Consider the following 115,343-nt stretch of genomic DNA (forward strand, 5'->3'; position numbering starts at 1 on the left):
TGCTGCACTTGACTTGCGGAAGCACGTGTTGCATTTGCCTCACCTTCTTTGTAAACAGGCAAATTATCTTCCCAGTTTTTTGGTAAATCACCAGCGATTAATCGCTTTAATTCAGCAGCAAGCTCTGGATACGCTTCTTCATACTGCTTAAATAATTTATTCCATTGCTCTTCTTTTTTGCTTCCATTCTCTAAAATACTACGAAAATCTTCGTATACTTCTTCAGGTACATGGAAATCTTCTTCATAGTTCCATTTATAAAACGCTTTTGCACGTTTAATTTCTTCAACACCAATTGGATCACTGTGTGCATCACTTTTACCTTCAATAGTAGGAGCACCATAACCAATTTTTGTTTTAATTTCGATAATCGTTGGGCGGTCTTCATCCGCTTTCGCTTCTTTAATTGCTTGTTCAATTGCTTCTATATCATTACCATCTTCAATATAAAGATATTGCCAATGGCAAGATTCAAACCGCTGTTTGATATCTTCTGAAAACGATAACGCTAGTTCACCATCTAAACTAATGTCATTAGAGTCATATAAAACAATTAAACGACCTAATTTTAAATGTCCTGCTAAAGATGCTGCTTCATAAGAAATACCTTCCATTAAATCGCCATCACCACAAATAGTATAAGTGTAATGGTCAACAATTGGATAGCCTTCTCGATTAAAAGTTTCAGCTAAATGCCTCTCAGCTAAAGCTAAACCAACAGTAGCTGGTATTCCTTGCCCAAGTGGACCTGTAGTAATTTCCACTCCTGGCGTTACCCCAAATTCTGGATGTCCTGCTGTTTTACTACCTAATTGTCTGAAGTTTTTCAACTCATCTAAAGATAGATCGTAACCAGCTAGATGTAATAAGCAGTAATGTAGCATAGAACCGTGACCAGCCGATAAAACAAAGCGATCTCGATTGAACCATTCAGGATTTTTAGGATTCATATTCATGATTCGTTTCCATAGGCTGTATGCCATTGGGGCTGCTCCCATTGGCATACCTGGATGACCATGTTGCGCACGTTCTACCGCATCAATCGTTAGGGTACGAATAGTATTAATAGATAAGTTTTCAATGTTGTTTCCTGATTCCGTCATAGATGACTCCTCCAGTTCATTTTTTCTTGTATTATTTTCCTATCTAAACGTTTTTTGTTGCTTCTTTTTTCTTACCAAAAGGAATAAGCATTAACCCTAGAATGACAATTAAGCTAATAACGATTGCAATTGGGCCTGCATAATTTGCTAATGTTCCAAAGAATATACCGGATACACCAAAGTCAGCATCAGAGAAGGTTGTATTGGCAAAACCTAGCTCTCCTAGGACTGGAAGTAAAAATATTGGTAAAAACGAAATAATAATTCCGTTTACAAACGAACCGGCAACAGAACCTTTTATACCACCTGTTGCATTACCTAAAACACCAGCTGCTGCACCTGTGAAAAAGTGTGGCACAACACCAGGAAGAATAATGGTTGTACCTAAAACAAACATAATTCCCATACTGAATATCCCGCCAATAAAACTACTGAAAAAACCAATTAACACAGCGTTCGGTGCATACGTATAAATAATCGGAACATCAAGAGCTGGTTTTGCATTTGGAACAATTTTCGTAGAAATCCCTTTAAATGCTGGAATAATCTCTGCTAACACGAGACGAACACCTGATAGTATAATAAACACTCCAGCCGCAAAACTACCACCTTTCATCAAAGAAAACACGAGGTAGTTTGTACCATCACTTAATTCAGCTTCAATGAATGCGGAACCTGCAAAAAAAGCAACAATGATATACATAACAATCATGGTTAAAGCAATACTTACCGTACTATCGCGTAAAAATCCAAGTCCTTTTGGAAAATCAATATTTTCTGTGGAATGTTCTTTGCTTTTTTTGAATAATTTTCCAGTTAATCCGCTAATAGCATACCCTACCGCACTAAAATGTCCTAAAGCGACATTATCATTACCAGTAAGCTGTCGCATAAATGGTTGTAAAATGGCTGGAGATAGCGTCATAATAATACCTAACGCAACCGCACCTGCAGCAATTAATGGTATCGTATCAAATCCTGCTACAGCCATTATTACGGCAAGCATACAAGCCATATAGAGTGTGTGATGTCCAGTTAAGAAGATATATTTATATCTTGTAAATCTGGCAATGAGAACGTTAACAATCATCCCGAAAAACATAATGAGTGCTGTATTTGTCCCATATTCATTCAACGCCAATGCAACGATGGCCTCATTATTTGGTACTACTCCTGACACATTAAATGCTTCTTGGAACATGGCACCAAATGGAGAAAGGCCTTGTTCTAGTATTCCAGCTCCAGAAGCAATAACAATAAACCCAACGAATGTTTTAATAGCGCCTTTCATGATTTCTGACAAATTTTTTCTTTGCGCTAATAATCCAATTAGCGCAATGGCAGCAACTAAAATGGCTGGCTGACTTAAAATATCGACTAAGACACTTAAGAATTCATTCATGGTAGTCATCCTTTCCTCGTATTAAATTAGATTTTTTTCTTTTACTACTTTTGTTACCTTGTCCCTCAACTCATCCATATCTATAATATTATCTAACACGATTACTTCACCTAAATGGGCACCTCCCTCAGCAATATCTTTTGCTAAAAAGAATACATCTGCGTCTCCAGGCGTTGCTGAACTTAAATCAGAATGCGCCACTTCAATACCCGAGACACCTAACTCTTGTAAAATTTGTTGAATATTCATTTCCACCATAAAACTTGTTCCTAATCCTGACCCACATACTGCTAAAAATTTCATTTGGTCCATCTCCTTTTTATTTAATAATTTCCATGACTTCTTGCGCTGTTTGCGCTGCTTTTAAAGCTTGGAGTGTTGCGTTATCTGACAGCAACTTTGTTAAATGTGATAATGCCTTTAAGTGCGCCTCATTATCGATCGCTGCTAAACAAATAAAAATATCAATTTGGTGATCATCCTTGCCTAGCAATTTAACTGGTGTTTTTGTTCTTAAAAAAGACATCCCTAAATTGACTACGCCTTCCTCTGGTCGTGCATGAGGAATAGCAATTCCTTTACCTATATGAATATAAGTTCCTACTTCTTCGACTTTTTTATTCATCGCCTCAATATATTCTGGTCTAATTTTATGAGCTGCAAGTAATGGTTGTGCAGCCATTTCTATCGCTTCTTTCCAGCTCAAAGGCTCATCTGTAAACTGAATCATTTCTTCGGTAAGTAATTCTGAAAGCATTGGTTTATACCCTCCTATATCGGTATGACTTAGATGTATGAGATCAACAAGGTCTGAAAATAACCGTTTCTCATCTTTAATTTCTGTATGTTTTGCTATAACTTCCATTATTTGATCCATCGAAAAATCGTAATTATTGAAAATAGGGAATTGATTCATTACGGATTCAATTAAATAATTTTTTTCTATTTTTGAAAGCAATGGTTTCACTGTAAATATCGGCTTGGGCGAATCCACATCTACTGTAGTAAAGATCAGATCATAACTAGACGTTGGAAGTAAGCTTACTTGTTCAGCTGTGTGCACCCGGGAAAAATGAATGTTTGGAAACATCTCCTTTAACTGTGCACGCAACATAATGGAAGAACTAACGCCGTTAGAACAAACAATTAATCCATGAATTTCTGTTTTATTCCTATTTCTATTTTTTTCAAGATAACCGCCAAAATGAAGCGTAAAATAACCTATTTCCTCATCACTAATTGGCTTTTTTGTCCACTCAGATAAAGGAGCGAGCGAGCGTTTGACAAATTGAAACAATTCCACATACTTTTGTTTAATTTGTGATGTTAAAGGGTTCACAAGCGGTATTTCAAATATAATTCGATAAAAAGCTGGAACGAGGTGGTTATACAAGCTTTTTTGTAAAAACGTTTTATTATCAATCGGAAGCAAGGTGTTTTTTTCAAATGCTTCAATGATTTGCATGGTCAGTCTGCTTAAATATGGATTTTCTTCTAATTTCACTTCCTGTAAGGCAATTAATAATTGCAAGGTCAAATAATATTGTTCTTCTAATTGATTATTTTCAAATAATCGTCGTGCCAACTCTTCTACCAGTCCAAACAAGCGTTGTGAACGCAATAACTGTTTCTCTTCTTGAGAAAACAATGGCTCGATGTTTGCAGTTCGGACTCTTATAAACGTCAAATGAAAAATAACTTCGGCTTTTCTATCCTTCACTAAATGAATTTGCTTTGCTTTTAACACATCATTCACTGTTAACTGCGTATTCACATAGTAGTCTTCCTGTTTCCACGATTTTAATACGAGTACTAACATCTCTTTTCCTAGTGACTTTGTGAGCAAGTAATTGATACAAAAGCTTGCTAACCTTCTTTTTTCCATTTCTGTACCAGTTAAGTGGTAGCCATCTTTCCTTGAATATTGAAGGATAACCCCTTTTTTTTGACACAACTTTTTTGCTTTTTTCACATCACTTAGCGCTGTATTCTTACTTACGTAAAGCAATTGCTGATAATGATAATTGGAAACAGGTTCTTTGCGAATAAACGTGTATAAATAGAGTAAATAAATACGTTCCTCTTCTGATAAAACAATGTGATGCATAGAAATATCCAAAGGAGCACCAGCTTGAAGTAAATCCTTCACTTTAGCATCAACGACAAATTGTTGATCATGCAGTTTAATTGGCTCTAACTTCATACTTTTTAAAGTGTTATTCACTTTTTCCAAATCATAGTTAAATTGCCGTTCTGAAACATCTAATTTTCGTATGAGTTGAGAAACAGTAATCTCATCATGCGTAATAATTTCTTCAAACAGTTTAAAAGACCTTTGATCAAACAACTTTGCCCCTCCTTTAACTTTATTGTAATGCGCTTACAATATTGATTCAACAGTGTTTCAGCCCAAACTATGTCGCCTGTTGCTATGTTCTATTGTGCTCTTTTTATGAAATCTTATGAAAACTGTTGTCGCAGCAAGCTACACAGATTAATTATGTTCATTTTTGTATAAAGGCATCTTCACATAGAAGAGCGAAATCTATTCTTCTTTTTCATCAAATCTTAAAAACGAAAACTGTAAACCTTCATCTTATACTTTCCTCAAATGCAAATAGCCGAACAATTTTATTTTAATTGTTCGGCTATGACTATATGGAGTTACAGAGGTCCCCTTTTCTTAAAAATAAGTGATAGATCTATTTATTTTTGCTTACATTTATTTAAATGCTATACGTACGTTTTTTAATTGTAATCATTTCTTGAGCGAGCTTATTTATCCTTTCTTGTACATCTTGGTCAATAATCTCATTATCATCATTAAAACAATCATTGTTAACAAAAACACTATAACGAGGTATGATTCCTTTCAAATAAGCAAGTATTGGCTTTAATTGATATTCGGATACGAGAAAGTGCTTATCCGATCCAGCAGTAGTTACAATTCCTGTAACTTTTGATTTGAAGGCGTCGATTGGAAAATGGTCAAGCAAATTTTTCAGCGCACCTGAAATAGATGCTTGATAGATAGGTGAACCAAAAACAATCATATCTGCTGCTAAAATCGTATTTACTACATACCATGTGTCTTTATTATAATAGGCTAAAGGTGACCCCTTAACAAACTCTACATCATATTCTTTCAAGTCGATTAATTCGATTTCTATTTGTTTATCGACACGTTTGGCTACACGTAAAACGTCATGTACTACTTGCGACGTTTTTTCACCGACTAACGAGCCGGCTATTCCAACAAGTTTCACACCTGTCCCCTCCTGCTTTATCTATGGATAGTTAATATAAGTTCAAGTTGAAAATAATATTATGAATAAACGGTTACAAGCTCAATCGAAATACGACTGGGACTATGCAACTAATGCTTACGTGCACACCTCTCTAAAAATTCTAAACAATTATTTCAGTGATATAGGTGTAATAAGTATGCACAAAGAATAGCTTACCGTAGATATAATAGCAAATTTTTTGCTTCATTCTGCTTCATCAAAAGGGCCTCTCCTTCGAGGTTATTTTCCGATAAAGCGAAATAGATCACCAAGGATAATTTGATCCGAAGCATATAATTCATTTCTCGCCGTTTCTAAATAATCAGTACATGTATTTGATTTGACAACCTGTTGCTTGTGCTTATCATAACAACGACCATTTACATAAGCATATTTACCTGTGACGATGCTTCCATCGCGAAACACAACAGGGGCTTCATTACCTCTCGTAAATAGATTGCGACTAAAATTTATTTGCTCCTTATCTCGTACACCCATTAATTCAGAAACAGTTGCATGAATATCAATCGTTCCTCCCACTGTTTCTATCTTTTTTCCTTCTTGTCCTGGTACATGGATAATTACTGGCACCTTTTGTAGCTCAAGGTGGCTCATTTCCGTATCCTCTTGCCCAAGTAATTCATAAACGCCAGCTTCGTATTTTTGGGAAATACCATAATGATCTCCATAGATAACAAACACTGTATCTTCATACATGTCTTTTTCCTTTACTAATTCAAAAAAACGTTTTAATGCTTCATCCTCATACCGAACAGTTGTTACATATCGATTAACAACACCTACAGATGTATTCGCAGGTGAAATAGATTGATCCTCTTCTTCTAATAAAAATGGAAAATGATTCGTTAACGTAAGGAAACTTGCCATATAAGGTTCAGATAAATGAAGTAATTTTTCCATTGATTGTTCAAAAAAGGGAATATCTTTTAACCCATAATTAACCGAATTTTCTTCTGTCACATGATAATCTTTTTTCGAGAAAAATCTATCAAACCCTAACGATTGATACATATCGTCTCTATTCCAAAAAGAAGCATCATTTCCATGAAAAGCAGCAGCCGTATAGCCATTTGCTTCTCGCAAGATATGCGGTAAAGATTGAAATTCATTGTTCGGTCTGCGAACAAATACAGATCCACTTGGTAAAGGATATAAGCCAGTATTAATCATAAATTCAGCGTCAGATGTTTTTCCTTGCGCTGCTTGGTCGTATATATTGTTAAAATAAAAACTGTCTTGAATCAGCTCATTTAAAAATGGGGTTATTTCTTTGCCATTCACTTTTTGGTTAACCACAAAATTCTGTGTAGACTCTAAACTAATAAAAACAACATTCTTTCCTTTCGCTATTCCAAATTCCTGAAACGAATCCTTTTCTTCCTTACCTTGGATATACGATTGTACTTCTTTTACATCTGCCTCATCTGCAAAAGCTTTCATTACGGGAGATTTAACACCATTTGCTATATTTATCAGCTGATAATTATATAAACCTAATGACTTCACTAGTTCTTCACGATCGTAATCTGTTTGTAAAAGAAACGGATTTTGAATGAGCGCAATGGCCAAAGTAAAGACAAGCAACCCCACACCAGTAAAAGCATATCTTTTCTTATTAGGTACTACTGGATGGTTTTTCTTTCTGTTCATTTTAAAAATAACATACCCAATAACTGCAACATCCACAAATAACAACGTATCAAGCGGGGAAAAGAGTTCAACCGTGCTAGGTCCTAAACCTCCTACATTGTTCAATTGTAGTAAAACAGAAACGGTAACAAAATCAATATAAAACCGATAATATAGCACATTTGCATACAATAAGCCTAACAATAATAGATAAATGATAAATAGCATAAGTGGAGACAAACGTTTTCTCCACAAGAAACTAATCCCAAACATGATCATAATAATGCCAATTGGGTTGATAAAAACGACCATGATATCAAACCAAGAATAAAGCGGTAGTTGAAAAGTAGTAAAAGAAATAATGACTGATTTTAACCATAATAAGATAATCAGCGTCATCAATACATTTCTTTCAATCAACAGAGTTAATTTTCGCATGAATGAATCTCCTTCTCCCTAGCAAACTGTTGATATACCTCAACAATAATCTCTATGCCTTTCATGATATGCGAAGCTTGTTGTTGTCCCATAATAGCCACTTGAAACCAGTTATGGTTTAGTAAATAACTGCTTTCATAACTAACTTGAACCCCTTTTTGTTTTAACACATCGCCGAACTGACGTGAACGAATTTCAGGAGGTAGACAAACTGTCACAATGCCCGGAGAATAATTTTCTCCAGTAAGCACTTGCATGCCAACGCTTTGAAAGGCATTGCTTATATCTCGAAATAGCTTTGTTTTATCTGGACAAAACTGCTGTAACGCAGCTTGCATAGCAAACAAACTATTGGATGAATGCGTAAACGGAATACTATCGCTTGTTTGATACCTACCAAGGTCTAAATAACTAGGTATTGAATTTTGTGGAAAAAGCTTCTCGTGATGAAACACAATAGCTAATCCCGGGTATGAACCGATACCTTTTCCACTTACCGTGCTTGCTAAATAAACAGACTCTAAATGAAGCGGTAGAACACCAACCGTACTGCAAGCATCTATACATAAACGGACACCATATTTGTTACATAGCTGCTTTAAATCTTCCAATGGATAAACATAGCCTGTTGATGTCTCGCAATGGACAGTCCATAGCCATTCTATTTCTGAATGCTCCACCAATGTTCGTTTTATTTCTTCTAAAGTAATCGGTGCACTCCACGACTTAGAAATGCTTTGGAAAGAAAGGCCAAATCTAACAGCTTGATCCATTAAACGTTCTCCAAACTCGCCATTTGACAGAATTAACCCTGCACCTGGAAGTGTTGTTAATTGAGCAGCGATCATATCATTTGCAAGTGTACCTGTCCCTACTGCAATTTCTACATAATTAGCATTGGTTACATCACATAATTGTTGCTGTACCTCTTCCATCACTTTATGTACATCCTTCGCACGATGAGATATTGCTTTATCACTCCATGCTTTTTTTACAGCATCAGAAACCTCTACAGGACCTGGTAAAAAATTATAATTCTCTTGCCGTGCTTCTTTTCGCAACATTCGTTCAAATAATTTAGAGGCACGCTCAAAGTTTTTCTTCGTTAAATACATGGGTTGATACGGGGCTTCTTCTGTTCCAACTAATGGTCCAAACGCTTTAAACCCTAAATGCTTATAGAGCTTGGTTTGCCTTAATGTTCCAGAAATAACCGCCATATTAAACCCTTTTTCCAAACAATAGTCTACTAACGTTTCACAGAGACCATAAAAGATACGCCCTCCTCGATACTGCTTTTTTATAGCTAATAGACGTATTTCACAAGGGGTTGCAGATACAGGTAAATAATCATCCACATTATCTAATTTCTGGTCAAGCGAAAAAGGTCTTTGATTATGAACCGAAATCATGCCAATTACTTCCTTGCCTCGTTTAGCAATAACATATGTATTCTTATCGTCAAAACGGTCTACTAATCTATGGTCGCTGTTCTTTTCATGCTGTGGAATCTCTTCAACAAACGTTTCATAGTTTAAACGATAGATTTGCTCTAACTCTTCTTCTAAGTCTGCTATCTTATAAATTACAAAGTATGATTCTTTCACCATTAGTCCCCATTTCTATGCATAATTACAACAACAGACAGCATTATAAAATAAACTACTGTCAACTCGATATTTCTAAAGAAAATGAACAAGTTTAACGGGATACTACTAAACCCAATCATCGCTATTAACGTAAGATTTTTATGAAGCTGATACCCTACCAAGATGATAAAACCACAAACAACTAAAGGGATAGGTGCTAACATAAGTGCTGTAGCTAAGTATACAACTACTCCCTTTCCTCCACGAAAACCTAGTTGTACTGGCCATAAATGACCTAGGAGAAGGGCAATAGCCATACACCCTAATATAATCGTATCCATTTCCCAAAAGCTGATAGCTATCCATAACGGAATAATTACCTTCCATGCATCTATGATTACTGTAACAATAAACGCAGAACGACTAAAGACCCTCCCCGCATTTCTAGCTCCAGCATTCGTACTACCTAATTCTCTAATATCTTGTTGATAAAATAGTTTACCAACATAATAGGCGCCATTTAAACAGCCAAATACATAGGCAACCAAAATCCAAATCACTTTTTCCAGTGGCTTCACCCCACATCGAACATATTCCGATTCTCTTTATATTCTAACATTATAATCCAAAAAATTTTAGCTTTCCAAAAATTATTCTCAAATAAAACCAGTATGAATTTACCATAAAGTGTTAGAAAAAATTGGCTTAGCCAAGTCATAATGGGGGAATGCTTCGTATTTTTTATGTGATAAACCAAAAAAACGTATGCTTTCCTTTAATGTAAAAAGAAAAGCACCCGTTAAGATGCGTTTCAATAACTATTCTTCTTGAAATGCTCCAATAAACGATATAACGGTGCCTACTGCTTGTATCCAACTTCCTACAACCCCAATTATACGCTGATCAGACTGATTGTTTTGAAGCGTTTGAATGCCGCTTATTGCTTGTAAAGAGTTACCAATACCTTGCAATAATGCTCCGATAGTATTTTCCCACACACCCTTTGTGTGATCAGCCCATTCATCACTAGCAACTAGAAAACTCCCCAATGCCTGCATCCACAGTCCTGTTATAATCCATTTTTCTTTTGTTATAGGATCAGAAGAACGATAAATCAACATTCCTACTATTACAGTTGAATTGCCCGTAGCTTGAACTTGGTACCCTAATTTTTCAAAAGAAGCCGTGGTTTCCCCATCAGCAGTGACGCCGCTTCCTAGAGCTTGTAATACATTACCTATTAATCGAAGTTGAAAACGTTGATCTTTACTTAAAGATAACTGGGGAGTGCTACCGATTGCCGCTTGTATCGTTCCAATTGCCGAAAGAAGAGATCCCGTTATTTCCTTTAGATTAGATGTCATTTGATACCCATTCCATCATTTTCTGAACTGAACTTTTACGTATTCAATAACTAGTGTATGACAGATATCGTATAAATGATTCTGCTAAAAGTGATTTTCCGGCTTTAAAGAGACGAAGATAGGGAAAGTTGTCATTTTTGATGCAGAAGCCTCTCTGCAATTACTCTCCTATCGTGTCTTGCAAAACGACTGTGCTTATTCCCTCCTTCTACCCACCTAAAATCTCTCTTGTTTTATCCAATATTTCTTCGTCCTTCAGTCGAAATTTGAATTCCACTCTACGGGAAGCTTCTGCACTATAATTCCCGTTCTCATCTGCTCTTACGTCGGAGAATGATTTACTATTCACCGTTAATTTATTTGCTAAATGCTGCTGGATATTCTTGTATGGAAAATCATCACTTAATAGGTAGGCAGCAACACTATATGCTCTATTCTGTGCTAACTGTAAATTATATAAATACGACCCATCACGGTCCGTATGACCTTCAATAATGATCTCTGCAACATACTCTTCGTACCCTTCTTGCAACAAAATATCCAAATATTTGGGTACAAATTCGTCTAAAAAAGTATAAGAGTTAGCCTTTAACTCGTGCTTATCATAGGCAAACAAAATCTCTGTGTTAAAAATGATGGCGCCCGTCTTTTCGTCTACTTCAACACCTAATTCAGAACCACCGAACTCTTCTTTTAAGTCTTCCACTAACTTTGCTCGTACACCCATAATTTGGTCTAACGTCTTTTTCATTTCTTCTATTTGTAAGGATTTAATAATCATCATAGCAACAAAAATTAGAATAAAGCAAAGTAAAATCGTTGTAAGTAAGTCTGTAAATGATGGCCAAAAATGTCCTTCGTCCCTATTCTGCCTAAATAAACGCTCATATTTAGTATTCATTTTGGTTCAGCCTTATCGCATTGTTTGAAGTGTAATTACGTTGAGAAAAAGCAGCCAATTGTTGGTTTAACATGTGAATTTCCCGCTGCAGATCCTGTACGCTTTGTTGGATTGCCCTTACTTGATTTTGCTGTGTCGTGTCATTCATTCTTCTTAGTTCATTCCATTCATTTCGCAGCCCTTCATTTACTTCACGCATGGACGCTTGGAGAGCTTGACCAATTTGATCTAATCGTTTTCCTACAGACCCTTCCAGATTATGAACATAATTGGCTAACGTATCCTTTAATATATGCACACTATTATCCAACTGGTTCTCGCGTTGCTGATGTGTTTGCGTCATTTGGGAAATGGTTCCATTTATTTCTTGTAACAATTGACTATTTTTCATATCCATTTGTTCAAAAGAACTTATCGTTTGCTGCAAATGTTTTTCAAATGCCATCGTATTTGTAGCCTGTGATTTTATATGATTGCTAAATGTACGGTTAAATTCTTTTAATTCTTGGAAACGATCCGATAATAAATGTTTATATTCTGCTTGCGTTTGGTTAATGACTTCAAGTGCATTTGGAAGCTGTGTTAAACCATCTCCCATTTTATCAAATTCTCTCGACAATCCATATAGTTGTTCAATTACACCTGATAGCTTTGTCGATAGATCCGCACCAAATATGGACCTAAATTCTTTGTTCTGTGCCTCCATTTGCACAACGAGTTGTTTGCTCTTTTCCTGTATCGAGGCGAAATTCTGTTGTAACGATGCCTGTTCATCTAATAAAGTAGATGTGAATTGTTTTATTTCCTCTGTAGAATCTAAAAAATTTTGCAACATGTCCATTTGCGAAATCGTTGCTTCTTTTATCTTCTCATACGTTTGTTCGAACGCTTTTACCTGTCGTTCGTTATGGCTATCCATACGTTTGAAATACGTAAATAATGTAGCAAAATTTTCGTTTAGATTGTCCGTTCCCGCAGCAAAACTATCGGTTACTTTTTGCATATGTGTAAATAATTGCTGAAATGATTCGAGATTATCTGAAAGCCCATGATTAAATGCAGCTAAGTCTTTAGCGGATTGTTCCAAACTTGAGGTGTAATTTTGAAATCCAGCAAAGGCGGCTTCTATTGTTTGAAAGGACTGTTGATTCGACTTTTGTAAATGCTGTATGGACGTATTAATCGCCTCTGAAAGGTTTACTAATTGTTGCAGTCCATTTTCCTCTGTGCCTTCTAATCTCGTCTCCGTCATAAGCATAATATCTGTTAACATAAATTCTGTATTAAATACCTTTATTAATACCGTCATCACTAATGAAAATCCCATCCCAACAATGCTCGTATAAAAAGCAACATCAATACCGGCTAATACACTTGCTACCCCTGTAACCACATCATTTCCTTGTAAATCAATACTACTTAAAGAAGAGGTTAAGCCAATAAATGTGCCAAGTACTCCTAATAATATAAACACAGACACAGTCATTTGCACCATTTTAATGAGACTAACGACAGAAATTTGCCATATACGCCAATTCGAAAATTGCTCTTGAACAAATGTCTCCACTTTAACCATTTCTTGTTTTTGCTTTTGTTCATATTGTTCTTTCAATGTATTTAACGGCTCTACATTCAAATTCCCCGTTGCTTTCAGGTGATTTCTGATCGTTTTTAATTTATTGTAAATGGTAATATGAATCAGCAAAGCCAATAGAAACATGACAAACAGGACAACAAAAATAAACTCAATAACGGAGCTGCTTAAAATAGCTTCCACTCTTTGTTTTGATGTAAATAATTCAAGAATAAATTCAACCATGCATTCTCCTCCTACTACGTCCCAAATGTATTACTATATAGATATTCAAGGCATGTTCTAATCATGAATATAGATAGGAGAGAATCCGTTATTTTATTGTCTGATTAAAAAATGAATAGGTTTGCGAAATAGTAGTTAAGGTAGCGGAGATCCTGTATTTACGAGTGTTTCGAACATTTTGCCAGCGCAAAAACAGGGAACAACAGGATCAGATCATCTCATACAAACGATATTGTATGTCATGATTTTCAAGGCTAAAAAGAACGCCTTTCGCTACGTTGAATTGGATAAATCATAGCATTAACTAATCCCCCAATAATAATGATCATAGCAGACATATAGAACCAAATCATTAATACAACAATACCTCCTAATTGTCCATAAAAAGCTGTATAATCGTTACGACTAACAAAAGTAGCAAATTGAAGGGAGATAATTTGCCAACCAATTGTAGCGACAAGCGCACCTGGAAGAACTTGCTTTACTTTAACACGTAGATTTGGAGTAAAATAATAAAGCAGAAGAAAAAAAGTAATGATTAAAAAACTACCAACTCCCCACTGGATAAAATCCCACAAACGATGAAAACTATCATTGGTAAATATATCGATCAAATATGCCCTTAATGTTCTTTCCAAAACAGGAACAACAACGGAAAACAAGAAAACAATCATAAATCCTATAGTTAACATTAGCCCTTCGATTACTTGTCTTACGATACTTTCCTTCTCATGCACGTTATAAGCCGTGTTAAGTATACGTTTCATGGATTGAAATCCCATTGAAGCAAGCCATACAGAAATAACCAAGCTTAAAGAAAGCAAGGGTTGATTTTGATTTGCGAGCACAGCAGTTAACGTATTTCTAATTAGACGATACGTTGTATCCGGTGCATACGGTTCAATTAGCGTTAAAATATAATCTTCATTAAAGGGCAAATAAGGAATTAACGAATAAATCACGAACAGAAACGGAAAAACAGATAGTAGGAAATAATAAGCCATTTGTGCAGAAAGATCGTACACTTTATATATAAAAAATTTTCTCCCTAGTTCGTAAAAGAATAGTAAGATAGACATCATAAGACCCCTTCCATCGTCTGTCTATCTTATTTCTGTCCGTTTATGTTTTTTTTATCCGACTTATACCATTGTTAGAAAAACTTCTAGAAATCCCTCTAATGCTCATTGGATTGTTTGTTGATTAAACGGACCATGTTCATGGAATAAATGAGTATTACTATTCCAAAAAAGAATAAGGGATCGAAGTTCAAATGTAGAAGTCCATATAACAATAGTAATAAGATTAAAATGAGATGCAAAATATGAATAATGAAAAGTTGTTTTTCCAAGTAATCACTCCTCGTATAGTATATTTAGGAGCTAAATATTCGCCGATTATTTCTAACATTTTATTTGAAATGGTATACGTGCTTGCCCCCTCGCCTTCCTCAGGACTTCTTGAGACTCCTCACTCGAAAAAAACGCTATAATCATGATTTCCCTGCAGGAGTCACCACATTAAGTGCCAAATAACAGAGTACCTGCTCCTACTATTACTGGATATTCAATTTCTTGGACGCTTCTGAGATGTTCCTAGATAAAAATCTTAGGATCATTCTCTCACGCCTCATTATCCTTCTCATACCCTTACCTGATAAACAAGTATTCATAGCGAGTGCTACAACCTACAAGTTAACTCTTTTATGCTGGAAGAAATCCGGCAACGATTCTTTTATTCGTGCAACTAGCCACGCTTTCCTCGTTCTATTCCAGTTTTCTTCTTTACATAGTTGTTGAATACGCCAATATAACGGCGGATGTGGCATAAACTGGAACTCCATGAAGCGTAACAACCAGCTACCTCTTTCTATGCTGTTATGGTTATTCTCTTCAAGATTGCTATATTGTAATGCCTTGTTTGTTGCTTGATCTTGGGCAACAGCTAATTCTTTCAATCCATCAGCCATATGTCTATTCCCTGCCTCTAGTAGTTCAGCTCCCAAATAATCAGCCCTTACTTCTGTCCATTGGAGAGTGTAAAATATTTTGTGTAAATAGAAATACCAATTAAACAAGTTCATAGAAAAAGGAAGACCCTTTTTGTAGAATAAAGTTAGCACACAAAATTCACAGAAAAGAGGTCTTCCCTATGAACCATCTTACTACAGATTTAATTGAAGCACTAGCAAAAAAACAAGATATTGAAGAAGTTTTTCGCCGTCATCTAGAAGAAGCTATTAACCAATTACTAAAGCATGAATTAACTGTATTTCTGGATTACGAACCGTATGAACGCAAGGGAGTTCATTCAGGTAACTCTCGTAATGGGTTTTATGACCGTACTTTTAAGACGGAGTACGGTGAGCTACAACTTCGTATACCAAGGGATAGGAACGGAGAATTTCAACAACAAACAGTGGCTCCATATAAGCGTTCTAATGACACGCTGGAACAGTTTGTTATTCACCTTTATGAAAAGGGAATCACAACAGATGAAATCGCACATCTAATCGAACGAATGTACGGACATCATTACACCAAACAGACCGTATCTAACTTAACAAAATTGGTAGCAGAAGATGTACAAGCATTTCATGAACGTAAATTAGAAAACCGTTACGCATGCATTTACTTAGATGCTACTCAAATCCCTATCCGTCGTAACACGGTAGAGAAAGAGTCTGTATATATTGCAATTGGGATCACGGAAGACGGCATAAAAGAAGTATTAGACTTTACTATTGCACCAACAGAATCCGCACACGTATGGGAAGAATTGATGCAGGAACTATATCAGCGTGGTGTTGCAGACGTTCTGCTCTTCATCTCAGACGGTCTAACTGGCATGACAGATGCTATTCACCGTGTCTATCCTAAAGCAAAGCATCAGGTGTGCTGTGTCCATGTTGCCCGCAATATTGCTAAGAAGGTTCGTGTCAAAGACCGTGCAGAGATACTTAGTGACTTTAAAACGGTTTATCATGCCATAGACAAAAAAGAAGCCCTACAAGCGTTAGAACAGTTTCAAAGCAAATGGGAAAAGACATATCCACGTGTCATTGACGCAGTTGTAAAAAATGAACAATTATTAACATTTTATGAGTTCCCTGCCTCTATTCGACGGAGTATCTATTCGACAAATTTAATTGAAGCCTTCAATAAAGAAATAAAGAGATACGTCAAACGAAAAGAGCAGTTTCCAAACAAGGAGGCTTTAGAACGTTTTCTTGTCACGCGATTTCTAGAGTATAATCATAAATTCAGCATGCGCTGCCATCGAGGCTTTGATCAGGCAAAATCTGAATTAGTTGCCTTGTTCGAATCTCTGGAAAATGGGACTTAGAACCCGCCATCCTTGACCTTGTTTACGGTCGTGGTGTATATCTACTGGCGGGTGCAGAAAATATAGCCACATAAGGCTCCACCCGCTTTTTTATGGTACCACGACCGTACTCTTCTATACTCTCGCTGGCAGGGTCCCCTATGCCCAACACAGCGAATCACAAAGAAGAGGCACAAGGTCAAGGACAAGCAGCTAACGCTGTGGCTATAGAGATTTCCTGATTATTTATTCAGAGTTAACATCTACAAAAGGGGATTTACACAAAATTATTGACACACCCGTCCATTGAGCAACCCCTGATAAACAGATTATAAAAATAGCCCAAAGTAAATTTATTAATACAATAAGTAGTAATGGCTGTTCTATTAATTGCTTTAGTCCATTAAAAGATAAAAAGATGCCAAATCCAAGAACAATCATTAACATCACCCGTCCAATTTGATTCACCATAACATCCCGCTTTTTTATGTGTATTGCCTCATGTGCTAAAATAGCCTTCACTGCAGACCAGGATAATTTCGTTGTTGCGCTAGTCAACATTATCGTCCCTTTTCCAATGTGCGTACCCGTTGCAAAACCGTTATATACATCAGAGTCAATCACATATAATCTAGTGCCTGTTATTCCAGCCTTCGAAAAAATTTCCTGGGAAATATGATATAACTCTCCCGCTGTAACTTCTTCTGCGTCTGAAGCATTAATGAGTAGTCGGTCTGCAATATACATATTAAACAGCCACCATAGAAATACAAAAACAGTAATAACATACCACGGACAATGAAGAAAAATCAAAATAGTTAATAACGCTGTATATGCAGCAACACCTTTAACGCTAATTGCAAAATAGCCTTTCCATAACAAGCGCTTTATATTGCTCCTATGCCAGATTGGAAGAATATTTTTTTCCGTTTCTACTTGGTCTACTTGGATAAAACGATTCCAGTACATGTACCACGCCTCTACATTTACAGGTGTTAAATACATTGTTTCTCCAGAAAAAGTTAAACGCAATACGGTTGAAAATGAAATTGTATAATCTTTTCGTTCAGCTAAAAAGGCAAAACTAGGATGAAGTCTTAAAATATCTGGATTAGATTGTTTTTGAATAGCTTCTAAATGTTCCATTGGCAATTCTCTTGCTTCAAGTAAGGAGATAATGACCAGCACTTGTTCCTCAGGTAACATATACACCTTGGCAAAGAAATAATCTACCAAGCGGTTCAAGAATGGTGGAAGCATCAAAATTAAATAGTAGCCAAGTAGATACTTAAGTGTATTGATCATTTCTGGAATAAAAAGAAGACAAATAACGGAAACTCCTGCTATTGCACCAGCTAAACAAATATCCATCAAAATTCGCCTAACATCTCTTTTCAGTTCAACGATCTGAAAGTTTGTAACCGAAAGCTTTTGTTGTAATTGCTGTTTTTTCAACTTTTTGTCATGGTCAAAGACAACACTAAAACTAAAATAGGTGACAAACATCACACTAAGTGGCAAGACTGCTTCGAAAAATTCATTCGTCATGAGTAAATATACGATCATACTACAACTGCCGATAAGAAGTAGCCCTACACTTACTTTCTTTGGAAGAATGAAAGAAATACAGGTAAGTAAAATAGTAATAACACTTATGATAAAGAGTTGCATATTCTTTTCCTCCAATTAAGGGACAAATTTCATTTTATTTACGAATTGTTTGATTTGGTTCAAACTTAAATCTGCATCCATTATCATGATAGAATAACGCAGACCTTGTTCGTCCCATAACAACATTTGATACGTATCATCCTCCGTATACACCCCATCCACGCCTCGGAATGTAATCCGCTTTTCATTTGACGCTGTAAACGTTTCAATGTCATTATTATCTTCATTTGGTATTGGAAAAACAGACAAATTGAATATCGGTATGTTGTTTTTCGTATAATCCATGCTTACTTCCATACGCGAAAATTCACCTGCCAGTTCAATTAGTTCAACATTACTTAACACTATATCTTCTGCTTCAGGCACATATAAGAATGTACTTCCCATTTGTTCACGTGCTTCTTCTAAAGTAACTTTGCGATTTGAATTTAACTCATTCATATTTTTAACTTCTACATCTTTTGGTAATTTCAAGGAGTATTTCTCATCAGCTATATCTGCTTCAAAATTAATTTGGTTATATTCTGTTTCTACTGTTTGGTTTCCTATCGTTGCATTCATTTTTAAAACAATCCAGTTTTCCTTATCTATCCATAACTCTTGTCGACCATATAATTGATCTTTAGCTTTAGGTTCAGCGATGACGAGTTGCGTTTGGCGACCAGCTATCTTCTGTTCTTTTCCCGTTCTTATTTCATGTGTTTTTGAAATTTGTTCTAAAATAAAGTTCACTTGATCCATAGGGGATGGTTGATTTAATGCAAGCATTTCTTGGTCATCCATGATGAGAGCTTGTTTTTGCTTTGGTTCGTAACTAATTAAAGATGCGCCATCATTAACGGCAATAGATATGGGCTCTTCTTTATTGCCTTCTATTTCCACACGAATTTTGCCTGTACCGTCTCGCCATTCTTTCATTACAAACCGTTCTACTTCTGTTTCATTTTCTTTCGTTACCGTTGTCGACTCTCCATAATAAGCTACATTTGTTTCTTTTTCAGTAGTTAATACTTTATTAACCATTTCCTTTGGAGAAAATTGATTTGAATCTGGTGTACACGCTGACAATATGATTCCTCCCATGAGGCAGATTAAAATACTTACCTTATATTTTTCCATACGATCACCTTTCCAAAGTTTGAGGCAACATACAAACAACACATGTACCTACGTTTTTTTGGGAGAAGATATGTATCCACCCTCCATGCTCTTCAATTACTTGTTTTGCAATACTTAACCCTAAACCATTTCTTTGAAATTCTTGCTTACTCCTCGCTGGATTATGTTGATAAAATGGCTCAAACACATGAGGTAAAACCGCCTCATCTATCCCTTTTCCTTCGTTTTGTATTAAGATGAAAACCCCCTCTTCCCCTTGCCCTTTCCAATCCACATTTTGACGCACAAAGGAATATGTCCAATCTGGCAAGTCCCATGATACAACTCCTAACCAAATATTTCCATAAGTAGCAGTATGGGAAATTGCATTGCTCACAAGATTATCCATCACACGTATCATTTGGTTTGGGTCTACCTTGTATTTCCCTTTGACTTGCAAAGAAACATGCAAGTCAATCCCTTTTTGTTTACAAAGAGTTTCAAAGTCTGAGGTTAACATGTCAAAAAATTCTTCCCCATCTACTAAAGCCAACTCCAGCTGCTTTTCTGATGAGCGCAACATCGTGTAGGTTAATAAATCATCAAGCATTGCTTTTAGAAAATCTGTTTTTTCCATAATGATATGCAAATATTCCTTCTGTTCTTTTACATGGATATCTTTTTCAAATACTAATGACTCTGCGTATGCTTTAATGGAAGTCAACGGTGTTTTTAAGTCATGAGATACGCTAGCAACTAAGTATTCCTTGGCTTGCTGTTCTTGCTTAGCTATTTTTCTCGCCTTATTTATTTGTCTACTCATAACATAAAAATGTGCTGTTAATTCCCCCATTTCATCTTTTTTCGTCTTTCTTTCATGTATTGATTCCCCAGCAGCAAATCGTTTTATATCATTAATAAGCTTCTTCAATGGACGTACTATTTTTTTATTCACAAACAGGACAACTAACGTATAAATAACAATAAAAATAATACATAAACCTACACCTACTAAAAGTGCTCGATTCGTAACTCCCTTCACCCATTGTTCTCTAGGGATTTGTATTTCAAAAAATCCAATTAGTTTATCTTTCATAAATACAGGTTGACGATAAGTATAAGAACGGTAGCCTTGTTCTAATTCGTATAGACCTTCATACAACTGCTTTTTTCCATATTTTTGAAAAGTTGAAGTAACAGATGAATGAGATGCATACATAACTATGCCATCTTTATTTAGTACAGTAACAGCTTGATTCTTATCTATATTTTGCTTCATTTTGCCCCAATCGCTATTAAACTCGTATAATTCTGGGTCAACAAGTAATGCCTTTAATGTCGTTATTTCCTCTACCGTTTCAATATGTTCTTGTATTTTCAGTTCATCATGGTACCCTTGTATGAATAAAAATAATAAATAACCTGCCATTACAGGAAGGACCATAACAACAAAATAAGATACCAGAAGCCATGTTTTTATTTTCATTGCATGTCACCAATAAATCGATAGCCTTTTCCCCATACCGTTTGTATATACCGGGGCGTCTTCACAGAGTCTTGCAACTTTTCTCTTAATGATTTAATATGTACCGTAACCGTATGTACACCATCTAATCCAACTTGCTGCCAAACATGTTGATATAGCTCTTCCTTGGAGAACGTTTGCTCAGGATGTTTAGCCAAAACAGTAAGTAACTCCCATTCTTTATCGGTTAGCATAATTCTATTGCCTTGAAGAGAAACGAAGCACTCTCCCCAATCTACCATTAGCCCATGTTCATAAGAGGTTTGCTTTGTCTCTTTAGGAACTCCTTGGAACCTACGCCAACGACGTAAATGCGATTCTACTCGGGCTTTTAGTTCCAGCATACTAAATGGTTTTGCTATATAATCATCTGCCCCTAAACCTAAACCTTTTACTTTATCCCCATCTGCTTTTCGAGCGCTTATGATAATCATTGGTACGTCACTTTTTAAGCGGATATTTTTACATAAAGAAAACCCATCCATTTCAGGAAGCATGACATCTATAATTACAAGGTCATAATTAGCAATTTTAAAATCTTCCCATCCTTCTAACCCTGTTGTAGCCCATGTTACCTGATAATGGTTACGCATGAGCATATCTCGAATGATACGTGCAATTTCCAAATCGTCTTCCACAAGTAAAATATTTTCTTCCATCGGTCTTTCCTCCTACTAAAGCTAATGTAGCATATAAAAAAGGATATCATCGAAACTTTATTATTGGTTTATTTTTAAAGCATATCGCTTTCACGAACCAATACAAACCTGAATGATTCAACCCTTTAAAAAAAGTGCTGAAAAATGAAAAGGATTGATCTCCAAAAAATAAGTCAATATAATGGAATCTATAGGATAGATTTCGCAATAGATGCCTTCCTCGTTTAAAAAAATCCTGTTTTTGGGTATACGAATTCTTTTTAAAATGATAATGATGGAAAAATATTTTTATATTTTAATGCAACCTAGATTTTAAAAAGTAGCCATTATAAGAACCCATTCTATTGGTTAATTTGACGTGATTTAACTGTAGCAGAAATGGATTCTTTTTTCATTTTTTTGGTGCAGGAGCAAATTGGCTTCCTCCTTCGTACATAAGCGTTCAGTAGTATTCAAGTTATAGGTGTGAATAATTCAGGATAAAGGATTATTCTCTCTCATAAAGGCTTTATGTCTCTATAAAATACGCCTATTTCGTTATCCACTAAAACCTCATTTACAAGAACAAAGGCGCAAGCGCCCGGTTAGCAACGTAGCGAGTGGAACGAAGCAACTAAAGTTTTAGGAATCATGGTGAGGCGGTGTTGCACGAACCAATGATGACTTATCGTAGGGCGATTCGTGAAGTCGCCTAGTTGCTGGGCGCTGGAGCCGGACGTGGATAAATAACTTAGTAAGTTTATCCACAGCTGCTAAATTTTATAATTTTTTCACTAGCGTTGCATAAACTTTTTATAAAGTAGTCAAGAAAAAACAACTCGTGTCAATACTAAGAATAATAGGAATTATCAATACAAAAACGCATAAAAAAACCTTATAATAAGGGAATGGTAGTCCTGTCCAAATCCCAAATTATAAGGAGTCTTTCATGGACAATCATACCATAAAAATGGTATTCAAGGAATACATTCATCCATTAGATACAAAAGTTATTCAAAAAATGATTGATATAGAAGGGGTAGACAAGTATGTGAAAAAGCTAGATACCATTGCCTATATCCTCTTATTTATTTACGCACAACTTAAAAAATCAGAAAATCTTGCAGTAATCAGTCAGTCTGTTTCACGCAAAAAAACGGTGCAGCGATTAGTAGGTATAGACAGTATCAGTAAGTCACAACTCTCGCGTAAGAATAGACAAATCCCACATGAAATACCAGAAGCTATTCTTCGTCATCTCATTCAAAAGGTACAGTATACACTAGGACCTGTGAAAGCAGGAAAGGCATTGCTTCAGCTGCATTTGATTGATTCATCGACTATTTCCATGTGTCTTAGTGGCTATGAATGGGCTGATTTTCGAGAAACAAAAGCCGGGATTAAAATGCACACTTCAATTAGGTTGTGCAATGATACGCTCTCGCTAGATAAGATGATTCTAACGCCAGCCCGACCAGCGGATGAGACACAGCTGGATGAATTAATTGTTTATCAGTTAGATGTGCTTCATGTATTCGATCGCGGGTACTTCAACTTTGCGAAGTTCGATGCCTATTCGGAAAAAGGAATAAAATTTGCAACGCGTATCAAAGCCAATACAGTGGTACACGTCGTGGAAGAGTTACTCGTGGATCCATCTTCTCCCATCACACGCCATGCCATGGTGACAATCGGAAACATGAAACATCCATTACAATTGATAGAGACAACAGATAGTAATGGCAAGCCTATTCGGATTGTGTGTAACGACGCCAAGCGCAGTGCGCAAGAAATCAGCGATATCTACCGAAACCGCTGGAAAATAGAGTTGTTTTTCAAATGGATCAAGCAACACTTGGTCATTACAACATTATATGGTAAGAGTGAAAATGCCGTTTATAATCAAGTCTATCTTGCAATGATTACCTTTTGCCTGATCATCCTAATGAAAAATAAAATAGGTTTCAAAGGAACCTTGCTGGAAATGTTGCGTTGGATAAAGGATGGTTACGATCAATCCATGGCAACCTTTATTTTGAAAGTGCGTAAAGAACCAGAGCGAGAGTCCAGTGGACGACGAAGGTGGGACAATGAGCGAATTTTTGCAGAGACCCTAGCACAATATGAGACAGGAGACGTGTTACACTTAGATGATTTAACATACGATCTATTCGTTTAAAAGTATATACTATTCAAAAAATGGATGAAGGGCTACCTCTCATGCCTGTTGTCTTTTTTCATTGTGTACAAATAACATATATCAGAAAACTCTGTTACATATGTCTCAAATGGAAAATTAACGCTTGACTTGAAGCATTACTTTTTATGCAACGCTAGTGTAATTTCCTAGACTATAAAAAAACTGCAGTTTATCTATATACTGCAGTAACAGAAAATCACATCTTTATTCTGTTTTCTCTATTTCTCCTTGTGATTTTGCTTTACCCATTTTCTTATAAAAATCCAACCAAGCCAACCTAATACACTAATTAGAATAAGAACCGGCATGTTACCTGCTATAAATACAAACACGTTTGAAATCACTTTCAAAAGAAAGTTTATACTCTTTATGAATTGCTGTTTCGTTGCCTCCCATGTATTTAAGTCTCCATCTTCTAACGATACATTATTTTCTTGTATTTCGATATGAACAGTTGCCAAATCGGCTTTATTTTGTAGATAATTCATTCGACCAGTAATTTGCTCTATTTCTTCCTGTACTTCTGCAAGGTCTTCTGAAATAGCCAATAAATCCTCTGTTTTTTCAGCTTGTTCCATAAAAGCTAATAACCTTTTCTCTACTACTTTTTTAGATTGAAGTCGAGACTCTAAATCCACATATTCTTCGGTGACATCCTGACCTGAAATATTATTACTTAATAATTTTCCTTCCCCCGATTCTACTTCATCCATAAAAGTTTTAAAATTCGTTTGTGGTACTCTTGCAGTGATGAAACCGGTGCTATTTTTTTCTTCTGTATCATTACTTCTAGATGATTCTACAATATAACCATTATAATCTATAATCAAACTTTCCAAAGTCGCTATTTTTTTCTGTAAATCTTTTACTTCTATACGTGTATCCGCAGTATAGATTACTTTTCGTTGATCCACATCGTAAGTATCTGCTTTTGGCACTTCCGTTTCTTCGGCTTTCTGTTCCGTTTGTTCTTTTCCTGAATCAGCCATTTCTCTACTATCTTCTGTTTGAATTGTTGTTTTGTCATCTTGATAACTAGATACTGAGTTTGATTGATCACTACTATCTGAACGTTCATCGCAACTCGTAAGCAGAATCAAAAAAAAGCACAGTAACAAAAATAATCGTGACCTCATTTTTTCCTTCCCCCAAACACGTTTAGATTTCAGACAAACACCTCTTCTTAAATCAAATATAATGAAATGAAGCCTTATTCAGTTGAAAAACTGGATAAGGCTTATGCTTTTAATTATCGTTTGATGGTACAGTACATACCATTCATTACCTCATATCGTTATGCTTTCACCAAACCATGCGGATCAATAACAAATTTCTTTGACGCACCACCATCAAATGCTTCATATCCAGCTGGCGCTTCATTCAACGAAATTAATGTAGCATTTACTGCTTTTGCAATTTGCGCCTTTCCACTTAAAATGGCCATCATTAAATCACGATGATATTTCATCACTGGAGTTTGGCCAGTAACAAATGTATGTGCTTTCGCAAATCCTAATCCGAAGCGAATTTTCAACGTTCCTTCTTTTGCATCTTTATCAACGCCCCCTGGGTCACCTGTAACATATAACCCTGGAATACCTAATTTTCCTCCAGCCCGAGTTATACCCATAATCGTGTTTAAAACAGTTGCCGGTGCTTCACTTGCTCCTTCTCCGTGACCACTAGCCTCAAATCCAACTGCGTCAATCGCACAATCTACTTCTGGTACACCTAGGATCTGCTCCATTTGTTCCCCTAAATTCGTATGTTCACGTAAATTAATTGTTTCACATCCGAAGCTGCGTGCTTGTGCCAGCCTTTCTTCAATTAAATCACCGACAATGACGACAGATGCTCCGAGTAATTGAGCTGAATGTGCAGCAGCAAGACCTACAGGACCTGCTCCGGCAACGTAAACTGTTGATCCCGGTTTAACTCCGGCGCTTACCGCTCCATGATAACCTGTCGGAAAAATATCCGATAACATAGTTAAATCAAGTATTTTATCCATAGCCTGATCTTTATCAGGAAATTTAAGCAGTTGAAAATCAGCATATGGAACCATTACATATTCCGATTGACCGCCTACCCATCCGCCCATATCAACATAACCATAGGCTGATCCTGGTCTATCTGGATTAACATTTTGGCAAATATGAGTGTCTTGTTGTTTACAATTCCTACAACGTCCGCAGGCAATGTTAAATGGAACAGATACTAAATCTCCTATTTGGATAAACTCAACATCTCGTCCTACTTCAACAACTTCTCCAGTAATTTCATGACCAAGCACTAAGCCACTGGGAGCTGTAGTCCTCCCTCGAACCATGTGCTGATCACTTCCGCAAATATTCGTAGTTACTACTTTAACAATGACGCCATGATGGCATTTTCGCCCCACATTTAATGGATTTACACCTGGCCCATCCTGTAAAACTAAATCCGGATAACGAATATCCTGCACCTCTACTTTACCAGCACCTACATATACGACACCCCTGTTCTCAGCCACTGAAACACTCCTTTTCAAATTATATTGGATGTTTTGGGAGCATTGACAATCTAAAACCATTATACTACTTAAAGCTTAATTTTTCTATAATTCTATTAATTCTAATAAAAAACTTATTTCTTTTATGCTTATATATTTACTTCTATAAAACCTGAAAAAAACAGGCATATTTCTCCAAAATTTACATAAAATCAAACTGTATATTTTGACCATTGAAATATATGTAAAAAGCAGAGACACCCTTTTTATTGAGTGTCTCTGCTTTTTACATACTATTTAATTTCAAAATCTTGTCTACCAATCTCTTCTCCCATAACGCCTTGTGTAGCTACTAAGGTTACAGGAGTTTCTAAATCATCTAATTCATAAGCAATGGAGTTTTCTACCGTACCATCTTTCTTTATCGTTTCCGTTTGTGTATCTGAATGGTTTCCGTCTGGTAAGCTACCCATTTCCAGTTCGTTTACTGCATTTGGATCGTTGTCTTGCAACGCTGTAAATACTGCTATCCAAGCTGTTGACGGATCTATGTCTTTATCAGTAAGGTTCGTTGTCTCATACCAGATAGCAAATACTGGTTTTTCTCCAGTTTCATTTCCTTCTTCTCCAGCAGGTATAACCTTTGTTTCTTTTATTTTGATTTTTAAATCTTCAATTTTAGCTTCATTATCTTTGAAGTATACATCTTCGTTTTCGTTTGTTTCCGCGCTATCTTTGCTTTCTTCATTCGCTGCATCGGCGCTATCTTTACTTTCTTCATTTTCTGTGTCTTTACTTTCGCTTGATCCACCACATGCAGATAAAACTACTAACATTACAGCAAGTAAAACAAATAAGTACTTCTTCATATTTTTAGCCCCCATATATTTTTTACAACCATCCTAATTATGGACTAGTTTACAATATTTATCAACATCATTAAATTAAACTAAAAATTTCTTAAACTATTGATAGATATGTCAATAATTTTGTGTAGTCTCTCTTTTTATAGCTAAAGCACACTTTTCCTTTTAGATAGCCCATAATTTATAATGCATGAAATGTCAGGGGGAGGGGAATTGGAGTACATAGAACCTTTATACCAACATCGTGTTCTTCTAGTCTGGAATAGCTAAAAATATCAGATTGATAGGTCCTTCTCTGCACGCGATAAGATTTGCGAAACCTTTGTCATCATAGCAGAGAAGGAGTTTAATTTTAAGTGTTTTCCTTTTTCTATTTTCATACGCATAGCGAAGGTCTTTATAGGATAGATTCTATTCTGATTTCTTTACAGCAATAACAAATATGGTTTTGCTAAATAATGAGCAATCGTATTTAAGAATTCTGCTGCTGGCGCCCCATCTAATACTCTGTGATCAAAGGTTAAGCTGAGTGGTAGCGAAGTTATCTGTTTCACCTGCTCATTTTCATCTAACCTAAGCTCTTGTACAAATGTACCTACACCTAAAATCCCACTTTCTGGTGGGTTCAGGATTGGTGTGAAATATTCTATACCTTGCGCACCTAAATTAGAAATGGTGAATGTTGCTCCGCTTAATTCAGCATTTTTTCCTTCACGAGCAGTTTCTGTGACATGTTTCATTTGCTTTGCTAAGCTACCGAGTGGCAATCTTTCCGCATGTTTTACAACAGGAACAACCAATCCATCTTCTAGTGAGGTTGCAATACCTAAATGTACTTCTTCAAATTGGTGTAGCTGATCATGAATAAGATGTGTATTTACTTCAGGATGTGCTTGTAAGCTTAACGTTACAGCTCGAGCTAAAAATACCGTTAGTGTCAGCTTTAAATCTAAATTATTCTCTGCTGCTTCTGTGCGCATTTTCTTTTGAAAAGCAAGTAAGTTTGTTATATCAGCTTTCCGATGTAATGTTAATTGCGCGGTTGATTCCAAGCTATGCTGCATATTAGCAGCAATTGATTTTCTCATTGCTGACATACCTTGAACCTGCATTGCTTCTTCTTCATGAACGGCTGGTTTTGTTGTAACCTGTTCTTCCGTTGTGGTCGCTGCTACTTGCTCAATGTCTCTTCTAGTAATCCTTCCCTTAGGACCAGTACCTGTTACTTTAGAAATATCTACGGATAATGCTTTTGCTTTTTTACGAGCAGCTGGAGAAATACGCCTTTTTCGTTGCGGACCTTTCATGTCTTGATGTCCTTCAGGTTGCTGCTCTACTTGTTGAACCGCCTTCTCTTGTACCTCAGCTGTTGGTTCAGTTTTTTCTTTTTCAGAAGTCGATGTCGCTTCCCCTACTTCTTCTCCAGCTTGCCCAACAATACCAATCGGTTCACCAACTTCTGCTTCTTCAGACATCTCTTTTATTACCTTTAATAATATACCATCAGCTGGAGCTTCTACTTCACTCGTTAATTTATCTGAACTAATTGTGACAATTCCTTCACCTTCTTTTACGGTGTCTCCAGGTTGTTTAAGCCATTCTTCCACCGTTCCTTCTGTCATCGTCATACCTAGTTTTGGCATTAATATCGATGTAGCCATTTAATCCCCTCCTCATTATCTAGATAAGGTCAATTCCCCAATCATTTCTTTTACTATTCGTACAACTGTTTCTGCTCGTGGTATATATAATTGCTCTAAGTTTGTGGCAAATGGTGTAGGTGCATGTGGAGCCGTCACCATCTTAATTGGCGCATCTAAAAAATCGAAACCTTTATCTACAACCATAGCAGAAATATCCGTTGCTGCATTACAACGTGGATTTGCTTCATCAATGATCAATAGACGCCCTGTTTTCTCAACGGACTGTAAAATCGTATCCTCATCAAGTGGAGATAATGATCTAGGGTCAATAATTTCCACCTCGACATTTTGCTTAGCAAGCTGATTTGCAGCGCTTTCAGCTACTTGTACCATTTTACCTATCGCCACAATGGTTAGATCATCCCCCGCACGCTTAATTTCTGCCTTTCCTAACGGTATTGTATAATATCCTTCGGGTACTTCACCTTTCATACTATATAGTGTTTTATCTTCAAAAAAGGCGACCATATCATTATCTTCAATTGCCGTTAATAACAAGCCTTTAGCATCGTAAGGGTTAGAAGGAACAACGACTTTTAATCCAGGGATAGCTGTTAACATGCCATATAATGATTGGGAATGCTGCGCTGCAGCTCCTGCACCCGCACCATGGCTAGTACGAATAGTTAATGGAACTTCTGCTTTCCCACCAAACATATAACGAATTTTAGCACCCTGGTTCATAATTTCATCCATCGCACTGCCAATAAAATCGTTAAACATTAATTCTGATATTGGTCTTAAACCTGTAACCGCAGCGGCCACTGACGCTCCCATATAGCCAGCTTCAGCAATTGGCATATCGATGACCCGTTTACGTCCATACTTATTTCCTAATCCTTTCGTTACTCCAAAAACGCCACCCCAAGCTTCTTCATCCTGTAGATGATCGACTGTTGCTCCTCCAGCTACGTCTTCTCCAATTAAAATGACTTTATTATCTCTTTCCATTGCAATATCCATTGCTTCATTAATCGCCTTTGAAAACGTTATTTTTCTCGCCATTTATCTCACCTCATTCATATTATTTGTAAGAAACGTATACATTCTCCGTTAATGCTTCCTCACTTGGCACTTTACTGTGATGCGCAAATTCAACTGCTTCCTCCACCGCTTTTAAAGACGCCTTCTCCATCTCTTCCAGTTCCGTTTTGCTTAACAGTTTATTCTCTAACGCGTATGTTTTGAATTGTTCAATACAATCTACTTCTACTGGCCACTTTTCTTTATCAGATTCTGACTTATACGCTTGATTATCTCCTTCAAAATGACCACTCGTACGATAAGTAATGGCTTCAATTAAGGTTGGTCCTTCTCCGTTTCTAGCTCTTTCTATCGCTTCTTCGGCAACTTCATAAACCTTAGTAACATCATTTCCGTCAACGCGTACGCCAGGTATATCATATGCTATTGCTCGATCAGCAATTGTTTTTGCTGAAGTAGCGTACTCAAATGGCGTTGCTTCTCCAAAGCCATTATTTTCTGCGACAAAAACAACAGGTAGATTCAATGCTGCTGCAATATTAATTCCTTCATGAAAAGTGCCATGATTATTTGCCCCATCGCCAAAGAAACATACTGCAACGCCACCGTTTTCTAAAATATCAGCAGATAAACCTGCACCAACAGCTAATGGAAACCCTCCACCAACAATGCCGTTAGCTCCAAGCATGCCGACTTCCAAATCTGCTATATGCATGGAACCGCCTTTTCCATTACATAAACCAGTTTCTTTACCAAATATTTCAGCCATCATCCCATTTAAGTCACAGCCCTTGGCAATACAATGGCCATGCCCACGATGTGTACTGGTTATATAATCTATATTTTCTAAATGAGCACAAACCCCAACTGCAACAGCTTCTTCCCCTGCATATAAATGTACAAATCCCGGAATTTCCCCTGTAGCAAAAATTTTTTGGACTTGGTTTTCAAAATTACGAATGTCATTCATTTTTGTATACATCCAACTTGCTATTTTCTTATCCATCTTGAAATCCTCCTTCATATTTTGTGCTTTCACTTATATATAAGCAAAAAACATGCCAACTTTTTAAGTTATGTCATTAAAGCGTTTTCATTTAGGAGAACAAAAAATGAGACAACTTTCGCAAATTGTCTCATTTTGTCGCATTTTTTATTCTTAAGGTTTATTCCCAAAAAGGCCACTTGTTCATTTGTAATACTAAAATAGTAGATTTAATAGAATGCGACTACATCATATTAGGCTTTTAGGACATCGGCTTTTAAAAAAACTCTCTTTTTAGGTGTTATCCTTATCCTTTTCATGAATTTATATCATCCAACAAGCGAGAAACGAGAAAAAATATTTGGAATGAAGCACGCTACAATTGGTACTTTTTAATTTTACGATATAATGTGCTTCGTGATATATTTAAATCAGCCGCAGCACTTGGTACATGATTGTGATGTTTTTTTAATGCTTGTTTAATCTTGTCTACTTCTAACTGATTGCGAAAATTTTGTGTTTCCTTTTCGTTGCTCTCTACTCTTATCAGCTCTGTGTTATCCCAAATCGAAATAATCTGATAAAGCTCCTCTTCCTCAGGTGTTTGCTCTGGAAATAAAATGCGACAGCGATCTAAAGCATTAAATAATTCACGAATATTCCCTGTCCATCTTCCATGTTTAAAAGTAGCTGTTAATTTATTTATCCAGCTTGGATACCAATGATTTTCCTTGCAATAATAATCGATAAAATAAGGAATATCTTCTTTGCGTTGTCGTAAAGCCGGTACATAAATAGGAAAACCGTAAATACGATAAAAGAGATCAGCTCGCATTGTCTCCTCTGCAACTAGTTGACGTATATCTACATTTGTTGCTGAAATAATGCGCACATCAATAGGAATAGGCTCATAGCCTCCTATTCGAGTTACTTGCTTTTGTTGTAGTACCCGAAGCAAAGAAATCTGCATGGATGAAGGCATATCACCAATTTCATCTAGAAATAAAGTGCCTTTGTTTGCCGCTTCTAGCTTTCCCTTTCTACCATTTTTATGAGCACCGGTGAATGCACCAGGTTCGTAACCAAACAACTCACTTTCCAATAACTGTTCAGGGATCGCCCCACAATTAATAGAAACAAAAGGTTGATGCGCACGTTCACTATTACGGTGAATTGCTTCAGCAACTAATTCTTTTCCTGTACCAGTCTCTCCATATATATGAACAGCAGCATCCGTTGTAGCAACTTTATGAATATCTTGCAATACCTTTTGAAATACATCACTTTTTCCTGTCACACCTGCAAAATAAACAGGATTTTCCTTTATTTCTTCCTGCACATAAACCTCATAACCTATGGAGCGGCCATTTATTAAAAGTGGTTTTCTTTCACCATGCAAACTTATCTCTGGCATTATGTTATCTAACGGTTCACCAAGCATATATCCATATTTATTTTCCAAATGCCTCGGTAACTTACATATAACATCATCATTGGAACAAATAATTGCATTTTTAGAACAAGATAATTTCTGTAATTGTTCCATATCCTCGTACATGGTTTTTCGCCAAGCAAGCGAAATAGAATCGGCAATCATTTTTACCGAAGCCAGTACATAATTAAAGTTTATTGGTTTATAGGGACTTGAAATATTAAGAATGCCAATCAACTGATTATGATGATCAACAATTGGTGCAGCGGCACAGTTCCAAATTTGTGAGGCTACTGCAAAATGGCCATAACCCCTTACTATAAATGGCTTCTTATATAATTGAGCTAATCCAATTGCGTTGGTTCCCACTTCTGTTTCGCCCCAATTTGAGCCTTGAATAAATAAAATATCATAAGCTTTTGCTTCTACTGACTGCTCGCCTCTATTTTGTAGTATGTAACCCTCTTTATCTGTCAATGTCGTAACATATTGCCATCCCTTTAAAAAATAATGTAACTGATTGCGTTGCGCTTCTACTAACGAAATAAGCAGTGCATTTTGTTCTACACGCCGCTGGAGTTCATCTGGCTGTAAAATCGATTTAGAAATCCCATCAAACGGATTAACACCTTCTTGCTTACATCTTTCCCAAGAGTCAACTAGCTCATAGGAAATATTTTCATCCACTAGACTCCCCTCATGAATGAAACGCTTCCAAATCTCTTTGGTAACGACATCGGTAATCAACAGCCTCAGCTCCAATCTAAAAAGCTATAATCAGAAATCTAAGTAAACATGTCATCTTATCCTTTTATCATTATTGTTTTCATAACAACATAGTAACTGCACGGTTGGAAATGGCCTTGTTTTTTCATAACTTACCTAATAAGTCTGGTTTGCCGTTCAGCCTTTAAAAAATTCGTCTCAGTTGTATACGTGTATATGAGCGCTTCTCGTTTCGAAAATCCATATTTATGAGTCGGAAAGAAAAAATCCGATTGAAGATTCACTTTAACTATATTAGCGCTTTGCTTGGTAAACACGTCCATCATACTGCCTAAAACCCATATTACTCCAAAATAATAACGCTTTCTCATTGTTAGCATGGACAGCAATTTGAATATTAGAAGCTCCTTTTACTTGCATCCATGTTTCGAACTGTAAATAAACATTTTTAGCTAACCCCTTTCCTCGATATTTCTTATCAATAAGCAAAAGCGTTAGCCAAGGCATATTCGTTCGCGGACTATGCATTCCATATTCTAAAATTCCTACAGGGGTATCATTGTTTTGAATAACATATCTTTCCGTTTGCAATCGTTTTGACTCCATGTGTTGTTGAAAAATGTCAGCACAATGGAGCTCCTGTTTATCAAATGCAATTTGGTTAAATATTTTATTCGTATTAAACACATTTTTTTCAATACCGTACTATTATTGCTCCGTACATACGTAAACATTCATAATTCCCCTTTAATATCTACTCCATAAACGCTTGCAAGCGATCGATATTTAGACTTAAGTCGTATGTTCTGTTGATGTATCCATGTATTTGTGCTTTATGATGTAGACCATGACTTACTAAACCGTCAAGATATGTACATATGATCAGCTTACTCACCCCAATATAAAAGTCTCTCTCAACCATTTAAAATTTGTGTAATGGTTATCGATTTTTCATTCTTGCAGCTTGTTTGTTCACCAATTATCGATCACGTGGAGCGCATAAAACTACGCCTGTTAGAATAGCAGGAATTCGATCGTTAATTACAAATTTATCCCAAGGAATAAAATGACTTATTATTTCTGCAACACTACACTTTCCATTCTGTATTGGTTTAAACCAAATTCGATTAGAAATTTCTCTAAAGAATTCCCCCAGTATATCATGTTTTTTGGTGGTTTATTAATTCATATTTTCAAGTCAGATTCCTCACCCTTATAGTGTATATCTCCTTTAAAAAAACCAATACTATGTATGAGGTGTCCGCTATTATTCAAGTTGGTTTATCACCTAAGATTAACCCCTGATATAAAGCGCTCTGAGAGTCCAGATTCATGAATTGGATGAGATAAGTTAGATAAGCTTAGGTGAAGGATGAAAGAAAACCATTCATTAAATAGAGATTAACTTTATGGTAAGATGTGCAAATTTTAAAGGATTAATGATATATTTTGCTTAAGATTCTTTAGAATCATTCCAGGAGATGGTGACTATGATATGCACACAATGGCTTCTCAGTATCATATAAATGCAAGTTAATTGTATATCTGTCTAAATAAAGGAGAATAAGTATGGATAAAGTTATCCACAATCTTGATTTACATTCAAAAGGAATTTGGTTTCCTATTACGATTAGCATCATTTTAGTACTCACTATACTTTTTATCCCTAAAAAACATTTACTTGGAAAGAGCTATACGCCACTTTTGGAATTGTTGCATTTATAACTTGGCTTAGTGATTCATTAGTTGCCAGAACATTAGATTTAATACATCTTGCTGATCCAAAAACAGCTGGACTTGCGGAAATTTTAGTGTATACGTTTGTCCCTTCCTCCTTAGCAATATTATTTATTAACTATTATACGCATAAAAACAAATGGTTTTTAGTAGTAGTATTTACAATTATTTCTGCTTTATTGGAATGGACTATGGTACATTTGGATTACCTGAAATATACTGGGTGGAATCCTTTTGTTTCCATAGCTGCCTACATTATTGCATTTGGATTCCTTGTACCTTTACATGTTAAATTGCTCCGTAAATAAGTGTTACTATGCTCTTTTATTATGAAGTAGCCTGACAAATTTCCTTTGAATAAAGTAAGCAATAGCAACAGAAATCAATACAAAAATAATCGATATTGGAAAAGACTTACCCTGTAATGTAATAGTCTGAAATAATGCCCCATCGGTATTCCATGCTTTCGCTATGTTTGGAACATATAGTAAGGTAACAATGAAACCCGTTAACACTTGCATAACGAAATACAAAATAATAAAACTTAATGAAAATACAAAGAATCTTTTCAAATTGTTCAAACTTCCTTTCATATATATTCCATTACTCACACCAATAGCGAAAAAAATCATAAAACATAGAAAATTCCCTTTTTGTATGTAAAAGAAAAGCAAACGAAGATATTGGTTTCATTAACCTTTGCCAAAAATCAATTTAATGACATGTTGTTAAGGTTTGATGAAATAAACTTTGTAATGAGGATACATCTATCACGCTTCTAATCATTGTTTTCGTGTATAAAGCACTGTCAATCCTTCCAAAATCCCAATTATATCTATGATTTCGAGCGGCTTCACGAATAATCAAACGACTCACTCGTCCAGTCCCCTCCCTGAAGGGGTGAATCATATTGAGCTCAGACTTATAAAATGCTAACTGTTTCTTAGCTTGATCTCGTGTTTCCCAAACAGGTTCTCTATTTAATTTACGAAATAAATCATTTAAGTTAGATTCAATATATTGCGCTTGACAAAATCTAGTTTCCCCTTTCATCAGTTGAACGTTTCTAATTTTACCAGCAAACGGATAAATATCCTGAAATAAATAAAATGTAATTGCTCAAGCGCTTCAATTGTGAAAGGGATAAGCCAATCAAAACCATTCAATTTCTAACTATGAAGCACGTATGGAAAAAGCAACCGCTTCCAGTTGCTCTAGTTCATCGTATGAAGTAGCTCAAAAAAATTGCTTTTCAATAAATAATCCGCTTGATTTTCTATATTATATTTATCCATTTGCAATAATCCTTTTTATCGTCTCTTGGGTAATCCTTTCATCATTATTCACTAGACTGACAACTTTCTTTTGAAGTTCAGGTGAAAGAAACATGTTTTCGAAACGAAGATTAGCAAGGACTTGTTGAAACTCTTTAGATTCAATTGTTAATTTTGCCATTTAGTCATGACTTCCTGAAACGGTAAACTGATTATATTTATTATAACATATATTTTTACCATTATATCCATAAAATTATTTGTAAAACACTATATCGGTTAAAGCCTTCTATAATACTCCAAATTTTAAAACGCATCTATTTTTTGATTTCCTCCTTTCTTCTCACCATCTTCATTTCCAAAATTAAGTCTGTCGCATAAGTTGCTCCATTTATCTGTGCTACATATTAGTGGATAGTAAACAATTAATTATAGAAAACATCTTTTATCAAAATAATTTATAGCTCAGAATAATAAAAAATGGTTTTCTCTAAATTTTTTCATTAATATTCCGATAAAATAAACATATTATAATATTGGGTTAACTTAGCTCAATTAAGAAAAAACAATAAGGAGGTTTATTTATATGAAAAAAGGATTTACCGCAGTAGTCATAGCCTTAACGCTCTTCTTAACGGCAGGGGCAGTTTCAGCGTCTTCTGTTGACGAATCTACTACTTTGCATAAAAAGTTGCTAAAAGATCAAGCTTTACAGTCTCTTCAAGAGGAATATCCAGATGCTCAATTTATTGAAGAAGATGTAGCGAAAGACGGATCAGTAGAAGGTATAACTCTTCAAGGACCCGCTCCTCCTTTAACTTCTTTAAGTGTATATGCAGCTATTTCTACTCATTACCCACAGTATGAATACTTTGCACTAAATCAATTAACATCTATTGAAGATCATGGTGGAGAAGAAATGTACATTGTTACAAGGGAAATTGGCTATAGTAGAAATACATCAAGGATAGCCCAAATGAATGGTGGAAATATACCAATGCTTATGGACGAAGCCATTGATTTAAATGGTGATCGAATCATTGATGGGTATTTTAGGTGGTGGGACGCTAGCGGATATGAGAATGGTAGATTTACATATCAAGCTACCTCTATCAACGCACCTTGGAATACAATGAGCGCTAGGATGAATATTAGATAACAAAAAACAATAGGAGAAAATAATATGAATATTAGTCAAATGAATGCAATAACAGCCCATACTCTACCAGCAAATACAAATATAAAAAACACAGAAACGGAAGACCATTTTAGCAAAGACATGAAGCAAACTCAAGAAACATCATCAGCAAAAAAAGATACACCGAATATTTGGAGAGAACTTTCTGAAAAATACGATATTACGAATGCTTCTTTTGAAGATCTCAACGCGATAAGTACTGCTTTGTATGAAGCAGGCCAAATATCCCTTAGAGAACATGCAGGCTTCACTTTTGATTTTAATAGAGCGACAGAATCTTTAAAACAACAAGCAACTGGAATATCCCCTCATTTCACAATGTATGCCACACAAGCTAATGAATGGGGAAATAGAAATTGGATAGAAGAATTTCAAGCAAGAGCAGATAGAGCATTCCAGTATGGTAATATCATTGGACACCATACTAATAACAATTTAACAGCTATTTTACAGAAATTAAAGCTGTAAAAAAAACATACTTTCTAATCGTAGCTAAATATTAGCTACGATTTTTTCACTTAGAATAAGTTTTATTATTGCTGCATACATACCCTTTCCATATTCCTCGCTCCTTCGCCTAACATAACAAAAATACCGATAGTTGTCCAGAGCTCAAATGATTTATAATATCATGGTCAGTACTTAGACCATTTATATGAATTGAGTCGCTTGTGGCTTTACATAAGGTGAGAATGTGGATAATCGCTGCCTTGGCAAAACATAGTTATCCACATGTAGTGAGATGGTGTCAAGCTTAAGCTAAAAAAGAAATTTTGGTGCTGTTATCTCCCACCTAGACTTGTTCAGCTCGCATCTTCCAATTCTTGAAGTCTTACAACACCTTATATCCGGGATAAATACAGCACACCCTAAAAACGATAGCTTGAATTAAACTTTTTACGTATTTATTTATAAACCCTTAATCCTTAATCCCATATCTTCGGACGGGTAATTCTCATTGTTCTCATGTAGTCTAGCAATTGACCTGTATGAACTGACTCATGGTAAGCAATCCGTACTAACATTGCACCTAGCTGTTTCATATAACCTCCTTCATTAATTAGATCTATTTCTATATTTTCTAAGTCATGCGCGTCCAGTGTTTGAATATATTCCAAAAACCTCTCTCGAAAAGGATTAGCAAATTTAAGTTCATCTTCCACTGATATAAATTCTTTTGCTTCAAATGGATTATCCAAATTAACAAGCCCCTTACCACCTCTACCTATAAGAACGTGATGGAAAAGGAACTCAGCTTCTAATAAATGTCTAATCATTTCAGCACATGTTAAAGCTTCTTCATCAGGTTTCCAATGCAACATTTCCTCAGGAATGGCCTCCCACACTTTTATGCTTCTGCTTCTAATTTCTTCAAATTGTAATAGCAATAACCCAATTGCATTCATAAAAAAATATCCCCTCTCCTTGAAAATTTAGTTTTTTCCAAAAATAAAACGCTTCATTATAAGTATAAACTAAATTTTTCTGTAGTGGAGAATTAACGCATATATCATGCTGAACTAACCGAGAAAGCCTATAGTCAAACCAAGTACAATGATTGCTAAAAAATAGGATTGTTGAAATAAGCGTTACATACAAGGCAAAAGAAGGATATAGAAAGACATTATTCCTTAAAAACGAAAGTCCCATTAAACCTTTGAATGCAAAAATACACCTAAAATGAAGAAAATAAACCCACATGCTACGTTGATTTCCCTGAAAAGAGTAAGCTTTTCATATTCCTTCATCTTTTTTATAGCTCAAGAAAAAACCCCCTTGTCACAGACATCGTTGTAACAAAGGAGTTGTTTATTCATATTATCCAATAGACCCTTCCATTTCAAACGAGATTATTTTTAGATTTCAAACCATATTTTATTCTATCAATAAAGCCGCTATAACAGCATTTAGTAATTTTTACTTTTTAAAATCCATCATGCTTTTTCAAAATTTTGTGGGTGAATTGTGGGGGGTGACCGTACTAAAAATTCGTTTTAGTCACTCGTTGGTCACTGTTTGGTCACTAGCGACTACTATTCAAAGCCTGCTATTAGCAGGTCTTTTTATTTAATAGATTTACTCGACAGTTCCATTACTCTCAGCCAATAAATCGAGCAAAAGTTGCACTTTTTGAAATAACTCATCATAAGTAATAATAACGACATTTTTCATTTCTTTTCTATACAACTCAAATGATTGCAGCTGATCTTTTTCTAGTTTTTCTATCTTTCCTGCTATAACAACACAATGTGGGTTGAAAACTTTAAACTCTTCTCCACAAGATTCTTGAAGACGGAGGTAATCTTTCATTATTTGCTCTTTGTACCCTAGGACCTGTACAACAGATCCCGTTATATCAGTATTTATAGAGTATACTCCTGATCTATACTTGCTAGATATTAATTTAGTGCTAGGTGTTTTAATTTCAATAAGCGCGACATCTTTTGAAAGGTTATTTCGGTAAACAAAGTCAACAATTTTACCTTCCTTATTTCCTATTGTTTTCCCTCCTAAATACGCTTTCTGTTGAAAGTCTAAAAAAGGGCTAGCAAAAATCTGACTTAAAACCCATGCATTTTCTGTAAATGTTCTTTGCCAAAATTCTTCATCACTATTATCACTATTTTCTCCCCAGATAGCTAATAATTTTTTGAGATTTGCTATCCCTACTACGTTATTTAGATGGTCAAGTTCATCACCTTGTATCTCAAGCAACTTTTCGACAATTTCTTCTGAGTTATCTGTGGTTCCCATCCACTTAATTGTTTTCTCTAGTAATTCACTTTTGTGTTCATCTAATTCTAAAAGTGAGCTAATTATAGAGTTATTTTCTTTCAACATTTCTGCTATTTTTTCTACTTGTAAATCAGTTTTTGAAAATTTATTTCGCCCTGGCTGAATTCCGTAATTTTTATAGACTTTATAGTAAACATCTAACTCAGTAACTAATTTTAACAACTCTTCTGATTTAAGTTCTAACTTGGTCCATTCATCTGCTCTAAGTCTGTTGTTATCCAATTCTTTGTAATCTTCCCAATTCCCTCCTGGCTTCTTTTTTTGATATGTAAACCACCCTCTTACAGAAGCCTCCTCGTTGTTAGGATTATTTGTAACCATCGGTCTAAAAAGAATTCTAGTGGTAGTAGTTTCTCGCAGTATTATGTCTTCACCCATAGCAGTACCCGCAGAAGTAGAATTAAGAGTTATTTCCATGTTCCTTCCTCTCCCTTTAATAAGTATGTTGGTTAAATCATAACTCAAATTGACAATTTTTGCATATACATAAGTTACAACTAATAAAAAGTAGTTAGTTGCTTATAATAAGTACAAACGTTCTTAAAGGTGATAACATGAATAAAGAGCTCAAGCAACTCGCTGTAAACTTTATAGCCATGCCTCTTGCGATAGCTGTATTTAAACACGACCAGCATTATTTTGATGGTTTTCACGATCCGGACTTTTATCTGGACTTTACGGATGAAGCCATTAGATTAATAAACAAAGATTTAGCTGCCACTAAGAAGCAACTGTATAGCCAATACCATTTGGATATTAAACGGATTGGAAAAACCACATATAAGTGGCAGCATAAAAATAAATCTGGCGTGTGGGAATATACGCCAGAACAACTGCGAGAAATGACTACTAAAGTGTGTACCAGATATTTATATAAGGCTGTAGGTTTTGAACGAAAGAGAGCGACTTATGTTAATTTTGTGCCGCCGGATATTTAATAATTATGTATATCCGAACAGGAGCTACTCAAAGAATTGATTAAAATATTGATTAAAAACTGCAAGCAGTAATTAACAAACAGATAACAAGAATCAATAAAGATATGTACAGCCTCGATAGTTAAGCCTTTTTGTGTTTGTTTGGGAAGGATTAAAAAGAAAAAAGTAGGGCGATTTTAAACGTCCTACTCAATCCCGTTATTATTCATATATAAATTCAACACGCCCAATAAAATCTGCCACAGTGTAAGGATCGAACGGCTCTACATATATTGTATATGCATTATCTAAAATTTCTTGAGCAAGTTGACGATTTTCTTCTTCTGATTGTTCAGCTTGAGTATGCGATGGATTAGGATAAATCGTGATATATCCGTCGCCATTAGCTGTATAGCTAATGTAATTAGAATCCATTATAGTGCTAGATAAATGAGTTACGTCATCTGGATAAACAATATCATCAGCAATCTGAAGGACTGGATCACCAGCTGAACTATGGTTTATATTAACAACAGGATCTTCCCACACAAGCCATTGATCTAAACTTGGCTCACCATTTATTGTCAAAATAATTCTTGCATAATCAATTTCAAATTGATTATAGTGAGTTTGCAAATCCTGACTAGACATAGAATAAAGTGATTGTCCATTTTTAATTGAATGCATAATTTTTTTATCACCTTCATAACGTAGCTCGAATTGTTCTGTTTCACTTCCGCTATGAAGCGTTAAAATATTTCCTTCTATTGTTTTATCAAGAATGGAAGAAGCCATACCTACATCCCAAAGATTAAAACTTCTATAGGAATCGTCTCCAATCACCCTTATATCCAACCCTATAGGAGAGTTGTACGGCTCTCCTTCAAATAATGCATATGTTCCTTTAAAATCTTCATATGTATAAGTTAATTCTTCACTCGTTCCCTCTTCCTCCGGATCAGCTACATTTGTCTCTTTTTCTTCTTTCTCAGTTTTCGAAATTCCTGTTGATACTGGTTTTTCTATGTTTTCTTCTCTACCAAGAACAGCGATTCCAACAGATACCACAACAACCACCATTAACCAAACCCACCATTTTTGATAAATTCGTTTTGGTGGTTTTGAACGAGTTTGATTCCCATGTTCATCATAATACTTTTTCTTGGCCAATTGATTTCCTCCTATATTTGATTTTATATTCATTAAAATTATAACCAGTCAAGTGTGTAAAGCCCCCTTCCCCTTTTTCCCTAATTATAACAATTATAGGCTTTTAGTCTAACAAAAAACACCACCTCCCCGTAACTCATTTCGATTATAGTTACAGGAGGTGGTTTTGTCGTGGAAAGAATAATACCAGGATATTTAGTTGGGTTTGGATCTGTTAAAGATATGGAAAGATTGGAGCAATACTACGACGATGGTTTTACTGATGGTGGGATGACTGAAATTAGAGATAGTAGTATGCTCAGTATTACTGAATGTGATGAGTTATGTGAGGAACTATCTGGAGAGGTAGTTGTATGGAAAAAGAAAGAGCCCTCGGAGTGAGGGCTTTTTTAAATGTCGATATCGATACCCAAAAACTTAGCAATAGTTACAATACCTGCAGTACTCCCAATGATTTCCTTAAGTTTTGAAAGGCATCTTCTCACATTTGAGGTCTCATTTTTTTCAATATGCTCTTTTAAGGACTTATAAAACATTTTTGCTTCGAATTGTTTATCATTATTTGGAATTTCAGCAATTTCACTTTCTACTTCTTCAAGAGCAGTTGTAATTTGGTTGTTTGTTTCGGTATTGATTTGATTTACATTATCTCCATTTAAGTTAATGTTTGAGCCAAAACTGTTATTCTCTATATTTCCAAATGATCTACTTTTATCATCACCCATATAAAAAACTCCTCCATGTATATTTATACTTACTAAGCCATAATCACGTTCTATCTGTTTAAAAGTTATTGGGTTTGTTACGTCAGTTGGAAAATGGCACGTTCTCTGTTGTTTTTGCTTTTTTTTTTAATTTCATCCAAAGAAGTTTGCCTGAATTGTGGAGTAAAAGAAAAAACAGGGATTAACTCATCTACATAAAATTCTTCTCCACATATAAAACAAAAAGTTTCTTCATCAACTTCTTCTTCAAGTGAAAGTATTTCTATTTTATGATTATTAGGGCATATTACCATTTTACCCGGATTTAATTCAAAGTTTCTTTTGCTCATCAAATATCTATATATTGGTTCATAAAAAGAATTAGGGAGATTTAAAGCGTAAAGAACATTTTCAACTGTAAAGTCTTCTATCTCTGGAACATTTATAGCCCACCTTGTAAGCAATTCATTTAATTCCAGAAAAGGAATGCTTTTGTTCACTGTTTCTCCCCCCCCCTCGCTTCTTATTATTCTTTTGTTGCTGCGCTTTGCGTTAGAGCCTTCTCAGTAATGTTTACCCTTATCAAAGCATCTAAAACATGGTCTATTACAACTTCTGGTACATCGGTTGTAAATTTAAATACACCCTTTTGAATATTAACCTCGAATGTAGCTTCAACTACTATCGAAGTAGTTGGGTCTTCAAAACGAAAAAAACAAGTTTCATCCATCGTCTGATCTGTAGGCAATCCCGTTTTTTCTATTGCGTCTTTAATAGTACTCATCGTACTATCTTCAGTTAAATTTATACCTTTTTTTCCATTAAACCTAATACTACCTACAGTAGATGGTACTGCAATATGTGTTGAAGCTACTCCAGCAGAAAGAAGATCACAAAGACGCTTTGCATTTTCTTTGGTCAACTTTGGAACCGTGTAAAATTTCGTTTCTTGTGTAATACCCATAATTTTGTACATATGTTCAATATATTTCTTTAAGTCAGTATTTGAACATCTGAATTGTATCTTTTCTTCACTTCCAAAATGAACCACAATAGATGCAAACGAAGGGTAGTATGTTAATATTTTATCATAATCAATATATTTTGTTGTGTATTTTTTATGCACAAGTTTTAAATATACGCTTGACCCTTCGTGTTTTAGTGCGCATATTTTAAATTCATCTGACAGCTCAGGGCGCCACTCTGAATTTAACTCTGTCGAAATTGATTTATTAAAAACTGGTAGGTTCCCTTCCCGTTGTAGAATATTTATGAACTTTTCAGGCGTCTTGCACTTTTCTGGGAAATTGGATTCTATTTCTAATAAAGTTATATTCCTACCTTTAAATTTAAATTGTTCATTCAAATAAATAACTTGTTCTTTCTTATTAATTTTTATAAGATCTTCTATTATCTCCTTACTTTCCCTGCTCCTAAATTTAATTTTATTTAATTTTGCTAATTGATTAATATACTTTTTTGGTATATTACCATGCTCAACCATACACCCCTACCCTTTCTCTCAGAAGTAAATCAGTTTCATTTTACTTGTAATATTCGACAAATAAATCAAAAGTCCTGCTACTTATAGAAATATTTTCCTATTATAACATTGCTACTCCATTTCAACAGAAAAGCAAACTTAGGTATTTACAAATAAAAAGATAATGATATACTGGCCGAAATACACAAAACAAAGGCGGAGTACTATGCTTGGTTACAATGAGGAGATATCAGAAGTGCTATTTTGTAACGACTGCGAGTCACCAAAAGAAAAAATTTCGGAAAGTGATAAGTTTGCTTACAACTTTTGGGATATACAAACAGCAGAGAACGATAATAACTACCGATATGCACATTATTACAAAAGTGCATACGACCAAGAAACGGATGATTTGTGTTTAATTTATATAACCACAGAACAAATTAGATAAAATTTTAATTCAACCCCATCCAACTAAGGACGGGGCTTTTTAACATCAATACACGTCTAATTTACGCACCCAAGACATAATACCACCAAGTAACACACGATCTGATTTAACCTGTTTAACCGTGTATGAGTTACCTTTAACAAAGTCAGCAATGGACTCACCAGTCGCAAAGGTGCTTGCTGATTTTTTGACCGTTACTTTTTGTCCAGGACTAAACGATTTTGATTTTTGTTTGCTGGACTTACCAGATCCACCTACATCTGATTTGTATACCCACGAATAAATTTCTTTGAGTAGCACTTTATTTCTCTTTACTTGCTGTACAGTGTAGGTTTTACCTTTTATGCTAGACGGTATATTTTCACCAGTAACATATTTTTTCGCTCCCTTGCTTAGGTATACCTTGCTGCCAACTTTTATGGATTTAGATGGTTTAGATACAGGCTTGCCTTTTTTAAGTTTATTTAGCAACTCTGTATTTTGGCTAGCCGTACCTTTATACCCTTTAACACCGTATAGTTTGGCTAGTTTAGCGCGGTTTCTGAAGCTAGAATCTATCTTTTTATGGTTAAGATACTCAACAACGGAATTGCCATTGTATGAGCCTTTATTTGGGTTTGGTTTGCTAGGCTTAGATGGTTTATCAGCAACAGTTGTACCATCCAAATCCTTAAAATTAACTCCATAATAACGACAAATAGCCTTAGCATGTACTCTTGCCATATCTTTTACATATTGCTTTTGCTTACTACCGAAAATCAATTCAAAATCGTCATTTTTTCCCGGCTCATCATTTGTCATAAAACCATTTTCAGTCAACACTGCTGTCATAGCTGTTTCACGACAAATGTGTAGGTCAGTCCAATTGTTCGGCTTTGAAGCATGTAGACCATTACCGTGGACGTCATAGCCTGCTTTTTTACACTCGTCTACATATAACTCTGCCAGTTTTTTAGAGTCCTTTGCTGTATGCCAATAAAATGCACAACGACCATCAACGTTTTTATTACCATTTGCATTGGCATGAATAGACCAAACTAGATCAACGCCTTTTGAATTATAGTAATTGGTACGTGTGGTTAAACCTACGTCAGGACTAAAAGGCTTTTGTTTCATTACTGTTTTAAATCCGTTGTGCTTTAGTAGTTTGTCCAACTCAACCCCTACCTTGGAGTTAAAATCATGCTCTGCATAACCTTTACCACCAATATATACACCCTTGTTTGGTGGAAACGTATCAGATCCATGTCCAATGTCTATCGCTACTTCTTTTGTCATTTAAATCTCTCCTTTATTTGTAATATAAAAAGGCACTCGCGAATGAGCACCTTAATCAACGTTTTTTTACCTTATTAAGCATTGTCTCTAGGCTTTTTATAATGTCTTGCTTGCTTACTATCGCTTAATCCTTTGGTAGTAGGGTCATTAACAATACCTAAAATAACCAACACACCAAATACAGCGTTAATAAACTTGGTTGCTTCTGCGTTAATTAAATCGGCAGCAAGAGTATAACCAAACCACTCACCCACAATTTGAGCCAGTAAAATAACGGCTGAAACTAACGTAATCCAAAACGATTTTTTCTTTGCTCTTACTTTCCAGTTGATTTTCATGTAAATTACCTCCTTGGTATAAAATATTAAAAAAACGACTTGCCCGTTTGGACTAGCCGTTTAATTCTCCATGTTGTCGATTCTTTTATGAGCCTGCTTGCTACTTTCTTCTACTCTTGTAACTCTTTCTGATAAATGAGCAATGTTTTTCTCGTTGGCTTTTAAATCTATTCTTATATCATCAACTCCTTTGCGAATATATCCAAGTTCTGAACGAACTTCTGCTGTATCTCTGCTGTCTGTTTTAATAGATTTGGACTTGTTTAACTGATAGCCTAAATAACTTACCACAAGCCCTAAAATAGCTACTACAATGCCAAGTTCTACTGTCATGTTTACCTCCCTGCATAAGACATAAAGAAAAGCACCTCGTTTGAGATGCTTTAATCATTAATTTTTATTTCTTTGTACTCGTACACCGTTCTTATTAAATCTTCAATTATATTCAAACCCTTTTTAATAGTGCTTTTCTTAGGTACATCTAATTCATGTGCAGTAGCGTTGCCTAGATCCCTTATTTGTTGTAAAATCCCAGCATTTACAGGAGTAATTAATTTTTTTTCTTCCATACCATTGATGCGTCCTTCTAAACTTTTACTCCTTAATTCTTTTTTAGCCTTATTAATTTTCTTATTACCACTTTTATCTAATATATACCCATTGCTAGTTGAGGTGTCATTACAAAAACCTTCTATTATCATTCTCAAACCAACGGCTGCCAACAAGTAATGCCTTAATTCATAACATGATACAACCTGTTTGTACAATTCTAATATTGTATCTGGAGCATTCTTAAAATGTTGAATATCATACTTATAATTAACTGTTGGCACTTTTGCCACCGGTTCTTCAGGATAAACATATTTTTCAGTTTCAAATTCACCTAAATAAACCATAGTATCGTCTCCGTATTCTCTAAAAAACGCTACAGTATCACAGCCTAAGCATTTAGTTATATAATAAGAATCGGCAAATTGTAAATCAGCCTCTGGTAAATCATTACTATTTTCTTCGTATTTAAAAATATAACCATGGTTTGTTTTCACGTCACATGTACTACAATATATTTTTCCTTCTATTTTACCTTGGGTAGAAATGATAATCACCCTCCTCACCTACTAATTTCGACAAGGAGGAACAATTTTCCTGCATAAAAAATAACGCCTATTCAGCGTTTTCTTCTTCTTGTGATGTATTTGCCTTCAGCTCATTTATTTCCTCTTGTTGTGCGGTAATTATAGCCTCATGATAGGCTTTTTCTTGTGAAAGCTGTGCTACTTGATTACTTAATGCATTTACTACATATTGTAAATTAACTTCTTGTTCCATTAGGATTCTCCTTTTATAATTTTTTCAAGTTCATCAATACGCTGTTGTTGGTATTTTAGTGCTCCTGCAATAACGTTTATATAGTTGTCTTGTACTAAAGCATCACCTTGCTCGTCCAATATTTCTTTTGGGCTTTCTTCTGCTATAGGACCATAGCTTTTTCTACATCTAGAGCTTTGTTTATCATCATTTTTATAGTGATATGATTTAATTTTTATTTGATCGAAAATGTTTTGCGCCATTTCTGGTGCAAAATCATTAATATTTTCTTTCATGTCTCTTGTGGATAGCTTTATTGTGTCTTTGCAATGAAGATAATTTGTATATACTCTCCATAGTCTCCTAGATTTTATACCTACATAGCCCCCTGCACTTCTATTACTGTAAATGCGTGGATGCCAATCTCCATCACCATCTTTATAATCATTAAACTCCCAGTAGTTACTAGAAGGCCCTTGATTAAACCAAAATCTATGTGCGTCTGCCTTATATAACATTCTCTTGCCCGAATAAAGAGATGTTGACACATCATTATTTTGACTACCAATTATAAAGTCGTTGTTAACATTCATTCCGACACTAGCTGCATCGCTACCATTACCACTGAAAAACCTTATCGTACTAGGGTCAGACTGCCCTTTGCCAGCTATATCACGTACGCCAATGTGTATCCTTACCCTGCCCCTGCTATCGACTGACTCAAATCCTTTATCGTCTATTTGGATAGCCTGTGTACCATTTTTAACACGTATTAGCACCTTGTTCGCATCTATGATACCAGATTTAATTTTATCGGCAGTAACACTAGAGATCATTGCATTGGTTACTCTTACGTTGGCTATCTTAGCAAAATCTATTTTGGCATTACTTGCAATAAGGTCATTGGTAATTACGCCATCCTTAATATAAACTTTCCCGTTTCTAACAACTAAATCACCATCGATGGAAACGCGTTGCGCATTAATTTTAATCTGTTCGGGAGATTGATTAATACTGGATACAACGCCATTTTTACTTACTTTTGACTCAATACGGTCAGCGTGTTGTTTAATAGTTGATTCGGCTGTACTAACGCGCATGGTCATATTATCCATGTCTTTGTTATAAGTAGTTTCCGTTACCTTTCCCTCAATCAAGTCCGCTTGCTGTTTAAACGTGGAGTTAGCCGTACTTTTAAACTTTTCGTAGTCCGTTTTAATTGCTGAAAATTCTTGCTCGACACCTTTAGCTGTTTGCTCAATTTCTGATGCGTAGTGTTCAACGGATTCGATTTTTTTATCGGTGTCTTCGGGTGCTGGCGTCCAATCGGTTGCCTTGTTTCCTTTTTCAGCCATTTCGTGTTTAATTTCGAATAAAAGTTCGGATGCATCGGAACCAGCATCGCTTCTTTGCACAGCGAAATTTAGCTTATAGCAATCCTCTGGAATGATTGCAGTATGAGTTAATCTTTTTTCTTCTCCCGGATATATTTTTTTTTCTCCGCGATTTGATTCGTGGAATCTGCCATCAGGATAAAACCAAGTGAATCTAGGGTTAATATATGCTGGTGCATCTTTAGGTAATTTTGCCGTAAAAGATAATGTTATTTCATCCCCTGGCTTCAAACCCATTTCCTCTAAGTCTCTTGTTTGGATGTGATAGTACCAGATACCTGCTTTTACAGTTTTATAAGATTGATTACTGTTTATAATTAAATTCCTTCCACCAACCTCTATCTTACCCAGCTCGCCTTTAACATAAGTTGCATCGACTTTACTTCTAATCATATCCGCCTGTTGTTCGATGGTTGATTTATTACTGTTGATGTCGGTAATTATACCTTGCTTATCGGTGTTGTAAGTGGTGTTATCAACCTTGCTTGCTATGCCCTCAGCGTTAATTTGTATGGCAGCACTATTTTTATTTATTGACGTCTCAAGGCTTTGTTTATCTTGTTTATATTGCTTATTATCAACTTTAGCAGTAATATCTTTTTCCGTTTGGATAATGCGAGATTCATGACTTTCTAAGTCTCTTATAATGCCATCTTTATCCTTTTTATACTGTTCGCCAGATACCTTACTAGCTATTTCCTTGGCATTTTGCGTAATGCTAGATTCAGCACTTTCAACCCTACCTGTTATGACATTTACAGTCTCAAGTTCTGCCTTAGACTTTATTTCTTTTGCGTTTTGAGTGATAGATGTTTCCGCAGTGTCAACTCTATTTTTTAAAGAGTTATATTCCGTACTCGATGCTTTAGATTCTATTTCTTTTTCGTTTTGCTTTATCATCGTTTCGTGACTTTGCAAATTTTCAACAATGCCGTCTTTATCTGTCTCATAAGTGGTTTTTGATACAACATTATTAAAGCGAGTATCTACCTGTTCAATCGTGTAAACATCGTCTTTGTTAACTTTGCTTACCAGTTGACCATTCACCCACTCCGCATTTACTTTTTCGGCAAGGTCTGCCTTAACCTCGTCAACGATTTCCTTATCAGCTTTCTTGACCAGTTGCCCATTTACCCATTCGGCGCCAACCTTATCAGCTAAATCGGAAACAATTTGACTTACTTTTTCCTGGTAATCTTCCATAGCTACCGCACCAAGTTCATCAGCACTTGTAGGAGCAAGTGGTTTCCAATCCTCACCATTCCAGTGACGTAGGATATTAGGTTCTTTGCTGGTATCCAACCAATACTTATAATCTTTAGGACTAGGTGCTTCCTTGCCTTTGTAAATGCTGTATTCGATAAAGTCAGGAACAATATCCTCTATATCTGGTAAGTCTAGTTGCACGGTTGAAGCACTAACCTGCTCTGAATACTCACTTGCTGTGCCATGCGTATTAACAGCTCTTACTCGGAAATACCATTTTTCATCCGTATCAGCATCAAAGTTATAGCCACCTACTTTCCCACGGAAAACAAGGTTTGTAGGATCGGGAGCAAATCCATTGGTTTTACTAGCGAACACCTCATATGCAGCTATGGCGTAAGTAGATTCAAATGTCCATGACAGCATAATCTTTTTAAACAAGCCCTCAGCTCTTACGTTTTTAGGAACATCAGGTTTTACATCTGGAAACTTGTCATCCGTAATAGGGCCACCGCCAGCATCCCAGTTGCCTTCTTTGTCCTTCACTTTGTCAATAACCCAATCAATATCACTGTCATCTGGGTCTAGGTCTAAGATGTTACCTAAAACAAGACTACCGTCCTCGGGATTGCCGATATCATATTTCCACGACATGATACGCGCCTCTATCAATATCATAGGCTTAATATCTTTGTCTCTAGCAATGCCTGTATCACCAAGAAACACCTGTTCATGTTCATATCCAGATATGCCGTAAAATGTGATAATATCCATTTCATACTGTGCTTTTGGTTCCTTCTCATCCTGCACAGCCTGCCATGTTTTAGCGAGTAGTTTTTCTGGATCTTCTTCCTCGCTATCCTCGAATAATCCAAATCGGTGCATCATTTTGCCTGTTTGGTGGTTAGGTATGCCATGACTTTCTAATGCATCCGGATCTCCTACCCACTCCTGCCCTTTTGGCTTATCTACTGGATCACCTTTTTTCTTAGACCAAACAACGTCCCTAAATGTAATTTTTCTTGTATAGCCTTCATTTTCTGTTTGCAATGATTTACCTTTTCCGTATAAGGCTGTTTTCGGATAGTAAAGCACTGTCCTTGTGATATTTTTAATATCCTTATCAATCTCAAACCTTTTCCCCGTATCTGATCCCTTACGATGGACAATATCAACATATCTACCAGCAATCTTATTGCCTTTAATCTCGACACGATCAACGACTTCTCCGCCCCAAATATCGGTAAGTTCTCCCAAACATTCATAGGCGTTTTTAAAGTAGAAACTAGTGGAGTTTATACCAAGATCAGCCACATTACCAACTTGCCAGCGTGCATTTTCCAAAATCAGACCTAAAACATATGCAGCATCTTTATCCTGTGGTCTACGTTCCTCTACCATGACATCAGCTAACTCCTGTATACCCGGCATACAATTAACAATCTTTTCAGTAGCTTCGCCGTCTCTGTCGTCTACTTCTCTAATCGTAAACAGGCGGAAATCTCCTTTTAAATCACGAAAAGCCACTTGATTACCACCAACTAAATACTCAGCATCGCTATCAGATGCAGGGTAATTGATTAAAAAAGAGACAGGCATTTCTACCGTCTCCTCGAAATCAGCTTTTATATAGTTGTCAGTGATTGCTAGCAAGTTATCGTATTTGTCAAAGATATATAATTTTTCTTTCACTCCTACAACCACCTTTCCGTATATTCAACCTCTAATTGCATTGTTGGCACCGTCTTAATCTCGTTATATCCCGGCTCCAATTTAAAAAAATCTGCATAACGCAGATCGACTGTTTCCATTTGCAAACGTCCATTAATAAATACTTTACGCTTGTCAAAGTCTATTTTTACCACATCGTTTTTCTTAAAGTTATAATGTATTCGCAATATCTCATCTCTGCAACTAAGCTGCATATAAGGTATTTCATCTTTAATAACAGCCATAATAAAAGGTGCTGTATCAGCTGTACCTTTGACAGTAACCTCATTCGTTTGAGACATTTCAATCCAACGCATTAAGCTTCACCTTCTGGTGGGGTTTCGGATTCTTTCAGTAAGTTTTCTAAAGCTGTAAGGCGATTGCCATATTCGGTTAATTGAGTTTGCATTGCTTCAATAGAATTTTTATTTTCCTGTGCTTTGCTTTTTACCTCGCTTAAACCATTCTGAATAACATCTAAAGTTTGGTTAATAGTTGCAATGTCCTTATTAATTTCACTAATGTTGCTTTCGTTTGCGTTGATTCTGCTTTTATTACTAGCAATCTCACTTTTGTTAGTAGCCACATTTTTGTTTACTGTAGATAAACCACTCTCTAATGTAGATACGTCTTTTTTAGTATTATCTAAGCTTGATCGCAAGTTAGAAACGTCCTGCTTGGTCTTATCTAAACTAGATTGCAATGACGCCGTTTTATCCTGCAACTGTTTTGTGGCTGCGTCTATCTTATCCGCATTTTGTGCAAAGTTAGCAATAGATACGTCTATCTTGTCCGTTATTTCTGGCTTTACTAGTTTTAAATTTGGTGTATTAAGAGCCAATTAAATCCCTCCAACTCTGTCCTGCATATTCTTCCCAAGTATATTTTTTTAAAGCGATTGTTTTGTGGGGTTGACCGTATTTGTATGGGTCTGGGCAAACAAAGTTAATTGTTCCATTACCCCAATAAGTCAATTCTTCTAAATCCAGCCCACCTTCAACAGCAGCATAATAAGTACGATCTGGTTCATCACTAAATATCAACGCTTTAGGTTCTTTAGTCACCAACCAAGCCGCCATATCTTCTTTTACTTTTTGCAAGTCAGGTATTCCGTCATGCTCTATTAAAACAGGAACAGTTATTTCTCTAACTTCCATCCCTGTTCTAATTAATTTTTCACCAGCAAGTCTAGGGTGTTTTGTCGTCACCCTATTTAATGGCGCCCATGCAGGTCTTTCTCTACCTCTTATAATCTTTATATAAGGTTTTTTAATACCATTAAACGTAAAATAATTCAATTAAATCAGCCCTCTCATGACAAACGAGGTTGCATTTTTTTAGTGTAGTTATTGCGTTTCTGTAGTTGGGTTAATTCGGGTTCAATTTCTCTTGCAAAAGTTTTTTTATCCAAATACACATTATTATCCTTAGCAAGTATCTGCATTAAGATATTATTTTGCTCTAATGTTGCATCTAGTAAGTCTTTGGTGTAATCTTTGCTCTTATTACCACTACTAGGAGCAGGAACCTCAACCGTTGTTTTACTATCTTTAGCATTTAAAGCCAACAAAGCCATAAACTCATTGTTTCGTAGTTTACTTGGCTCAACAAGGCTTTGCCAGTCTTTTGTACCCTGAGCGTATTTTGGAGCTGATTTTAATATACGTTTAGTCTCTCTTGCAGGTAATACGTGCGTACCCTTTGGTAGGTTGGGGTATAGAGTTGGTCTGTCGGCACTTAAAAACATCTTGCCATTAGGTAATCGTGCTAACTCATTACCAGCATTATTCCCTTTACCGTCACCAAGTACTGCATGCCCTCCAGGGTGCCCGCTTGGTGGTGTACCATGTGCCCAAAACTTTAATGCACTCAACCCTTTACCGACAAAATTAATTACTTTGGTAACAGGGTTTTCTGCTTTTCTGTCTAAAGAAGCAATAGAGCCATTGTCATCAGCTTTTACGGGCTTTTCTATCATCTTCATTGCGCGCTTATTTAAGTCATAAATAGTATTCATGTCTGTGACGTCAACTTCTTTAGTAACATCTTTACTCGCTTCTTTGGTGCGTCTATATTCAAGTGTGATACCTCTATCGGTTTTCTTGTTGTTATTGTCGATTTTCCCGCCTTGCCTATCAATCGCTTTAGAGCCTAGGTTTATTTCGTCCTTCACTTGATCCCATAACCCTGCTTCTTTTAGGATTTTCTTAAGCACATCATCATTTTTACCAATCTTAGTATCGAGTTCAGAGATTTGGTTCCTGATTTCTTGCTTATTCAATCCTTGTTGCTTTCCGTTTTTTATAAGGTTTTCACGCTCTTTTAAATGTTCGTTGTTTTTGTTTTGAATCTGCTTTACAATGTTACCTTCTTCTACTTTAATTTCTGCTTTTTCAGCTAGGTTTTTTATATCCTGTTGTTCTTCTTGTGACAGCTTAGTGAGTTTGGTATCTAGCAAAGAGTTGATGTTATTATAGAGACCCAATTCTTCAAAAATATATAACTTTGCTTCTTGCTGTTTAGTATTTGAAGCAACCAACTTGTCATAACGTTTTTGTTCTTCAATTGTGAGTTCGCCGTTTTTCTGGCGCTTCTGTTCAAGTGCAAGAATTTCTTCACTATTTTTTGCAATGGATTGATCGAGTTGCGCTAACCCTTTTTGCCCTTCTTCGTTAATCCCTACTTGTTTGAGGACAATGTTAGTCATCTCCATATTGAGAGCACTTATTTTTTCTAATTCCTCATCATTCTTTGCAATTTTTTCATTTAGAGCATCTCTTTGTCCTTTGATTGCTTCTAACCCTTGACCAATACCATCCTTGATGTAACCCACTATGATTTCTTCTTCTCTTTTTAACTCATTTAACTTCTCCTGGTCTCCTCTGTGCAAAAGTTGCTGTTGCTTTATTTCAGAGTGGCGTTCGCGGAGAGTGTCATTTCTTTCTTTTTCGCTCATAGCTTCCAGGTTTCGTAGTTCCTTTGACTTTTTATCAAGTTCCGCTATTTCTTCTTTTAGCCCCTTGTTGCTTTTAAGGATTTTACCTTTGTTTTCTTCCGCTATAACTAATTCATCGGACAATTCCTGCCTTGACATTTCGTAGAGAGATTGCACATACTCTTTTACTTCATCTGTATTTTTTGCAAAAGCATTACCTTGTTCGCTTACTTGTGTTTTAACATCTGGTGACTGATCAATGATTTTTTCATTTGCTTTAAACAGTTTTTTAAGCTCATCTTTTGATAACCCTGATTTTTGGGCAAGGTAATCATACTGCTTTTGTAACTCGGCGATCTCTCCAGGATTGCTAGATTGAGATATTCTTATATTCAGATCATTTAGCTCAGCTAGTTGTTCATTGCTTATTTTTGCTTTACTTGATAGCCTGTCAAATGTATCAGCGCTTTTATCAAGTTCTATCGCTTGATCATTTAAAGATTTAGCTACATCAAGGTTAGCCTTCTCGGTCTCTTTAGATTTTTCGGTTAGCTTATAAATGCCAATACCTAGCGCCGCAACTCCAGCAATAGCTAATCCAACAACACCGCCTTTACCCAAACTTGCAATAGACGCGGCTGTTCCTGTACCTTTCGCTACGCCGATAGTTTTTGATAATCCTCCCATGCCTTGCATTAACATTCCTGTACCCATTGTTAATTTTCCAAAGATACTCAAAACAGGACCAGCAGCAGCTGATAATAAACCAAACTTCACAATATTCTCCTGAGTTTTAGGGCTTAATTCCGCAAACCAATTGGTTAAATCTTTTAATAGGTCAATAGTCGTCTCAATCGTTGGCTTTAAATTTTTGTACATCTCTATAAATAGATCCTGTAACATGGACTTTAACTCTTTAATGCTACCAGCAACATTGTCCTGCATAGTATCAGCCATTTCACTAGCAGCGCCTTCAGAACCTTCAATAGCACTTGTTAATTTTTCATAATCTCCTTCGGATGCGTTAACTACTGCAAGCGCTCCTGACATAGCTTCTTTACCAAATATAGTTGCGGCTGCAGCCGCTTGTTGTTTCTTGTCCAACTTACCAAGGTTTTTACGCAAGTCTTTCATTACATCATCAAATGATTTCATTTTTCCATTCGAATCCGTTAGAGAAATGTTATATTTATCCATAGCTTTTTTCATTTGCTTTGTTGGTTTTGATAAGTTAGTCATCATAGTACGTAATGCAGTACCTGATTTTTCACCCTTAATACCAGCGTTGGCCATTAGACCAATCGCTTTTGACGTATCCTCCATTGTGTAGCCCAACGCACCTGCAACGGGAGCAGCATATTGAAATGCTAACCCCAACCCTTTAACATCAGTGTTTGCTTTAGAGGATGTAGCAGCTAAAATATCAGCCATGCGAGTACTCTCTTTGGCAGACTCACCAAATGCTGTTAATCCGTCTGTCACAATATCCGACACGCTCGCTAAATCTTCACCAGATGCGGCTGCCAAGTCCATAACACCAGAAATACCATCCATCATTTCCGTGGCATCCCAACCAGCTAGTGACATGTAATAAAAAGCATCGCTTGTTTCTTTAGCACTAAACACAGAGGTTTTGCCCATTTCTCGTGCTTTTGTTTCTAAGTTCTTCATTTCTTCAGCACTAGCACCAGAAACAGCTTTAACTTTAGACATACCAGCTTCAAAATCCATGCCTGTTTTTATGGCGGCTCCACCAACAATTCCAAGTGGTAAGGTTACATTTCGGTTTAATGTACTACCGATATCACTCATGCCTGATCCAAAGTTTTTTACTTTTGAACCTGTATTGTGTAATTTGTCCCCCATTTTCGTCCAATTTGAATTGGCAATGCGCTGTTCTTCTTTTAACTTGGCCAATTCATCTTTGGTACGTTCCACATAGCGTTCTAAGTTGTTTAAGGATGCAGCTTGGTTGTTGTATTCCTTCGCTGCCTTTTCCGCTTCGGTGGATCCTTCGCCGTATTCATCTACCATTTTTCGATATGACTTATACGCTTTATCAGTAACTGCTCTTTGTACTTCTAATTTTTTATTAAGTCCTTTTAATCGAGTCTCATATTTGCCAACCGATCTATCACTGCGGTCAAAAGCAGACATATTAGCTTTCATTTCGCTATTAACCGTTTTAAGTCTGGACTTTAAATCATCCAAGCCGCTATTTACTTTCATGGTTTCGAGATCAAGGCCAATGGATAAGCCTTCAAGACGTTCCGTCATCATTTTACCTCCTCTCTTTGGAGATAATAAAAAGCCCTAACCGCCAAACGCGGCGATTAAGGACTTTTCTTTTTTCGGTTTATTTTTATCTTTTAATATTTTTGCGACAAAATGGATGGGCATATCTAATATATCATTGATGTCTTTCCCTTTTTCCATCATGTCTACGATGAGTTTATCCATATATTCTGCTTGTTTGGCTAAAGAAAAGTCCTCATCGTTTAACCGTTCTTCGCCAGGTAGTTTTTTGTATCATTACTTTGTTGGCCGTGAGCCACGAATAACACTTGTTCGTATAACACGTTTTTTCCATCGGGTGCATGGAGTCGTTCGTAAATATCATCTTTAGTAAATTTCCCTGCATAAATTTCATTTGCTACAAAGTCTGCTAATTTATCAAACTTATCTGTTTCAGTCATTTCCGTATCTGTTTCCAAATCATCAAACAGTTGAATCGCATCTCTACACACCCGAAACGGAATAAAGGCAGGTGTCCAATGTTTTTCAATTTCCACCTCTCCACCTTTCATGACTTCCTCTGGGTTCTTCACTAATTCGATCAGGTTTCGTTTTAAATTAGCCATTTTATTTCCTCCTAAATATAAAAGAGCAAGGGATTTACCATGCTCTTATGATCCTGCACCTTCTAGCGCTTCAATTCTTGCTATAATGTCGTTATACTGTGCTTCAGTTCCAAAGCCATCTTTTCCTGCATTCCCTTTGTCACCTTTAGCACCTTTCAATGAGTTTAACCACTCTTGTTCTGTTCCTTCAAAACCATTGTCTACTGCAATTTCATATGCTGACTTACCGTTTTTTCCTGGATCACCTTTTTCACCAGACCCTCCACTAGATTGTCTGACTAAATTGGCGATTTCTCCTGCTTTTACAGCATCTGTTACGTAACCAATTCCTTCCCCAGCAGATCCGACAATGACACCGCCATCTCCTGCTTCCACATATTGGCCTGCAGTTAAATCCTCCCCTGCTTCTACGTTCCATATCGGCTTATCTCTCATGGTTACGGTGACGGCTTGACTTTCTTTGAGATCGCCTGTAGACACAAAGTCTGGTGATCCTCCTGCTGCAGTAATAGATAAATGTGGGGCACCGTTACCACCTGTCATAGATAGTAAGCGATTAGCTGGTATGTCTTGGGTTACAATTGCATCAAAAGTACTCATTATCCTTCTACACCTCCGCCAGTTTCTGTTCCATTTTCACTTGGATAAGCTTGCCCAAATACTTTCATAAATAACGCATCGCGGTTTATAGTCTCGCCTTTTGCATCTCTAGCAAAAAGCACTGATTTTTCTTCAATAAACCCTTCTACTTTTCGATCCATAAATTGAGCTGTAATTTCCTCAGAACTATACTCCACGCCTTCTCCCTTTGTGTTTCCAGTTACTGATGGGCGAGTAAATATGCCTTTAGGTAATCCTACGTACTCACGAGATCCATCTTCAAAAGTTTTGGCAAAGATAACAGCAACATAAGGTGGATTATCATTGCTACCTGTAGCTGTTACTCCGTCAACAGTTTCCCAACCAAGTAAGTTCTCTTTATCTTCAATTGGGATTTTATGAAACCCTGCAGTAACGGACACATCTCCACCAGATACAGCTATTTCTGCGGTTTGGTTATCCCCGTAAGCTCTAACTGGCTCTTGTGGCATTTCTACTGTAATGGTCTGCAAAAACTTTACTCTCTCAACATAATCAGCGATGACATTATCACCTACTGCACCGTAATAAAATTCATTCACTCCTGTAGAAGCACGGTAATTCTTTTGTTCTGCCAAATTAATCACTCCTTAAAATAAAATAGTCAGCCTATAAGCTGTCGAAATCATCTCGATATAATTTACCTCTATAACGTCTTGCGTCACGAAATACGCCTTCATCATACTCTTTGGGTCCTGCTTTTTGCGCAAACCCAAATGTCTCCCACATGATGTTCCGTATTCTGTTGGCCACACTATCAGTTAGCTTTCTGTCATGTGACCAGACGTCAATTTGTATCAAATAATCATACTTAGTCCATTTGTTACTTCCGTAATCACTAGGGTCGGGAGAGTTAAGTGGATCGATAACAATATAAGGTTTATCAACATTACCAGTCGCTGGGTACTCATAATATTTAATCCTACCTAGTGCTTGTGTTTTGATATAATCATCAGCAATTAACGCTTTATATACCTTGTCTAATATATCCATTACAAACCACCCTTTATTGCTTTACGCACTGCATCGCGATATGCCTTTTCACTATTTTTCATTGCCCTTGCAACTGCGCCTTTACCTCGTGGATTAGGATTTTTAACCGTACCCCATTCATTCAAATGAATTATACGGTAGCGTCCTTTTGGACCAGTCCAATGTATTTTAATGGTTCTTGTGCCTTGTTCCCACAAAGGACCTGTAATAGTAATTTCGTTAATGCTTGCTCCTGTGTCTCTAAAACCTTCAAACTCTGACTTTAGGACTCTTACAAACTCATTTGCAGCATTAATTAAAGCTTTGTCGCTTATCCGTTGCATACCTTGTTTGCCTAGCTTGGTTTCTAACTCATCTAAGAGTTTGTTTAATCCTCTGATTTTCACACTCATGTAACCAACCTACCAACGATCGTGATAAACTTTTTGTTTTGAAGATCGGGTTGTACGTGTTTAATGTTATATCGTTTATTACGATATTCAAGCGCATCGATGGATATATAATGCTCATCACTAGGGATGTAATCTTGCAACGGATCTCTTATAGTAAGCGTCACATCTGATAAAGTACCATTAGACTTGGCAAGTTCTAAGTCCTTGAGCCAAACTTCATCTACTTTAGCCATGCAATCGTACAGAACTTGCTTTTCTTGTTCTCCTGGTTCGGGTCCAGGATTAGGCGCATATTCATAAAAGGTTACTGGTGTACGTAAATCGCCAGCATTAACGCGTGGTGGTTTGTACTTAAAAGGTTGCATCTTCTTCACCTTCTTCTAATAAAGCAATATCAATTCCTAGTGAATTTATTTCACTAAGAAAATTATTCTCAAAGTATTCAAGCGCTTCATTATAAGCATATCTAGTACGCTCTAGCACTAGTTCCCTTGCTCTGACATCAATATCGGATTCTCCTGCGATATCAAACTCCCCACAATTTCCTTTGATTGATGAAATAGAGTAAGACAGCAACTGTTTTAAATTGCTATCCTCTCCGCTATGCGATATATGCATTCTGTCTTTGAATTCTTTTAATAAATCATCTGTGACCAATCAGATCACCCCTCAACACCAGCTTCATAAATTTTTAAGTTGTATACTTGAGCAGCATAATTATCTTTTGGTTTACCAGTAGCGTACTGTTTAGCAATATATAACGTAGCATCTTCAAGCGCTAATGTTTGGTCAAACTTTTTGATTGGCTCTTGTCCACCTAGTGCCGCGATATATTCACCCTGTACAAAGAACACAACTTTCCCTTGCGGTACAAATACCGATTCCGTCATAGCTGGATTAAATGGCAAGTTTGTAACGTATGCGCCGTTAGCATTTTGAATAGTTGCATTCGCTTGGATGTCAAAAGTATCAAAAGGATTAGTTACCATAACTACTTTCCCAGCAACCTTGCGTACTTTTTTCTCCTCGCCTTTCCCTGTTGGTCTAATAGACAATTTCTTAACTACATTTTTTAGTTCATTAATAGTAGCCCTTCCTGGTTCAAACGTAAGTGTTCCTGCAGTTTTCTTTTCAACAATTGCTCCGTTTTCTTGCTTTTCATACAGCAGTCCGATTGGCATAGATTGTCCATTCCCGGCAACAAACCCTCTTTCAAGACCAACCGCCATCGCTTCTTTGATAATTGTTCGTACATAACGTTCCACCCATACAGGACCAAGTTTTAACATGTCATTTGCAATTGGCAAGAATGCAGTGAGTTTTAATTGAGTGATAGATTCTTTGCGGAACGTTGCGTTTAACTTCCCTTGAATCTCACCAAATAAATTACCCCAAACAGCCGCGCCTTCTGGATCACTGAAAATAAACTCTGTTACTGCACCAAGATTTTGCAAACCTAACTTTTGTAGTAAAGGATGCTCTTCTTTTAGATCCTCAAAAATACGGTCTTGGGTAGATTTCGGAAGCGTCTCTGTGTCTTTAAATCCACCTTCTTCAATAACTGCATTAAAAAACGTCCTCTCTTCGGAAGTAAGAACGTTTTGACCTCGAGATTGCAAAATAGCATTATCCGCCATCTCTGTATTCACTTGATTCATAATGTCACTTTGAACATCTTTAGCTAAAGCTTCAAGCATGGTATTTAAAGCTTGTGATTGCTCTTGCTCCGTTCCTTCTTGCGTTGCTTTCGCAAATGCTTTTTTCTTTTCCTCGAAATTATTAAACGTAATTGGCATTTCCATTCTCCTTTGTTTTATAAATTTAAAAAGAGCTTACTCATGTTCTGCTTTGATTCAGCAGGCGTAGGCTCTTCTTTAGGTTTTTTATTTTGTTGTGGTTTTGCTTGAGCTGCATATTTTGTAACTAACTTTTCTTTAAAGTTTTCATATTCTTCATCATCTGTTTCTTCGTCTGCATCTGCTAGGTCATTTATCTCGACTTCTTCTCCTACCACATCTGCAAGACCAAATGCAACAGCTTCTTCTGCGGTTAGAAACGTTTCGTTATCAAGTAATTGAACGAGTTCAGATTCTTCACCAACAAATCGTTTTTTGTATGATGCTTCTAACGCCTTATCGATCTTTCTTAAATCTGCTGCAGTCTTTTCTAATAATGCCGCATTTCCCCATTCAATTGTAGAAGCTCGATGGATCATCATCATAGTGTTTTCCGGCATAATGATTTTGTCGCCAGCCATTGCTATAACAGATGCTGCGCTAGCCGCCCAGCCATCGATGTGTACAATAATTTCTGCTTTATGATTTTTAAGTAGATTTCCAATCGCCACACCGTCAAAGGCAGAACCTCCTGGGCTGTTAATATGCACATTGATTTTATCAGCATCAATGTTTTGCAATTGCTCCCGAATTCCCTCGGCGCTTCTTCGACTAAATGAAAAGCTGCTAATGGGGCCATATATAAAAAGATTGTACTCTTTATTATCTTTGCTTTTAGATTCAAAGCGAATGTCAGGTTTCTTTGCCAGCATGTTCATGATTTGCTCTTTCCATTCTTTAGACACTATTCCTCACCCCCTTTAAAAGATACTGTAGTATCAGCATAGTTTTTCGTTATGACATATTCCTCAAGTATCGGATCATCTACAGGATCCCATCCTAATTCATCTCTTAATTCGTTTCCGTTACCCACACCTGCACCTCGAATTTTATCAACAGCGCTTGCTACATCAAATATATCTCTATACCTTGCACGTTTGATTTTTATTTGAATACCTGAAAAATACTCTTCTCTGGTAAAAAGCTGAGCATTTAATTCATCTTTTACTTTCTTCAAAATAGGATCAACGCAAAAAAGCATAAAGTTACGAGTGAGATTTTCTACATCTGCCATCTCTCCTTTAACCAAGGAAGGCGGTATACCTAACGATCTTGCTACTTGGACAAGAAAGCCATCTGATACTTTATCCACTTCATCAACAGCTTGCCCTTTGGTATCTTTTGAATGTTCGCTATACGTATACCCGTTTTGCTGCGGAACTATGGCTATATCCTTGTCAGCAAAGGCTCGATACAGCTTATTCACAAAGCTCTGTAACTTCGACCTTCCTTCTTCACCTTTTGCTTTTGTGGTATCAATGTCTACCGTGCTACGAATTTGACTTTTTCGTTTTTGGGCATTTATTATCCGAGTGAATAACTCTCCATAATCTGCATATAATCCATCAATTATAGGTGCAAGTTTCTCATTTTTATATTCTAGGTAAATAACTTCATCTCTCCGAAACGACCGTTTGAACTCGTGATTTTTTACTACTACATCTTTAAAAATATCACTGTACACAGCGTACTCCATCTTGGTAAATGAATCTGCGACTAGCAAATCATCTGTTTTCGATTGAATGATTAAACATTCGTTATCATAAATAAGTTTGTAAATAACTTTTTGCCAGAATGTCGCAGCAATCTGATTCCTGTTCGGTTTAACGTTAAGTCGATAATAGATTTCGTTTTTTATAAACTGACTTCCGTCTCTAACACGAAACTCAGACATACTAATGGTTCTAGCAATTAAATCAATGCAGGTTTGTATCGCCATTTTTTTCATTTGTACTTTTTGCGATGTGTTTTCCAAGAGATCTAAATCAAAAACATATTCTAGCTCACTGTTTTTTTTAAATACATCTAATAATCCTATTTCACTCACCTCCTTAAAAATCTATTTCATCCAAGAAGAACTCTTCTTCGTCTATCAATATCTCATCAGCTTTGAATAAAGCATGGATAAACGCCTGGAAACCATCTGTTTTCCTTCTCAATTCATCCTTTTTTAAGTATTCTTTATTGCCATCTGGCTTCGTTTTAACAAGTACGTTATTTGTAAACCAACGCATTAAAGGATTGTCTCCATAAATAATATTCCGTTTTGCAAATGCTGTCTCTACCTTTGGAGCAAGCAAAGAATGTATTGCTCTTGGATTACGGATAAACTCTAATTCAAACCCTTCCGCCTCCAATGCTGGTTTTACTAAATCAAGTCGGAAAGTATCTCCGACTATTGTGTTTAACCCATATATTTCGCGCATAGTAACAAACCAATCTACAATATGTTGAATATCTATAACAGGACCATCTACTACGGTTAATAGCCCTTGTTCTTCCCATTCATAAATCGGTACATTTAGCTTTACCTTTTTTATAAATTCTCGACGAACAAAAGAATGTGTTTTCCAAACATAGTCATCATTAACCTTGAACAATAATCCTACAGATGCAAAGTCTTTAATCCGGGCATAGTCTAAACCTCCAACACAAGTGCGGTGCAGCGTATCAGGAACTTTTCGCAGTATTTGTTCTTGTGCGTTAGGAGCCGTTGTATAACCTGTAGACCAAATCTCTTCCCATGGTGCCACGGATTTTTCCAGGTCAACTTCTGGCCAATTCATACGCTTTGTCATAAATTCTTCTCGATTAGAAGGATCGTCGGCCATGTCCAAGTATTCTTCATTGACTGTATAGAAAAGCTCTTCAGCATATTCGCTTCTTGGTTCACAAAACATTGGCTGTGCCTTTTCCCACATAGTAGGATCGTCAACCTCATCCGCGCTATCCAATTTACAGATAAAAGGAAATAAAGCATTAGCACGAGTTTCCCCGCGTAAAACCTTCAATGCTTTTTCCTTCATCTTATCCAGAAAGCCTTCTCTCACATATCCATCTGTACCAAAATAAAATTCGCGTGGGTTTTTCTTTTTTCCTAAACCGCTAATATGCACGCGGACATCTTTATTACTCTCGTACTGATGACACTCATCAAAGCCAACTGCGCCATCCCTTAAACCGTCTTTCGTTTCCCCGTTGGAAGTCCGATAACGTATTTCGCTTTGAGTACGAATGCAAGTTGTTTTTGACTCCCAAGCTTTAAATGCTTTTTGTAGCACACTATGACGACGAACAGTTTTCTTTATTTCGTCCGGAGAAGTTTTTGCTTGATCCTCACTATTGGCCACCACGGAAATGTTATACTCCGGTATGCCGTGCAGTTCACTTATTAAAAAATGCGCAACGACTGAAAACAATCCGTTTTTTCCGCCACCACGCCCCAGCATCCACAAAAATTTACGATAGAACACTCTGTCTGTCTTCTTAAAAAACAAAAAGATGAATGCAATCAAAAACTTTTGAAAGTCTTGCAACGGGAAATACCATTTCTCTCCAAAGTTGATACAATCATCTATCATTTTGTTATCGAAATATATGTCAGCACGTGAAAGAACATCCCTTTCTAGGTATTCAATCAACATAACTCTTTCTTTATTGAGTTTTATCTTGCCGTTTCTATATAAATTTATATAATGTTCAACATGCTTATTTTTAATCATACTAAGTCACTGGCGCTGTAATTATCTTGCTTATTATCCAATGGAATTAAGGATCGTTCTATACTCAATAAAGATGCGTTTATTTTATTTCTTTCACTGATTAGAGGGTGGGCCTTGGTAAAACGTTGAGATCCGTTTTCTGTAACTACTGACTCTCCCTCTTTAGTAATAATACTATTTACTCGACGGAAAGATTTTACTAAATCTATATAGCGCTCTACCTTTTCTACTTGTACTAAATCCTCCGTATCAATTTTGTTCATGAGTTGTTTTTTTAATTTTGTAATTGCTACAGCCATCTACCCACCCCCCTAACGGAAATTTAACTCACATTTTTTCAGAGTCGACCCCTCGCCCCGGTCTCCCGATGAATGAAAATCACTGAAACTTTTAGGCGGGGGGGATATTATTTATATTTCGAATCAGTATAGTAGCTATTAACAGGACTATTGCACTTTGGACATTTTAGTCCATCGCGCCACTTATGTGACGTTTCTTCCCAATCACATTCTTTACTCATGCAATAGTAAGTCATTCGTTTATTCTTCATTTCTTCACCACCATTCATCATCCCAACGTTTCTTTTTATTTTTATTACAGCTGATCTTATCTATTGTTCTTCCTTCTTTCACATTGTGATGGTAGATGCAAAGAGTCTCTAAGTTATCTAATGTCAATGCAAGCTTAGGATAATGTTCAATCGGATACTTATGATCCACATTAAGCTTTATCTCTTTGCGTTTACCTTCTTCCTTGGTTGAGTCAACAGTAACCTTACCTTCTCGATTACACCATTGACATTCGTAGTTATCACGTTCTAATGCTTCTAAGCGTAATGACTTCCAAGCGCTAGAGTTGTAAAAGGATTTCTTCTGCTTGTCTGTCTTGTATTCAATCGTAGGCATGACCTTTCACCTTACGTTCAATGCGATTGATTGTCGTTAAAGATGCGTGTCTTTCAAAGTGTTCAATCGCATAAGTTAGTCCACCCTCGGTTGGATATGCACCGTCTGTTTCCCAATCGAAGAATACATTACGTTTGAGTTTAATCTCTTTACCTTTGTAAATTACTTTTGGTACAGCTGTTTCGCTTTCTAGTTCGATAACGAGTAATGGTTGGTTATCTTGTTCAACCATGTGTTCATAGGCATACCTTAGAGCATCGACTACATCTATATTATTTGATGGTACATGATACAAGACATTCACAGTTTCAGGAAACGTTATTTCATTTGCGATAGCTAACACTTCCGAAACTTCTTCTGGAATTACCAAACTATATCTTGTCTCAACGATATGTGAACACCAGCTCTTATCAGTAATTTTGTTATTAGACTTCAACCCGTACATGTTTAGTAATCCATTGAACATTGATTTGTTAACATGAGGATAAATCGATTGTAAATATTCTATAGCTTCCTTAGAAAAAAATGCTTCTTTCATTCTATTCATCTCCTTTTCTGCATAATAAAAAGACACCTCGATGAGATGTCTTTAAATGGTTATGTTATTTAGTTTGTTTCAGTTAATTCTTTATGTTCTGGCTCCGATGTTTGTAATGGTCCTCTTATCTCTTGTAACAGCCTAACAATCTTACCCATCGTCATTAGCACAACACCTATTGCCACATTGATTAATAATGTTCCAATACCAACTACCCATGTTGACATGAGGTCATCTTTCATCATTTCCAATTGTACTTCTTCCTCATCAAGTAAGTATATACTATCTTCTAAATCGTTGTAACCTTCATAATCAAAAGAAGCGACTATTGTTATAAAGCCTATAATACCAATAATTACAAACACTCCGCCCATAAAATCTGCAAATGTATAAATCTTTTTTCTTTCCATTCCCTTTTCCCTCCATGCATTATGTATACACTTATTATGCTGGAGTTGGAAATGTTATGCAATATAATATATCTCTAATTATTTAATTGTTTCTTTATTTCTTGTTGCACATAATAACTTAATTTAGGATGTAGAGTTTCGCAAGACACACTCGCCATTTTACCGTCATGATACATATCCAAAGTTTCATATACCTCTGGAATAGATTGTTTTATCTGTTCCTGTATATACTTCTTTACTTCTGGATGGATACTATATTCTTTATGAAAAGCATTGCCGTCTCCGACCATTTCAGTAACTTCATCAAACTCTTTAAATCTTTCTATGCCTACTATTTCGCTGTGTAGTAGATTGATAACGTCCTTAGCATATTCATAGCATTCCATCTTATCCAGAAACTCCGCGTATCTCATTAACGACTCTGCTCTTTGTGTGTCAAAGTTATGCATGGTTATACCTCCTAATATAAATTTATTTATGTACAAACAAAAAACACCCAACGTATAACATTGGATGCTTTTTGCTATATTATAGCCCTTAAAGGAGTTTGTAGATATTTTTCTTACGGTACAACCATATCACGTTTTTACAATAGGTTCTGTATGTTCCGTGTAGGTTTTTATTTTCAACCAACGCTCTTTTATATATTGGTGAGAATATCCAAGGTCATCAGCTATTTCCTGGTGTGTTTTAGATTCTACAATTCGCTTATAAGCTATTTTGTAATCAAGCCCTTTAAATTGTTCCATAAGCATATCCATCCGAACCTTGGCAAATTTCAACTCTTTTAGTTGCTCAGTAAGTTTATGATACGTTTTTATCTTCTTATCTGCTTGTATTAGAGATGCTTGTGCACCAAATTTATGCGAACCACTTCCGCCCAATGGAATGCCTTTTTCCTTGTCTAGATCTATTCCGAACCAGTATTTTAATTCTTTAGTCACCAGTTCAATTTGATCCTCGATGATTTCTATCTCTATAAGCATATCTGCGTAACTTTTCATGATCTGCATCAGGCATCCTCCTTCACTTTCTCAATACGTGCTTTCAGTGCAGTTAACAAACTTTCTTGTGTTGCAGCTTTCCCTTTCAATGCTTCTTCTACGTTTTCATCCATACCACCCTGAACCGTTAACCGGTGGACGAATACTTTTTCTTTTTGACCTTGTCTAGCTAGTCTGGCATTGGCTTGCTGATATAACTCTAGATTCCAGTTAAGTCCGAACCAAATGACGTGGTTTCCACCTTGTTGTAGGTTTAATCCATAACCAGCCGAAGCTGGATGGGCAAGTAGTATATCAATCTCTTTATTATTCCAGTCTAGTTCATCTTGGGCTGTTTTTAACTCTCTTACACGTAATCCTTTTTTGGCCAACGCTTTTTGGATTCTTGATTTATCATGTTGGAAGTTATAAAAGACTAGTGCAGGAGATCCATTTAGGGCTTCAATTAATTCCAGGAATGCCTCCATCTTGTTATTGTGTATTTCTAATGCATTTTTATCTTCATCATAAACAGCTCCGTTACATAGTTGCAGGAGTTTATTCCCCAGGACTGCTGCTGATGTAGCCGTAATTTCCGATTCATCCACTTCTAACAACATTTCTTTTTCCAGCTTCTCATAAGCTTTTTTAGCTTTATCGTCTAAAACTACTGGAACTGAGTTATAAGTAACAGCTGGAAGCTCGATATAATCCTCTGCTTTCATACTCACGACGATGTCACTGATTAAACTATGAATTTTTCTATCGGCTCCATCTTTCGGTGCGTAGGAGAATATCCTGTCCCTATTCCTCTGATCCGGTTCAAAATACCGTTCCCGAAAACCAGTAATTCTTTTACCTAATCTTTGGCCACCGTCTAGTAAAAAGATTTGCGCCCATATGTCCAGTAACCCGTTAGGTGAAGGGGTACCTGTTAACTGAACTTGTCTTTTGATATGTGGTCGTACACTTTTTAAGGCTTTGAATCTTTTTGACTGGTGATTTTTAAAGCTACTCGATTCATCAACTACCACCATGTCAAACGGCCAAGAATTACGGTAATAGTCGGTTAGCCATACTACGTTATCCCTGTTAATCACGTATATATCAGCTGGTGTGTTTAAAGCTCTGATTCGTTTTGTTTGGCTGCCAAGCACGATAGAAAAACGTAATAGTTGCAGGTGATCCCACTTTTTAGCCTCATTTGTCCAAGTACCTTGGGCTACCTTTTTAGGTGCAATCACTAAAACCTTATTCACTGCGAAACGGTTGTATTTTAAATCGTTAATAGCAGTTAGTGTAATTACTGTTTTGCCTAAACCCATATCAAGCCATAAAGCAATAAAAGGATCGTTTAATATTCGATTGATGTTATATCTTTGGTAGCTGTGCGGTATAAACTTAACCATTTGCACCTCTCGCTTCTTGTATGAACTCATTTACCCCATCTTTTGAATCGATCACTAATACTTCACAACCGAAACTTGATATATCCCTTATTTGCTTTATTTGCAAAGGTCTTGGCTTCTTCCCTGGTGCTTTTAACTCAACAAAGTAAATATTGTTACCCGGGAAAATCACCAATCGATCTGGCACGCCATCATTCCCGGGCGATTCAAACTTATACGCTTTTCCACCAGCTTCTTTAACTCTTTTTCTTAGGTATTCTTCTATATCTTTTTCTCGCATTTTTTCAAACCTCCGGAAATCAAATTGTTAACCTTAACCCCGCATGCACGTATATAGTACATAAACAGGGCGATTAGGCGTATATAGTAACTGCCTAATACCTCTATATATCTATTTATTTACTTTTATATATTTAAAGTAGACAAAGTAGACAAAATAATATAAATATAGATATACCAAGGATTTGAACGTCTACTTTACCCGTCTACTTTCTATAAAAACAAAGTAGACAAGGTAGACATTTCCATTTTTTTCAAAGTAGACAAAACGAAATCAAAGTAGACGTTTTTCATTGTGAAAGTAGACATTTTCAAACTCGGATAAACCCACCTTTAACTTTCCCGTATGGTCCGTATCTGTAGGGGTTTTTTTGCTTCTCCCAACCTTCCAAGTTACTTAAAATATCATTAATGCGCATGGTTTCGGAACGTTTCAAGCGATTTACCTTTTCGTTGAAGCATTCCACCCATATTTCAGCAGCGCACACACGGTCACGTTCAACAGTTTCTGTGTCACTACTTCCGAATTCACCCGACCAATAAAGCTTCCTTGTAGCTATGTCCTTTTTATTCCAGTCTACTGGTACTTTACGTTCTACAAATTCTTTAATAATACTTTCCCAAGGATCTTGTTCTGCGTGGCCTTCCTGTTGTCGTTTCGCCTCTTCCAAAAGGTCACCAGTCAGAATCAGGGACTCGCCCAGCCGCCAATTCATAACAGCTTCTGCCCACAATTGATCAACTTCACTATCTAAATTCTGAAACACGTTTTTAACAGGTTGTTGAATACCTACATCAATAGGTAAAAATCGTCTGCCACCAGTAGGATCCTTTAGATAATCACTCCTGTTACTAGTTCCAAAGAACACACAGCGCCTAGGGTGTTTCTCCGTTTTACGTGCATAGGCAGCACGATAATGATCTTCTGTTCTCGTCAAAAACCCTTTAATGGTATTTAAATCTGACTTATTGTAGGCACTCATTTCTCCAACTTCTACAAGCCACACACCTTGTAATAATTCGGCTGCCTCTTTTCCCTCAAACGTTTCTATGGCGTCTGTAAACCAACGCTGTCCCATCTTATGAATAAGCGTAGATTTACCTAAACCCTGTTCACCAGTAAGAACAGGCATAGTATCGTATTTCATACCTGGTTGCATAGCTCTAGCTACAGCTGCAGTAAATGATTTCCGAGTAACAGCTTTGGTATAAGGTGTATCTGCTGCGCCTAAATAATCAATAAATAAGCGATCAAGACGCTTCACACCATCCCAATGCAAACTATTAAGATAATCTGTGACAGGGTTAAAGGCATGATTAGCTGCACATTGATTTAAAGCATGCATCAGCTTGTCTTTAGATTGAAAACCTAATATCTTTTCTAGATATATAATTAAGCCTGAATCATCTTTTTCTCCCCAAATAAATTCCCCTTTCTCATGATCTCTAGGTGCCCAGGGTAAAGGCGCAATGCCGATAATAGCGTCCGCAAACTCATCCAGTTTAATGCGCCCTATTAAATTAGACTCTCCCTCTAAAGCAATTAAAATATTTTCAATCGTTTTCTGAGGTTGGCCAGTTGTTGGACTTATTTTCAGCTGCTGAATCCAGTTCAAATCATCTTTAGTTGCAGGCGTATCAGATGATGTGCCAAAGTCCTCAACAGCCTGTTCATACCGTTCTTGATTAATAATTGTTGCAACTCCTGCATCATTTAATGCAAAAGAAGCCATCTGTGTATAAGAAGGCAATCGGTTAATAGGCGTATCCGGTTTTGCTTCGTCGTCTAATTCACCGAATTTATGGAGCCTTACCAAGTCATACGCATTCACTAAACGCCCACTACACGGATCCGTCGCATGATGAGAATAAAGGAATAGCCCACCTTCATAAACGACTGCACCGCCAACAGTAGACCCTTCTACAAAGGTGTATCTACTCCCATCATCGGATGGTTCATAAACACCAGGTAAAAAGGTTTCAATAGCCGTGTGAATATCATATTGCCGACAAAACGCTCCTACAACACCACGTTTTTCTGTGGGATTACCTTGCTTAGCAGCAAGTCGAACATGCTTGTTATCTTCGCCTTGTACTCTTGGCCACTCATCAATATCTCGCCAATCACTGTACATATTAAGCAGTCCGTCAGCGTCTACAAATGGCTTATCAGCATATCGGTATACGTATTGGCTATCTGCTGAACAACTTGGCCAATACATCAACCGAGAGGCTTCAAATGTGGTAGGATCTGCAAAGGACATACCGATAATAGACGCTAACTTGCGTGCTAACGGCTCGTATTCATCTGCTGTAACGGTTCTATTTAAAGGAGCAAGCACCCTTAATCTTGGCTTACCAGGCTCATGTTTACGGGTACTATAAGCTGCATAAGCACACCCCAATCCTTCTAAACGGCGAATAATGTCGTCTGTACCACCCGCAGGAATGTTATCCAAATCAAGTGTGATAATATCTCTAGAAAGTACGTTAGAAGCCTTACGACGGTTGTTTTTCAATTCACCAGCTACGAATCCACCAACATCTTTTAAATCATCTTGCTGCCTTTTTGGTAGTTTTAAATACTCTTCTAGAGCTTCTTGGCCACGTATTGCTGTACGTAGCTTGTCTAGCAATTCAGACCAATATAAGTTTTGAGCAGGCCACTGGGTAGCCTTTCGACTACCTGCAGTGGATATTGTTAGTTCTCTATCATAATGTATTACCAATTTGACACCTGCTTTCTAGCCAAGGACTTTCCAGCCTTGACGCTTTCTTGCGTTAAGTTCATACTTCTTCAAAGGTTCATAGATAAACACTTTTTGCTCCCCTTCAAAACGGAATAGCAGAAACCATTTCTTCTTACTCATTTAATTTCAGCCCTTGGAAAGAAGTTCATTCCTTCCAATTTATCTGTAATATCATAGAGTTCTAGTTTTCCATTATGCATTTTGTTGCTATAATGAATGATGAGCTTATCGTTATCTAGATAACATTCCACTTGATAACCTTTAAGCTTTTTCATAAACCGTTGATAAAGCATATAGTTGATGCATATGTTATCAACAAAAACTGGAGCCATTTGAGAGACGCGGAAAAAACGAAGAAAGTTTTCCCAATACTTTAATAGTGATTTGTCTTTTTCCGTTCTCTTCGATGGCTTTACTGATCTTTTATATTTAGAAAGTCGAGATTGCACTGTCTTTAAGACCAACTTCATTTCTTGCTTTGCTTCATCGAGAGAGCCTTCAACAATTGTTAACATATGAAATACCTCCTAGTAAGCTTTATTGCCGTGTTTGTAACTTCTTCCTTTATTCCGTTCCATTTTCGTGTGAATCGCATCTTCCAAATCAATATTTTTGGAACCACAAAGATCAAAAATACGTATGCAAACATCTGCCAGTTCTTCCTCAAAATTCTCTTGGTTGCCTTTTCGGTCAGCTTCAAGTGCTTCTGAGACTTCGCTGTGTATAAGAGCAAGCAACGTACCAGTTTCTCTCGGTTCATCGTGCCATCCTTTAGATTTCGCTATTTCATATGCTTCTTCACATAATTGGTTTATAGGTTTGTTTATCATTCTGATTCCTCCAACCGTGTTACAATCCTGAAAGTTTCGTCTGGGTAGTCATACATATACTCCCGTAAGTCATCTAAGGTGTGAATTACTGTTCCTGATTTAAGAGCTCTTTCTTCTATAATTGATATAAACATGTCAATATCATCATAACTAAGGTTGATTGTGTTTTTATTCATTCCTTTTCCTCCTTATAACTTAATACCAACTGTACATTTTTCAGGATTTCTCCTGCTCGCTAACCTTCGTTTTGCAGTAGGTGTAGTTAACCAATAGATATATTCAGGCTGAACGCCTAACTCTTTTGCACATTCTTCTTTTGTTCCTATACATAAAAGTTTTTCACCTTTATAAATAGCGTATTCCTGTTCCAACTGACTGCCCTCCTTAATCCTTCATGTAATAATCCGATATAAACCCATCTGCATTTAACGGTAAACCAGGAGCCCAGGGAATAGGTTGTTTCATGATGTTTTCTATCTTTTCTAAGTCCACCTGTTCTTGTGGCACATCTAAGACGACTTCATCGTGTATATGCATGATAGATTCATAGCCTGCTTTATCTAAACGTGCCAATGTAACTGCTAAGCAATCACGAGCAATCGCTTGTACAACGTTCTCTGTTAGCTTCCCGCCATAAGTAGAGATTTTCTCCCATTTCTTTGTGGTTTGGTTCATTCCACGGTAGTGGATAGCTTCTTTACCGAAATCATTTTCAGCAAGAAACGGATTTACATAGAAAAGCTTTCTACTACTTGGCAAAGTAATGGTTAAGAAGTCTAAACCGTTTTGTATATCACTTTCACGTTGTAGCAATAAACCTTTTACTCCTTGAGGTTGCCCGGTTCTCATAACAGCTAAGGCTGCATTTTCTAAGCTGTACCACAAATCCACAATTCTTCTATTAGAAGAGCGCCAACGCTTTACAATGTCCGGGAGTTCTTCTTCTGTAAGCCCCATGTTTAAAGCTCCCATACTAATTAACGCCCCTGCAGCACCTTGATAACCTAAAGCAAGTTCGGCCACTTTCCCTTTTTGACGTAAATCAGAACCCTTTGTTATTTCTTCAATAGGTACTCCAAACATGGCGGATGCAGAAGCTTCATATATCTTTCCGTGCGTGTTGAATACGTCCAGCCTCCACTGCTCACCTGCTAGCCAAGCTATCACTCTAGCTTCAATAGCACTAAAATCAGATATAGCCAACTTATTACCCTCTGACGGTATAAAAGCTGTGCGTATAAGTTCAGATAAAGTATTAGGCACGTTGCCATAAATAACTTTTAACGCATCTACTTTTTTCCCTCTTGTAAGTTCTCGAGCCAACCCTAATGTGTCTAAGTAATTACGAGGTAGATTTTGCACTTGCACTAAACGCCCTGCCCAACGACCTGTACGGTTAGCTCCATAGAACTGCAAAAGCCCTCTTACCCTACCGTCTTCACACACTGCATCTTTCATAGCCTGGTATTTCTTCACACTAGTTTTGGACATTTCCTGTCTAATCTCTAGTACTCTTTTTATGTCTCCAGATGTATTCTCCAAGAGTTCTAAAACAGTATCCTTTTGTAAGTTTTCTACTTCTACCCCTTGTTCAGCAAGCCATTGCTTTAATTGAGCTGCACTGTTCGGATTACTTAAACCAGTTATGCTTACAGCTTCTTCTTTCAATTCCGATGTAATTAAGTTGCTGGAATAGATAGCTCCGTCAACCAATTCCTGATCTACTTTGATTCCTCGGACATTGATTTGTTGATCAAGCTCCCATAATTTTTGTTCAGCTTCTGGAACAGGAAACCTAGATAAACGATTTTCGATTTCCTTTTCAACCTCAACGTCTTGAATACAATACTCTTTAAACAGCTCCCACTTTTCCGGTTCATGATGCGGTAAAGTCCTGGTACGATTTCCATTCTTTTTAGTTGGCTTAGTAGGTGTACAAAACAATTTAATTAACGCATTACCAACGGTCATCTTACGCTTATCTTGCGGAAGTCCAACAGCCTTTGCCGTTGCTCCTAATCCAGCTGTATAGCCACAATATAAACCGTGTAACATGGTATCTCTCCATTGTGATAACCAAGTTTCTGGTTGGGACTGCCACCCTAAAAACTTGCTGAGGCAATACCATTCAAAAGCCGCGTTGTATGCATGTTTTGTTACACTAGCACTTGCTAAAGCAATTCTTATCTCTTTTGGTATTTCTTCACCGAGAGCTAAATCTATAATTTGTGTTTGTTCCCCATTCACTGAATAAGCAAATAGTAATACTTCAAAATCAGGGGATTGCACATACTTGTACAATCCCGATTTTTTAATGTCTACACTAGAAAAGGTTTCAATGTCGATTGATAAATATTGAATCATATGCCATACACGCCGCCATTAACTGGCTGACCTGTGATCGGATCAATTTGTTGCTGCTGTTGCATCGGCGATTGTTGCTGAACCGGAGGCTGTTGCTGATATTGCTGACCGCCCATCGGATTACCTGCCCAAGGATTTCCTTGGTTTTGCATCGGTTGCTGTTGCATCGGCTGTTGTTGTGGCTGAACAGGTGCGAAATCTTCATCAGCAGCCGGAGCTGATGCCCCCAAAGGTTCACCATCACGAGTTTTCTGTACGTTTGTACTGATATAAACACCTACACCTTTTTTGCCAGCAAAAGCATAAGGGCTAAAATTGAGTGCAATCTTTCCGTACATTCCGCTATAAACTTCTGTTGCGTCCATAATCGGGCTAAGATCAGGTCCAACAATTTTTGGCGGATAGTCAACGCCTGTTGAAGCTGTAAACACCCAATGACCTTTACACTCGGGACCAAACGGCATACCATCAGATGGTTTTACTCCATCACCGTCATGGATAGGTACCGCCACATTCGGAGGTACTACACCGTTCCACTTCTCTGCTTTTCCTTTTGCTTTTGCTGCTTCAATAGCAGCATCAATCTTTTGTTTCGTAGCTATATCTGACTTAGGTAAAAGAATCGTTGCACTGTATTTCGGTTCCCCACCGTATTGGTTTTCCCTCGGTTTCAATAGATTCACAAAGCTAAAGCGAACTTCCCCTGATACAATACGTGTGTTTTGATTAGTCATAGTTTCATTTCTCCTTTTAAAATTATTTGTGGTAATCTGCAATATCACCCATTAGCCAAAATCCTCTGCTGCGCTAACTTCATTAGTTATTGCTTGCCTTTTATCTGTTGCAGGAGCAAGGGTTGGTTTACCTGGTGATTTTTGCACCAATCCTGGTTCCTCTAATAACTCACGGTATTCTTTTTTTCCTAGTTCTTTTTCTAATTTAGGAACTGTTAAAGGAACTCTTTCATAAAGCAAAGCTTCTTTAATTCCGTGTTCTTTAAGATGTTGAAAAGCTTTGTCTTGATCTACATAATTTCTACTTCCTCGTCCTTCAACAGCTTTCCATCCTGCGATTTCATTTCCTTTTAAGCTTTCTTTAAGTGCATACTCCTTTAGAGCTCTAACCCATGATTCCAAGTGTTTTGCTTTCTCTAATGCTTGGCCAACTTCTTCATTACTGATCAACGGTGGTTTCATCTGTTTAAAATCATCCAACGCGCTGTACTGTTCCATACGTGCACGACAAGTTGCTTTTGCTTTACAAAACTTGCAGTGTTCGCCGGGTACAAACTCCCCTTCCCCGTTAAAAGCTTTTTGAGCAACAGGTTTGATTTCATCTCCCCACTTCAATAGCTCTTCAAGGGATAGCTCATATTCGGAAATATTATCAAGTCTTGGTTGTACAATAGATAAATGCACCTTAGAGATAGGATAAAGAAAGCTGTATGCTGCATAAGCACCTAAAGCATAAAGTTTCATTTGAGGGTTATCCTCAGCACTTACCGGAACCCCCTTTCCATATTTAAAATCATTAACATACAATGTATTTCCGCCAATGATGATGCAGTCCGCTGTTCCAAATCCCTCGGGAACATAAGCGCTGAAATCGACTTTCTTCTCTACAGCTACATACGGACTGACTTCCATACCTAGAGTTAATTCTTTTAAGTAATCCAGGTACGTTTCCGTGTGCTTTAACATTTCTTGTTGAAACAGTTCATTCTTTTTCATTTTGTTGAGACGTCGGGTAAATGTGCTTTTGGCCATCGGCTCAACAAAATACTTTCGCAGCCTTAACTCCGCAATCTCATGAGCCAAAGTTCCTTCTGCTGCATAAGTGGATCCTTTATCCTCAAACTGTTCTTCTAACCGAGCACTAGGGGGGCAAGCTAACCATCTATTAGATGCACTAGCAGATAACAAAGCATGTGCTCGTTCAGCATGTGCAATTTGTTTGGCCATTATATCTTCGCTCCCATTTCCCGTAGTTTCGTGGCAAACGTACCGTATTGCTCCTGAGGCAAAGCAGTCAAAGCTTGTACACCAAACTGACCAAGAAGCTGTACCAATTCAGCTTGTTTACCTGCATCCATTAATTGAGAGGCAGCACGTGCCAGTTGATCCATTGTATAAGTCTGCTCCACCGTTGGCACCGCTCCTGGCTGATCTTGCTGTACAGGGGCTTGTTGCTGTATAGGCGCTTGTTGTTGAGTTGGAACTGACTGAACAGTTGGTTGCTGTTGCACAGCTGGTTGTTCTTGTTGCATTGGAGCTTGTTGATGTACTGCAGGCTCCTGTTGGACTTGTTCCTCTGTCACTTTAGGCAAACCGCTAGTTGATAAGGCTTGCGCTAGGGATAAAACTGCATTTGTAAATGCTTGATCTATTGAAATTTTAATTTCCATTAGTAATTACCTCCTAAATGTTCTTGCTTCTATACTGCAAGACAAGTTATAATAAAGTTGGATTATGATAGTTTTAGTCTGATGAGCCAACATCAGGCTTTTTTCTTTCCTAAAACAGAACCAATATGATACCTAAGACTACCAACAAAGCACCTGCTAGATTGATAGCGAAATCTTTCGACGTGTACAATCGTCCATCACCTCCCTTCAATAGCTTCTTCTAACTCACCTGAAACTCCGTAAAACATTTCTAATACATTTTCATAAGCAAGCCATTTCAATTCATCAGATAATGCAATGAATTCTTCCTGAGTTAGTTCTTCAGGAGACTTGCCAGTTTCATCTTCAAAACAGTTACTCATTTGCTTCACCTCCTTTCATTATCTTCAATAATGCCCACAATTATTTCCAAATACTTTTTATAGCTAATCGGTTCGATCTTTATTCCAATCGATTCTTGTGGGATTTTATTTTCATCTTTTACTGAGTAAAACCATCTATCACCAACCCATTGACTTTGATTCATATTGTTAGGTCCAAAAACATCATGAGGTTTAAACGGACTTATTTTCGGAATATCATCTAGCATTTCTTTAAATAATTTGTAATGCGTTGATCTCTTTTTGAATGTATGAATGCCGTTTTTATCAGGATGTTTAGTTAGTTCGCTCTTATAAATCTCGTAATCTTTTGAATCAGCATAGATTCCGAAGTGTGATTCATGGTAAAAAGCAAAACCGTTATCTTGAATGTAGCCATTCTGTATTTTGTTGAAGAATTCTTTTGTTTTTTCCCTTCTTTCAATCTCTTCTTTGTACCAATCCGAATCTTGTCTAACTTCAAAAACTGGAGCATCTAGCGTTTGCATATACTTTTTATCCCCCTTCACAAGCTATTAATTAAAATCAACCAGTTACCAACAACCACAATCCCAAATGCAATAGGGTAAAACACATCAGGATCCAGTAGCTTATTCAAAACCAATTCCTCCTGGTAGTTTCTTGCTTTTCTATATGCCTTAATAATGACTTGGCTTCTTCGGTCATATCCCTGCTGTTCTTCATACGCTGTAACTCTTCTAGCGCATTTGCTACGTTACGATGGTGCACTGCAGCTTTTTCAAACTCTCCTTGAGCCACACAACGGGCAGCATGCATAAAGTTGTAATCATAAACAGCTAACTGCTTGTCCACTTTTTCTTGGTCTCTTTCAAGAAACATTGAAAGTTTTGCCATAATGATCTCCTTTCTTTCCCTCACTTTTGGTAGAATATCTACTAGAAGGGAGGTTTTATGATATGAAATTTATAATTTGGTTGAAACATATTAAAGAAATCAACAGACCAGTAGGTGACTTAGCGTACGATATTCTAAGGGATAGAAATTTCCCAAACTCTAATAACTACGCTGATATGAGTTCCTACTTAGAACGAAAACTTGACCGGAACCAATTTAAAATGTTTGAAAAACTCTACGAGCTATATAAATCAGATATCAATTAGTACTTTTCATATCTTTTTCTTCCGGTTATTGGATCAGCGGTTACATCCCGAGAATAAGGTCCTGCGCTTTTTCTTCGATTTGCCTCTTTTACAACTAGCTTCATCAGTTCAGAACGGCGCAGATCTATTTCTTGTGGGATGCCATTTTTCATAACAATATCTACTGCCTGTTCAAAGGCGGTTCTTAGATTAGATAGTTTACTAGACATCTATCTCCCTCCCTCAAAATCTCTTGCATAACTAACCTGCCTATAAAGCTTCATTACTTCCGGGTTGCTACTATTAAAAGCGACTGAATACAACAATGGAATGTTATATGTCCTTTCCATATCCTCCATCAAAGTAACTAACCGTTTGTTACGTATCCGTTTAGGTGCTTGCATGATGTTGTTGTATCTATCACGGAACGATTGTAGTTCTTCTTGTGTCATTTTGGTTTACCTCCTTACGCCTTTAAATAACTTCGTGTTCCTCTGCCATTAACCATTTATCAATGGCATTCAAGTCGAATACCAGTATGCCAGGGGCTGGGCGCTTGAACGGGATATTATTTTGTTTAATCAACCTATAGATAGTTGATTCTGACATGCTACAGTTTATTGAATCTAAATATTTAACGAGACTCTTAACGCCTCTTACTAATCTCATTCTCCTATCCCCCTTTAATTGGCTTCTTGCAAGTCAACTCCGTGTTTAATAGCAAAATCTTTAACAACCGAAACATATATTTCAACTAAACGCTTATCGTCAGCAATAACATCCACTTTGCTAAGCTTGTCTCTTTTTGATTTAGAAACTCCTTCATCTGCCAATCGTCTACGCTTGTTAGTCAAACGTCTGGATAGATCAAATTTCCCCCGACGTTCAACTTCTTTATAAATCTCACTATTAACCTCCCTGTAAGCTTCAAATCCTCCACGTGACTGTGCCATTTTACCAATTAATTGACGAGCATCTTTTCTCCAGTCTGTCGTATTAAGAGCGACTACATCCCGTATGCCTTGCACTTCTCCTGCTAATTTCTTTTGGGCTAGCTCATTTTTTGCAATAGCTTTAAACAAACCATCGAACATTTGAAGTTCTGGACTGAGTTGAGACGTGTTTAATTCGTAAGAGCCCGTCTTTCTAATCTGAGGAATAACTTCAATTGCCAACCAATCTTGAAACTTTTCTGCTATTTCGTTAGATGCTTTAAAAGCTAGTTTGTAGACTAGTGGTTCAGGGATAAGATCACCATTTTTTATTTCTGCCACAAGTGGCAGAAGGTGCCCGATATATTCATTAATCCTTGTCCACCGTACGTTTTCGTAAACGTTATTACCTTTTTTAGTTTTAGAAACGATACCCAGTGACTTTGCAACTTCTGCTACATCAAATAAGATTTGTTCGCCTTCTTGCTTTGCAGATACTTTGAATAATTCATTTTCAAATACTTTTAAATCTGACATCTACTTTTTCTCCTTTCTTCCATCCACCGAATTAGAAATGCTTGTGCTTCCTTAGCTGGGTAAAACCACTTACCTCCCAGTTTTACTTTTGGAAAACGTTCGTCGTGAAAGAACGTGTCCTGTATTGTATTCCAACTCATAGAAGTTCTACGTTTTAAATCAGATGAGTCCCAAAAAACCTTTTCTTGATCTAATTCATTCAAACGTTTTTCTATCGCATCCTGATATAGTTGCTTAATTTCCTCTTCATCTACATGAACCTGAATCATTAATTTCCTCCTCCTCCCCTTAAAAATGATTAAGCTGAGCGATCTTCTACTTTTTCAAATAAGTACTCAATTTCATAATCAGGAAAGAACTTACGTTTGATTTTTATTGCTTCAGTTAATGAAAAATCATAGTGACCATTAAGTTTGTCGTATATTGTTGCAACCCTAACATCTAACAACTCAGCTAAATCTTTTGCTTTTACGTTATATCTAACCATTTCAGCCTTTAGTGTTCTTAGCAAAGTAAATAAACCTCCCTTACTTTTTGATACTCAATTTCGTATCTTGGTTCAATCATATACTCAATTTCGTATTTAGTCAACCATTTATTCATAGAAAAGTGTTCAATTTCGCATTTGACTATTTACTTTTATACAAATATTGCTATAATCTAAGTAGACAATACGAAAAATCGTATAAAAAAGGAGTAGAGTTAAAGTGAAAGATAAAAGAACAGAAGTTGTAGAGAAACTGATAGATAAAAGCTGGTCTAGTAAAAAAGCATTTGCTGAAAGTATTGACATACCATATACAACATTACGTTCCATGCTACAAAGAGGTATAGGAAACGCTTCGGTTAACAATGTTATTAAAGTGTGTAAAGGATTGGGAATTACTACAGAGGAATTAGAAAAAATGGCATCTCGCAAAGAAGATAGTACTCCGATTACAATTGCCGCCCACCATGACGGTGATGAATGGACAGACGAAGAATTAGAGGAGATTGAGAAGTTTAAAGAATATTTAAGATCAAAGCGAGATAAGCAATAAGGGGTGTTTTTATGTACGAGCAATTACAAGATGAAGCAGTATCATTAAACGTGGTAATTAAAGAAACATATTTACCAGGTCGCCTAAAAGGGCTCTACGGTGAAAACGAGATCTTAATTAATAAAAACATTGAAACTACTACAGAAAAAACATGCGTTTTAGCAGAGGAAATAGGGCATCACCTTTATACGGTAGGAGATATAATAGATCAATCAAAAATAATGAATATTAAACAAGAAAAACTAGCAAGGCGGTGGGCTTTTAGAAAACTTATACCTTTAGAAAGTTTTTTACATGCATTTAACCATGGGTGCAGATCAAGGTATGAAATAGCAGAAACATTAAATGTTACAGAAGCTTTTCTTGAAGATAGCTTGAATTACTATAGAGAAAAACACGGTACATTTGTCAGAATTGACGATCTTCACGTTTTATTCTTAGACCCTCTAGGTATACATCGAGAAATTAAATAGGAGGAAAATAAAAAATGGCTAGTTTCCGAAAAATTAACGGAAAATGGGAGTACAGAGTACGTTATAAAGAAGGGAGTAAATACAAGGAAAAATCAAAACGGGGTTTTAAAACAAAAAAAGAAGCTCAATTAGCTGCAGCGAAAGTAGAATCTGATATAGTTCAATTTGGTTTTTCCGATAACGGCGAAGAAAACGTCAAAAAATTCATCTATGATTGGCTTGAAGTATATAAAAAACCGATTATAAAACCGATTACGTATTCTGTTCAAGAACGTAATGTTAGGTTGAACATAATACCTAGGTGGGGTGATTATAAACTAAAAGAAATAAATAGAACCGATTATCAAAAATGGGTAAATGAAATAAGTGAAAAATACTCAGCAGGTACAGTTAAAAGAATTCATTCGTTAATGAATGCAGCTTTACACAGCGCTGTTCATGACTTTCACATTCTTTATTCAAACCCAATCGCTAGAATTAAAATTCCTCAAGACAATAAACAAGAAGAAATAAAGCATTTTACAACAGAGCAGCTAAAAACTTTTCTATCTAACTGTAAACCTGTAAAAAAATCGAAATATAAGCATTCAATACAGTATTTTGCCTTGTTTACTTTGATGGCAAGAACAGGCATAAGAATTGGGGAAGCACTCGCATTGAGATGGGGAGATTTAAATACAGATAGCATCAAGATTAATAAAACACTTGTTTATCCTTTAAATTCCACACCGTATTTATCAACCCCTAAAACGAAAAACAGCATTAGAACAGTCAAATTAGATAAGACTGTAGTCGATCTTTTAAAAAGGCATAAAATAAATCAAAAAGAAATGTATTTAAAATATCCGTCTTTTAAACCTTCAGACGATGATCTTATGTTTCATCAGCACGATGGACGTTGGCTAAGAACAAATGTGGTCAGAGAATATTTCAAAGAGGTTTGCAAACGTACACAACTACCTGTCCTGTCACCCCACGCTTTAAGGCATTCACATGCAGTTCATCTGCTTGAAGCCGGCGCGTCTCTCAAATATGTATCACAACGGTTAGGGCATTCTAGCATAAAAACAACTGCTGATACATATTTGCACATCACCGAAAAGATTGAAGATGACGCAATAAAAATGTATCAGCAGTATTTAGATTAAATATTTATCCAATTAATTGTGGGTAGTTTGTGGGTGACTTCTGCATGAGCGCACCTAAAAACATTGCTATCAAGCCTTAACCAATAGACCCTTCCATTTCAAACGAGATTAACCGGTTCATTTCAACTGCATACTCCATTGGTAGTTCTTTTGTGAATGGTTCAATGAAGCCCATAACGATCATTTCTGTTGCTTCTTCTTCTGTTAAGCCACGGCTCATCAGATAGAACAGCTGTTCTTCAGAAACTTTGGACACTTTTGCTTCATGCTCCAATGAAATATTGTCATTGTTTATTTCATTGTATGGAATCGTATCGGATGTAGATTCATTATCCATAATAAGCGTATCGCATTCGATGTTAGAGCGAGCACCTGATGCTTTACGTCCAAAATGTACAAGTCCTCGGTAAGATACTTTTCCGCCATTTTTTGAAATAGACTTCGAAACAATTGAAGATGACGTATTAGGTGCTAGGTGATACATTTTGGCACCAGCATCTTGCAACTGCCCTTTACCAGCAAAGGCAATAGAAAGTGTATAACCACGAGAACCTTCCCCTTTTAAAAGCACTGCAGGATACTTCATCGTAATTTTAGAGCCAATATTACCGTCAATCCATTCCATTGTCGCATTCTCATCACAGGTAGCACGCTTAGTTACTAGGTTATAAACGTTGTTTGCCCAGTTTTGGATCGTAGTGTAACGGCAATAAGCGTCTTTTTTAACAAAGATTTCTACGACTGCACTGTGTAATGAATTAGTCGTATAAATTGGTGCTGTACAACCTTCTACATAATGGACAGAAGCACCTTCATCAACGATAATCAACGTACGCTCAAACTGTCCCATGTTTTCTGAGTTAATACGGAAATAAGCTTGGAGTGGCGTTGTCGTCTTTACACCTTTTGGTACATATATAAATGAACCTCCAGACCAAACAGCTGAATTTAAAGCAGCAAATTTATTGTCTGTTGCTGGAATCACTTTACCAAAATACTCTTTGAATAGCTCTTCATTTTCTTTTAGTGCTGTATCGGTATCTTTGAATACGATACCCATTTCTTCTAAATCTTCTTTTAAACTATGGTAAACAACTTCAGATTCATATTGCGCAGAAACACCTGCTAAATATTTTTGTTCCGCTTCAGGGATACCTAGCTTATCAAAAGTTCGTTTGATTTCTTCTGGTACTTCATCCCATGTTCTTCCTTGTTTTTCTGAAGGCTTCACATAGTAAACAATTTCATCAAAATTCAACTCCGAAAGGTCGCCGCCCCATTGAGGCATTGGACGCTCATAGAAATGTTCCAACGCTTTAAGACGGTAATCAAGCATCCATTGCGGTTCTTCCTTCATTCTGGAAATCTCTTCAACAATTTCGCGAGTCAGACCTTTTCCTGAGCGAAAGACAGAAACGTCACGATCATGAAACCCATATTTATACTCTTCGATTTCTGGCATGTTTTTTGCCATTAATAAACCCCTCCTTTTAGGATAATTCAAATAGAGTCAATCGCGTCTTCATTGCATTTGACTTTTATTCGTCTTTAACACCCTTTTCCATTGCTTTCCAACAAAGGGTGGCACATTTAATTCTTGCAGGAAACTTGGATACACCTTGCAGTGCTTCAATATCTCCTACATCTAGGCCTGTCGTATCAACATCTTCTCCTAACATCATTTTGGAGAACATCTCGGACATTTTCAAAGCTTTTTTAACTTCTAACCCTTTAATTGCTTGGGTCATCATAGAAGCTGAGGCCATACTAATCGAACAGCCCTCACCTTCAAATTTGGCATCTTTAACAATCCCATCTTCTACTTGCATATTAAGCTGAATTCGATCTCCGCAAGTAGGATTGTTCATGTCGACTGTCAAAGTATCTCCATCTAAATTGCCTTTGTTCCGCGGGTTTTTATAATGATCCATAATTACTTGTCTGTAAAGTGTATCTAGGTTATTAAAAGCCATTCCCAAAATACTCCTTTGTCTTCTTGAGTCCGTCTACGAGACGGTCAACATCTTCTTCTGTATTATACAAATAGAGGCTTGCTCTCGCCGTTGCTGTCACATCAAGCCAACGCATTAATGGCTGTGCACAATGATGACCTGCTCGAACAGCAATTCCATCTGCATCTAAAACGGTTGCTGTATCATGAGGATGGACATCGTCAAGATTAAACGTAATAAGCGCAGCACGATGTTTTGGACCATAAATCTTAATCCCATCCATCGCTTGCATTTTTTCATAGGCATATGTGGCAAGTTTTTCCTCATGCTTTGAAATAGCATCCATACCGATGTCTTCGATAAAATCAATAGCCGCCCCTAAACCTATAGCACCAGCAATAATTGGCGTACCACCTTCAAATTTCCATGGAAGCTCTTTCCATGTGGAGTCATAAAGATTTACGAAATCAATCATTTCTCCGCCAAATTCAACTGGCTCCATATTTTCGAGCAATTCTTTTTTTCCATAAAGTACACCAATACCAGTTGGAGCGCACATTTTATGACCTGAAAAAGCATAGAAATCACAATCAAGCTCTTGAACATCTACTTTCATATGCGGTGCGCCTTGTGCTCCATCTACTACCATAATAGCTCCATGATCATGAGCTATAGCGGCTACTTCTTTTATTGGATTGATCGTACCTAACACATTAGATACATGCGTCATTGCAACTATTTTTGTTTGTTCGGAAACCATTTCCCTGACATCTTCTAACCGGATCGTCCCATCCTCTTGTAATGGTATATATTTTAATGTAGCACCGGTGGCTTTGGCAGCTTGTTGCCAAGGGATAATATTACTATGATGCTCCATTGGCGTAATTATAATTTCATCCCCAGCTTGTAAGTTAGTCCGTGCGTAGCTAGTTGCAATGGTATTAATCGCCGTTGTAGTTCCTCGCGTAAAAATAATTTCGGCACTACTGGATGCATGAATAAAACGACGTACTTTTTCTCTTGCTCCCTCATACGCAGTTGTTGCTTTTGTACCTAGCGTATGCACGCCACGATGAACATTGGAATTATATGTCCGATAATAGGTATCTACAGCTTCAATCACTTGGATAGGCTTTTGTGAAGTCGCTGAAGAATCTAAATAAACAAAAGGATGGCCATTCACTTCCTGGTTGAGAATAGGAAATTGCTCGCGAATGGCTTTAACATCCATTAATATACCTTCCTTTCAATAACTTGCGTCAATTGATTTTTCACCGCTTCAATTGGAAGTTGATTTACTACTGGAGCTAAGAAACCATGAATAATTAGACGTTCTGCTTCTTCTTGTGTAATTCCTCGACTCATTAAATAATAAAGCTGTAATGGATCTACTCTCCCAACAGAAGCTGCGTGACCAGCAGTTACATCATCTTCATCGATTAATAAAATCGGGTTGGCATCCCCACGAGCTTTCTCACTTAACATGAGTACACGTGATTCTTGCTCCGCATTTGATTTGGAAGCACCGTGTTCTATTTTACCAATTCCGTTAAAAATAGAAGTAGCCCCTTCTTTCATTACACCGTGTTGTAAAATATATCCTTCTGAATTTTTACCAAAATGGACAATTTTTGCAGTGAAGTTTTGTGTTTGTTTTCCACGGCCAACAGATACTGTCTTCGCATTGGATAGTGAATTCTCGCCAACTAAATGGGTAATATTCTCTGAGACGGTATTACCTTCATTCATTTGTCCAAGTGCCCACTCAATCGTTGCATCCCGGTAAGCAACCCCACGACGGTTATTGTATGCCGTAGTACCTGCGGCAAAATTATCCACCGCCCCAAAAGAAACTTTTGCATTATCTTGGGCAATAACTTCTGTTACAATATTTGCAACCGTTGATTCGTTTTCATTATGAGAAATATAATTTTCTACATACGTTACTGAACTGCCTTGTTCTGCGACGACGAGTACATGGTTAAATATAGAGAGCTCTGGATCTTCCTGCCAGAATATAGCTTGTAAAGGTGCTTCAACAACGACATTTTTAGGAATGTAAACAAAAACACCACTGTTCATTAAAGCTGCATGCATGGCTGTTAAACGATGCTCATCAACAGATACGGCATCCTTCATATAATAGCGCTGTACGAGATCGCCATGATACTGCAAAGCAGTAAAAATATCTGTGAAGATAACACCTTTATCTTCCAGTTCTTTACTTAATGTACTGTGAGCAACAGAATGATTACGCTGAATTAGGAGGTTCTCAGGTAAGTTATTTTCATCTAAATATTCCTGTAATTCAACGGGCAGATCTTGTAATGAAGTAATTTCCTCACCTTTTGCTGTATGTTTAAACTCCGTAAAATTCCATTTACCAATCTTCGTTTTATCCGGTTTTGGCAATTCTAGCTTTTCAGCGTTATTTAACGCTTGAAGTCGTAAATCTAACATCCATTGTGGTTCATTTCGTTCTTTTGAAAATTGTTCAATGTACTCTTTATTGTATGGTAACTTGGTTTCTACAGTCATAAATACCCCTCCTTACGTTACGCATTTTGCTCAACAGTATGATCTTCGATACCTAATTCTTCTTTAATCCACTCATAACCTTCTGATTCAAGACGCTTAGCTAATTCTGGTCCACCAGATTTAACAACGCGACCTTGCATCATGACATGCACGAAATCAGGAGTTATATAGTTTAATAAACGTTGATAGTGTGTAATAATTAAGCAGCCAAAGTTTTCGTCACGAAGTTTGTTAATGCCTTTAGACACTATTTTCAATGCATCAATATCTAAACCAGAGTCGATTTCATCCAAAATGGCGATCTCAGGCTTCAGTAGCATAAGTTGCAGAATTTCGTTACGCTTTTTCTCCCCGCCAGAAAACCCTTCATTCAAATATCTTTGCGCCATATTCTTATCAATTTCTAAATAATCAAGAGCATTGTCCATTTCTTTAATAAAGTTCATAAGTGAAATTTCGTTTCCTTCGCCGCGGCGAGCATTCATCGAAGAACGCAAGAAGTCAGAAGTAGTTACACCGCTAATTTCACTTGGATATTGCATCGCAAGGAATAAACCAGCACGAGCACGCTCATCTACTTCCATTTCCAATACATCTTCTCCATCCAATAAGATGCTTCCTTCTGTAACTTCATACTTCGGATGCCCCATAATCGCAGAAGCTAAAGTGGATTTACCAGTACCATTTGGTCCCATAATTGCATGAAATTCTCCACCCTTTATTGTTAAGTCGACACCTTTTAGTATCTCCTTATCTTCAATTGATACGTGTAAATTCTTAATTTCTAGCGTTGATCCAGCCATATTTATACCTCCAAATTCATTATTGTAATTATCACATTGCCTAAGCGTGATAGTCATTCTCAATTTATTCTCATTACAATCTTAAATCATTTCGAATTTATTATCAACTCTTTAGAACAGGAAATCCTATGTATAAATGGACATTCTTTATGTTATCTTATTGATAATGGATAACTCAACTTCTTTGCCTCTACTTAATTTAATGATTCAAAATGCATACTGGCAGCGGTTACAAGGATATATACCCACATAAAGGTGCATCTTTCATCCGTTTAGTTTTTTTGGATCCCACTGAATATTTTAGTAGCTTAAGAGTATAACCTAAAGCCCTCTTACGAAAAAATTTCGTTGCTATTTCTCACTTAGGCTTGTTCAAATTGTTGAAGCAGGCCTTACAACAATAGCAAAAGGGCGTTTATGCGAATCGCAAACGCCCTTACGCTATTATTTATCTACATTTTTAAAATAATTAGCCGTGTTGTTGGTTCATATATGCTAAGGTAAATAGCTTACACTTCTGATATTCTTGCTGCCGTTTTTTTTCAACTGCTAGCCGTTGTTTTAACTTCCGTTGATACTCCGCAAAACCAATATGATGCGATTGCTGCATTGCTTTTTCCATTTCAGAAGTGTACTTCATTTTTATTCCACTATGAATAGGGAATCATCCTTTCCTCGTTTTGACTCATCATAAGCTTAACATAAGACAAGTTCCCTTCTCAAAATGGATATAAACGTTTCATTCGGCATATTCACGGTTAAATTTCACTTATATACGGATACGTTGGCGATACCTACACATACAGTAAATTTCGCTAAATCTTAGCCTATTGCTACTATTTTATTTCTCTTCTTTTACTGGAACAATTGCTCCATTATATTTTTCCCTCATAAAAGCTTGAATTTCTTCTGATTGTAAGACCTCAGCTAATTTATTTAATGCTTCATCGTCTTTATCCTCTTTCTTCACTGCCAACACATTCACATAAGGAGATTCATCGCCTTCAATAAATAAACCATCTTCTTCTGGCTTTAGACCAGCATCAATTGCATAGTTCGTATTAATGGCTACAAGGGCATCCTCTTCCCTTTCATAGTATTCTGGAAGGACAGCAGCCTCATATTCAGGTGAAAAAGTTAAGTTTTTGGGATTTTCTACTATATCATCAACAGTAGCACGTGCTTTGTCTACATCTTCATCTATTTTAATAAGTCCTTGTTCTTCAAACAAAGTTAAAATTCGCCCATGATCTGGCACGGAGTTACTCATAATAACTTCCGCTCCTTCTGGAATATCCTCCACATTAGATATCCCTTTGGAATATACGCCCATCGGTTCAATATGAATACCTGCAATATAATCTAAATCGTAACCTGTATCATCAATTGTTTGCTCAAGAAATGGGATGTGTTGATAATAGTTAGCATCAATTTCTCCATTCGCAAGATCATCATTCGGTAACACATAGTCTTGGTATTCACTAATTTCCAGGGTAATACCTTTCTCTTCTAAAATCGGCTTAGCCTCTGCTAATATTTCTGCGTGTGGTACACTTGAAGCTCCGACGGTTATTTTATTATCGTCTTTTTCTTTTTCCCCACCACAAGCAGCTAATAAACCACCTAATACAATAAGGATTAAAATGGAAAGAATATATTTTTTCATGTTGGCACGCTCCTCTTTCATCGTTTTTATTTGCATACATTTGTCAAAATTACACTTCATTATTATAATTAATAATTTTCCTTAACGTTTATCTAGTTTGCGTGTAATATAATCACCAATAAATTGAAATAGAAATACAATGAACACAATAATTACGGAACAAAGCAAAACAATATCAAAGTCTCTACGTTGAAAGCCCGAGTAATATGCATAGCTTCCCAGGCCTCCTGACCCAATTGCTCCTGCCATTGCTGTATAACCAATAAGCGCAATAGCAGTAACGGTAAGTCCTGAAATTAAAGCTGGCATTGCTTCTGGTAACAATACTTTAAAAATAATTGTTCGGGTCTTGGCACCCATTGCTTTAGCAGCCTCTATGACACCTTTATCTACTTCTCTTAAAGCAATTTCCACCAACCGTCCATAAAATGGTGCTGCTCCAATAATTAATGCCGGGAGCGCAGCGTTAGGGCCTCTTATCGTACCAACAAGAAAATCAGTAAAAGGGAATAACAATAATATTAATATAATAAAAGGAATAGCACGAAATACATTTACAAACGTGGCCGTGATAAAGTTAACCCATTTATTTTGCCATAGTCCCCCTTTATTAGTGAGAAATAACAGTAATCCAAGTAAAATACCAAAAATAAAGGTTCCTATTAAAGCAATAATCGTCATATAAAATGTTTCTTTCGTTGCTTCTATAATATCTTCTACTTTAATAGTAGCAAATAAATCAGCTAACACCGCGAATCACCTCCAACTCTACAGAAGTTTTTTCTGTTACATGTTGGATCGCTTGTGTGATTTCTGATTCTTCACCAGTCATCTGGATAAATAGCGTACCGTACGCACCAGCCTGTGTTCGCGTAATTTTCCCTTGTAAAATACTAATGTCAATGTCATACGTCTTTACGAGCTTACTAATTAAAGCATCGTTCGTTGTTTCACCTACAAAATGGAGACGAATCAACTTACCATTCTCAAATGTGCGAACTAAATGTTCAAACTCATTCTCGGCTTCTGCATCCCCCATTAGCTGTTGAACGAACTTTTTCGTAACATCTTTTTTGGGGTGTGAGAACACATCCAATACATTACCTTGTTCTACCACTTTTCCGTTTTCCATCACGGCTACATGGTTACATATTTTTCGAATAACATGCATTTCATGTGTAATTAATATAATCGTTAAGCCTAATTGCTGATTTATGTCAACAAGCAAGTCTAAAATAGAGTTTGTTGTTTCTGGATCTAAGGCTGATGTTGCTTCATCACATAATAATACGGAAGGCTTGTTTGCTAATGCTCTCGCTATGCCAACCCGTTGTTTTTGCCCACCACTTAATTGCGAAGGGTAGGTCGCTTCCTTCCCGGATAAACCGACCAAATCAATGAGAGATTGAACACGTTGGTTCCGTTCTTCTTTTTCAACACCTGCTATTTCTAATGGGAAAGCTATATTTTCTTTTACAGTACGTGACCATAACAAATTAAAATGCTGGAATACCATTCCAATATCTTGTCTAGCTAACCGCAATTCATTCTTTTTTAATGCTGTTATTTCTTGATTACGGATAAAAATCTTACCACCTGTAGGTTCTTCTAAACGATTCAGTAATCGCACAAACGTACTTTTTCCTGCACCACTATAACCGATCACACCAAAGATATCTCCTTGTTTAATCGAAAGGGTTACATCGTCAACAGCCGTTGTGTCTGTCTTGTTTGCAGTAAAAACTTTACGCAAACCCTCTATCGATATCACACATAGTCCTCCTTTTTGTCCCTTTACTATTATGCCCACATCAGCAATTAAAAACGCCTTTCTGCAAGAGAACAGAAAGACGTATACATGTCAAAATGTCCCCTCATCTACCAAGACATACGCCTTGCAGGAATTAGCACCTTTCAAAATAAAACATTTATTTGAAGGTTGCCGCGGGTTCGTAGGGCCAGTCCCTCCACCGCTCAAGATAAGAGTTAATTATTATTTAATTGGAATAGAAATCATAATAACACGTTGCTTGCTATCTGTCAATGTAATTTTACTATCGAAATGAAAACAATTCTGGTCTATGCATGATCAAGTGTTGGTATATATTTGCTACATCACGAAATGCATACATTTTTTCAACGAGCTCTCCATCTTTCTTTATAAGCAAACAAGGAACACTTTCTATTTGATGCGTTTGCATAAATTCTGGATGTAGTGATGCATTCATTTCTAAAAATAGCTCTTGCTTTTGCATTTGTTCCATTTTAAGCAACATACTTTTAGCAAGATTACACGTTCCGCAAAGTGGTGTATAAATATAAAGAAAGTAATTGGATTGCTGTAGTTGCTCTTTTGTTACTTGTTGCAAACTATCACCTTTTTACTTTAAATTAAATCAGAAATATAGGATTAACCGCTATTCGTTTACTCACTAAAACTTGAGCTAGTACATTTTCAGGTGTCGTCGCTACTTCTCTGTACTCGCTACTTACATAGACGTGTTCAGCATGTGGTAATTCTCTTGCTAGTTGTTTACGAAGCTTGATGCCAGAAGGATCTTCGTCGACAAGAATATAAACATCCTTATCATCTAAACCATATTCCTCCAACATGTGATCAAATCGCTCTACTCCAAGCGTTCCATTTGTGCAAACAATGGTGATCTCTTCGGCAATCACTTTATTCACTTGCTTCTTATCAGTCAATCCTTCTACAATCATAACCTTTTCTGATCCATCTGTAATCATCACACAGCACTCCTTGAAAAATCAAGCAACAAGCTTGCAATAAAAAATGTTTTATTTACCTTTAGCTGTCTTTCAATAATGTAAACCTAGCTGGGAATATGTAGATATTTATAAAAGGATAACTGCACAACTAGAAGGCTTTTAACTATTGAATGTATACATCATATAGCAAGACTTCATCTCTGTACTATAATGCTTTTCATATTATCAATAAGTTTACTCCTAGTTTATGTAACAGACGGACAATTATTAACATTCTTATAAACAAAGCTGATTGCAAAGCATTGCAGATCAGCTTTGTTCACACTATAAGAAAGTATAAAATTTTTAAGGTTTAAAAACAAAGGCTTTCGCCATAATACTTTGGCTACAAGCCTAGTTTTTCTAATATTTATTCACTGATAATTTCTTCGTAAGCTTCCGCAGATAGTAAGTCATCCAATTCTGTTTCCTTAGTTGGTTCAACAACGACCATCCATGCCTTTTCGTATGGTGATTCATTCACCAATTCAGGGCTATCTTCCAATTCTTCATTCATTTCAACTACTTTGCCACTAATAGGAGCATATAATTCCGATACCGTTTTCACAGACTCTACACTACCGAAAGGCTCATTGATTTCTAATTCGTCACCGACTTCAGGTAGTTCAACGAACACAATGTCACCTAACTCATCTTGTGCAAATGCAGTAATTCCAATGCGCACAGTTCCATCTTCTTTTTTTACCCATTCGTGTTCTTTTGAATATAATAAATCCTTTGGTACGCTCATATTTATTCCCTCCAAATGATATATTCCAATTTCACTATACAAGGTTCAGTCCCAATTATCCAGTATTATTTTAAATAGATTATTTCAAAAGTTTTACCCTTCACTTGTAGTTAACATCGTACAATCCTTCATCAACTTGATTTTTTTATTCGACAGTTCTGTTGGAATAAGCTATTATAGCCAGTTTTTTTCAAATTCTTCCTCTTTGAAGCCAACAGTTACGTTAGAGCCATCTGTTACAATTGGTCGCTTAATTAGCATTCCGTCAGAAGCTAGTATCTCCGCCATTTCTTCTTCCGTGGCATCTGCTATTTTTTCCTTCATATTTAATTCACGATATTTTTTACCACTTGTGTTAAAGAATTTTCTTGCAGGCATCCCACTCTTCTGCATCAGTTCAAGTATATCTTCTTTATTAGGTGGGTTTTGCACTATATGTATTGGTTTATAATTTACTTGATGATTATCTAACCATTTTTTCGCTTTTTTGCATGTCCCACAGTTCGGATACCAGAAAAAAGTCAGCATTAAACAGCCTCCAATCTATAATATCTATAATATGTATCATTATATCAAATTAGACAATTGAAATTCGAATAAAATGAGTTTTTGTATGTGTTAGGTTTTTCTCAATCTAGTTATAACCTCTATTATTTTCAGCACTTTATTTATGCACACTTTTACTAATTTTAATACAACTATTGGTTTGCATTATAGAAAAGTATAAGTTTTTATGTTTTCTTATAGTGTAAAAAAGACGAGCTAGAATCTGTTATTTTCATAGATTCAGCGCGTCTTTTTTGCTATCTGAAATGATAAAATGAGGTGCTTGTAGAGCACGAAACACCGAATAGCCACGTCCGGCTCCATCGCCCAGCAACTAGGCAACTTCACGAAATCGCCCTACACTAAGTCATCATCTGTTCACCGCGATTTCTTTATCTCTGTTGATTCGATCCAGTCGCTACGTTGCTAAACGGGCGCTACGCCTTTGTTCTTACATAACTTTTTTATAGCGTATATTTTTCTTCTTCAATAATGGCAGTAGCAATTTCGCGTTTTTTTGCAATTACATTTGTCGGTGTATGCCGCGTTAACTTACGTAAAGAAGAAAGCATCATTCGTAAAGTGTCTCCTTCTTCTACAGCAATTAATGTTTCTTTAGCATTTGCCTCCATGCGATTAAACGCTTCTTGTACATAAACTTGCGTATACAACAGCTTTTGCATACTCTTTTCCTCACCATTTCGGTGAATTGCCTTTTCTGTACGCAAAATGGCAGACTCCATATTGTAAACCTCTGCTACCATATCAGCTAAGTTCACAAGAATTTCTTGTTCGTTGTCGATGTTCTGCATAAATTTCTGTGCCGCTAAACCGGCTCCTAGCAATACCATTTTCTTCGCATTTTTAAGCAGATGTTTTTCTTGTTCTAATGCATCTGTGCCAACTTCTTCTGGCATCATCATCATTAGCTCTTCTTGAAGTGATTGTGCCTTTTGTAATAAAGGCAACTCACCTTTCATTGCTTTCTTCAATAATGTACCAGGAACTAATAAGCGATTAATTTCATTTGTCCCTTCAAAAATACGGTTAATACGTGAATCGCGGTACATTCGCTCTACTTCATATTCCTGCATAAAACCGTAACCACCATGTAATTGAACAGCTTCATCTGCTACAAAATCCAATAGTTCCGTACACATATACTTATTCATCGAACATTCTATTTGGTATTCGGCAATTGCTCTAGCAATTTCTCTACCGTCATTTAATTGCTCCTCCGTAAGTGCACCCATTCGCTGCTCAAATAAGCCTACCGTACGATATACCGCACTTTCATTTGCATATGTTTCTGCAGCCATTGTTGCTAGTTTCTCTTTTGTCAGGGAAAAGCTAGAAATAGGCTTATTAAATTGCTTACGTTCATTTACATATTTCGCCGCTAACTCAATGCCACGCTTCGCTCCACCAACACCACCAATAGCAAGCTTATAGCGGCCAACATTTAAAATATTAAATGCGATAATATGGCCCCGTCCTTTTTCACCTAATAAGTTTTCTACTGGTACTTCAGCATCTTCCAAAATCAACGTACGAGTTGAGGAACTCTTAATTCCCATTTTCTTTTCTTCAGGCCCTGTGGATACACCTGGAAATTCACGTTCTACAATAAATGCGGAGAAATGTTCTCCATCAATCTTAGCATAAACGACAAACACATCAGCAAAAGCTGAATTCGTTATCCATTGCTTTTCTCCATTTAAAATATAATGTGTTCCCGCCTCATTTAACGTAGCTGTAGCTTTTGCCCCTAAAGCGTCTGAACCTGAGCTTGGTTCTGTTAAAGCATATGCTGCTAACAATTCTCCAGTAGCTAATTTCGGTAAGTATTTTTCCTTTTGCTCCTCGTTGCCGAAAAACACAATTGGCAATGAGCCAATTCCTACATGTGCACCATGTGTAACCGAAAAACCACCCGCAAGAGCAAATTTTTCCGTAATTAAAGAAGAACTGATTTTGTCTAAAGCTAAACCGCCATATTCTTCAGGGACATCCGCTCCTAACAACCCTAACTCACCAGCTTTTTTTAGTAAATCTACAGAATGCTCAAATTCATGATTTTCCAAATGGTCAATTTTAGGAACTACTTCACCAACCACAAACTCTTCTGTCGTTTTCGCAATCATCTTATGCTCATCGGTGAAATCCTCTGGAGTAATGACGTCCTCTGCAGTTAAATCATCAACTAAAAAACCGCCGCCTTTGAATACTTTCTCTTTTGTTTCGCTCATCTATGTTAACCCCTTTTCTATTAATTTTTACACCATGAAACGTATCCCTTTAAAATTTAAACTTTAGATTATTCATCTTTGTCAAACAAACATGCATTATATCAGTTCAAAAACACCTGCTGCTCCCATGCCTCCCCCAATACACATGGTTACAACACCAAACTGCACTTTCCTGCGTTTCATTTCATGCATAAGTGTTAGCGTTAATTTCGTTCCTGTCATACCTAGTGGATGTCCTAACGCTATTGCACCACCATTGACATTGACTTTATCCATATCTAAATCCAAAGCTTGAATAACACGAACGGATTGAGAAGCAAACGCCTCGTTCAATTCAAATAAATCAATGTCCGCCAATTCTAAACCAGCAATTTTTAAAGCCTTTGGGATAGCAGCTACCGGACCAACTCCCATAATTTCTGGCTCCACGCCAGCTACAGCGAATGAACGAAATTTAACCATTGGTATTAACCCATCTGCTTCTGCTTTTTCTCTATCCATTACTAACACGGATGCTGCTCCATCACTCATTTGTGATGAATTTCCTGCAGTAACCGATCCATTGATATGAAATGCAGGTCTTAATTTAGCTAAAATTTCAGTAGATGTTTCCGGACGTACTCCTTCATCCATCTTAAATGTCATCTTTTGCTCTTCTGGTTTATTTTGATCATTAATGAACCGATGCGTTACTTCAACAGGCACCATTTCATCCGTAAATTTACCTTCTTGGATTGCTTTAGCAGCGCGTTGATGACTTCTTACCGCAAAAGCGTCTTGATCTTCTCTAGAAATTTGAAAACGATTGGCAACTTCTTCTGCTGTATGCCCCATTCCCATATAATATCCTGGGGCATTTTCTACTAACTGTGAATTCGGTTTAATAACATGACCACCCATTGGTATTAGACTCATAGATTCTGCCCCACCTGCAATAATGGTATCACTAGCTCCAACCATAATGCGCTCTGCAGCGTAAGCAATGCTTTGTAAACCTGAAGAACAATAACGATTAACTGTTATTCCAGGTACATTATGATCTAAACCTGCAAGGCCAGCTATATTCCTAGCCATATTCATACCTTGTTCTGCTTCTGGCATAGCAGTGCCAATAATCACGTCATCAATATTTCCATTATAATTACCTGCACGTTTTAATGTTTCTTTAATGGTTAGCGCTGCTAAATCATCAGGTCTTGACTGAGCAAGTGACCCTTTATTTGCTTTGCCTACAGGGGTTCTTGCACCCGCAACAATTACTGCTTCCTTCACACTAGTTCCCCCTTCATTAATTACGTAATGGTTTTCCTTTAACCAACATATGTTGCATTCGTTGTTGTGTTTTTGGCTCTCCAATTAAGCTTAAAAAGGCGTCTCGTTCTAAATCGAGCATTACTTGTTCATCTATTTTCGTTCCTTCTTGAATTCTACCCCCTGACAAAACATAGGCTAATTTCTCTGCCATTTTCACATCATGTTCTGAAGCATAACCACTTAAATGCAAATTTTTAGCCCCTAATACCATGGCAGCATAACCTGCATCACCGACTACTGGAATTTTTTCTCTTTTTGGCGCCCGATAGCCTGAATTAGCTAATGATAGGACATTTTCCTTTGCATCATATAGTAAATGATCAGGGTTAACGCTAATTCGATCACATTGGTCTAAAAAGCCAAATTCGCGTGCTTCAGCAGCTGAAGTAGATACTTTCGCTGTCGCTACCTTTTCAAAAACATCATTGGCTACCTTCGTCGTATCGAAAGACACGCCTTTTGGAAGTTGACGAAGCATCTTTACATACAATTCTTTCGTACCGCCGCCGCCAGGAATAAGACCTACCCCAAATTCTACAAGTCCCATATAAGTTTCTGCTGAGGCTTGAATAGAAGCTGCCGGCAAGGACACTTCTGCACCACCACCAAGCGTCATATTAAACGGTGCAACAACGACTGGTTTATTAGCATATTTAATTGCCATCGTCATATTTTGAAATTGCCGAATAACCATATCTAGTTCAAAGAAATTATCATCTTGTGCCTCCATCAACATCATGGCTAAATTAGCTCCTACACAGAAGTTCTTGCCTTGATTACCAATAACGAGACCCTCGTAATTCTTCTCCACCTCTTCTATGGCGAAATGAACCATTTGCATAATATCTAATCCGATGGCATTGCTTCGAGAATGAAATTCTAAACATGCTACCCCGTCGCCTAAATCTATTAAGCTAGCTCCTGTATTCTTTTTAATAACACCCTGCACTTCTTTTAAACTGCGCAAATGGATCTCTTTTTTATTGACATCCTTTTTCTTATATGTTCCTTGATCATAAAAGTAGACGTTGCCATTTTCTGTTTGATAGAAAGATTCCTTTCCTGCTTCTAATAATTGTAAAACCCATGTAGGAACCGTTTCTCCTTCGCTTTGCATGCGTTCAACTGATTTACGCAAACCAATTGCATCCCACGTTTCAAATGGACCTAGTTCCCAGCCAAAGCCCCATTTCATCGCATCATCAATAGCTGCTATATCATCAGCTATTTCGCCTGTTAATTCGGCAGCATAAATAAACACAGGTTTTAAAATAGACCAAACGAGCGCACTTGCTCGATCATCTTTCTGAGCTAGAAGCGTTTTCATTTTTCGATGCAAGCCTTTTTCTTGTTTCGCCATTTCCGTCGCTTTCGTTTTAAGCTTTTTCCTATCTTCATATTCCAATGTCTTTGGATTTAATTCATAAATAACACTACCGTCTTTCCCTTTTTTCTTTAAGAAAAATCCTTGACCACTTTTGGCGCCTAACCAGCCTTTTTCCTGCATTGTATGCATAAATTCAGGAACAGAAAATTTCTCTTTTTCTTCTCCTTCCACTTGGTCATATACATTCTTCGCTACATGGATAAATGTATCTAGTCCTACGACATCAAGGGTACGGAAGGTAGCACTTTTTGCCCTACCAATTAACGGTCCTGTTACAGAATCAACTTCGCCTACACTATAACCGCCACGTAACATTTCCTGTACAGTAATTAACAAGCCATAAGTACCAATTCGATTAGCAATAAAGTTAGGTGTGTCCTTAGCTTCAACGACACCCTTTCCTAGAATGTCTTCGCCAAATTGCTTCATAAAGGACAGCACTTCAGGATCAGTATCTTTCGTTGGAATGACTTCAAGTAATTTTAAGTATCTTGGTGGATTGAAGAAATGTGTTCCTAGGAAGTGTTTGCGGAAATCTTTCGAACATTCGCTCGACATTGCTTCAATAGAAATACCAGATGTATTTGAACTTACAATTGTTCCTGGTTTACGATACTGTTCTACATTCGCAAAAACTTTTCGTTTAATCTCCAAATTTTCGACGACAACCTCAATAATCCAATCCACCTCAGCTAGCTTTTCCATATCATCTTCCATATTTCCTACTTCAATTAAATCAAGGCTCTCTTTCATTGCAATAGGGGAAGGTTTTTGTTTTAATAACGCCTTTTTACTCTCTGTTGCAATTCGATTGCGAACAGATGGATTATTTAAAGTTAACCCCTTATTTTCTTCCTTTTTTGTTAACTGTTTCGGTACAATATCAAGCATAATTGTTGGTATACCAACATTAGCCAAGTGTGCCGCAATTCCTGACCCCATTACCCCTGATCCTAAAACAGCAGCACGCCTGATCAATTGCTTCATAGTTTATCCTCCCATCCACATTTTGAATGAATACTCATTCATTTTATGTCGAAAATAAAAAGATAGTCTCCTATCTACTTACTTATTACTATAAAGTATTTACTGATATTTCGCAACAATTATAAACATTTTTTTATTAATAAGCTTCAAATACATACGTAAAGCATTCATATTCTTTAACATTTTTTAGAAACGTACAGATCATTTTCACAAACGCCGAACAAGCCTTTATAAAGAAAACATTATATTACAATGAGTCTTCAATCAATGGGAAGCCTTTCCTCACTGATTAACACCAAACCTTTAGGGTAAAAGCCACCATTTCTCTGATAGGATAAACTCTATTGGGTACTTTATTATAAAAAAGCAAAATGAAATCTGTTTTTTTCTCAATAGTTTCAATTAATCGTAACGGTTCCTATTTACATTTCGAAATGATTACGATATTATATGTAAAGGAGAGTTAAGAAGAGGAGGAACAACTTTTGAGAAGAACATCCATTACTATACTTATACTTGGCTTTATTACATTAATTGTTGTCGGTTGTACAAAAACAGATGGTGCTAATCAAAAGAACACAGATATAACTATATATACATCTGTATATCCAATTCAGTTTGCTGTAGAGCAAATTGCTGGAGACACAGCTGATGTGCATTCCGTTTACCCACCAGGAGTAGATGCTCATACCTATGAACCAACCTCTAAAGACATGACAAATATAGCTAAAAGCGATGTGTTTATTTACTTAGGTGCAGGGTTAGAAGGATTTGCAGAGAATGCAGCAGACGCACTGCGTTCAGAAGACGTGGAGCTTGTCGAGCTAGGAAAAAATGAGCATCTTTTTGATAAAGAAACGAACCATACAGTAAGTGATCACGCCCATGAAGATGGAGAGCATGCTGATGAAGCGGGAGCTCATGAAGGTCATACCCATGGAGATCACGACCCTCATGTATGGCTTGATCCTTCGCGAATGATTACATTATCTGACATGGTAAAAGAACAATTAATGAAACTTAACCCAGACGATAAACAGCTTTACGAAAGTAATTTTGATCAATTAACAGAACAGCTACAATCGCTTGATGCCGACTTTACATCCGTTTTGGAAGCAGCAACAAACAAACATATTCTCGTATCCCATGCAGCTTATGGTTATTGGGAAGAGCGCTATGGTTTAGAGCAAATTTCCATTAATGGGTTGTCACCTAACCATGAGCCATCACAGAAAGAACTAACCGAAATTATCGACCAAGCTGAAAAGGATGATCTTCATTATATCATCTTCGAACAAAATACGTCCAATCGTGTATCAAAAGTTATACAAGACCATATTCAAGCACAAGCTGTTACCATTCATAACTTATCTGTCTTAACAAAGAAAGATCTCGAAAATGAGGAGGATTATTTTTCCATTATGAAAAAAAATCTAAAAACACTCGATCAAGTAACTTCTTAATTCTCGATTGAGTCATTAAATAGATAGGAGGCTTAAAAGTGAGTGAAGCCATTATCTCCATGAAAAACATCAGTTTTTCTTATGAAAATAAGCAAATATTAGATCATATCAATTTTTCCGTATCTAAAGGCTCATTTATGGGCTTGGTTGGGCCAAACGGAGGTGGAAAGACCACACTTATTAAATTAATTCTCGGTTTACAAAAAGCGGATGCTGGAAGTATTCAATTATTTGGCCAACCGATTGAAAAATTTAACACCTGGCATAAGATTGGTTTTGTTTCGCAAAAGGCAAATGCGTTTAATAAAGGTTTTCCAGCAACCGTATACGAAGTAGTGTCAATGGGTCTAACAGCCAAAGTTGGCTATTTAAAATTCTTTCAAAAAAAACATAAAGAAAAAATTAAGGAAGCAATTAATCAAGTTGGAATGAAGGCATATACACATGAAAATATCGGTAACTTATCTGGTGGACAACAACAACGCATCTTTATTGCTAGATCTTTAGTCAATGATCCTGAACTACTCATCTTAGATGAACCGACTGTAGGGGTGGATAATGAGAATGTACAGCGATTTTACGATTTACTTGATAACCTAAACCGCAATAAAGGCATTACGATGCTTATGATAACGCATGACACTGGAACAATCGCTGAACAAGCAACTGAAATTGCATGTTTAAATAAAACATTGCATTTCCACGGGAAACCAGAAGCTTATAAAAGAATATCGAACGAAGAGTGGTCTCATATTTATGGACATAATATCCATTTAATTACACACGACCATTGATTTGGAGGAAGACATATGCTAGCAGATTTTTTGGAATATGATTTTTTAAGAAATACGTTATTTACTGGAATAATAATTGGTCTTATCGCACCTTTACTAGGAACATTTATTGTGGTCAGAAGATTGTCTTTGCTAGCTGATGCGCTATCCCATGTCACTTTAGCTGGAATCGCATTCGGTTTATTATTAGAAAAAAAATTCGCACTCATGATCAGTCCACTGTATACCGGAATAGCTTTTTCTGTGTTCGGTTCAATATTAATTGAAAAGTTGCGTGGCGTTTATAAGGCATTTCAAGAGCTGGCTATTCCAATCATATTATCTGGTGGTGTAGGGCTTAGCGTTATATTTATTTCTATAGCAGATGGATTTAATACAGATTTATTTAGCTATTTGTTTGGCTCTGTATCTGCAGTAAGTAAAAGCGATTTTTATTCTATAGCTGGTATAGCAGGGTTTATTATTATTATCATCGTCCTGTTTTTCAAAGAATTATTTACACTTTCTTTTGATGAGGAGCATGCAACTATTTCTGGATTACACACGAAAGCAATCCATTTATTATTTATCGTTTTAACTGCCTTAGTTATTGCAATCTCGATGAGAATCGTCGGAGTGTTACTTGTTTCAGCTCTTATGACACTACCTGTTGCAGCCAGCATGCGTTTTGCTAAAGGATTCAAGCAAATGGTGTATTTATCTATTGTATTTGGTGAAATAGCTGTTATTATAGGGTTAATAACAGGATATTATTTAAGTATTCCACCAGGTGGAACGATTGTATTAGTATCTATTTCGCTGTTAATATTATCCATTATTATAAGCAAGCAGCGTTCAAAAGCAACATCCTAAGAATTGTAACGATATCTAAACAAGCAATACTTCTTTTTTGCTCTCTATTAAGAAACGTCTTATTACATGATTACTTCAGGCGTCTTATTAATAAAACATATAAGTAAAAACACACCGTGTGGAGCATATGAAGCACAATACAAAGTGAGGGAAGCTGTATGAATAGACAAGAGGCTGTCACACTTTTACGTAAAAAAGGCTATAAAATGACGGGGAAACGAGAAGACATCTTATCTTTTTTTGAAAAAGCAGATGGTTACCGTACCGCTAAAGATTTAATTACACATTTAGAAGAAAATTATCCTGGTATCAGTTTTGATACTATTTACCGTAATTTACATCTCTACCACGATCTAGGAATTTTGGAAACAACCGAATTAGGTGGTGAAAAGCATTTTCGAATGAATTGTGCACATCATCATCATCATCATTTTATATGTAAAGATTGTGGTAAAACAAAAGAAATTGATATTTGTCCTATGGAAGAAGTCGAACAACTATTAGCTGCGTATTCGATTGAAGGACATAAATTTGAAATCTACGGAAGGTGTCCTGGATGCATGTTAGCAAAAACATAAAATTAGTCACAGCAATTGGATTAGGCGGAGCAGTTGGAGCAATGGGAAGGTATAGTCTAACATTTATATTCTCAACAGATGGCTTCCCATTTGCTACGTTATCCGCCAACTTGCTTGGCTGTTTTTTATTAAGCTATTTATTACATCACAAACAAATCAAAAAACACTTGCCACCAACGTTGTTCACAGCATTAACGACTGGATTAATTGGCTCATTTACTACTTTTTCCACTTTTACCGTTGAAACGATTGAGCTTTGGAATAGCCATTTTTTCTTAGCGATTACCTATGTTTTACTTAGCATTGCCGGCGGCTTGTTATTCTGCTATATTGGTTATCTATTTTCCATACATACTAGAAAGAAGGCAAGAATATGAGCTTTTTTTATGTTGCTTTAGGAGGCTTTTGTGGAAGTTTTGTCCGCTACCAACTGTCAATTGCCGCAAATAAGCGATTAATTGGAACTTGGCTTGCCAACATCACGGGATCTATCCTTTTAGCTTCTCTTATACTAATATACACAAAAGAAATCCTTCCACATACTTGGTGGCTCATTCTTGGAGTCGGTTTTTGTGGAGCCTATACAACATTTTCCACATTTGGAAATGAAACAATTCAATTACTATTACAACGACAATGGAATAAGGCTATCGGCTATATTAGCTTATCGTTCATCGTTTCTATTCTACCGGCAACATTAATTTTATCGTTATAATTCCATCGTCTAGAAAGACTTATTATGTATATGTCAAGTCTTTTTAGACATAGTTATAACCTCTATATTTTCATGTGATTTTTACTATTTTTTTAACATGCAAGTGAAGTGTATATCGTTGACACTACGAAAACGCTATTGTTTTACTTTATCTCCCCCGAATAACCGATTTTGTTGATACCGTTATTCGGGGATGTATTTCACAACTCCCTTTGGATTATACGAAAACTTCCTCGATTATTCTCTCTGATTCATGATCCAGCATATTTTTATTGATCACTTCATCAGATTGCTTGTTCATTTGATCTTGAAATGCTTGCGCCTGTCCTGGTTCACCTATTACCACTATTTTTTCCCAGCCCCTGTCTTTGGCGAACTTATCCATTTTAGGAGCTAAAGATTTATACCAACGATGTTTATTCGCTTCAAAGCGAGCGCTTAAATTGTCCTTTTGAATCGTAGGATTCCCTGGTCCCATCGCCGTTTTTTCACGCCAGTCATCTACATTAACATCTAATTCAAAATGCTTCTCCATTTCCATTTCATTTAAATAGGATTCGATAACTCTCACTTCGCTTTGCTGCACCAACACGATCCCGGTTTTTGGGTATTCTTCTTTCAATTTCTGTAATTGTTCTAATTGTGGCGTTTCCTGCCAGAAAAATTCTGTTTCTAAACGCATTTGAACTCGTATTGCAAACCACACTTCTTCATCTGCTGTTGCAAACACAATAACACCTTTGCGAAATTGTTGTTCATTGCCTCTAATGAAATTTTCCACGTTTTGTTTTACATGTTGAAAATTACGAAGTTCTTCTTTATCATCAGATTCTTCTAAATAATGTTCGAAATTACGTATTCCGTTTTTGAAATGAATTTTCCATTCCCCACCTTGTTGTTCAGGGTCAGAAGGGTCTGTATTTAAATACATGGTAAATACTTTATCAGGACCTCCTCTTTCTACTGACTCTAATTGTTTTAGTTCTTTGTTTAAATCCATCTCTATCTTCACTCCTTCGTTGCTATCTGCTTCTTAGTAATGTATTACCGATTGAAGTAGATCATAAACATATGGGTGAAAATACTTCTTTTAAAAATAGTTAAACTATCGCTATTTCCTCACTTGGAGGCCTTGTTTTTCTTACAAGCTAGGCCTCAAATTCTTATGTTACCCCCTAGTAGAATGAAACTATGAAATGAGTTTCAAACCAACTGCTGCACTTAAAATCATGCCAATAAAAAGTAACCTCTTCCAATCGCTAGATTCTTTAAAAAATAACATACCAACAATGGCACTGCCTACTGTTCCCATCCCTGTCCAAACAGCATAAGCCGTACTCATTGCAATTGTTTCCATTGCAATACCAAGCAGTATGAAACTTAGTCCAAAACCTCCAAATAACCATAAAATGGACATGACACTTATCCGTTGATTCACTTTATTAATTCCCGTAACACCGAGAATTTCACTAAACCCTGCTAATACAAGTATAAGCCAATCCATTATGACACCTCTTTCCTATCTTTTTGTGGTGTGACTAATTTTAAGCCAATAACTCCTGATACTAACAATAGAATGAGCGCCATTTTCAAAAGTCGAATTGGCTCTCCAAAAATCACTATGTCTGCTACTACTGTCCCTGCCGTCCCTATACCGGTGAATACCGCATAACTGGTACCAACCGGCAAGCGACGAGAAGCCATAATAAGCAAGTGCATACTAATATAAATAGCTATTAGCGTTAACCCCCAATCAACCATACTGTTTGAGTGTTTTAGACCAATTACCCAGCAAATTTCAAATAAGCTAGCAATAAATACAGTATTCCAATCTTTATTCATGCTCATCACCTTTTTTAATCTATTTTTAACGTACTTTTGTAAGTAGTCTCCCTCAGAAATAAAGGGAGCCGCCAAGCGGTAAAGGGGGATGCATTTAACCTAAGAACTTTTGTAAACGTGGTAAACTATAGAATTTGTTGTTTGACAAGTGCTTATTTAAGGTCGAATGGATGACTTATCGCTACGCCATATTGCATGAGTCATCATTTTCCTTATGCTATAAGCCTTATACTTTTCTATAATAGAAAAAAAGCAAACAAAAAAACCCAGAAAGATATCCTATATTTAGATATCCTCCCGGGCTTTTATCCCTCCGTGTACACGTCGTGGAAAACGCGCATTTTCTCTTGGTCCAGACCAGATAATAACTTATAATCTGCGGAACCCTAGAAAATTAGGTGAAAAATTTAGTCATTATCGCTTATTATAACGATATCCAAACAGGTCTGTCAAATATACTTTTTGTCTGCTAGGTGCAAACATTTAAACTAGCTACTGCCTTATTTTAAATAACACTATTTGATTTTTTTCATAAGCCTATTATGAGATAGGTTTACTAAATTTTTCACCCATGACCTTGAGTTATTTTTTAGCAATCTTTACTTCTTTAATTGGATAACCATCCATTTACTCAACTATGAATTCATATCCACTATAATCTATAGCCGTTCCAGTAGAAACATCAAGGTTTTTCATGAATATCCAACCACCAATTGTATCTATTTCTTCATCCGAAAGTTCAATATCAAGCAAACCATTTACTTCTTTTAAAAAAATTCTCGAAACTATTCTAGCATTAGCTTAATACCCGCTATACGTCTATAACTATTAAAATTATTTAGTTGAAGAATCATATATAATCTGCATTTAATTATTGTAACCGTAACAGCCTGTTGAAAAAGAACATCCACTATGTAAACTATGTAGTGCACACTTTTTACTTTCTAATACTCTTTATCTTGTTTTACTTTTTTATAATCACTTGACAACATCCGTGTAAATGAGATGATCATGAGCAACAATATGACCGTAAATGGGAGCGCCGATATTAACGAAACGGTTTGCAAAGCTTCTAAACCTCCTGCTAATAAAAGTACAATAGCAATAGCAGTTATCAAAAGCCCCCAGACAATTTTTGTCACTAATGCTGGGTTTAAGCTTCCTTTTGAAGTCATTACACCAAGGATATATGTTGCAGAGTCTGCTGAAGTCACAAGGAATGTAAATATTAGAAATATAGATAGGATAGAAAGTATATTTGTCATCGGCAAATGCTGATACGTTTCAAACAGGGCTACTGCAATATCTACATTCACAGCTTGAGCTATAGAAGTTCCATTCATTAAATCATTATATACAGCTGTCCCTCCAAAAGTCGCAATCCAGATACAAGCAATTGCTGGTGAAACGACCAATACTCCTAAAACATATTGACGAATACTTCTTCCTCTAGATACGCGCGCTACAAATGCTCCAACAAATGGAGACCAAGCAATAGCCCAAGCCCAATAGAAAATAGTCCATTCCCTTACCCAAGTATCTCCTGTATAAGGGGTTAAACGAAGACTATAATGAATGTAACTTGATAAGTAATCACCTAATCCTAAAACGAGTGTATTCAAAATAAAAACAGTGGGGCCTGCTAAAAATACAAACACTAATAACAGTAGACAAAGCCCTAAATTAATATTGCTCAACCATTTTATTCCTCTATCTAATCCTGTGCTTGATGATATTAAGTAGGTTACAAGCATGACTCCAGCAATACCCATTTGTACCCATATGGAAGTCGGTACATCGAAAACAGACTTTAAGCCACCATTCATCTGAAGTATTCCTAATCCCAAAGACGTAGCTACTCCCATCACAGTCGCTACTACCGCTAGAGTATCCACTGTATTTGCAATCGATTTATTTTCACCTATGATTGGTTGAATGGAAGTTGAAATTAATCCTCGTTGCTTTTTTCTAAACTGTAAATAGGATATAACAAGTCCTACAATCGCAAATACAGACCATTGGCTAATTCCCCAATGAAAAAAGGCGTAACCCATAGCAACTCTCGCTGCCTCCTCTGTCATAGCTTCTACTTCAGGAAATGGGGTGTTAAAAAAATGACTCATTGGTTCTGCTACGCCCCAAAAAACAAGACCTGCTCCGAAACCAGCTGAAAAAAGCATGCCAACCCAGGTAAAAAAAGAGTATTCTGGTTTGGAATGCACTGCTCCTAATTTTATCTTCCCATACTTACTCACAGATAAAATAATTAAAAATGCAACAAAGATAAACACAGCCAAGAGGTAAAACCAACCAAAATTAATAGTTGTAAAATTAAACATTTTTTCCGCTACAGCGCCAAAACGATTTGGCATAATCGCGCCAACAATAACAAGTAATAGCACAACAAACGCTGACACATAAAAAACTGGGTTGTTAAAAGTATTTTTTTTCATAACAATTCCTTTCTACTTGATTTACAGGTTTTATTTCTAGAATAAGGGGGGAGTAACACGCGAACAAAATAAATAAGAGGGATACGTTAATGTATACCCAAATAAAAAAACAATAAACCTAATTTTCTAATATTTATGTGTAAGCTAAGATCTTCTCTTCCTATTCTATTAAATCTTGTAAAGCCAGACATAAGAAATAAAAAAACTACAGACTTCGTCAAACCTTTATACCGAAATCTATAGTTTTTTTATGCTATGAACGCTAAATGATTATACTTTCCAAAAAATAAAGAAAGCCGTCCTCATTTGAGAACGACTTTCTCTTATACTATTAAAGAACGCGGCGTACATGTCCTTTAAATGCATTGCTCCAGTATGAATTAGACATGCTCTCTATGGAAACTCCTGGTGTACTTTGCGCACCAATGAAATTACCTCCACCCATGTAAATAGCGACATGTCCATTTTTCTTATAAGTATCAAAGAAAACTAGATCTCCAGGTTGAATTTCACTGTATGAGATTTTTTGACCTACATTTACTAATGCGCTTGTGCTTGATGGAATAGAGTAGCCACCTTGTGCAAATGCCCAAGATACAAATCCAGAACAATCAAAGCCGCTTGGTCCCTTTCCTCCCCAAACATAAGGCACACCTAAATGTTGACGTCCAGAATTAACAATTGTACTTACACTGCCACTTCCAGCTGACACTTTTGGTGCAGAAGAAGAGCTTTTACTTTTTGTTTCGCTTTTACTACCTAGCGTTTGCAATTCTCCGCCATTAGAAGTATTACTACGAGTTGCAGCTTCAGATTGACGTTCAACTTGCATGCTTTGTCTTACTTCTGCTTGAAGATCAGCAAGATTGTTATCTTTGATTTCTAAGTCTTCTTTTAAACCTTCAAGATCAGCTTTTTTATCTTTTAGTTTTGCTTCTTTTTTCTCGTTTTCTTCTTTTTGTTGTTTAATAGTTTCCTGTATACCTTTTAATTCAACTTGTAATGCTTCCATCTCCTCTAAACTATTAACAACTTTATCTTTCTTCTCATTCACTTCTTTTTTATCTTTCTCTTGTTCTTCTATTAAATTAGCATCTGAATTTGTAATTTTATTAACAGCTGATACACGGTTAATAAATTCACCAAAGTCCTTAGAACCAAAAATAACTTCTAAGTAGTTAACGTCACCACCACTTTTTTGATAAGAAACAGCACGTTCTTTTAACTTATTAAAGCGTTTCTCGATTGCATCTTCCAGTGTTGCTATCTCTTTTTCAAGCTTGTCCACTTCTTGTTCTTTTTTAGCAATATCGGCTTGCACTTTTTCGATTTGCGCTTTATTTTCTTTCATTGCATCATCGAATTGCGTGATTTGTTGATTCAACTCTTCTAATTCAACTAGCACATCAGCAATTTTCGCTTCTGCTTTTGAAAGATCGGCTTTAATTGCTTCTCGATCACTTTGAATTTCTGTTTGCTTATCTTTTAAGTTCCCTAGTGTCTCCGCTTGCACCTGTGTATGAAAAAATGCACTGCTAAATCCAACGACTGTCACAGTCGCAACTGTTACAATTGACTTCTTCAAGATACTCCCCCGCTTTTTACATAGAATTTTTTATATGTATCTATCTTTTTGCTGTAGCTAATAATAGATTTTAAATTATGTATAACTATCTTAGTAGGCAACTCGTATTATAACAGCTAAAAGTTGCAAGCGTGTTATAGTAATATTACAATTATATTTCAAATACGACATAATGTTTTACTTTTCATGAAAAGAAGCGTTTATTCGCTAACGAACAACGCTTCTCCGGGGATATTTCGAAATATAAATGAAGTTCATAGATTATATTTACTTATAAAGAAAATTGTTCTTCTTCTGTTGAACCTTTTAATGCAGCCGTTGAGGACGTACCTCCAGAAACCACCTGTGCGACTTCATCAAAATACCCAGTTCCTACTTCTCGTTGATGTCTTGTAGCAGTATATCCATATTTTTCGCTATCAAATTCATTTTGTTGTAACTCCGAATATGCCTTCATACCTTCTGTTTTATATTTTCTTGCCAATTCAAACATACTATAATTAAGAGCGTGAAATCCTGCTAACGTAACAAACTGGAATTTATATCCAAGTTCTGCTATTCTATTCTGGAACTGAGCAATTTCTTCATCTGTCAACTTTTTCTTCCAATTAAATGATGGTGAACAATTATAAGCTAACATTTTGTTTGGATATTTTTCGTGTATCGCCTCGGCAAATTGTTTAGCTTCTTCGTAATTTGGTTCTGAAGTTTCACACCAGATTAAATCAGCATAAGGCGCATACGCAAGTCCCCTTGCGATCGCTTGATGAATACCAGATTTCGTCTTATAAAAGCCTTCTGTTGTTCTCTCTCCAGTAATAAATCGAGCATCATAAGGATCTACATCACTCGTAATCAAATCGGCCGCATTTGCATCGGTTCTAGCAACAATAATAGTAGGTGTTCCCATTACATCCGCAGCCAATCGAGCAGCAATCAAATTTCGTACCGCTGTTTGTGTAGGTAGCAATACTTTACCGCCTAAATGGCCACATTTTTTCTCTGAAGCTAGTTGATCCTCAAAATGTACACCTGAAGCACCTGCCTCAATCATTGATTTCATAAGTTCGAATACATTTAATTGACCACCAAAACCAGCTTCTGCATCAGCGACAATTGGCGCAAACCAATCGATATCCTCTTTCCCCTCTGAATAATGAATTTGATCCGCTCGTTGCAATGCTTGATTTATCCGCTTTACTACATTTGGTACACTATTCACAGGGTACAAGCTTTGGTCTGGATACATTTGCCCTGCTAAGTTCGCATCTGCAGCTACTTGCCAACCACTAAGATAAATTGCTTTTAATCCAGCTTTAACTTGTTGAACAGCTTGATTTCCTGTTAAAGCTCCAAGTGCATGAATGTAATCTTCCGTTTGTAATAATTCCCATAATTTCTCCGATCCTTTTTCTGCCAATGTGTATGCTATATCCACGGAACCCCTTAAACGAATAACTTTTTCCGCACTATAAGGCCTTTCTACACCTATCCACCGTTCATCATTTTCCCAAGCTTTCTGTAATTTTTCTACACGTTCAGTTACCATTGTAAATTTCCCCCTTTATTAGTACTTAAAAACTCCCTTTGTTATAATACAAATATTATTGTTATATAACATAAACACCAAAAAAATTAATCCTGTTTCTTAGAAAGACAATGATCACATTCCTGAATGATACTTTTTCCATCTACAGCTTTCCCACATTCTGGACACATTGTAAATTCTTTTTGCACTTTCACCCCTCCTTTTATATAACAGTTATATTTTAAATACTTTTGTTATAACACAGTTTATGGGATTTACTTGAAAAATGCAACCCTTTTTTTCAATTTGGTTGAAATATTTTTAAAGTTCATGGAAAATAGATGAGGATACCAAGTTTTGTCTTATATATAAAGTGCTTTTACATCCACTTTAAAAGTGTTCTTGTAAGGAAAAAGTGAAGGAGAAATAAAGTTGTACAATTTTGATTTCATAGCTTAGAACCCGAACCCTTTCCTTTGTACCTTTAACCCTTATAGTACTAAATAATCCGATAAGACAAGCTTTTATGTAATACATCTAGGAGATGAACTATAGTGAAACCTTCCCATTTTATTGGCAGCAGAGTTGTAAAAACTGGTGTCGCAGTTTTTCTTACCGCTTGGATTTGCGAGCTGTTTCATGCCCCAGCTGTGTTTGCTGTAATAACAGCTATCGTAACGATCGAGCCAACTGTAGCTGATTCCATACGTAAAGGGTTTATACGCTTTCCTGCCTCAGCAATTGGCGCTGCTTACTCCGTATTTTTTATATATTTATTTGGAAATTCGCCAATAACCTATGCGCTTGCAGCAACATTGACAATTGTCACTTGTTTTCGCCTAAAACTGCACGCAGGACTATTAGTTGCTACGCTTACAGCAGTAGCAATGATCGAAGTCATTCATAGCAATTATTTTATATCCTTTCTTATTCGCCTAGGAACAACTACAATCGGCTTAGTTGTTTCTACTGCCGTCAATATGTTTGTTCTACCACCTGATTATACATCACATATCACGGAAAATATGATGACCATTCGAAAACGTTTAGCGACTAGAATTAAAAAAGTATTCTATGCAGTAACAGCTGAACAGCCAATAACAGCGGTCCATTCATTACATTCATCAGATGATGTATATAAAAAAATTCGCCAAACGGAAACACTTATCCAATTCCAAAAAGAAGAAGCCAAATATCATCCACTAACAAGTAGCGAAAAGAAATTTTTCAAGCAAATAGAAAAACAGCTAGCAAGCTTAAAACTAATTCATTACCATATTGATAATGTTCTTACCACGAAGTTGAGAAATGACCTTTGGATGGACCATGAAAAAAAGATTATTAGAGAGGTTGTTGATGAATTGGTGGACACTTTCCACCATAAAACCAAGTTAAATCAAACGGATATTTGCAATTTAAGAGAACTTTATTGGCGAGAAAATGGAGTTGCCAGTCGAAAGCCAGATGCAAATATTGCAAATCTTCCACCTGAATTAATTATTACGTATGAGTTACTTACCATTTGTCAGCTAACGAATCGTTTCTTAGAGTATGGGAATAATGTTGACGTGGTAAATTCATCTGATTAACAACGGCTATATGCGGTTAAGAAAGCTAAACTTATCGCCAAGTTTCATGTCAAGGAGCAAATTATTTCAAAAAATATTACAGTACAAAAAAACGAGCTCTCCGACACTCGTTTTTTGTACTTATTCAACTAAATGATTTTTAAAAGCATATATAACAGCTTGCGTGCGATCTTGCACTTCTAACTTAGATAAAATATTACTTACATGTACTTTTACCGTTTTTAACGAAATAAACAATTGATCGGCAATTTCTTGATTTGTTTTTCCTTGAGCGACTAACAACAAAATTTCCCGTTCCCTTTCTGTTAAAGCTTCGTGCAAAGCGCGTTCTGGAGAACGCATACGATTCATAATTTTCCCTGTCACTTCTGGCTCCAACACAGTTTGTCCTTCAAAGGTTGCCCGAATTGCTTTAGCTATTTCTTCCGCTTTCGATGTTTTCAACATATAACTTGTTGCACCTGCTTCTAAAGCGGGGTACACTTTCTCATCATCTAAAAAGCTAGTCACAATAATTATTTTAGCTTCTGGCCATTGTTCAATAATGAGCCGTGTTGCCTCAATTCCGTCCATTTCTTTCATAACAAGATCCATTAAAATTATATCCGGCTTTAACGTTAACGCTAGTTCTACAGCTTCTCCTCCATCAGCTGCCTCTGCAACAACTTCTATATCTGGCTGGGCCGCTAAATAAGAAGTTACTCCAATACGTACCATTTCATGGTCATCAGCAAATAATACATGTATCACTCCATCTCTCCTCCTTCATTAAAATAAGGAACTTTTACTTCTAGGCGTGTGCCTTGATTAGGAAAACTAATTATTTTATAGCTGCCACCTATTTCATAAGCTCTTTCTCTCATATTTTGTAAACCATATGATCCAGTTTTTAATTTTTTCATATCAAATCCAACCCCATCATCCGTTGCTCGCAGAATAATATTTCCATCTCTTTCTACTAACATGACATGCAAAGAATTAGCTTTTGCATGGCGTAATGTATTTGATAAAGCTTCTTGGATAATCCGAAACAATTGGTCCTCTACACCTTTATCAACAGTAAAATCCTCAATATTCCAATCAATTTGCATTGGCACTTTTTGTGTGAGTTCAATTAACAAC

At 36.6% G+C, this 115,343-nt stretch carries 128 protein-coding genes and 2 riboswitches (2 of these 130 cut by a window edge); of the genes, 20 read left to right on the forward strand and 108 right to left on the reverse strand.

From position 1 onward, the window contains the following. The 13 genes from tkt to B2C77_RS13790 form a co-directional block, all read right to left on the reverse strand. On the reverse strand, positions 1-1,103 hold the 5' portion of the coding sequence (tkt, locus tag B2C77_RS13725) for a transketolase (protein WP_077704819.1). Its footprint begins 898 nt before the window's first position; 1,103 of the gene's 2,001 nt are visible here — the first part of the coding sequence; it begins with the start codon at positions 1,101-1,103; the stop codon falls past the left edge of the window. A gap of 43 nt (positions 1,104-1,146) precedes the next feature. Then, complete coding sequence (gene ulaA / locus B2C77_RS13730; protein ID WP_077704822.1) at positions 1,147-2,505, reverse strand: PTS ascorbate transporter subunit IIC; 1,359 nt, start codon at positions 2,503-2,505, stop codon at positions 1,147-1,149. A gap of 21 nt (positions 2,506-2,526) precedes the next feature. Next, positions 2,527-2,808, reverse strand: coding sequence for a PTS sugar transporter subunit IIB (locus tag B2C77_RS13735; RefSeq protein ID WP_077704825.1), 282 nt, complete (start codon positions 2,806-2,808; stop codon positions 2,527-2,529). A gap of 16 nt (positions 2,809-2,824) precedes the next feature. Continuing rightward, the gene (locus tag B2C77_RS13740) at positions 2,825-4,852 is read right to left on the reverse strand and encodes a BglG family transcription antiterminator (protein ID WP_077704828.1); all 2,028 of its coding nucleotides are present in this window, start codon (positions 4,850-4,852) and stop codon (positions 2,825-2,827) included. A 379-nt stretch (positions 4,853-5,231) separates the two neighbouring features. Then, positions 5,232-5,771, reverse strand: coding sequence for an NADPH-dependent FMN reductase (locus B2C77_RS13745; protein WP_073007251.1), 540 nt, complete (start codon positions 5,769-5,771; stop codon positions 5,232-5,234). 261 nt (positions 5,772-6,032) lie between these two features. Further along, positions 6,033-7,880, reverse strand: a complete 1,848-nt coding sequence (locus tag B2C77_RS13750) for an LTA synthase family protein (protein WP_077704831.1) — start codon at positions 7,878-7,880, stop codon at positions 6,033-6,035. Continuing rightward, positions 7,868-9,490 carry a GNAT family N-acetyltransferase gene (locus tag B2C77_RS13755; protein WP_077704834.1) on the reverse strand — a complete coding sequence of 541 codons (1,623 nt, stop codon included), beginning with the start codon at positions 9,488-9,490 and terminating at the stop codon, positions 7,868-7,870. The genes B2C77_RS13750 and B2C77_RS13755 overlap by 13 nt, the downstream gene beginning before the upstream one ends. Beyond that, positions 9,490-10,047: a glycerol-3-phosphate acyltransferase gene (locus B2C77_RS13760; protein WP_240458663.1), complete on the reverse strand. Its 558-nt coding sequence runs from the start codon at positions 10,045-10,047 to the stop codon at positions 9,490-9,492. Before B2C77_RS13760 ends, B2C77_RS13755 begins: the two co-directional genes overlap by 1 nt. 240 nt (positions 10,048-10,287) lie before the next feature. Then, complete coding sequence (locus tag B2C77_RS13770; RefSeq protein WP_077704837.1) at positions 10,288-10,833, reverse strand: DUF6944 family repetitive protein; 546 nt, start codon at positions 10,831-10,833, stop codon at positions 10,288-10,290. Positions 10,834-11,041: 208 nt separating this feature from the next. Continuing rightward, the gene (locus B2C77_RS13775; protein ID WP_077704840.1) at positions 11,042-11,734 is read right to left on the reverse strand and encodes an OmpA family protein; all 693 of its coding nucleotides are present in this window, start codon (positions 11,732-11,734) and stop codon (positions 11,042-11,044) included. After that, entirely contained in the window at positions 11,724-13,553 is a 1,830-nt protein-coding gene (locus B2C77_RS13780) for a MotA/TolQ/ExbB proton channel family protein (protein WP_077704843.1), read from the reverse strand. Before B2C77_RS13780 ends, B2C77_RS13775 begins: the two co-directional genes overlap by 11 nt. A 254-nt stretch (positions 13,554-13,807) precedes the next feature. Beyond that, positions 13,808-14,635, reverse strand: a complete 828-nt coding sequence (locus tag B2C77_RS13785) for a YihY/virulence factor BrkB family protein (RefSeq protein WP_077704846.1) — start codon at positions 14,633-14,635, stop codon at positions 13,808-13,810. Between the two features lie 605 nt (positions 14,636-15,240). Beyond that, a complete protein-coding gene (locus B2C77_RS13790; protein ID WP_077704848.1) occupies positions 15,241-15,636 on the reverse strand; it encodes a hypothetical protein in 396 nt (131 codons plus the stop codon). 68 nt (positions 15,637-15,704) lie between these two features. On the opposite strand from B2C77_RS13790, the gene B2C77_RS13795 reads away from it, so the two are divergent. Next, a complete protein-coding gene (locus B2C77_RS13795; protein WP_077701822.1) occupies positions 15,705-16,898 on the forward strand; it encodes an IS256 family transposase in 1,194 nt (397 codons plus the stop codon). Between the two features lie 225 nt (positions 16,899-17,123). Here B2C77_RS13795 and B2C77_RS13800 read toward each other — a convergent pair whose 3' ends face one another. Genes B2C77_RS13800 through B2C77_RS13815 form a run of 4 tightly spaced genes read right to left on the reverse strand, consistent with a single transcriptional unit; the run spans position 17,124 to position 21,830 of the window. Next, positions 17,124-18,548, reverse strand: a complete 1,425-nt coding sequence (locus tag B2C77_RS13800; RefSeq protein WP_077704851.1) for a M56 family metallopeptidase — start codon at positions 18,546-18,548, stop codon at positions 17,124-17,126. A gap of 15 nt (positions 18,549-18,563) precedes the next feature. Next, a complete protein-coding gene (locus B2C77_RS13805; RefSeq protein ID WP_176087327.1) occupies positions 18,564-19,616 on the reverse strand; it encodes a LolA family protein in 1,053 nt (350 codons plus the stop codon). A gap of 55 nt (positions 19,617-19,671) precedes the next feature. Then, the gene (locus tag B2C77_RS13810; protein WP_077704857.1) at positions 19,672-21,132 is read right to left on the reverse strand and encodes a sensor histidine kinase; all 1,461 of its coding nucleotides are present in this window, start codon (positions 21,130-21,132) and stop codon (positions 19,672-19,674) included. Further along, positions 21,129-21,830, reverse strand: a complete 702-nt coding sequence (locus B2C77_RS13815; RefSeq protein WP_077704859.1) for a response regulator transcription factor — start codon at positions 21,828-21,830, stop codon at positions 21,129-21,131. Before B2C77_RS13815 ends, B2C77_RS13810 begins: the two co-directional genes overlap by 4 nt. Positions 21,831-22,758: 928 nt before the next feature. Here B2C77_RS13815 and B2C77_RS13820 point away from each other — a divergent pair. Next, complete coding sequence (locus tag B2C77_RS13820; protein WP_077704862.1) at positions 22,759-23,988, forward strand: IS4 family transposase; 1,230 nt, start codon at positions 22,759-22,761, stop codon at positions 23,986-23,988. A gap of 239 nt (positions 23,989-24,227) precedes the next feature. Here B2C77_RS13820 and B2C77_RS13825 read toward each other — a convergent pair whose 3' ends face one another. From B2C77_RS13825 to B2C77_RS13860, 8 genes are all read right to left on the reverse strand, one after another. Then, positions 24,228-25,145, reverse strand: coding sequence for a DUF4349 domain-containing protein (locus B2C77_RS13825; protein ID WP_077704865.1), 918 nt, complete (start codon positions 25,143-25,145; stop codon positions 24,228-24,230). A gap of 158 nt (positions 25,146-25,303) precedes the next feature. Then, on the reverse strand, positions 25,304-26,521 hold the full coding sequence (gene fdhA / locus B2C77_RS13830; protein ID WP_141130727.1) for a formaldehyde dehydrogenase, glutathione-independent: 1,218 nt from the start codon (positions 26,519-26,521) through the stop codon (positions 25,304-25,306). Between the two features lie 272 nt (positions 26,522-26,793). After that, positions 26,794-27,369, reverse strand: coding sequence for a DUF5067 domain-containing protein (locus tag B2C77_RS13835; protein WP_077704870.1), 576 nt, complete (start codon positions 27,367-27,369; stop codon positions 26,794-26,796). Between the two features lie 422 nt (positions 27,370-27,791). Then, entirely contained in the window at positions 27,792-29,027 is a 1,236-nt protein-coding gene (locus tag B2C77_RS13840) for a dihydrolipoamide acetyltransferase family protein (RefSeq protein ID WP_077704873.1), read from the reverse strand. 15 nt (positions 29,028-29,042) lie between these two features. Further along, positions 29,043-30,074: an alpha-ketoacid dehydrogenase subunit beta gene (locus tag B2C77_RS13845; protein WP_077704876.1), complete on the reverse strand. Its 1,032-nt coding sequence runs from the start codon at positions 30,072-30,074 to the stop codon at positions 29,043-29,045. 19 nt (positions 30,075-30,093) lie between these two features. Continuing rightward, positions 30,094-31,059, reverse strand: coding sequence for a thiamine pyrophosphate-dependent dehydrogenase E1 component subunit alpha (locus B2C77_RS13850; protein ID WP_296362013.1), 966 nt, complete (start codon positions 31,057-31,059; stop codon positions 30,094-30,096). A gap of 355 nt (positions 31,060-31,414) precedes the next feature. Continuing rightward, entirely contained in the window at positions 31,415-33,217 is a 1,803-nt protein-coding gene (locus B2C77_RS13855; RefSeq protein WP_077704881.1) for a sigma-54-dependent Fis family transcriptional regulator, read from the reverse strand. 273 nt (positions 33,218-33,490) lie between these two features. Beyond that, entirely contained in the window at positions 33,491-33,883 is a 393-nt protein-coding gene (locus B2C77_RS13860; RefSeq protein ID WP_254843971.1) for a GNAT family N-acetyltransferase, read from the reverse strand. Between the two features lie 882 nt (positions 33,884-34,765). On the opposite strand from B2C77_RS13860, the gene B2C77_RS21700 reads away from it, so the two are divergent. Together B2C77_RS21700 and B2C77_RS13865 are read left to right on the forward strand one after the other, a co-directional pair. Then, on the forward strand, positions 34,766-34,921 hold the full coding sequence (locus tag B2C77_RS21700) for a hypothetical protein (RefSeq protein ID WP_176087328.1): 156 nt from the start codon (positions 34,766-34,768) through the stop codon (positions 34,919-34,921). An 86-nt stretch (positions 34,922-35,007) separates the two neighbouring features. After that, positions 35,008-35,241, forward strand: a complete 234-nt coding sequence (locus tag B2C77_RS13865) for a hypothetical protein (RefSeq protein ID WP_077704886.1) — start codon at positions 35,008-35,010, stop codon at positions 35,239-35,241. 6 nt (positions 35,242-35,247) lie between these two features. On the opposite strand, the gene B2C77_RS13870 is transcribed toward B2C77_RS13865, so the two are convergent. The 3 genes from B2C77_RS13870 to B2C77_RS21435 all read right to left on the reverse strand — a co-directional run bounded on the left by B2C77_RS13870 (position 35,248) and on the right by B2C77_RS21435 (position 36,388). Further along, on the reverse strand, positions 35,248-35,505 hold the full coding sequence (locus B2C77_RS13870) for a hypothetical protein (protein ID WP_141130729.1): 258 nt from the start codon (positions 35,503-35,505) through the stop codon (positions 35,248-35,250). 142 nt (positions 35,506-35,647) lie between these two features. After that, on the reverse strand, positions 35,648-36,049 hold the full coding sequence (locus B2C77_RS22380; protein WP_077704891.1) for a Fic/DOC family protein: 402 nt from the start codon (positions 36,047-36,049) through the stop codon (positions 35,648-35,650). A 171-nt stretch (positions 36,050-36,220) separates the two neighbouring features. Continuing rightward, positions 36,221-36,388 (reverse strand): Zn-dependent hydrolase, encoded by a 168-nt coding sequence (locus tag B2C77_RS21435; RefSeq protein WP_141130730.1) that lies wholly within the window; start codon positions 36,386-36,388, stop codon positions 36,221-36,223. Positions 36,389-36,793: 405 nt separating this feature from the next. Between B2C77_RS21435 and B2C77_RS13880 the strand changes: the two genes are divergently transcribed. Both B2C77_RS13880 and B2C77_RS13885 read left to right on the forward strand, forming a co-directional pair. Beyond that, positions 36,794-37,366, forward strand: coding sequence for a DUF4879 domain-containing protein (locus tag B2C77_RS13880; RefSeq protein ID WP_077704894.1), 573 nt, complete (start codon positions 36,794-36,796; stop codon positions 37,364-37,366). A 24-nt stretch (positions 37,367-37,390) separates the two neighbouring features. Next, positions 37,391-37,873, forward strand: a complete 483-nt coding sequence (locus B2C77_RS13885) for a hypothetical protein (protein WP_077704897.1) — start codon at positions 37,391-37,393, stop codon at positions 37,871-37,873. Between the two features lie 458 nt (positions 37,874-38,331). On the opposite strand, the gene B2C77_RS13890 is transcribed toward B2C77_RS13885, so the two are convergent. Further along, positions 38,332-38,811 carry a DinB family protein gene (locus tag B2C77_RS13890; RefSeq protein WP_077704900.1) on the reverse strand — a complete coding sequence of 160 codons (480 nt, stop codon included), beginning with the start codon at positions 38,809-38,811 and terminating at the stop codon, positions 38,332-38,334. Positions 38,812-39,481: 670 nt separating this feature from the next. Further along, complete coding sequence (locus B2C77_RS13895) at positions 39,482-40,618, reverse strand: Shedu immune nuclease family protein (protein WP_077704902.1); 1,137 nt, start codon at positions 40,616-40,618, stop codon at positions 39,482-39,484. Between the two features lie 137 nt (positions 40,619-40,755). On the opposite strand from B2C77_RS13895, the gene B2C77_RS13900 reads away from it, so the two are divergent. Continuing rightward, positions 40,756-41,139 (forward strand): YhjD family protein, encoded by a 384-nt coding sequence (locus B2C77_RS13900; protein ID WP_077704905.1) that lies wholly within the window; start codon positions 40,756-40,758, stop codon positions 41,137-41,139. 201 nt (positions 41,140-41,340) lie between these two features. Here B2C77_RS13900 and B2C77_RS13905 read toward each other — a convergent pair whose 3' ends face one another. After that, positions 41,341-42,288, reverse strand: a complete 948-nt coding sequence (locus B2C77_RS13905) for a YdeJ family lipoprotein (protein WP_077704907.1) — start codon at positions 42,286-42,288, stop codon at positions 41,341-41,343. Positions 42,289-42,459: 171 nt separating this feature from the next. On the opposite strand from B2C77_RS13905, the gene B2C77_RS13910 reads away from it, so the two are divergent. Then, positions 42,460-42,669 (forward strand): hypothetical protein, encoded by a 210-nt coding sequence (locus B2C77_RS13910; protein ID WP_077704910.1) that lies wholly within the window; start codon positions 42,460-42,462, stop codon positions 42,667-42,669. Positions 42,670-42,677: 8 nt separating this feature from the next. Here the strand turns inward: B2C77_RS13910 and B2C77_RS13915 are convergent, their stop codons facing one another. The 3 genes from B2C77_RS13915 to B2C77_RS13925 form a co-directional block, all read right to left on the reverse strand. Next, entirely contained in the window at positions 42,678-43,013 is a 336-nt protein-coding gene (locus B2C77_RS13915) for a hypothetical protein (protein ID WP_077704913.1), read from the reverse strand. A 77-nt stretch (positions 43,014-43,090) separates the two neighbouring features. After that, entirely contained in the window at positions 43,091-43,492 is a 402-nt protein-coding gene (locus B2C77_RS13920) for a hypothetical protein (protein WP_077704916.1), read from the reverse strand. A gap of 26 nt (positions 43,493-43,518) precedes the next feature. Continuing rightward, the gene (locus tag B2C77_RS13925) at positions 43,519-44,496 is read right to left on the reverse strand and encodes a hypothetical protein (protein WP_077704919.1); all 978 of its coding nucleotides are present in this window, start codon (positions 44,494-44,496) and stop codon (positions 43,519-43,521) included. A gap of 205 nt (positions 44,497-44,701) precedes the next feature. Here B2C77_RS13925 and B2C77_RS13930 point away from each other — a divergent pair, with 205 nt between their 5' ends. Then, on the forward strand, positions 44,702-44,926 hold the full coding sequence (locus tag B2C77_RS13930) for a hypothetical protein (RefSeq protein WP_077704922.1): 225 nt from the start codon (positions 44,702-44,704) through the stop codon (positions 44,924-44,926). Positions 44,927-44,971: 45 nt separating this feature from the next. On the opposite strand, the gene B2C77_RS13935 is transcribed toward B2C77_RS13930, so the two are convergent. The 43 genes from B2C77_RS13935 to B2C77_RS14125 form a co-directional block, all read right to left on the reverse strand. After that, complete coding sequence (locus B2C77_RS13935; protein ID WP_077704924.1) at positions 44,972-46,204, reverse strand: N-acetylmuramoyl-L-alanine amidase family protein; 1,233 nt, start codon at positions 46,202-46,204, stop codon at positions 44,972-44,974. A 74-nt stretch (positions 46,205-46,278) separates the two neighbouring features. Next, positions 46,279-46,542: a phage holin gene (locus tag B2C77_RS13940; RefSeq protein ID WP_077704927.1), complete on the reverse strand. Its 264-nt coding sequence runs from the start codon at positions 46,540-46,542 to the stop codon at positions 46,279-46,281. Between the two features lie 60 nt (positions 46,543-46,602). Then, positions 46,603-46,875 carry a type II secretion system protein gene (locus B2C77_RS13945; RefSeq protein WP_077704930.1) on the reverse strand — a complete coding sequence of 91 codons (273 nt, stop codon included), beginning with the start codon at positions 46,873-46,875 and terminating at the stop codon, positions 46,603-46,605. Positions 46,876-46,925: 50 nt separating this feature from the next. Next, positions 46,926-47,588, reverse strand: a complete 663-nt coding sequence (locus B2C77_RS13950; RefSeq protein WP_141130731.1) for a DUF4145 domain-containing protein — start codon at positions 47,586-47,588, stop codon at positions 46,926-46,928. A gap of 118 nt (positions 47,589-47,706) precedes the next feature. Then, on the reverse strand, positions 47,707-47,871 hold the full coding sequence (locus B2C77_RS21705) for a hypothetical protein (RefSeq protein WP_176087329.1): 165 nt from the start codon (positions 47,869-47,871) through the stop codon (positions 47,707-47,709). After that, entirely contained in the window at positions 47,871-52,154 is a 4,284-nt protein-coding gene (locus B2C77_RS13955; RefSeq protein WP_176087330.1) for a phage tail spike protein, read from the reverse strand. Before B2C77_RS13955 ends, B2C77_RS21705 begins: the two co-directional genes overlap by 1 nt. Next, positions 52,145-52,477, reverse strand: coding sequence for a phage distal tail protein (locus B2C77_RS13960; RefSeq protein WP_077704938.1), 333 nt, complete (start codon positions 52,475-52,477; stop codon positions 52,145-52,147). Before B2C77_RS13960 ends, B2C77_RS13955 begins: the two co-directional genes overlap by 10 nt. Further along, positions 52,477-53,001: a coiled-coil domain-containing protein gene (locus B2C77_RS13965; protein ID WP_077704941.1), complete on the reverse strand. Its 525-nt coding sequence runs from the start codon at positions 52,999-53,001 to the stop codon at positions 52,477-52,479. The genes B2C77_RS13960 and B2C77_RS13965 overlap by 1 nt, the downstream gene beginning before the upstream one ends. Next, positions 52,991-53,458, reverse strand: a complete 468-nt coding sequence (locus B2C77_RS13970; protein WP_077704944.1) for a distal tail protein Dit — start codon at positions 53,456-53,458, stop codon at positions 52,991-52,993. The genes B2C77_RS13965 and B2C77_RS13970 overlap by 11 nt, the downstream gene beginning before the upstream one ends. A gap of 14 nt (positions 53,459-53,472) precedes the next feature. Then, complete coding sequence (locus B2C77_RS13975; protein WP_077704947.1) at positions 53,473-57,375, reverse strand: phage tail tape measure protein; 3,903 nt, start codon at positions 57,373-57,375, stop codon at positions 53,473-53,475. 33 nt (positions 57,376-57,408) lie between these two features. Further along, a complete protein-coding gene (gene gpGT / locus B2C77_RS21710) occupies positions 57,409-57,555 on the reverse strand; it encodes a phage tail assembly chaperone GT (protein ID WP_176087331.1) in 147 nt (48 codons plus the stop codon). 38 nt (positions 57,556-57,593) lie between these two features. Continuing rightward, positions 57,594-57,956, reverse strand: a complete 363-nt coding sequence (gene gpG / locus B2C77_RS13980) for a phage tail assembly chaperone G (RefSeq protein WP_077704950.1) — start codon at positions 57,954-57,956, stop codon at positions 57,594-57,596. Between the two features lie 45 nt (positions 57,957-58,001). Next, the gene (locus B2C77_RS13985; RefSeq protein ID WP_077704952.1) at positions 58,002-58,556 is read right to left on the reverse strand and encodes a hypothetical protein; all 555 of its coding nucleotides are present in this window, start codon (positions 58,554-58,556) and stop codon (positions 58,002-58,004) included. Continuing rightward, complete coding sequence (locus tag B2C77_RS13990) at positions 58,556-59,173, reverse strand: major tail protein (protein WP_077704955.1); 618 nt, start codon at positions 59,171-59,173, stop codon at positions 58,556-58,558. The genes B2C77_RS13985 and B2C77_RS13990 overlap by 1 nt, the downstream gene beginning before the upstream one ends. Positions 59,174-59,204: 31 nt before the next feature. Further along, positions 59,205-59,588 carry a tail completion protein gp17 gene (gene gp17 / locus B2C77_RS13995; RefSeq protein ID WP_077704958.1) on the reverse strand — a complete coding sequence of 128 codons (384 nt, stop codon included), beginning with the start codon at positions 59,586-59,588 and terminating at the stop codon, positions 59,205-59,207. Continuing rightward, positions 59,588-59,980: a hypothetical protein gene (locus tag B2C77_RS14000; protein ID WP_077704961.1), complete on the reverse strand. Its 393-nt coding sequence runs from the start codon at positions 59,978-59,980 to the stop codon at positions 59,588-59,590. Before B2C77_RS14000 ends, gp17 begins: the two co-directional genes overlap by 1 nt. Continuing rightward, positions 59,977-60,345, reverse strand: a complete 369-nt coding sequence (locus B2C77_RS14005; RefSeq protein WP_254843972.1) for a head-tail adaptor protein — start codon at positions 60,343-60,345, stop codon at positions 59,977-59,979. The genes B2C77_RS14000 and B2C77_RS14005 overlap by 4 nt, the downstream gene beginning before the upstream one ends. Beyond that, positions 60,332-60,598 (reverse strand): hypothetical protein, encoded by a 267-nt coding sequence (locus tag B2C77_RS14010; RefSeq protein ID WP_077706918.1) that lies wholly within the window; start codon positions 60,596-60,598, stop codon positions 60,332-60,334. The genes B2C77_RS14005 and B2C77_RS14010 overlap by 14 nt, the downstream gene beginning before the upstream one ends. A 44-nt stretch (positions 60,599-60,642) precedes the next feature. Then, a complete protein-coding gene (locus tag B2C77_RS14015; protein ID WP_077704967.1) occupies positions 60,643-61,776 on the reverse strand; it encodes a phage major capsid protein in 1,134 nt (377 codons plus the stop codon). 17 nt (positions 61,777-61,793) lie between these two features. Then, entirely contained in the window at positions 61,794-62,534 is a 741-nt protein-coding gene (locus B2C77_RS14020; RefSeq protein ID WP_077706919.1) for a head maturation protease, ClpP-related, read from the reverse strand. Positions 62,535-62,560: 26 nt separating this feature from the next. Beyond that, the gene (locus tag B2C77_RS14025; protein WP_141130732.1) at positions 62,561-63,703 is read right to left on the reverse strand and encodes a phage portal protein; all 1,143 of its coding nucleotides are present in this window, start codon (positions 63,701-63,703) and stop codon (positions 62,561-62,563) included. Positions 63,704-63,707: 4 nt separating this feature from the next. Continuing rightward, positions 63,708-65,378, reverse strand: a complete 1,671-nt coding sequence (locus tag B2C77_RS14030) for a terminase TerL endonuclease subunit (protein WP_077704970.1) — start codon at positions 65,376-65,378, stop codon at positions 63,708-63,710. Then, positions 65,375-65,677, reverse strand: a complete 303-nt coding sequence (locus tag B2C77_RS14035; protein WP_077704973.1) for a P27 family phage terminase small subunit — start codon at positions 65,675-65,677, stop codon at positions 65,375-65,377. The genes B2C77_RS14030 and B2C77_RS14035 overlap by 4 nt, the downstream gene beginning before the upstream one ends. Before the next feature lie 255 nt (positions 65,678-65,932). Then, entirely contained in the window at positions 65,933-66,283 is a 351-nt protein-coding gene (locus tag B2C77_RS14040) for an HNH endonuclease (RefSeq protein ID WP_077704976.1), read from the reverse strand. Beyond that, positions 66,270-66,857, reverse strand: coding sequence for a hypothetical protein (locus tag B2C77_RS14045; RefSeq protein WP_176087332.1), 588 nt, complete (start codon positions 66,855-66,857; stop codon positions 66,270-66,272). The genes B2C77_RS14040 and B2C77_RS14045 overlap by 14 nt, the downstream gene beginning before the upstream one ends. Before the next feature lie 32 nt (positions 66,858-66,889). Further along, the gene (locus B2C77_RS14050; protein ID WP_077704982.1) at positions 66,890-67,231 is read right to left on the reverse strand and encodes a hypothetical protein; all 342 of its coding nucleotides are present in this window, start codon (positions 67,229-67,231) and stop codon (positions 66,890-66,892) included. A 74-nt stretch (positions 67,232-67,305) separates the two neighbouring features. After that, entirely contained in the window at positions 67,306-67,680 is a 375-nt protein-coding gene (locus tag B2C77_RS14055; protein WP_077704985.1) for a hypothetical protein, read from the reverse strand. Between the two features lie 129 nt (positions 67,681-67,809). After that, positions 67,810-68,244 carry a hypothetical protein gene (locus B2C77_RS14060; protein WP_077704988.1) on the reverse strand — a complete coding sequence of 145 codons (435 nt, stop codon included), beginning with the start codon at positions 68,242-68,244 and terminating at the stop codon, positions 67,810-67,812. Continuing rightward, on the reverse strand, positions 68,244-69,623 hold the full coding sequence (locus B2C77_RS14065) for a DEAD/DEAH box helicase (RefSeq protein ID WP_077704990.1): 1,380 nt from the start codon (positions 69,621-69,623) through the stop codon (positions 68,244-68,246). Before B2C77_RS14065 ends, B2C77_RS14060 begins: the two co-directional genes overlap by 1 nt. Beyond that, positions 69,616-69,903, reverse strand: a complete 288-nt coding sequence (locus B2C77_RS14070; protein WP_077704993.1) for a PDDEXK family nuclease — start codon at positions 69,901-69,903, stop codon at positions 69,616-69,618. The genes B2C77_RS14065 and B2C77_RS14070 overlap by 8 nt, the downstream gene beginning before the upstream one ends. A gap of 310 nt (positions 69,904-70,213) precedes the next feature. After that, positions 70,214-72,631, reverse strand: coding sequence for a virulence-associated E family protein (locus tag B2C77_RS14075; RefSeq protein ID WP_254843974.1), 2,418 nt, complete (start codon positions 72,629-72,631; stop codon positions 70,214-70,216). 15 nt (positions 72,632-72,646) lie between these two features. Next, complete coding sequence (locus tag B2C77_RS22385; RefSeq protein ID WP_303046184.1) at positions 72,647-72,772, reverse strand: hypothetical protein; 126 nt, start codon at positions 72,770-72,772, stop codon at positions 72,647-72,649. After that, positions 72,769-73,167, reverse strand: coding sequence for an SPRY domain-containing protein (locus B2C77_RS14080; protein ID WP_077704996.1), 399 nt, complete (start codon positions 73,165-73,167; stop codon positions 72,769-72,771). Before B2C77_RS14080 ends, B2C77_RS22385 begins: the two co-directional genes overlap by 4 nt. A gap of 12 nt (positions 73,168-73,179) precedes the next feature. Further along, positions 73,180-73,482 (reverse strand): MazG nucleotide pyrophosphohydrolase domain-containing protein, encoded by a 303-nt coding sequence (locus B2C77_RS14085; protein ID WP_077704999.1) that lies wholly within the window; start codon positions 73,480-73,482, stop codon positions 73,180-73,182. Then, complete coding sequence (locus tag B2C77_RS14090; protein WP_077705001.1) at positions 73,479-73,658, reverse strand: hypothetical protein; 180 nt, start codon at positions 73,656-73,658, stop codon at positions 73,479-73,481. Before B2C77_RS14090 ends, B2C77_RS14085 begins: the two co-directional genes overlap by 4 nt. A 12-nt stretch (positions 73,659-73,670) precedes the next feature. Then, positions 73,671-73,853: a hypothetical protein gene (locus tag B2C77_RS14095; RefSeq protein WP_077705004.1), complete on the reverse strand. Its 183-nt coding sequence runs from the start codon at positions 73,851-73,853 to the stop codon at positions 73,671-73,673. A gap of 13 nt (positions 73,854-73,866) precedes the next feature. Then, positions 73,867-75,843 carry a DNA polymerase gene (locus tag B2C77_RS14100; RefSeq protein WP_077706922.1) on the reverse strand — a complete coding sequence of 659 codons (1,977 nt, stop codon included), beginning with the start codon at positions 75,841-75,843 and terminating at the stop codon, positions 73,867-73,869. After that, positions 75,843-76,580: a DUF2815 family protein gene (locus tag B2C77_RS14105; protein ID WP_077705008.1), complete on the reverse strand. Its 738-nt coding sequence runs from the start codon at positions 76,578-76,580 to the stop codon at positions 75,843-75,845. Before B2C77_RS14105 ends, B2C77_RS14100 begins: the two co-directional genes overlap by 1 nt. 51 nt (positions 76,581-76,631) lie before the next feature. Continuing rightward, a complete protein-coding gene (locus tag B2C77_RS14110) occupies positions 76,632-77,807 on the reverse strand; it encodes a DUF2800 domain-containing protein (RefSeq protein WP_077705011.1) in 1,176 nt (391 codons plus the stop codon). Then, entirely contained in the window at positions 77,807-78,250 is a 444-nt protein-coding gene (locus B2C77_RS14115; RefSeq protein ID WP_077705013.1) for a hypothetical protein, read from the reverse strand. Before B2C77_RS14115 ends, B2C77_RS14110 begins: the two co-directional genes overlap by 1 nt. A 197-nt stretch (positions 78,251-78,447) precedes the next feature. Beyond that, positions 78,448-78,612 carry a hypothetical protein gene (locus tag B2C77_RS21715; RefSeq protein WP_176087333.1) on the reverse strand — a complete coding sequence of 55 codons (165 nt, stop codon included), beginning with the start codon at positions 78,610-78,612 and terminating at the stop codon, positions 78,448-78,450. A gap of 5 nt (positions 78,613-78,617) precedes the next feature. Beyond that, on the reverse strand, positions 78,618-79,118 hold the full coding sequence (locus B2C77_RS14120; protein ID WP_176087334.1) for a hypothetical protein: 501 nt from the start codon (positions 79,116-79,118) through the stop codon (positions 78,618-78,620). A gap of 106 nt (positions 79,119-79,224) precedes the next feature. After that, complete coding sequence (locus B2C77_RS14125; RefSeq protein ID WP_077705019.1) at positions 79,225-79,485, reverse strand: hypothetical protein; 261 nt, start codon at positions 79,483-79,485, stop codon at positions 79,225-79,227. A gap of 62 nt (positions 79,486-79,547) precedes the next feature. Here B2C77_RS14125 and B2C77_RS22525 point away from each other — a divergent pair, with 62 nt between their 5' ends. Continuing rightward, a complete protein-coding gene (locus tag B2C77_RS22525) occupies positions 79,548-79,751 on the forward strand; it encodes a YozE family protein (RefSeq protein ID WP_077705022.1) in 204 nt (67 codons plus the stop codon). On the opposite strand, the gene B2C77_RS14135 is transcribed toward B2C77_RS22525, so the two are convergent. Genes B2C77_RS14135 through B2C77_RS14165 form a run of 6 tightly spaced genes read right to left on the reverse strand, consistent with a single transcriptional unit; the run spans position 79,748 to position 81,710 of the window. Further along, positions 79,748-79,960, reverse strand: coding sequence for a hypothetical protein (locus tag B2C77_RS14135; RefSeq protein WP_077705024.1), 213 nt, complete (start codon positions 79,958-79,960; stop codon positions 79,748-79,750). The genes B2C77_RS22525 and B2C77_RS14135 overlap by 4 nt on opposite strands. Continuing rightward, positions 79,961-80,182 (reverse strand): hypothetical protein, encoded by a 222-nt coding sequence (locus B2C77_RS14140; protein WP_077705025.1) that lies wholly within the window; start codon positions 80,180-80,182, stop codon positions 79,961-79,963. A gap of 22 nt (positions 80,183-80,204) precedes the next feature. After that, positions 80,205-80,399, reverse strand: coding sequence for a helix-turn-helix transcriptional regulator (locus B2C77_RS14145; RefSeq protein ID WP_077705026.1), 195 nt, complete (start codon positions 80,397-80,399; stop codon positions 80,205-80,207). A 14-nt stretch (positions 80,400-80,413) separates the two neighbouring features. Continuing rightward, positions 80,414-81,199 carry a BRO-N domain-containing protein gene (locus B2C77_RS22120; RefSeq protein WP_254843975.1) on the reverse strand — a complete coding sequence of 262 codons (786 nt, stop codon included), beginning with the start codon at positions 81,197-81,199 and terminating at the stop codon, positions 80,414-80,416. Next, complete coding sequence (locus tag B2C77_RS14160) at positions 81,187-81,468, reverse strand: group-specific protein (RefSeq protein WP_077705029.1); 282 nt, start codon at positions 81,466-81,468, stop codon at positions 81,187-81,189. Before B2C77_RS14160 ends, B2C77_RS22120 begins: the two co-directional genes overlap by 13 nt. Before the next feature lie 29 nt (positions 81,469-81,497). Beyond that, positions 81,498-81,710 carry a DNA-binding protein gene (locus tag B2C77_RS14165; protein ID WP_077705031.1) on the reverse strand — a complete coding sequence of 71 codons (213 nt, stop codon included), beginning with the start codon at positions 81,708-81,710 and terminating at the stop codon, positions 81,498-81,500. Positions 81,711-81,906: 196 nt separating this feature from the next. On the opposite strand from B2C77_RS14165, the gene B2C77_RS14170 reads away from it, so the two are divergent. The 3 genes from B2C77_RS14170 to B2C77_RS14180 are packed head-to-tail and all read left to right on the forward strand — an operon-like array spanning position 81,907 to position 83,860. Then, positions 81,907-82,239 carry a helix-turn-helix transcriptional regulator gene (locus B2C77_RS14170; RefSeq protein ID WP_077705034.1) on the forward strand — a complete coding sequence of 111 codons (333 nt, stop codon included), beginning with the start codon at positions 81,907-81,909 and terminating at the stop codon, positions 82,237-82,239. A gap of 11 nt (positions 82,240-82,250) precedes the next feature. Beyond that, a complete protein-coding gene (locus B2C77_RS14175; protein WP_077705037.1) occupies positions 82,251-82,712 on the forward strand; it encodes an ImmA/IrrE family metallo-endopeptidase in 462 nt (153 codons plus the stop codon). 14 nt (positions 82,713-82,726) lie between these two features. Beyond that, positions 82,727-83,860 (forward strand): site-specific integrase, encoded by a 1,134-nt coding sequence (locus tag B2C77_RS14180; protein ID WP_077705040.1) that lies wholly within the window; start codon positions 82,727-82,729, stop codon positions 83,858-83,860. Positions 83,861-83,936: 76 nt separating this feature from the next. On the opposite strand, the gene sufB is transcribed toward B2C77_RS14180, so the two are convergent. The 16 genes from sufB to B2C77_RS14255 form a co-directional block, all read right to left on the reverse strand. Continuing rightward, positions 83,937-85,334 (reverse strand): Fe-S cluster assembly protein SufB, encoded by a 1,398-nt coding sequence (sufB, locus tag B2C77_RS14185; RefSeq protein ID WP_077705043.1) that lies wholly within the window; start codon positions 85,332-85,334, stop codon positions 83,937-83,939. A 64-nt stretch (positions 85,335-85,398) separates the two neighbouring features. Beyond that, the gene (gene sufU, locus B2C77_RS14190) at positions 85,399-85,833 is read right to left on the reverse strand and encodes a Fe-S cluster assembly sulfur transfer protein SufU (RefSeq protein WP_077705046.1); all 435 of its coding nucleotides are present in this window, start codon (positions 85,831-85,833) and stop codon (positions 85,399-85,401) included. Continuing rightward, a complete protein-coding gene (locus tag B2C77_RS14195; RefSeq protein ID WP_077705049.1) occupies positions 85,823-87,043 on the reverse strand; it encodes a cysteine desulfurase in 1,221 nt (406 codons plus the stop codon). Before B2C77_RS14195 ends, sufU begins: the two co-directional genes overlap by 11 nt. Beyond that, complete coding sequence (sufD, locus tag B2C77_RS14200; protein WP_077705052.1) at positions 87,043-88,350, reverse strand: Fe-S cluster assembly protein SufD; 1,308 nt, start codon at positions 88,348-88,350, stop codon at positions 87,043-87,045. Before sufD ends, B2C77_RS14195 begins: the two co-directional genes overlap by 1 nt. A gap of 17 nt (positions 88,351-88,367) precedes the next feature. Next, entirely contained in the window at positions 88,368-89,153 is a 786-nt protein-coding gene (gene sufC / locus B2C77_RS14205) for a Fe-S cluster assembly ATPase SufC (protein WP_077705055.1), read from the reverse strand. A gap of 469 nt (positions 89,154-89,622) precedes the next feature. Next, positions 89,623-89,793, reverse strand: a complete 171-nt coding sequence (locus tag B2C77_RS21720) for a YuzK family famiily protein (RefSeq protein WP_164085238.1) — start codon at positions 89,791-89,793, stop codon at positions 89,623-89,625. A gap of 201 nt (positions 89,794-89,994) precedes the next feature. Then, positions 89,995-90,819, reverse strand: a complete 825-nt coding sequence (locus tag B2C77_RS14210; RefSeq protein WP_077705058.1) for a MetQ/NlpA family ABC transporter substrate-binding protein — start codon at positions 90,817-90,819, stop codon at positions 89,995-89,997. An 81-nt stretch (positions 90,820-90,900) separates the two neighbouring features. After that, positions 90,901-91,569, reverse strand: a complete 669-nt coding sequence (locus B2C77_RS14215) for a methionine ABC transporter permease (protein ID WP_077705060.1) — start codon at positions 91,567-91,569, stop codon at positions 90,901-90,903. Further along, entirely contained in the window at positions 91,559-92,590 is a 1,032-nt protein-coding gene (locus B2C77_RS14220; protein WP_077705063.1) for a methionine ABC transporter ATP-binding protein, read from the reverse strand. The genes B2C77_RS14215 and B2C77_RS14220 overlap by 11 nt, the downstream gene beginning before the upstream one ends. A 100-nt stretch (positions 92,591-92,690) precedes the next feature. Next, a riboswitch (SAM riboswitch) is annotated at positions 92,691-92,805 on the reverse strand. 68 nt (positions 92,806-92,873) lie between these two features. Further along, the gene (locus B2C77_RS14225; protein ID WP_077705066.1) at positions 92,874-93,188 is read right to left on the reverse strand and encodes a thioredoxin family protein; all 315 of its coding nucleotides are present in this window, start codon (positions 93,186-93,188) and stop codon (positions 92,874-92,876) included. Positions 93,189-93,210: 22 nt separating this feature from the next. Then, entirely contained in the window at positions 93,211-93,567 is a 357-nt protein-coding gene (locus B2C77_RS14230) for a toprim domain-containing protein (RefSeq protein ID WP_077705069.1), read from the reverse strand. Between the two features lie 391 nt (positions 93,568-93,958). Further along, positions 93,959-94,339, reverse strand: a complete 381-nt coding sequence (gcvH, locus tag B2C77_RS14235) for a glycine cleavage system protein GcvH (RefSeq protein ID WP_073007348.1) — start codon at positions 94,337-94,339, stop codon at positions 93,959-93,961. Between the two features lie 174 nt (positions 94,340-94,513). Next, positions 94,514-94,867 (reverse strand): arsenate reductase family protein, encoded by a 354-nt coding sequence (locus B2C77_RS14240; RefSeq protein WP_077705072.1) that lies wholly within the window; start codon positions 94,865-94,867, stop codon positions 94,514-94,516. Positions 94,868-95,349: 482 nt separating this feature from the next. Beyond that, positions 95,350-97,134 (reverse strand): acyl-CoA dehydrogenase FadE, encoded by a 1,785-nt coding sequence (locus B2C77_RS14245; protein ID WP_077705075.1) that lies wholly within the window; start codon positions 97,132-97,134, stop codon positions 95,350-95,352. Positions 97,135-97,230: 96 nt separating this feature from the next. Then, positions 97,231-98,406, reverse strand: coding sequence for an acetyl-CoA C-acetyltransferase (locus B2C77_RS14250; RefSeq protein WP_077705078.1), 1,176 nt, complete (start codon positions 98,404-98,406; stop codon positions 97,231-97,233). A gap of 16 nt (positions 98,407-98,422) precedes the next feature. Then, a complete protein-coding gene (locus B2C77_RS14255) occupies positions 98,423-100,822 on the reverse strand; it encodes a 3-hydroxyacyl-CoA dehydrogenase/enoyl-CoA hydratase family protein (RefSeq protein ID WP_077705081.1) in 2,400 nt (799 codons plus the stop codon). Positions 100,823-101,307: 485 nt separating this feature from the next. Here B2C77_RS14255 and B2C77_RS14260 point away from each other — a divergent pair, with 485 nt between their 5' ends. The 6 genes from B2C77_RS14260 (at position 101,308) to B2C77_RS14285 (ending at position 105,224) form a co-directional block, all read left to right on the forward strand. Next, a complete protein-coding gene (locus B2C77_RS14260; protein WP_077705084.1) occupies positions 101,308-102,285 on the forward strand; it encodes a metal ABC transporter solute-binding protein, Zn/Mn family in 978 nt (325 codons plus the stop codon). A gap of 38 nt (positions 102,286-102,323) precedes the next feature. Then, positions 102,324-103,079, forward strand: coding sequence for a metal ABC transporter ATP-binding protein (locus B2C77_RS14265; RefSeq protein WP_141130733.1), 756 nt, complete (start codon positions 102,324-102,326; stop codon positions 103,077-103,079). A 15-nt stretch (positions 103,080-103,094) separates the two neighbouring features. Further along, positions 103,095-103,931 (forward strand): metal ABC transporter permease, encoded by an 837-nt coding sequence (locus tag B2C77_RS14270; RefSeq protein WP_077705087.1) that lies wholly within the window; start codon positions 103,095-103,097, stop codon positions 103,929-103,931. Positions 103,932-104,089: 158 nt separating this feature from the next. Beyond that, the gene (locus B2C77_RS14275; protein WP_077705090.1) at positions 104,090-104,509 is read left to right on the forward strand and encodes a Fur family transcriptional regulator; all 420 of its coding nucleotides are present in this window, start codon (positions 104,090-104,092) and stop codon (positions 104,507-104,509) included. Then, complete coding sequence (locus tag B2C77_RS14280) at positions 104,488-104,886, forward strand: fluoride efflux transporter FluC (RefSeq protein ID WP_077705093.1); 399 nt, start codon at positions 104,488-104,490, stop codon at positions 104,884-104,886. Before B2C77_RS14275 ends, B2C77_RS14280 begins: the two co-directional genes overlap by 22 nt. Beyond that, a complete protein-coding gene (locus B2C77_RS14285; RefSeq protein WP_077705096.1) occupies positions 104,883-105,224 on the forward strand; it encodes a fluoride efflux transporter FluC in 342 nt (113 codons plus the stop codon). Before B2C77_RS14280 ends, B2C77_RS14285 begins: the two co-directional genes overlap by 4 nt. A 217-nt stretch (positions 105,225-105,441) precedes the next feature. Here the strand turns inward: B2C77_RS14285 and B2C77_RS14290 are convergent, their stop codons facing one another. The 7 genes from B2C77_RS14290 to aceA all read right to left on the reverse strand — a co-directional run bounded on the left by B2C77_RS14290 (position 105,442) and on the right by aceA (position 112,653). After that, positions 105,442-106,224, reverse strand: coding sequence for a VLRF1 family aeRF1-type release factor (locus B2C77_RS14290; RefSeq protein WP_077705099.1), 783 nt, complete (start codon positions 106,222-106,224; stop codon positions 105,442-105,444). Positions 106,225-106,413: 189 nt separating this feature from the next. Beyond that, positions 106,414-106,728: a DMT family transporter gene (locus tag B2C77_RS14295; RefSeq protein WP_077705102.1), complete on the reverse strand. Its 315-nt coding sequence runs from the start codon at positions 106,726-106,728 to the stop codon at positions 106,414-106,416. After that, positions 106,728-107,066 carry a DMT family transporter gene (locus B2C77_RS14300; protein ID WP_077705105.1) on the reverse strand — a complete coding sequence of 113 codons (339 nt, stop codon included), beginning with the start codon at positions 107,064-107,066 and terminating at the stop codon, positions 106,728-106,730. The genes B2C77_RS14295 and B2C77_RS14300 overlap by 1 nt, the downstream gene beginning before the upstream one ends. Positions 107,067-107,358: 292 nt before the next feature. Then, positions 107,359-107,467, reverse strand: a riboswitch (guanidine-I (ykkC/yxkD leader). A gap of 226 nt (positions 107,468-107,693) precedes the next feature. Continuing rightward, positions 107,694-107,855, reverse strand: a complete 162-nt coding sequence (locus tag B2C77_RS14305) for an HlyC/CorC family transporter associated domain-containing protein (protein WP_077705107.1) — start codon at positions 107,853-107,855, stop codon at positions 107,694-107,696. 155 nt (positions 107,856-108,010) lie between these two features. Then, on the reverse strand, positions 108,011-109,519 hold the full coding sequence (locus tag B2C77_RS14310) for a BCCT family transporter (protein ID WP_077705110.1): 1,509 nt from the start codon (positions 109,517-109,519) through the stop codon (positions 108,011-108,013). A gap of 331 nt (positions 109,520-109,850) precedes the next feature. After that, entirely contained in the window at positions 109,851-111,104 is a 1,254-nt protein-coding gene (locus B2C77_RS14315; protein WP_237342760.1) for a C40 family peptidase, read from the reverse strand. Positions 111,105-111,375: 271 nt separating this feature from the next. Continuing rightward, positions 111,376-112,653: an isocitrate lyase gene (aceA, locus tag B2C77_RS14320; RefSeq protein ID WP_077705117.1), complete on the reverse strand. Its 1,278-nt coding sequence runs from the start codon at positions 112,651-112,653 to the stop codon at positions 111,376-111,378. Positions 112,654-113,186: 533 nt separating this feature from the next. Here aceA and B2C77_RS14325 point away from each other — a divergent pair. Next, positions 113,187-114,221, forward strand: a complete 1,035-nt coding sequence (locus tag B2C77_RS14325; RefSeq protein WP_077705120.1) for an aromatic acid exporter family protein — start codon at positions 113,187-113,189, stop codon at positions 114,219-114,221. Between the two features lie 120 nt (positions 114,222-114,341). Here B2C77_RS14325 and B2C77_RS14330 read toward each other — a convergent pair whose 3' ends face one another. Then, entirely contained in the window at positions 114,342-114,971 is a 630-nt protein-coding gene (locus tag B2C77_RS14330) for a response regulator (RefSeq protein WP_077705123.1), read from the reverse strand. Then, on the reverse strand, positions 114,968-115,343 hold the end of the coding sequence (locus B2C77_RS14335; RefSeq protein WP_077705126.1) for a sensor histidine kinase. 662 nt of this gene lie beyond the right edge of the window; the window shows 376 of its 1,038 coding nt (coding positions 663-1,038); the start codon falls outside the window, past its right edge; it ends in the stop codon at positions 114,968-114,970. The genes B2C77_RS14330 and B2C77_RS14335 overlap by 4 nt, the downstream gene beginning before the upstream one ends.

This window comes from Virgibacillus dokdonensis (genome assembly GCF_900166595.1).
GTDB lineage: Bacteria > Bacillota > Bacilli > Bacillales > Amphibacillaceae > Virgibacillus > Virgibacillus dokdonensis.

Excerpts from the sequence above, each read along its gene's own strand:
- B2C77_RS14005 (WP_254843972.1), bottom strand. The coding sequence starts at position 60,345 with ATGCAACCTTTTAAGTACAAACCACCACGCGTTAATGCTGGCGATTTA.
- B2C77_RS14035 (WP_077704973.1), bottom strand. The coding sequence starts at position 65,677 with ATGGCTGTAGCAATTACAAAATTAAAAAAACAACTCATGAACAAAATT.
- B2C77_RS14070 (WP_077704993.1), bottom strand. The coding sequence starts at position 69,903 with ATGCGAGAAAAAGATATAGAAGAATACCTAAGAAAAAGAGTTAAAGAA.
- B2C77_RS13750 (WP_077704831.1), bottom strand. The coding sequence starts at position 7,880 with ATGCGAAAATTAACTCTGTTGATTGAAAGAAATGTATTGATGACGCTG.
- B2C77_RS14255 (WP_077705081.1), bottom strand. The coding sequence starts at position 100,822 with ATGAAGCAATTGATCAGGCGTGCTGCTGTTTTAGGATCAGGGGTAATG.
- gpG (WP_077704950.1), bottom strand. The coding sequence starts at position 57,956 with ATGGCTAATTTAAAACGAAACCTGATCGAATTAGTGAAGAACCCAGAG.
- B2C77_RS13975 (WP_077704947.1), bottom strand. The coding sequence starts at position 57,375 with ATGATGACGGAACGTCTTGAAGGCTTATCCATTGGCCTTGATCTCGAA.
- B2C77_RS13885 (WP_077704897.1), top strand. The coding sequence starts at position 37,391 with ATGAATATTAGTCAAATGAATGCAATAACAGCCCATACTCTACCAGCA.
- B2C77_RS13840 (WP_077704873.1), bottom strand. The coding sequence starts at position 29,027 with ATGGCTACATCGATATTAATGCCAAAACTAGGTATGACGATGACAGAA.
- B2C77_RS14080 (WP_077704996.1), bottom strand. The coding sequence starts at position 73,167 with ATGTTAACAATTGTTGAAGGCTCTCTCGATGAAGCAAAGCAAGAAATG.
- B2C77_RS13815 (WP_077704859.1), bottom strand. The coding sequence starts at position 21,830 with ATGGAAGAAAATATTTTACTTGTGGAAGACGATTTGGAAATTGCACGT.
- B2C77_RS14020 (WP_077706919.1), bottom strand. The coding sequence starts at position 62,534 with ATGAACATGCTGGCAAAGAAACCTGACATTCGCTTTGAATCTAAAAGC.
- B2C77_RS14290 (WP_077705099.1), bottom strand. The coding sequence starts at position 106,224 with ATGGATTTAAACAAAGAACTAAAACAATTAGAGTCAGTAGAAAGAGGA.
- B2C77_RS13880 (WP_077704894.1), top strand. The coding sequence starts at position 36,794 with ATGAAAAAAGGATTTACCGCAGTAGTCATAGCCTTAACGCTCTTCTTA.
- B2C77_RS13780 (WP_077704843.1), bottom strand. The coding sequence starts at position 13,553 with ATGGTTGAATTTATTCTTGAATTATTTACATCAAAACAAAGAGTGGAA.
- B2C77_RS13735 (WP_077704825.1), bottom strand. The coding sequence starts at position 2,808 with ATGAAATTTTTAGCAGTATGTGGGTCAGGATTAGGAACAAGTTTTATG.
- B2C77_RS14060 (WP_077704988.1), bottom strand. The coding sequence starts at position 68,244 with ATGCAGATCATGAAAAGTTACGCAGATATGCTTATAGAGATAGAAATC.
- B2C77_RS14245 (WP_077705075.1), bottom strand. The coding sequence starts at position 97,134 with ATGAGCGAAACAAAAGAGAAAGTATTCAAAGGCGGCGGTTTTTTAGTT.
- B2C77_RS22385 (WP_303046184.1), bottom strand. The coding sequence starts at position 72,772 with ATGAGTAAGAAGAAATGGTTTCTGCTATTCCGTTTTGAAGGGGAGCAA.
- B2C77_RS14030 (WP_077704970.1), bottom strand. The coding sequence starts at position 65,378 with ATGATTAAAAATAAGCATGTTGAACATTATATAAATTTATATAGAAAC.
- B2C77_RS14040 (WP_077704976.1), bottom strand. The coding sequence starts at position 66,283 with ATGCCTACGATTGAATACAAGACAGACAAGCAGAAGAAATCCTTTTAC.
- B2C77_RS13935 (WP_077704924.1), bottom strand. The coding sequence starts at position 46,204 with ATGACAAAAGAAGTAGCGATAGACATTGGACATGGATCTGATACGTTT.
- B2C77_RS13755 (WP_077704834.1), bottom strand. The coding sequence starts at position 9,490 with ATGGTGAAAGAATCATACTTTGTAATTTATAAGATAGCAGACTTAGAA.
- B2C77_RS13810 (WP_077704857.1), bottom strand. The coding sequence starts at position 21,132 with ATGAAAATAAAAACATGGCTTCTGGTATCTTATTTTGTTGTTATGGTC.
- B2C77_RS13785 (WP_077704846.1), bottom strand. The coding sequence starts at position 14,635 with ATGATGTCTATCTTACTATTCTTTTACGAACTAGGGAGAAAATTTTTT.
- B2C77_RS14195 (WP_077705049.1), bottom strand. The coding sequence starts at position 87,043 with ATGGATGTTAAAGCCATTCGCGAGCAATTTCCTATTCTCAACCAGGAA.
- B2C77_RS14145 (WP_077705026.1), bottom strand. The coding sequence starts at position 80,399 with ATGAGATTAGTAAGAGGCGTTAAGAGTCTCGTTAAATATTTAGATTCA.
- B2C77_RS14090 (WP_077705001.1), bottom strand. The coding sequence starts at position 73,658 with ATGAATAAAAACACAATCAACCTTAGTTATGATGATATTGACATGTTT.
- B2C77_RS13770 (WP_077704837.1), bottom strand. The coding sequence starts at position 10,833 with ATGACATCTAATCTAAAGGAAATAACGGGATCTCTTCTTTCGGCAATT.
- B2C77_RS14135 (WP_077705024.1), bottom strand. The coding sequence starts at position 79,960 with ATGTCTAGTAAACTATCTAATCTAAGAACCGCCTTTGAACAGGCAGTA.
- B2C77_RS21705 (WP_176087329.1), bottom strand. The coding sequence starts at position 47,871 with ATGGAACAAGAAGTTAATTTACAATATGTAGTAAATGCATTAAGTAAT.
- B2C77_RS14115 (WP_077705013.1), bottom strand. The coding sequence starts at position 78,250 with ATGGAAATTAAAATTTCAATAGATCAAGCATTTACAAATGCAGTTTTA.
- B2C77_RS13820 (WP_077704862.1), top strand. The coding sequence starts at position 22,759 with ATGGACAATCATACCATAAAAATGGTATTCAAGGAATACATTCATCCA.
- B2C77_RS14210 (WP_077705058.1), bottom strand. The coding sequence starts at position 90,819 with ATGAAAAAATATATTCTTTCCATTTTAATCCTTATTGTATTAGGTGGT.
- B2C77_RS13925 (WP_077704919.1), bottom strand. The coding sequence starts at position 44,496 with ATGGTTGAGCATGGTAATATACCAAAAAAGTATATTAATCAATTAGCA.
- B2C77_RS14015 (WP_077704967.1), bottom strand. The coding sequence starts at position 61,776 with ATGCCAATTACGTTTAATAATTTCGAGGAAAAGAAAAAAGCATTTGCG.
- B2C77_RS21435 (WP_141130730.1), bottom strand. The coding sequence starts at position 36,388 with ATGGCAAAATTAACAATTGAATCTAAAGAGTTTCAACAAGTCCTTGCT.
- B2C77_RS22525 (WP_077705022.1), top strand. The coding sequence starts at position 79,548 with ATGAAATTTATAATTTGGTTGAAACATATTAAAGAAATCAACAGACCA.
- B2C77_RS14270 (WP_077705087.1), top strand. The coding sequence starts at position 103,095 with ATGCTAGCAGATTTTTTGGAATATGATTTTTTAAGAAATACGTTATTT.
- B2C77_RS14140 (WP_077705025.1), bottom strand. The coding sequence starts at position 80,182 with ATGACACAAGAAGAACTACAATCGTTCCGTGATAGATACAACAACATC.
- B2C77_RS14050 (WP_077704982.1), bottom strand. The coding sequence starts at position 67,231 with ATGGAAAGAAAAAAGATTTATACATTTGCAGATTTTATGGGCGGAGTG.
- B2C77_RS13800 (WP_077704851.1), bottom strand. The coding sequence starts at position 18,548 with ATGCAACTCTTTATCATAAGTGTTATTACTATTTTACTTACCTGTATT.
- sufU (WP_077705046.1), bottom strand. The coding sequence starts at position 85,833 with ATGGCTTTTAATAACCTAGATACACTTTACAGACAAGTAATTATGGAT.
- B2C77_RS13985 (WP_077704952.1), bottom strand. The coding sequence starts at position 58,556 with ATGAGTACTTTTGATGCAATTGTAACCCAAGACATACCAGCTAATCGC.
- B2C77_RS21715 (WP_176087333.1), bottom strand. The coding sequence starts at position 78,612 with ATGAGTAACTGTTTTGAAGATGAAACTGGCAAGTCTCCTGAAGAACTA.
- sufB (WP_077705043.1), bottom strand. The coding sequence starts at position 85,334 with ATGGCAAAAAACATGCCAGAAATCGAAGAGTATAAATATGGGTTTCAT.
- B2C77_RS14065 (WP_077704990.1), bottom strand. The coding sequence starts at position 69,623 with ATGGTTAAGTTTATACCGCACAGCTACCAAAGATATAACATCAATCGA.
- B2C77_RS14110 (WP_077705011.1), bottom strand. The coding sequence starts at position 77,807 with ATGGCCAAACAAATTGCACATGCTGAACGAGCACATGCTTTGTTATCT.
- B2C77_RS13775 (WP_077704840.1), bottom strand. The coding sequence starts at position 11,734 with ATGAATACTAAATATGAGCGTTTATTTAGGCAGAATAGGGACGAAGGA.
- B2C77_RS14085 (WP_077704999.1), bottom strand. The coding sequence starts at position 73,482 with ATGATAAACAAACCTATAAACCAATTATGTGAAGAAGCATATGAAATA.
- B2C77_RS13835 (WP_077704870.1), bottom strand. The coding sequence starts at position 27,369 with ATGAAGAAGTACTTATTTGTTTTACTTGCTGTAATGTTAGTAGTTTTA.
- B2C77_RS21700 (WP_176087328.1), top strand. The coding sequence starts at position 34,766 with ATGGATAAAGTTATCCACAATCTTGATTTACATTCAAAAGGAATTTGG.
- B2C77_RS14120 (WP_176087334.1), bottom strand. The coding sequence starts at position 79,118 with ATGCAAACGCTAGATGCTCCAGTTTTTGAAGTTAGACAAGATTCGGAT.
- B2C77_RS14275 (WP_077705090.1), top strand. The coding sequence starts at position 104,090 with ATGAATAGACAAGAGGCTGTCACACTTTTACGTAAAAAAGGCTATAAA.
- B2C77_RS13845 (WP_077704876.1), bottom strand. The coding sequence starts at position 30,074 with ATGGCGAGAAAAATAACGTTTTCAAAGGCGATTAATGAAGCAATGGAT.
- sufD (WP_077705052.1), bottom strand. The coding sequence starts at position 88,350 with ATGACTGTAGAAACCAAGTTACCATACAATAAAGAGTACATTGAACAA.
- B2C77_RS14160 (WP_077705029.1), bottom strand. The coding sequence starts at position 81,468 with ATGATTCAGGTTCATGTAGATGAAGAGGAAATTAAGCAACTATATCAG.
- B2C77_RS13795 (WP_077701822.1), top strand. The coding sequence starts at position 15,705 with ATGAACCATCTTACTACAGATTTAATTGAAGCACTAGCAAAAAAACAA.
- B2C77_RS14180 (WP_077705040.1), top strand. The coding sequence starts at position 82,727 with ATGGCTAGTTTCCGAAAAATTAACGGAAAATGGGAGTACAGAGTACGT.
- B2C77_RS14175 (WP_077705037.1), top strand. The coding sequence starts at position 82,251 with ATGTACGAGCAATTACAAGATGAAGCAGTATCATTAAACGTGGTAATT.
- B2C77_RS13825 (WP_077704865.1), bottom strand. The coding sequence starts at position 25,145 with ATGAGGTCACGATTATTTTTGTTACTGTGCTTTTTTTTGATTCTGCTT.
- B2C77_RS13960 (WP_077704938.1), bottom strand. The coding sequence starts at position 52,477 with ATGCGTTGGATTGAAATGTCTCAAACGAATGAGGTTACTGTCAAAGGT.
- B2C77_RS13900 (WP_077704905.1), top strand. The coding sequence starts at position 40,756 with ATGAATAAAGAGCTCAAGCAACTCGCTGTAAACTTTATAGCCATGCCT.
- B2C77_RS13895 (WP_077704902.1), bottom strand. The coding sequence starts at position 40,618 with ATGGAAATAACTCTTAATTCTACTTCTGCGGGTACTGCTATGGGTGAA.
- B2C77_RS14285 (WP_077705096.1), top strand. The coding sequence starts at position 104,883 with ATGAGCTTTTTTTATGTTGCTTTAGGAGGCTTTTGTGGAAGTTTTGTC.
- B2C77_RS14105 (WP_077705008.1), bottom strand. The coding sequence starts at position 76,580 with ATGACTAATCAAAACACACGTATTGTATCAGGGGAAGTTCGCTTTAGC.
- sufC (WP_077705055.1), bottom strand. The coding sequence starts at position 89,153 with ATGGCTGGATCAACGCTAGAAATTAAGAATTTACACGTATCAATTGAA.
- B2C77_RS14125 (WP_077705019.1), bottom strand. The coding sequence starts at position 79,485 with ATGGCAAAACTTTCAATGTTTCTTGAAAGAGACCAAGAAAAAGTGGAC.
- B2C77_RS14055 (WP_077704985.1), bottom strand. The coding sequence starts at position 67,680 with ATGCATAACTTTGACACACAAAGAGCAGAGTCGTTAATGAGATACGCG.
- B2C77_RS21720 (WP_164085238.1), bottom strand. The coding sequence starts at position 89,793 with ATGAAGTACACTTCTGAAATGGAAAAAGCAATGCAGCAATCGCATCAT.
- B2C77_RS14240 (WP_077705072.1), bottom strand. The coding sequence starts at position 94,867 with ATGCTGACTTTTTTCTGGTATCCGAACTGTGGGACATGCAAAAAAGCG.
- B2C77_RS14280 (WP_077705093.1), top strand. The coding sequence starts at position 104,488 with ATGCATGTTAGCAAAAACATAAAATTAGTCACAGCAATTGGATTAGGC.
- B2C77_RS14300 (WP_077705105.1), bottom strand. The coding sequence starts at position 107,066 with ATGAATAAAGATTGGAATACTGTATTTATTGCTAGCTTATTTGAAATT.
- B2C77_RS13940 (WP_077704927.1), bottom strand. The coding sequence starts at position 46,542 with ATGAAAATCAACTGGAAAGTAAGAGCAAAGAAAAAATCGTTTTGGATT.
- gpGT (WP_176087331.1), bottom strand. The coding sequence starts at position 57,555 with ATGGATAAACTCATCGTAGACATGATGGAAAAAGGGAAAGACATCAAT.
- B2C77_RS13915 (WP_077704913.1), bottom strand. The coding sequence starts at position 43,013 with ATGGGTGATGATAAAAGTAGATCATTTGGAAATATAGAGAATAACAGT.
- gcvH (WP_073007348.1), bottom strand. The coding sequence starts at position 94,339 with ATGAGCGTACCAAAGGATTTATTATATTCAAAAGAACACGAATGGGTA.
- B2C77_RS13790 (WP_077704848.1), bottom strand. The coding sequence starts at position 15,636 with ATGAACTTGTTTAATTGGTATTTCTATTTACACAAAATATTTTACACT.
- B2C77_RS14295 (WP_077705102.1), bottom strand. The coding sequence starts at position 106,728 with ATGGATTGGCTTATACTTGTATTAGCAGGGTTTAGTGAAATTCTCGGT.
- B2C77_RS14000 (WP_077704961.1), bottom strand. The coding sequence starts at position 59,980 with ATGAGTGTGAAAATCAGAGGATTAAACAAACTCTTAGATGAGTTAGAA.
- ulaA (WP_077704822.1), bottom strand. The coding sequence starts at position 2,505 with ATGAATGAATTCTTAAGTGTCTTAGTCGATATTTTAAGTCAGCCAGCC.
- B2C77_RS13850 (WP_296362013.1), bottom strand. The coding sequence starts at position 31,059 with ATGGATAAGAAAATAGCAAGTTGGATGTATACAAAAATGAATGACATT.
- B2C77_RS13945 (WP_077704930.1), bottom strand. The coding sequence starts at position 46,875 with ATGACAGTAGAACTTGGCATTGTAGTAGCTATTTTAGGGCTTGTGGTA.
- B2C77_RS13930 (WP_077704922.1), top strand. The coding sequence starts at position 44,702 with ATGCTTGGTTACAATGAGGAGATATCAGAAGTGCTATTTTGTAACGAC.
- aceA (WP_077705117.1), bottom strand. The coding sequence starts at position 112,653 with ATGGTAACTGAACGTGTAGAAAAATTACAGAAAGCTTGGGAAAATGAT.
- B2C77_RS13890 (WP_077704900.1), bottom strand. The coding sequence starts at position 38,811 with ATGAATGCAATTGGGTTATTGCTATTACAATTTGAAGAAATTAGAAGC.
- B2C77_RS14310 (WP_077705110.1), bottom strand. The coding sequence starts at position 109,519 with ATGAAAAAAAATACTTTTAACAACCCAGTTTTTTATGTGTCAGCGTTT.
- B2C77_RS14230 (WP_077705069.1), bottom strand. The coding sequence starts at position 93,567 with ATGATTACAGATGGATCAGAAAAGGTTATGATTGTAGAAGGATTGACT.
- B2C77_RS22120 (WP_254843975.1), bottom strand. The coding sequence starts at position 81,199 with ATGTCAGATTTAAAAGTATTTGAAAATGAATTATTCAAAGTATCTGCA.
- gp17 (WP_077704958.1), bottom strand. The coding sequence starts at position 59,588 with ATGGATATATTAGACAAGGTATATAAAGCGTTAATTGCTGATGATTAT.
- B2C77_RS14010 (WP_077706918.1), bottom strand. The coding sequence starts at position 60,598 with ATGCATATATCGCATAGCGGAGAGGATAGCAATTTAAAACAGTTGCTG.